This window comes from Corallococcus sp. M7 (assembly GCF_054512695.1).
Window position 1 is genome coordinate 4,094,530 of sequence record NZ_CM137252.1, and the last position, 114,662, is coordinate 4,209,191.

A 114,662-nucleotide genomic window follows, 5' to 3' on the forward strand; every position below is an offset into this window, starting at 1 on the left:
AAGCCAACCTGAACAGCAAGACCTGGGGCTTCAACGACAAGGTGTCCTCCGCGCGCTGGCTGACCGAGTGACGCGGAAGGTGCTATCGCAAGAGCCCATGCGACCATGCCTCACGTTGTTCTTCCCGCTGCTGCTCTGCGCGTGTGCAAGCGGTCCGTCACGGCGCGCGGACGAAACCGGCGAGGAGCACCTGTCACAAAGGACTCCCATGAATCCGGATGCCCCCTCTCTCAAGCGTGGTGAGGCGCTGTTGCGTCACGGCACCGGAGGCGACGCGGTCCAGCCAGCCGAGCCGGCTCCCGCCGTCCAGGAGCTCGGAGCCCTGGCGGGGTTCGGCCAGTCCTGGACGTCGTGCTCGGCCCGGGCCTCTGTCTACCTGTTCGACGGCTACGCTGAAGCAAGCGCCGCGGAGGTGAGGCTGAAGAAGCAGGTGCCCGAAGGGAAGCAGGGTGCCGGCACGGTCAACGGCGACTGGCTGATATGGGCGACCGCCGATGCAACGGACGAAGCCGGCCGCGACGTCATCGAGCGGGTGGTCTCCGCCTTCGCGGGCGAGGAGTGAAGTCATGAATCAGGAGACAAGACACCTGGGGCCTCCTTCCATCGCGGGCGTCGTCTGGTACGCCATCGGGCGCTTCTACAAGGCGCTCGATGGCACGGTGCAGGACGTGGGCTACTTCGCGCATCTGGGAGGCGTGGAGGGGTCGCTCTTCAACGGACCGCCGGGGGAGGCCACGGCCTTCTTCACCTTCCGCGCCGAACCCTTCACGCCCCAGCACCTGACCAACGGCGACCTCACGGTGTCGTTGGATCCGGTGGGCCGCTTCACCCTGTATTTCAACCCGGAGCCCCGTGGAGACTTCTCCGCGCCGGAGAGCTTCGGGGTGGGGCAGCCCATCGCGACGCTCCAGCGCCTCTCCACGGTGGTGGGGACCGCGGTGGGGCCACTCTCCAGCAACCTCTTCTCCGCGGTGTTGTGCTCCAGCGAGGACTTCGTCTTCCAGGGCCGCACGTGGAACCTGGGGCGCTTCCTGCCTCGCGGCATCACCCAGATGGGAACGGGAAGCACCGCCGCGCTTCAGCCGACGCCCGCGGGCTACCGGAGCGTCACGGCCTTCGTCGGCTCGGCGATGGCGCTGGGATGAGCTCCCACCGGAAGTGGATCTTCATCGCCCTCGGCCTGCTGGCCTGCTCGTGCCTGGGCGTGGTGGCCGTCAACACGGTCCGCAACTTCGTCCGGTTCGGCCAGCGCGCCAAGGCCGCGGAGTGCAAGTCGAACCTGAAGGCCTGGCACGCCCTCCAGCGGCGCCACTTCCAGGACACGAAGACCTATGAGCCGGTCTTCGCGAAGGTGGGCTTCACGCCCGAGCGGGGCAACCGTTACGCATACTTCGCGGGCCGGGGGTCGATGGAGATTCGCGACCAGGAGCGAAGCGAAGCTCCAGAGGGAGCGGTGGCCATCGGCGCGGACACCTTCCGCTTCACCTACCTGCGCCCCTTCGAAGTGGAGGTGCTTCCTCCGTCATTGAAGGCCCGGCTCGGCGTCTCCGGCACGTGCCCCGCCTGCGACATCACCCTGGCGTGCGTGGGGAACACCGACGAGGACGCGGCGCTGGATGTCTGGGTGCTCTCCACCGGAGCGCTGGACCTCCAGGACGTGGACGGAGAGGCCGCCGAGCCCGGGGTCCCCGTGCACCTCGTGGACGATACGAAGGACTGAGGCCCATGCATTCATGCGCGAACCATGATGAAGGCATGCGGGGCGGGTGAGGCGGAACGAGGGCGCGGGCGTACGATGGTCGTCATGCATCGCACCTTCCTCGTCCTGTTGCTGCCGCTCGCCTTCGGTTGTGCCACGACGCCAGCCACCCCTCGCGGCGCCGCGCCCACGCAGGTGGCAGCCGCGGAGAAGAAGACCCTGCTGACACTGCCGGAGATCCTCCAGCGCATGGAGGCTTCGCCTGTGAAGTACTCCTTGGACGAGAAGGACTCCCCGCCGGACGGCTGGGCGGACACGCTCTGGCCCCAGCGGATCCAACCGCTGCCCTATGCGCGAGTCGTGAGGGAGGGGGGCAAGGCCACGCTCGCGCCGCCCTACAACACCCCCGAGTCAGAGCGCCTGCTCGCGGAGGCCGAGCCGCTCTTCCAGGCCAACCGCTTCGACGAGGCGGCGAAGTTGTACGCGCGCGCCACCGAGGTCTGCCCGAAGTGCGCGAACGCCTGGATCTTCCGGGGAGACGCGGCGCTCTTCGCCGGCAAGGCGGAGGAGGCGCTCGGCTATTACCGCAAGGCCGCGGAGCAAAACCCCGACGACTACCGCGGGCACTTCTTCCAGGGCCACGCGTTGTCCCGGCTGGGGCGGCGTGCCGAGGCCCGCGAGGCCTTCGCCACCGCGCTGGTGCTCAACCCGCGCCTGCTCACGGTGCGCAAGCTGCTCAAGATGTATCCCGGGTTCGGGCTCGTCATCACGCCCGACGTGATGGTGCCGCGCGGCATGGCCGAGCGAACGGAGACAGGCGTGTCGGCGGTGTACGACGGTCACTACGGCACCTCGTGGCTCGCGTTCGCGGCGTGCAAGGCGCTGTGGCTCGGAGAGCCCTCGCACCGCAAGGAGATGACGGGCAGCGACAGTGACACCCAGTTCACCTCCACCGAGGAGCTCGAGTGCCTGAGCGCCGCGCTCACGGGCTATGAGGTCGCGAAGGAGCAGAAGGACGCGGACGCGGCGATTCCAGACGAGGGCCTGGAGCGGATGAAGCGCATCGTCGAGGCCGGGATGGCCGACATGCTCGTGCTCTTCGAGCTGGCCTCGCGCGTCCATCCGCAAGCGACGTTGACGATGAGCGATGACGTGCGCCAGCGGCTGCGCGCCTACGTCCTCGAGTTCGTCCTGCAAGAGTCATATTAGATTTGACTAATATGAGTGCGGACTGTAATGACTCCGATGAACGGAGGAGGTCCGCACATGCTTCACACCCTGATTGGCGCCCAGTTCCGCGCGTGCGTCGAACGCGATTACGAAGGCAAGCCGGCCCACGTGGTCGTCGCGCAGCGCGTGTATCCCACCGGAATCGAAGACCTGTGGGACGCGGTCACGAACCCCGAGCGCATCCCGCGCTGGTTCTCTCCGGTGGAGGGGGAGCTGCGCAAGGGCGGCCGCTATCAGATCAAGGGGAACGCGGGCGGGACCATCACCCGGTGCGACAAGCCCGAGGCGTTCGATCTCACCTGGGAGATGAACGGCGGGATGAGCTGGGTGACCCTCCGCCTGGCGCCGGAAGGGAAGGGCACGCGGCTGACGCTCGAGCACATCGTGCACTCCGCGGACGTGGAGCAGTTCTGGAGCCAGTTCGGTCCGGGCGCCACCGGCGTGGGCTGGGACCTGAGCTTCCTGGGCCTGGGCCTGTACCTGGAGTCGGGCAAGGACGTGGCCGCGGAGGCCGCCGCGTCCTGGGTGCACTCCGACGAAGCGAAGACCTTCATGCGCGCGAGCGCCCAGGCCTGGGCCGACGCCCACGTGGCGGGCGGAGAGGCGCCGGACGTGGCGCGCGGGATGGCCGAGCGCACGGCCGCGTTCTATACAGGGGGCTGATGCACGCCTTCGACGTCCTCGGCGATCCGGTCCGCCGCCGCATCCTGGAGCTGCTCGCGGAAGGCGAGCACGCTTCGGGCGAGGTCGTGGACGTGATCCAGCGTGAGTTCGGCATCACGCAGTCCGCCGTCTCGCAGCACCTGAAGGTCCTGCGGGACAACGGCTTCGCGTCGGTGCGGGTGGATGGCGCCCGGCGGCTCTATGCCGTGGACGCCGCGCCGCTGGCGGAGGTGGACGCCTGGCTGGACCGCTTCCGGGCGTTCTGGACGCCGAAGTTGGACGCCCTGGCTACAGAAGTCGCGCGGGGGAAGAAAAAGAGGGGCGAGTAGGCGCAGGCGTCGCCACGGCCCACGCCGTGTCACTGGACGCGGCGCTCCGCCCTCGGCAGCTTCTGGCTCCGGCTCCCTTCCCCCTGGAGCCCAAGGAGTCTCACGGATGAAGCTCAAGGCGCTCTGCATCGCCGTATCGCTGCTGGCCGTCCCGGGCGTGGCCGCCGCGCAAAGCCCCTTTGATTCGCTCAAGAAGGCCGCGGGCGACGCCGGCAAGTCCACCGTGGAGAAGCGCGTCAACACGAAGCTCACGGAGGAGGGCCGCAAGAACCAGTGCAGCTTCAAGACGGGCACCGCCGAGCTGGCCCCTGGCTGCGACGCGAAGCTCAAGAAGCTCACCAACGCGCTCGTGGACGCGAAGAAGCAGCTCGTCGCCGCTGGCGTCAAGAGCTACAAGTTCGAGGTCTCCGGCCACACCGACTCGACCGGTGACGCCGCGAAGAACAAGTCGCTCAGCGAGCAGCGCGCGGAGGCCATCGTCAAGGAGCTGGTCGCGCGAGGCATCCCCCGCGGTGAGATCACCGCCGTGGGCTACGGCTCCGAGCGCATGCTGGTGAAGCCGGACAACACCGAGGCGAAGAAGGCGCAGAACCGCCGCTACGAGCTCCAGGTCCGGCTGTAATCCGTCTCAAGGCGTGAAAGAGGGCGGCGCCACCGGCGCCGCCCCCTTGCTCAGGCCTTCGTCGCCTCGATGATGCTGGTCCCGCTCTGGGTGGGGATGAGGCGCTGGATCTTCCAGCCGGTCGCGCTGAGCAGCGCCTGGAACTCGTTGTAGGTGCGCTCGCGTCCGTTGGCGACCACCAGCATGTTGAGGTCCATCAGGTGGGTGATGTCGGGCGTCCGGTTGTCCGGAATCACCATCTCCACCACGAAGAGCCGGGCCGGGGCGGGGGCCGCCTCGTGGAGCCGGCGCAGGAGGGTGGTGCAGGCGTCATCCGCCCAGTCGTGGAGGATGTGCTTGAGCAGGTAGGCGTCGGCGGGAGGGATGCCAGGCTCGAAGAAGTTCCCGGCCACCACGTCCACCCGGCCGGCGATGCCCCGGGATGCCAGGACGGGCTTCGCGCTCTCGGCGACCTGGGGCAGCTCGAAGAGGATGCCCCGGCAGGAGGGATGGGCGCGCAGCACCTGCGCGAGCAGGTCGCCGTGGCTGCCTCCAATATCCGCCACGCGGGCGAAGGCGGAGAAGTCGACGTGCCGGGCCACCTGGCTGGACACCATCTCGGACCAGTCCCCCATGGACCGGGCGAAGTGCTCCGCCTCGTCGGGGTTCTTGGCGAAGTGCTCCCAGATGTCGGAGCCCAGCGCGGCCTGGATGGGCGCGGTCCCGGTGCGAATCGCGTCGGTGAGGTGCCCCCAGGGCAGCCAGTGCGACGGGCTGCTCTGGATGATGGCCAGCTCCCGCAGTGAGCCAGGCGTGTTCGAGCACAGGCCTTCACCCATGGGGGTCAGCGCGAAGGTCCGCTCGGTGAAGGCCACGAAGATGCCCGTGGCGAGGCCGGCGCGCATCAACCGGAACAAGGCGTCCGGGTGGACGCCCAGCTCGGTGGCCAGCGAATCACTGTCGCGGGCCCCTGCCGCGAGCAGGTCGGCGATGCCCAGGCGGGCCACGGTGCCAACGACCTGGGTGCGCCAGTAGCTGGTGATGGCCAGGTGGAGCTGCTGCGTGGGGGACGGACTGTCGCCAGGGGTGTTTTCCATGGTGCCAGTCTACCGCCGGGATCCCCGGAGTAGAGTCTTTCCGTGGAAGGCGGATGCCACGAAAGGTCGTGTGGAATGGCGGCGCAATACGACGACATTGCCGTGAAGCTGTCGGACTGGGATGTCCTGCCCGTGCGCTCGGAGTACCTCGAAGGTCATACCTTCTTCAAAGCGCTCGGGTCCGTGAAGGGGCAGTCCGTCCTGGACCTGGCCTGTGGTGACGGGCTGTACACGCGGCAGCTCCAGGCGCGGGGAGCACACCGGGTGGTCGGCGTGGACATCTCGGAGGAGATGATTCGCGTCGCCCGGCGACACGAAGCGGCCCAACCGCTGGGCATCGAGTACCACGTGGCGGACGTGGCCGACATGAAGCCGCTGGGCGTCTTCGATTGCGTGACGGCCGTCTATCTCCTGCACTATGCGCAGTCGCCGGAGCACCTGCTGCGCATGTGCCGGACCATCCATGCCCACCTGAAGCCCGGGGGCCGCTTCGTCACCTACGCGTTCAACCCCGAGTTCAGCGCGAAGGGGCCCAACAGCACCCGTTACGGCATCAAGATCTTGGACTTCCCGGAGTCACCGAGGGAAGGGCAGACCATCTCCGCGGAGCTGAGCGCGAAGACGCCCTTCACCATCCACTTCTCCCACTGGAGCCGGAACACGTACGAAAGCGCGCTGCGCGAGGCGGGCTTCCACGACCTCACCTGGATGCGCCCGGAGTGCTCCCCCGAGGGCATCGCCCGGTATGGCCAGGAGTTCTGGCAGGACTACCTGGACAACCCGCACGCGGTCGCGCTGCGCTGCGAGCGGTGAGCTCACCTAAACCTCTTCGAACTTCGTTCCCGTGGCGCCCATGCGATCGAGTGCGTCGCGGATTTCCTCGCGGACGATCAACGCGATGGGCCAGCCCCAGGGGCGGAACACCTTCGCGTCACCTACCTGCGAAGCGTCAATCCGCATTCCCCAAACGTCCCGGTACTCGCCAACCTTCTCAGGGCGCCTGTCCTCCGGCGTCCACATCAGGATCTCCGTGGTGGCCTTGTCGTCAATGCAGCGAATCAGCTGGGTTGCCACGAGAATGTAGAACTGCTCAGGCTGATCCGCGACCTCTACGGGAAAGAGCTGCACGTCATCGGGAGCAAGGTCCGCGAAGACGGCTGCCACCTTGGCGTGGACTACCGGCGTTGATCTGGCCGCTAGCGAGAAGTCGAGCGCTGTTCCAGGGAGATTCAGCGGGAGCTTCAAGCGGCCCGGATCGTCAACACGCGTTCCGTCAGTGAACACCCACGGCTCACTCAACGCTCTGCCTTCAAAGTCAGTAGGGGCGCCGAGCAGCCACCGGCCTGGACGGGTCATGTCGTCGCTCAGGTCGAAGTAGCGCTTGGGCATGTGGACCATTGTGTCGTCCCTACGCTCCCGTCACCAGTCTGTTGAGGATGGTGCCGGGAGCGGCGATGTCCTGCGCCAACTTGTCGAGTTCCGCTGTCAGCACTTCGCGGCACTGCTCCATTGTGCGGCAGTCTCTCGTTACCGCGTCCAGGCGCCGGAAAATGCGTTGATGGTACGCCAGTGGGTGGGGGCCCTTGTGACCTTTGACGCGGACAATATTGGCTGGGTCGTCCAGCGACATGCCTGCCCTGTCGAAAATCTCCTGAAACCGGGGAGACCACGGGCCTTCATTGTTCGTGGCCTTCCACCACTTGTTCGTGGCGATGTGGTGGTCGTGGCCCCCCGCGTCCACCGGGGCGGCAGCCGTGCCCTCCAGGGCCCGTGCCGTCATGGCCACCGCATTGGGGGCGAGCGCCACCGTGACGGCATCGCCCGTCACCGCCACTGCTCCGACTTCGCCCACGGCGGCAAGGCGGATACCCGCGCGGTCTCCGGCCACCGCCGCCGCCTGGGCTGAACCGGGCAACATCGGCACCCTCGAAGCGAAGCCCGAGGCCGTGTTGCCGATGGCCACCGTCGCCAGCAGCGCGAAGGCTCGTGCCGCGTTCCGGCCCATCACCTTGCCGTAGCGCTCACCCGCATCGCGGAGTTCGTCAAAAGTGGTGGCACGGTCCGCTTCTTCCACCAGCTGTTTGAAGCCCACTATCAGCGTCCAGAAGGTGTCTACTCCAAGGTAGACAATGGCCGTCGCCGTCATCACCGCGGCCAGGCCCTTGCTCACGGGTTCGGGGACTGACCAGAGGACCAGATAGAGGGTCATGGTCCACAGCGCCGCCGAGAGCACCGCGTGCGGGTCGGCCATGCCTTTGAAGGCATCCAGCATCTCTTCCAGGACAACACCTTGCGCCATGGCCATGGCCAGCGCATAGCGTCCGTCTCCGGTGACGGTGGGGCTCTCCGCCAGCAAGCGCAGACAGTCGCCTTGACGCCCGGTGCGCTCGCACCAACGCAGATATGCCCGCGTCAGCTCCATCTCCGCTGGCGGCATTTCGGAAACGAGTGCAGCCCCGTCCAGTGGCGTCATCCGCCGGGTGCGCGGATCGAAGAGGTACGTGCCGCCTCGGGCGTCCACTCCCATCAGTCGCCGCGCGGCCTGCTGCGGATTGGCCGGGATCCTCACACCCCGCGCCAGCCTCGCCATGGCCGCTTTGACCTCGCGCCGCTCCACCTCCACCGGCCTGGCTTCGCCGCTGCGAGGCGTGAAAACGACTGGCGGCTCCTCGCCCGTTTCCAAGCGCACCACGCGCCCTGAGGCACAGCCTGTCAACCAAACCAACAGGAGTAGCGCGACAGAGTGCTGTGCCCTCATCAAGTCCCCCTGCGGGAAAGTGCTTCATCCTTCAGGGGGCGACAGGGCCACGACCAGGACCCAGCGGATCGGGCCGCGTCTAGCGCCACCTCATGCGTGGCATCCGTGAGGTGCGCAGCGGCTGAACGCTCTCATGCGACAACTGCCTTGACGCTCACCGCCAGTACGGCCGTGAGCTCCCTCGGCCCACCGCGCGCCTGACGGAATCAGGGAGAGAGTGGGGCGAAGACGTAACCCACGTCCACGTTGGAGATGGTGGGCAGGCAGGTGGGGCTCGCCCCGTAGACGGTGGCCTTCCAGCAAGGCTGATTGCCCGGGGTGCTGGAGACATCGAGGAGGACCTCCTGTGCTCCCGTGGGGAACGTCACCGGCCGCCAGGTGGGCGAGAAGTTGAGGGCACAGGAGTACGCGTTGCAGACGCGGCAGTCCGTGGCCACCGCGTAGGTGATGGCGGCGCTGGCAGCACAGCCGGAGTCCAGCACGTCTTCCTTGCGGAAGCGCATCTGGGAAATGGTGCATGCCGGATCTGGTATCGGGAAAATGGGATTCAGCACCGACGAGCGCACCTCATTGGTCGCATCGCCCCGGAACTGAAAGACGGCGTCGTTGAAGTCCCTGTCACCGCCTCCATTGAGATCCTCGAAGGCCAGGAGCCAGGTTTGCGGTGTGCCGCTGGGCGCGCCCAGGAGGACGTGCGGCATGTTGCCGTTGCCAGAGACAGCAACCGAGGCGGCTTCCATGGGGAGCGTGGTGTTCCCGTAGGGCGCCGCCCCGAGGCTCGTCAGGGCCTCCGCGTCCAACCACCCGCACAGGTTCTGCCCTGTAGATGCGACGGCGCAGGCCCCATCGAGCGGATGGGGCATCTCAGGACTGCAATACTCCGAATACTCGCATCCGATGTTGCGGGTCGCGACCGGCGTCTGGCCCACGGGGTCCTGGTCCAGGTTCCACTTCGACTTGGAGAAGAACACCGAAGTAGATGTCTTCAGGTGCAGGGTGCACTGCCCGTTGGCCGCCTTGCGCAGACACGGATACACCCGACTCTCATAGGGGCTGTGAACGGACTCGTTCTCGACGACCAGGAAGAAGACCAGTTCTCGTTCCGCATCGATGGTTCCCAGGTCCGCCGTCTGGCCAGCTGCTGGGAAGAAGACGGGGTGACCCAGGCCCAGGAAGTTGTTCGAGGCGTCGGCCGGCTCCAGCAGGTTGGGGATGCGCGCGAAGAGTCCCTTGTCCGAATAGCCGGTGCGAGGGACCGCGAGTGCGTTGGTCCCCACCACGTCGATTCTCACGCTGGCATGGATGCCAGGACGCGCGTCCTCCAGGAGCACGCCTGAAGTGAATGCGCTGGTACATGACTCGTTGAGCGCCAGCTCGGGCTGACTGTAGGTGAAGCCTCCCGACGTGAAGGGCCGGTTACAGCGCCGGGTCGTGCCGATGTAGGGACGAGCCTGCGAGCCCGAGGCGGGGGCCAGGTTGTAGAGATCCTCGTGCAGGTCCTTGATTCCATTGCCGTTGAGATCCAGCAGGTTGCCGGCTGCGTCGAGATAGCCCCGCGTGATGAGCTCATCCACGTAGAGGTATCCAAGGGACGGACGCTTACCGGAATCGTCGTGCACATACGTCGCGGTCACGCGTTGGGCCACGGGAAGCACGAGGTGTTCCGCGGACGTGAGCGGCAGGGGCGGGGTGGCGCGCAGGGTCTGCTGCGGCGTGAGCTCCATCTGACGCAGGAACTGGAAGGAATTGGCCTCGAAGGGCGGCACGTAGTCGGCCGCCAGGTCGAGTTCGTAGCAACTGCCCTGCGGCGTGGAAGCGCTGGCCGGTTCTGGGAAGGCAACGGAAAGCAAGGTGCTCCCGGCCATCAAGCCCAGGATGCGGAGAGGATGCAGACGCATGAAGAGACTCCTTGAAGCCGGCTTACTTCGCCCTGATGAAGAACCGATGTTCCGACCACCAGTCGAAGTGCCCTCGACTGCGTGAGAAGTAGATGCCGCGGTCGGCGTCGAGGACCTTCTCCCAGAACGGACCGCCGTGCTTCTTCTTGAGCTCGCCCTTCGGCTTCCCCAGGAGCTTCGACGCCGTGAAGTCGTTCACGCCCGAGGGCAGCTTGAACGCGAGCGGCCCGTCGTACTTCTCGCCGAGATGCACTTCGCTGATCACGCCGTTGCGCCCGACGCTGACGGTGATGCCGCGCTTCGTGTCCTTCAGCTTTCCCTGGGCCTTCGGCAGCTTCGTCGGCAGCTTCAGCTTCTTCAAATCCGCCGGCAGCTTCTTATCGCTCACATGCCTGCCGAGCAGCGACACCAGCCCGCGAGGAAGGGGCGCGAGCTTCTTCACGCCCTCGCTCACGACGGGCGCGGGCGTGGCTTCACGCTGGTAGGCCCGCACGTTGAACTTCGCGGGCTTCGGAGCCTGGACCTCCTCCTTCGCAAGCCACGCGCGCAGCGCCTCGCGCTCGTCGCCCTCATCGAGATCGTCCAGGCGTGTCTTTCCCCTGCCCAGCGCGAGCAGGAACGCTTCGAGGCTGGGCGCGACGACCTTCAGCGCGTCCGACTCCGAATCGAACAGCACTACGGGCGCCGGCTTCACGGTCGATACGAGCGCGAGCAGCGAACCGTCCGGCAGCGACAGGAAGCACCACGCGTCACGCAGCCCGCCCGGCATCTTCGGTGAGATGAGCTCGAAGGTTCCGAACGCGCCGTGCTCCTGCTTCGCGAGCCACTTCCCGAAGCGTGCGAGCAACGGCGGAACGGTCTGCCCCTTGGGGGCCTTCAGCTTGACGTAATACCGGGTCATCAGCGGCCCTGGAACTTGGGAGGACGGCGCTCGGCGAAGGCGGAGAAGGCCTCCGTCAAATCCAGCGACTGGAGGAACGCCGAGTTCCACACCGCCACGTAGCGCAGCCCGTCCGCGATGGACTTGTCCGCGCAGTACTCCATCACCTGCTTGGCGCCCTGGACCACGAGCGGCGGATTGTCCGCGATGCGCCTCGCCGTGGCCCGCGCCTCCGTGAGCAGGGCCTCGGGGGAGGGGAAGACCTCGTTGACCAGCCCCATGCGCAGGGCTCGCGCCGCGTCCACGTCTCCGCCCGTGTAGGCCAGCTCCCGCGTGTTCCCCTCGCCGATGATGCGCGGCAGCCGCTGGAGCGCGCCCAGGTCCGCGACGATGCCGACCTTCACCTCGCGCAGGGAGAACTTCGCCTCCTGCGAGCAGTACCGGAAGTCACACGCGGCGATGAGGTCCATGCCTCCGCCAATGCACCAGCCATGCACCGCGGCGATGACCGGCTTCTTGCACCGGGCCATCCCTTCCGTGGCCTGCTGCATCTCTCCAATCAGCTTCAGCAGCCGGCTGCGCTCCAGCGCCAGGTTGCTCTCACCGGTGAGCAGCGGCCCCAGGGACTCCATCATCCCCATCAGGTCCAGGCCGTAGGTGAAGTTCTGGCCTTCACCGCGCACCAGCAGCACGCGCACGTCGTCGTCGGCGTCCAGCGCGCGGAGCGCCTCGGGCATCTCCCGCCAGAAGTCGGGGCCCATGGCGTTGCCCTTGCCCGGGCCGGTGAGCACCAGCTCGGCGATGCCGTTTGCCTTCTCGATGCGCAATGACTTGTACGTGCCGTCCATCCGTTCCCTCCCAGGGAAGTGAGCGGATGGCACTTGAGCAGATGCCGCTCAGGCGGGCCAGAACCGGTGGCACTCCGCGCTCCATTCGGCATGGCGGGTGCGGCCGGACGTCCAGGTCTTGTAGCGGTAGTCGTGGCGGCTGCGCTTCTGGAAGTAGAAGGACCAGCGCCCCGACTCCCGCACTCCGAAGACGGTGCCGAACTGGATCAGCTCGTCCTGGTCCACCTTCCAGAACGACCGGAAGGCATGGGTGCCCACGTGGTACCAGGAGGCGCCGCTCACGCCGCGTTCGTATTCGAGCTGGGCGGTGCCCGCCGCGCTCAGCATGCCGGGCATGTAGTCATGCATCGACGCGGAGGCCGACGACTGCTGGCTGCCACCCATGACCTTCCGGGCGGCGTTGAAGCGGACCTCCATGACCTGGACCTTCGCCTGGTACCTCGCCGCGTCGTTGGGCGCGTTCGCTCCCGCCGAGTTCGCGTTCAGGTGGTACACGGTCGGCGAGGCCGGATCTCCAGTGACGAAGATGGAGCACCCCTGGAGGGCGGCGGTGACGAAGTAGTTCGCGTGCGAGCCCAGCCGCACGCAGTGGGTGCTGTCGAAGCCCCAGTGCAGGTAGTAGATGTCGAAGGACTGCGCCACCACCGGGCCACCCACCTCCAGCGACAGCAGGTTGTGGTCCCCGTTGAAGATGATGCCGGTGCCCGGTTCGGTGATGGGGTTCGTGTTCTCCGACAGGTCGACGGCCTCGTGCAGCGCTCCGCTGAGCACACAGCCCTGCGTGTCGTAGGCCGTGGCCTCCAGTCCGTGCGGGTCCAGGTTGCGCGCGTGCATCAGGCGCTTCAACCCGACGAGCGACCGCTGCTGGGACGGCGGAGGCGCGACCCGGAGGGCCGGGAAGACGGCCTGCTTCGAGGCCTTCTTCACCAGGTCCTGCGGCTTGTAGAGGGGAACGAGCGCCAGGGGCCATCTCCAGGTTGGGGGCCGCGTGAGCATACCGCCCGCGGGGCAGGCCTGGCGTCAGGGCACGTCCATGGCCGTCGCGTCGGCCTTCCAGCGCTGGAGCTGTTCCTTGGAGGGAAAGCCCGTCACGCGGTAGCGCTCCGGGTACACGCCCAGCTCGGGCATCAGCAGCGTTCCGGCGTCGCGCACCACCAGGTCCCAGCGGACCGCGGCCACCGGGGGCGCGTCCGGGCCCAGCGCCGCGTCCACGAAGAGGATGACGTCCGCTCGCGGGAGCAGCGACTCGCCTTCGTTGGACCAGACGGTCTGACCGAAGAAGCGCCCCTGGGAGTCCTTCTCCGGCAGCAGGCTGGCGATGAAGACCTCGTTGGACTCCTGCTCCTGTTGCTTCCGGAGCCGCTCGGTCTGCTCCTGGTAGCCGCGCACCCGGCTGGCGAACGCGAGGTTCTCCAGGATGCTCCGCGCCGGGGCCTTCTGCTCGGGGAGGAAGGGCTTCCATCCGTCAGCCGTGAGGCGCAGTGCGCTCCCGTCGACGGGGCGCGGTGCCTGGACGCCCTCCAGGGCCGCCTCCGCCAGCGTGAGCAGCCCCGTGGCGTCTTCGGCGCCGGTGATGAGCACCGTGTCCCGGTTGGGGACGACCACCACCGGATCGCCCTTCACCTCGCAGCCGCGCACCACGTCGTCCAGCAAGAGCCGTGAGGCACCGTAGCTGTCGTTCGTGAAGATGGCGCAGACGCCCAGGGTCAGGTGCCGGAGCGGCGCGGCCTCCAGCCGCCGCAGGTTGGCCATCGCGTCGGCGCGGGCCTGCTCGTAGGTGATGCCCCAGCGCGCCAGCTCCTCCGGGGGCACGTAGCGCATGGCGTCCGGGGTGTCCTGGACGAGCGCCTCCGCCAGCACCTCGCCCACCGGCCGCCAGGACACCGGCGGGGACTCACCGGCCTGCTGGGAGAACGCCTCGAAGGTGTCTCGGGCGCGCACCACGAGCATCAGCAGGGGACGCACCTGGGCGTAGGTGGCAGGGGCCTCCGGGAACACGCCCACCCGCCCCAGCCGCGCGAGCGCCTCGCCGCGCCCCTCGGGCGGGGCGTCCTGATACTCGCGGTAGAAGTTCGCGAGGTTGAGGGTCATCCCCAGACCGCCGTCCGGGGTGTAGCGCTGGATGAGGAACTGCTCCGGGTCGTACCTCAGCTCGCCGGTGGGGTCCGCGGCGCGGAGGATCTCCAGGGCCTGCCGGGCGTACTCATCCCGGTCGCTCGCCCCCAGGGACAGCGGTTCATGGACCTTGGGTGTTCCGTTGGCGAAGACCAGCGCGGCGACGAGCACCAGGGCCGACACACCGAAGCCGGCCACCTTCCACTGCGTGTTGCGTGACATGGGCCCGGCAGCAGACACCTGCCGGGCCACATCGTGCAACCTCTCTACGCCGCACGCGAACGGCGGCGGCGCAGCAGCAACGCCAGCGGCAGGAAGCCCCAGACAGGCGCGCCCGCGGACGAGCATCCGCAGCCGGAGTCCTCGGGCTCCTCCGGGGAACCCGTGCCCGCATCGACCGCGGTACCCGCATCGACCGTCGTGCCCGCATCAACCGCGGTGCCCGCATCGACCGTCGTGCCCGCATCCGGCTGCGTGCCTGCATCCACGCCGCCGTCCGTGCCCGCGTCGCTGCCTCCATCCGTGTTGCCGCCACCCCCGTCGGTGCCGGCATCCACGCCGCTGTCCAGGCCCGCGTCGCCGCTGCCGGCGTCCGGCTTGTCCTCTTCCGGCGTGATGCTCAGCACCCGCCCGTGCACGCGGTTCATGTAGAGGCCGGGACCCGAATCAAAGCGCTGGTAGACGATGACCGCCTTGTGGGGCGCGAGCAGGGCCATGCCCGCCGGGTTCGCGTTGTCCTCGGCGGGCCACACGTCCAGCGGCGCGGGCGTCAACACCGTCCCGTCCAGCGACACGCGCGCCAGCTTGGGACCCATGAATGCATCCGACCCCTGCTGCCAGAGGATGGTGAAGCCGGAGCCGTCGAACAGCGGCTGCGCGTAGCGCTTCATCGAACCGCCGGGGACGACGACCTTTCCGTCCGGGTCCTTCAGCGTGCCGTCATTCGCCACGCGCGCGGCGCGCATCTCCGGCCAGCCTCCTCCCTTGCGGTAGTCCGACCAGGTGACCAGGAAGTCGCCATGCGCGGCGACGTCCGGCTCGAACTGGGAGGACGCCGCGGCGGAGATGATCCGCGGTGTCGCATCCACCAGTTGCCCGGTGGGGCTGACCCGGGCGGCATGGATGTCGTAATCGCCGTTGTAGTTCGCCCACACGACCAGGAAGTGGGTGCCATTGAAGGCCACCTTCGGCTGGAGCTGCGTCTGGGTGTTGGAGGCAGGCCTGGGAAGCGGGATGGGGCTCGACACCGAGCCGTCCTCGCGAACCATCACCCCGGTGATGCGGCCGCCCGCCGCCTCCCAGACAACGAAGAAGGTGTTCCCGGCGCTGGCGATGGAGGCGGGGCCGGAGCGGGTGTTCGTGGCGAGCGTGAGGGGCTGCGCGTCGATGAGCGTTCCGTCCGGCCGCACCCGCTGGGCCTTGATGTCATAGCTACTGGATTCCTGGCCCCAGGCCACCAGGTACATGCCGTCGCCAGCACTCACCACCGGACTGACCACCCAGGTCGGAGAGGGGAGGACCCGCACGTTGCCCGTGGGCTGCCCGTCGGCGTTCAGCGGCTGGATCCGGATGCTGGTGGTGCTCGCGGCCTCCTCGCCCACCCGGTCCCGCCACGCCACGAGCCCGGTGCCTCCCGCGGAGGCCACGCTCGGCACGTCCTGGACGTTGGCGCCCCAGGCGAGGAAGCGGCCCGCTCCATCCACCGGGGTGCCGTTCGTCTCGAAGCGCCCGGACTTGAGGCCGTACGAGCCGACGTACTCGGCCCACACCGCGCGCAGCCGCGTGCCGTCGAAGATGAGGTCATACAGCGTCTTCTGCCCCGAGTGGGTGAAGAGGGGCACCCGCGCGGTGTCCTTCACCCCGCCATCCTTGCCGAAGCGCACCCCGTAGAAGCGCTCGTCGTACGAGCCGGTCGCGGCGCGCCAGACGACCCAGGTTTGCGTCCCGTCGAAGGCGATGGCCGGGCCCTGCTTGTAGTCGCTACTGGCCGGCGTGATGCGCACCCCGGTGCCGTCCAGCGGTTCACCCGCGACGCTCACCCGCCCTCCGTAGAAGTCGCCGTAGGAGGAGTTCCGGCCGTCGCTCCACAGCACCTGGTAGTTCGTCCCGTCGAAGAGGGCCCGGGGAAACGTCTGGTAGCTCGAGGCGAGGACACTCACCGGGATGCCCGCGGCGTCCATCACCTCTCCGGAGGGCGCCACCCGCGTGGCGTAGATGTCCCACTCATGGGTCTCGCCCACCTGGTGGCGGCCATCCTGCCAGGCCACGAGGAAGCCATCGGGACCGCCCGCGACGGTGGGGTTGGCCTGATTGCCGGCGGTGGAGACAAGCACCACCGGAGGGGTGTCGAGCACGGTGCCGTCGTCTCGGATGCGGGTCCCGAGGATGTCGTAGTCATAGACGCCGCCGCGCTGCCACACCACCAGGCTCACGCCTCCGGACGAGGCCACCTTCGGGTCCACCTCCCACCTACCGTCGATGGCTGGGATGGGGGCGGAGATGCGGAAGCCATCGGGCGGGGTGGTGACGGTGCCGTCGGGGCTCACCCGCGCGCCGTAGATGGCGTAGTTGCGGTTGTCCCGGTAGTCCTGCCACACGACGAGGAACTGCTTGCCATCCCACGTCACCGCGGGGGCCTCCTGGCCGTGGGCCGCGGTGCACAGGGGGATGCCGGCCGGGTCCAGCACGTTGCCGTCCGCGTCGATGCGCGCGGCATGGATTTCCGGGCCGGTGCCATGGAAGGCGCTGTTCTCCCCGCGCCGCTCGTCACTCCAGACCAGCAGCGTGACGCCACCACCCGTCGCGGCGCGTGGCGACCGGACGTTGGCCAGCAGCCGCCCGTACCGGGGCGACTCCAGTGAGAACTCGTTGGACAGCTCCGTCGCCCCAACCACCGAAGCCCACAGCCACATCACCACCACGGCGCGCATCGACACCTTCCCCCTGAAGAGGCCGGCATCATCCCCAATCCGAACCCCGTCGCGCCAGCTCAGGGCTCGTTGAAGATGAGCAGGCCCCGGGCGGTGTCCACGACGTACACGTGGCCGTCTCCGGGAACGCGGATGCCAATGGCGCCTTCGAGCAGGTCATCGCCCCGGTTCAGGTCGGCTTCACGGAAGGTGTTGAACCAGGCGATTTCGCGCGGCCGAGGGGGAACCGATACATCCAGCACGCGCAGCCCCTCCTGGTAATAGGCGATGTAGAGCCGCTGGCCCTTGAGGATCATGTTGTGGATGGAGGTCTGCGGCCGCAGCTTGTAGCGCCCCATGAGCTGGATGTTCGTGGGGTCCGTGACGTCCAGCACGCGCAGGTGGGCGCCCTGGTACTCGCCGCCCTCGAACGCGACGGTCTTCCCCGCGAAGGTGCCCACCGCGCTCGCGTGGCTCGTCGCGTAGCTGTTGTCGGTCTCGAACGTGTAGTGGCCCAGCTCCCGGGGGCTCATCGGGTCCTTCACGTCGTAGACGACGTAGCCCGCGCTGAAGTGGTTGACGTAGAGCCGGTCCTGATAGGCGAAGGAGTCGTGCGCCGAGGGAAACGCGGACGTCGTGTCGGCGGCGGTGAAGCGATTGAGCAGGACGGGCTGGAGCGGCGTGGAGATGTCGAAAACAAGCGTCTCGCCGGTGGGGGCGGGACCCGGTGACACGGCGTAGAGCCGGTTGCCATCCACGAACATCGTGTGGACATCGATGGGCCCGCGGCCGGGCACGCTGCGTACGAAGGCCGGGTCCTCGGGGCGGGTGATGTCGAAGACGATGACGCCCGAGCTCTTGCTGGCGATGTAGAGCGCGTCGTCCTTGGCCCAGGCCGCGTTCCAGTACGAGTCTCCCGGGAGGGTGATCCGCTTCGTGATGACGGGGTGGCTCGGGTCGCGGACGTCGATTACCGCGAGCCCTCCCGGGGCCTGGGTGATCGGGTCGTCGATGGAGACGACGTAGGCGTGGCTCCGGTGGACATACACATCCACCGGGCGCACCGTCTGGACGTGGGTCTCGGAGAGGAGCCGCAGCCCTCCCGAGGATTCGGACTCGCCCCGCGCCCAGGTCATCCGCGCGGCCTCGAAGGTGCCCGAGGTGGCGACCTTGCCATCGGTGCAACGGGCGAAGCATCCGGTCACCAGCCCGGGCCCGGTGACGCCGCAGCCCGCGAAGACCAGGTCCCGGACGGTGTCCCGGAAGGTGTAGCGCGCGGAGACGCGGAAGCCTCCCTGGAGTTGCTGCCGCGCGACCGGAGCGCTCCGCATCGTCGGGAGGTAGTTCATGGTCGCGGTGCCGCCATCCGCGGGGACCCGGATGCCGGCGAAGTCCGCGAGGCCCGAGGCGTGGCGCATGTCCACCTGGTAGATGCCATGCGGCTCCAGTGCGGCGAGCGAGGCGGTGTCACACTTCGACAGGTCGAAGAGGGACGGGTCGTCGCAGTCGACGACGGTCCCCGGGGGCGGCGTGAACGCGCAGGGGGCGTACTCGCCCCGGTCGACCCAGTCCGACGGGTCGGCCAGGGGCGTATAGGTCCCGTCCCAGGGGTCCTCGGGAGGAGGCGGGGGCGGGGGTTTGGACGTGTCCGAGCAGGAGGACGACAGCAGGGCACAACCGAGGATGACTGCACGAAGGGCAGGGGACTCGAGGGCCATGCCAGGGAGTGTATAGCATTACACCGATTGTCTGGGATGTGGGTATACTGCCTCGATGTTCCTGGCAGCCTTCGCCTTTGTCGTCGCCCTCTTCCTGGCCATCGGGGGCCTGCTCTTCGTCGGCATCCCGACCTGGGAGCAGAACCGGTACGACCGTGTCCGCCGTGAGGGGCAACGCTATCTCGCCGTCATCAAGGAGGTCAGCGCCTCCAGAAACGACCGAAGCCAGGCGTGGCTCCTGCTGAAGCTCGAGACTCCGTCGGGTCCGGTGGCGAAGCGGCTGATCGTGAAGTTCACGGAGAAGATCACCTGGGAGTTCCTCTCCACGGCGCGCGTGACGGACCGGCCGGTGTACGTGCACTGCCTCCTGGATGAGCGCGTCGGGGAAGACGTGCGTCAATTCGGCTTCGTCCTCGAAGAAGCGCCTTGAGGGGCAGGCCTGCTCAATCCGTCATCAGCACCATCAGCACCCGCGTCAAAGCCTGTGCCTCGGCGTGGTTCGGATTCAGCCGCAAGGCTTCGTCGACCATCGTCTGGGATTCACCCAGCCGGCCCTCCTCCTTGAGGTGCGCGGCGTAGGCGTAGAAGGCCTCCGCTGAGTTCGGCTCCTTCGCGATGCGGTCCAGGAGCGGCTTCTCCTCTTCGTCCGGAGGCAGGAAGGCCGAGTCGGGAGGACAGGGGTCGCCGTACTGGCCCTTGATGCTCTTGGAGTACGCACCCGGCGCGAACGTCTTCACCGCCTTCATGAGCTTCTTGATGTCCGTGTCGCCGCCCTTGGGGCACAGGCCAAGGACGGCGATGTAGAGCCCCTTGTTGAGGCCGGGATAGTTGTCTGACTTCTCCACGCCCGGGAACCCGGTGGTCGACAGCCGGACCCAGAGCACCTGGGGCTTCAGCTTGTCGAGCGCGGCCTGGGCCTCGGCTTCCGTCTTCCCGCCGCCGACGATGACGATGTCATAGGTCCGTGGCTTGGGCTCACCGGCCAATGCCGTGAAGGGAAGACAGACGCCGAGGAGGAGCAGGAGTCGTAAGGTCATCCCACGACTCTAGTTCAAACGCTCAGGCCTTCACCGTCTCGATGATGCTGGCTCCGCTCCGGGTGGGGATGATGCGCTCCACCTTCCACGAGGTCGCGTCGAACAGTGCCTGGAACTCGTCCCGGGTGCGCTCGCGCCCGTCAGCGAGCACCAGCATGTTGAGGTCCATCAGGTGGGTAGGGTCTGGATTGCGGTTGTCCGGAATCACCATCTCCAGCACGAAGAGCCGTGCCCCCGCGGGGGCCGCCTCATGGATACGGCGGAGGATGGTGCGGGAGGCGTCGTCCTCCCAGTCATGGAGGATGTGTTTGAGCAGATAGGCGTCGGCCGCGGGGATGCCAGGCTCGAAGAAGCTCCCGGCCACCACGTCCACCCGGCTGGCCAGTCCCCGGGACTCCAGCGCCGTCTTCGCGCCCTCCGTGACCCGGGGCAGGTCGAAGAGGATGCCCCGGCAGGAGGGATGGGCGCGCAGCACCTGCGAGAGCAGGTCGCCGTGGCTGCCTCCAATGTCCGCCACCCGGGCGAAGGGGGCGAAGTCGATGTGGTGCGTCAGTTCGCTGCCCACCAGGCCGGAGAGATTGCCCATGGCCCGGGCGAAGTGCTCCCCCTCGTCGGGATTCCGGGCGAAGTGCTCCCAGATGTCGGAGCCCAGCGCGGCCCGCACGGGGGCTTTTCCGGTGCGAACCGCCTCGGAGAGGAGCCCCCAGGGCAACCAGTGGGACTTGTCGCTCTGCATGATGGCCACCGCCCGCAGCGAGCCCGGGACGTCCGAGCGCAGCCCTTCGCCCATCGGGGTCAGGGCGAAGGTCCGCTCGGAGGGGGAGGTGAAGAGGCCGGCGGTGATGCCGCCTCGCATCAGCCGGAACAATGCGCCCGGGTGGACGCCCAGCTCGGTGGCGAGCGAATCACTGTCGCGGGGGCCTCCCACGAGCAGGTCCGCGATCCCCAGGCGGGCCACCGTGCCGATGACCTGGGTGATCCAATGGCCATTGATTGCCGCGAACAGCTGCTGCGTGGGAGACGGATTCTCGCTGGGCATGATTTTCATGCCGCGAGCCTACTCGATTGACGTCTGGATTTGACCGGGAGTACGACCGCGGGATGACCTCACCGACCGTCCATCCGGCGCAGCTCATTGTCGATATCGGGTTTGGTTTCATCGTCTCCGGCGCGCTGGCCACGGCGGCGGAGCTGGGAGTCGCGGACCACCTGGAGCAGGGCCCCAAGAGCGCGGCCCGGCTCGCGGAGGACGTGGGCGCGGATGCGGCGTCGCTGTACCGGGTGCTGCGGCTGCTCGCGAGCGCTGGCGTGTTCTCCGAGGATGGCGACGGCAACTTCGGGCTCACCCCCGCCTCGGAGCTGCTGCGCACCCAGGCCCCCGGCTCCCTGCGCAGCGCTGTGTTGATGCTCACGCAGGACATCTTCTGGGCGCCGACCGGCGCGCTCACGCAGACGGTGCGGACGGGGACGAACGCCTTCGAGCGCATCTTCGGTAAGCCCTTCTTCGACCACCTCGCGAGCAACGCCGCGGCGGGCGCCACCTTCCACCGGGGCATGTCCAGCCTGTCGGACCTGGAGAACGCTCCCATCGCCCGCGCCTATGACTTCAGCGCCTGCCGGCGGGTGGTGGACGTGGGCGGAGGCCACGGCGGCTTCCTCATCGAAGTGCTTCTCTCCACGCCGTCGGTCCGGGGCGTGCTCTTCGACCACCGGCACGTCCTGGATGAGGCCCGCATCGCCTCGGAGGGGTTCTCCGAGCGCTGCGAGCTGGTGGCAGGGGACTTCTTCCAGACGGTGCCTTCCGGCGCGGACACGTACGTCCTCAAGCGCATCCTCCACGACTGGAGTGATGACGTGTGCGTGGACATCCTGCGCCACTGCCGCCGGGAGATGGCCGAGGGCGGCCGGGTGCTCGTCGTGGACACGGTCATCCCGCCCGGGAGCGCGCCGCACGGGGGCAAGGTGCTCGACGTGATGATGCTGGCCTCGCTGCCGGGCCGGGAGCGCACCGAGGAGGACTTCCGCAAGCTCTTCGCCCGGGCGGGCCTGCGGCTGTCGCGCGTCATCCCCACGCCGGCCGCGCTCAGCATCACGGAGGCCGTGGCGGGGTAGGGCGCCGGGGAAATGCAAAAGAATTCCCCGGGGTGACATCCCTCTGGTGGGCGCGGACTTCGCGCCCGTCGAGGGGGATGGGCACACCATGGGGATTCACAGCGCCACCGCCACCAGCACCTTCCGCGGCCCGACGTCCCTGGGGACGGGGCCCGCGGCGGTTCCCAGCCGTCCGCCCACTCCGGCGCCCGCACGACGTGCCCCGCTCTCCTACACGAGCCGGGACGGCTTCGCCTCCGCGCCCACGTCCCGGGGGCCCAACCTCACGGGGACCACGCCCACCGCTCCGCTCGCGGAGGCTCCGGCGTCGTCCTCCCCGGTCCTGCGCGCCATCAACACCGGCGGCGTCCAGAAGACGCCCCAGGGCGGTGGTGTCTCGATTCCGTTCCGCATCAGGCTGGACGGCCTGTCCGCGAAGGAGCGCAAGGAGCTCACGCCCAAGGAGCTGCTCGTCCGGTTCGCCATGCAGTTCAACAACGTGGACCGGACGCGTGCCGAGGCCATGGTGGAGGCCAAGGAGGTGGGCTGGACCATCGGCACACCTGAGATCACGGAGGCCATCCGCAACGGGGCCTTCTACGAGATCGCCGTCACGGACAACTCGCGCAGGCCCCTGAGCCCGAAGGACGAGAAGGCCGTGGACGGGCTGATCAATGACCTGCCGCCGGGCGACAAGAAGCGCCTCAAGGAGGCGGCCCGCACGGAGTTCGAGTCCCGCACCAATGGCATCTACCGGGGCACGTCCCAGGACCGGGCCTACCTGAAGAACATCGAGGGGGACCTGCTCGCGAAGGAGCTCTTCAAGAACGTGCCACCGCACGTGCGCGACATCCTCTTCAAGGAGGGCGCCCCGGCCCCCAAGGACTACACGTCCGCCCTGCGCGCCGCGGAGGCGCTGTCGAAGCTGTCCCCGCTGGAGCTGGCGGACTACCTGAGCAAGACGACCGGCACCACGTCCGACTGGGCCGCGCTGGACAAGTCCATCGACTCCTACCGGGCCGACCGCGCGGAGCGGCTCCAGGGGCTGGAGGCGCTCGATGGCTACTCGAAGCGGCTCGAGGGGACCGCCGCCCTCTACACGGAGCTCAAGGCCTACGACTACCGGAAGGCGAACCCTCCGGCCCTGGCGTCGGAGGACAGCAACGAGCTGACCGGGCATCTGGACAAACTGGACGGGATGAAGGCCAACCTCGAGTCGGAGCTGCGGCGGCACGGCATCTCCGGCATCGACGAGTTCAGGGGCCTGCTGAACGGCTACCGGACCTCCTTCGAGAAGGAGACGGTGTCGGTGGCCAAGGACCTGATGGCCCGGACCGACCACTCGCTCTACGAGTTGCAGAACAAGTATCAGGACCCGGCCGTGGCCCAGGACCTCTACCAGCGCCTGGCGAAGGCGCGCGAGTACGAGGCCAAGGCCGTCGAGGCCGAGAACACGGCGGCCAACCTGTCTGGGGGAGTGGACTCGCCGCGCCTCCAGCCGCGGCAGATCCTCCAGCAGATCGACGAGGCCAAGAAGGATGCGCGGTCCTTCCGCGCCCAGGCGCGTGAAGAGGCGAGCCGGATCGCCCGCGACCACCCGCTCCTTCGCGACGAGAAGCTGGACCTGCGCACGCTGGTGCAGGCCCGTCCGGAAGGCATCCAGGCCCTCATCCAGAAGCACCTCGCCACGCGCCGGCAGGACATCCAGAAGACGCGCGCCAACATCGAGCAGGACCCCAGCCTCGTCTACCGCTTCGACGTGCTGATGAACTCCTCCAAGCAGCTCCAGGGCATCCAGCCCGGCTCCGTGCAGGACATGGTCATCAATGACCAGGCCGGGGAGATCCGGCGCAAGGAGATGCTCATCGACGTGGGCCTGTCCGCGATGGGGCTCGCCGTGGGCCTGATTCCCGGGGGCGCGGCGGTGCTGCCCATCATCCTCGCCGGTGGCATCGGCGCCACCCAGGTGGTCCGCAAGGCACAGGACTACATGACGCAGGACGCAGCCTATGGGGCGGGCCTCTTGAAGGACGATCCGTCCATGGCCGAGGTGGTGATGGCCGTGGTCGAGACGGGCTTCGACCTGGCCGCCGCGGGCCCGCTGCTGGACGCAGTGAAGGCCTTCCGGATGTCCAAGGCGAAGGACCTGGGGAAGCTGGAGAGGGAGCTGACGGCCCTGCCCGACGTGAGCGAAGCGCTGGCCCGCCGCGTGGTGGACGCCGAGCGCCGGGGCCTGTCGCAGGCCGCGACCCAGGGCACGAAGGGCGTCGACACCGCCGTGACGGACCTGCGCAAGGTGATGCGTGCGTACGCCAACGAAGAGGTGGACGGCGCGGCCCTGCGCGCGGCGTACCTGCGCTCGGTGGAGGCCGCTGGAGGCGACCCCCGGGTGGGCGCGACGCTGGGGAAGCTGAAGGACTCCGTGCTCCGCGAGGCCTTTGGCGACCCCGCGGCGTTGCTGTCCGCGGCGGCGTCCAAGGACCCGAAGCAGGTCGAAGCGCTGCTGTCCCTCCTGAAGCGGCAGGTGGGGCGGGACTCGGCGGACGTCGTCATGTCCAACGCGGTCCGCGACGTGGCCGGCATGGCGAAGGCCGGTGTCGGCCGTGTGGTGACGGACCCCAAGGAGCTCCAGCGCCTCTTCCGCGCGAAGTTCGGCGGTGACGAAGCCGTCTTCTACCGGGGCATCCGCGTCCAGGAGGGCACGCAGCTCCAGGGGACCTACAAGGGGGCCCAGGGCGGCCAGATGCTCAGCGACAGCAAGAGCGCGGCGCTGACGTACGCGAACCAGGCGCCGGGCCTCAAGGCGGGCCGCGACCAGGCGACGAAGCGCATCATCGTCGAGGTCCGCATCCGCCCCGAGGACATCCTCCAGGACCCGTACGGGACGATGGAGCACGTCATCCTCAAGCCAAACGTGGACCTCACGAAGTTGCCGGGCTACCGGCAGCTCACCCCGGAGGAGATCGCCAACCTGAAGTAGCGCCTCAAGCATGTCTGCTGGTGCGCTTCAGCGGCCCTACTGCGGGTGTGAGCCTCGTTGTCGATATTGCAAGTCATTCTCGATATCCTTCGATTCAAAGACAATCCAGTCTTGGGAGGATATCACCATGCGCAGAACCGCTCTTCGTGTTGCCCTTGCCGTCGTCGCCATCTCGTCCACTGCCGCGTTCGCTGATTCCGCGATCGACTGGGAGTCGGGTCTGACGTTCTATGGCAGCGACTACGTGACGCCCGTGGCGAACTTCCCGGTCCCTGACGGCGAGTGCCATGCGTTCCCTGCCACCGCCGGCCTCCTGGTCGGGTGGAGCAACTTCGAGCACGTGATCGCCTACCGGACGGCGGACTGCAGCGGCTATGCGTACGGGCTTGGTACGCTGCGGTCGTTCCAGCCGGGCGAGTTCGCGAGCTTCATCGCCTACTGAGTGGGGCGTCACGACGGATGGGCGCCTCCGTCCATCCGTCGCGGCACCTCAGCGCCGCAGCCGCACCGAAATGGGCAGGTGGTCGGAGGGCTCCTGCTCCGAGGGCAGGGGTGTCCGCTCGTCCAGCGCTGGCTGAGGGTCCGGCGACGCTCGCAGCGCGGCTGGGTGGAAGAGGAAGTCGATGGTCTTGGGGAGGCCATTCGCGTTGCAGGTCGGCTGATGCCGCCCCGCGTAGGCGTCCCGCAGTCCGGCCGCTTCGAACGCCTGGACCAGCGGCTCTCCGGGTTGGGCATTGAAGTCGCCGCACACGACCCACAGGGCCTCTGGATCCTTGCGCACCAGCTCGTCGATCAGCTCGGTGGCCTGCTGCATGCCCTGGTGTTGCTCCACCGGCCGGTCGGGCCGGTCCCAGCGCAGGTGCGTGCAGGCCACGCGCAGCCGCGCTCCGCCGACGTCGAAGTCCACGACCAGCGCCAGGTGCCCGGAGATGCGTCCGTCCTCCAGCCGGTCACTGAAGTGGTGGGCCCGGTGCCCCGGACTCCGCTCCAGGCGGTGGAAGACGGCGCAGCCATCGGGGCGACCTTGCCCCTTCTGGGCCATCACCCCCGTGTATCCGTGCGGCCTCAGGCCCTCCTGGAGCGCGGCGAAGCTACCGGGCTCTACCTCCTGGAGGCAGATGATGTCCGCGTCCAGGTCCACGATGCGGCGGACCAGCAGTGCGTGGCGGCTTCGCGGCCGGAGCAGGTCCGCGGGCGTGTACGGGAACCACTCGGGCTTGACGTAGGCATCCGCCAGGATGTTGTAGGAGGCGATTCGCAGGTCCACCGTCATGCCGCCCATGCTGTCACGAGCGACGGACGCTCGCGCGCGGACGTGAATCTTGCGAGGATCCGCGAGCCCCCTAGGCTTCGCCGACCATGTCCACCCTGTCCCCGCTGCTGGAGCAGTTCAAGGTCCACCTCGAAGGTGAGAAGGGCGCGTCGCCGCACACGGTGCGCAACTACCTCATCGACCTGAAGGACTACGAGCGCTACCTGGTGGAGCGGATGAAGCTGTCGCTGCTCGCGGGCACGCACGCGGCCATCCGTGGCTACCTGGGCACGCTCGCGGTGGACCATGCGCCCACGAGCCGCGCGCGGCGGCTGGCGAGCATCAAGTCGTTCTACAAGTACCTGGTGCGGCAGAAGCTCCTGTCCGCCAGCCCGGCCAAGCTGGTGAAGAGCCCCAAGCTGCCGAAGTCGCTGCCCAAGGTGCTACCGGTGGAGGAGGTGTTCGCCATCCTCGACATGCCGGACGTGGACACGGTGCTGGGGCTTCGCGACAAGGCCATCCTGGAGATGCTGTACGGCGGGGGCCTGCGTATCAGCGAGCTGTGCGGCCTGGACCTGCTGGGCGTGGACCGGAGCAGCCGCATCGTCCGGGTGATGGGCAAGGGCAGCAAGGAGCGGCTGGTGCCGCTCAACGTGAAGGCCATCCGCGCGCTGGAGGCGTACCTCGCCAGACGCGGTGAGCTGCTGGCCGAGCTTCGCGAGGGCCAGGACCCGGACGCGCTCTTCCTCAACTTCAAGGGCGGCCGGCTGACGGCCCGGAGCATCGCGCGGCACCTGGACGCGTATGTGCTGAAGCTGGCCCTGGCGCGCAAGGTGAGCCCGCACGCGATGCGCCACTCGTTCGCCACGCACCTGCTGGGCGGCGGCGCGGACATCCGTAGCATCCAGGAGCTGCTGGGCCACGCGAGCCTGTCCACCACCCAGAAGTACACCCACGTGACTTTCGAACAGTTGCAGGAAGTGTATGACGCCGCCCATCCGCGGGCATGAGTTGGGTTCGATAGCAAACGGCCGTTGAACCCATTCGCGGAACGGGAGTCCGGCGAGCGCGACGCCGGCCTACGGTTTCGGCATGACCGACGAAATGAAGTGCCCCGTCGCGCATGGCAATCGCCGCGCGCGCACGAACGCGCAGTGGTGGCCGGACCAGCTCAACCTGGCGATGCTGCACCAGCATTCCTCGCTGTCGGATCCGATGGTCGAGGACTTCAACTACGCGGCGGAGTTCCAGACGCTGGACCTGGACGCGGTGGTGAAGGACCTGCACGCGTTGATGACCGACTCGCAGGACTGGTGGCCGGCGGACTATGGCCACTACGGCCCGTTCTTCATCCGCATGGCGTGGCACGCGGCGGGCACCTATCGCATCTTCGACGGCCGTGGCGGCGCGCGCTCGGGTGAGCAGCGCTTCGCGCCCCTCAACAGCTGGCCGGACAATGGCAACCTGGACAAGGCGCGCCGCCTGCTGTGGCCCATCAAGCAGAAGTACGGCCGCAAGCTGTCCTGGGCGGACCTGATGATCCTCACGGGCAACGTGGCGCTGGAGTCCATGGGCCTCAAGACGTTTGGCTTTGGCGGCGGCCGGGAGGACATCTGGGAGCCGCATTCCATCGACTGGGGTCCGGAGTCCACCTGGCTGGGCGACGATCGCTACAGCGGTGAGCGTGAGCTCGCGCACCCGCTGGCGGCCGTGCAGATGGGCCTCATCTACGTCAATCCCGAGGGCCCGAACGGCAAGCCGGATCCGGTGGGCTCCGCGCGCGACATCCGCGACACGTTCGCGCGCATGGCGATGAACGACGAGGAGACCGTCGCGCTCGTCGCCGGTGGCCACACCTTCGGCAAGTGCCACGGCGCCGGCCCGGTGCACCACGTTGGCGCGGAGCCGGAAGGCGCGAACATCGAGGAGCTCGGGCTGGGCTGGAAGAGCACCTACGAGAGCGGCATTGGCGAGCACGCCACCACCAGCGGCCTGGAAGGCGCGTGGACGCCCACGCCGACGAAGTGGGACATGACCTACTTCGAGACGCTGTTCGGCTACGAGTGGGAGCTGACCAAGAGCCCGGCCGGCGCGCACCAGTGGAAGCCCGTGGGCAAGAGCGGCGACGGCACCGTGCCGGACGCGCACGTGCCCGGCAAGCGCCACGCGCCCATGATGACCACCGCCGACCTGGCGCTGCGCTTCGACCCTGTCTACGAGCGCATCTCCCGCGACTACATGGCGAACCCGGCGAAGTTCGCCGACGCCTTCGCGCGCGCCTGGTTCAAGCTGACCCATCGCGACATGGGTCCCAAGTCGCGCTACCTGGGCCCGCTGGTGCCGAAGGAGGACCTGCTCTGGCAGGACCCGATTCCGGCCGTCAACCATCCGCTGATCGACGCCGCGGACATCGACGCGCTCAAGGCGGAGGTGCTCGGCTCAGGCCTCTCCATCCAGCAACTGGTCAAGGTGGCCTGGGCCTCGGCGTCGACGTTCCGGGGGAGTGACATGCGCGGCGGTGCGAATGGCGCGCGCATCCGCCTGACGCCGCAGAAGGACTGGGAGTCCAACGAGCCCGCCGAGCTCGCGAAGGTGCTCTCCAGGCTCGAAGCCATCCAGCAGAAGTTCAACGGCGCGCAGCGCGGCGGCAAGCGCGTATCGCTGGCGGACCTCATCGTGCTGGGCGGCACCGCGGCCGTGGAGTCCGCCGCGCGCGACGCCGGCCACAAGGTCACCGTGCCCTTCACGCCGGGCCGCATGGACGCGACGCAGGAGCAGACGGACGTCGAATCGTTCCTGGTGCTCGAACCGGCGGCGGACGCCTTCCGCAACTACGTCCGCGCGGGGGCCGAAGCGACGACCGCCGCCGCGCTCATCGACCGAGCCAGCCTGCTCACGCTCACCGCGCCGGAGATGACGGCCCTGGTGGGCGGCCTGCGCGCGCTGGACGCCAACCACGGCCACACGCCGCACGGCGTGTTCACGAAGCGTCCGGGCAAGCTGACGCCGGACTTCTTCGTGAACCTGCTCGACATGCGCACGGCGTGGAAGCGCTCGGAGAAGGCGCCGAACCTGTTCGAAGGCCGCGACCGTGCCACGGGCGACCTGCGCTGGACGGCGACCATCGCCGACCTCGTCTTCGGCTCGAGCTCGCAGCTGCGCGCCCTGGCGGAGGTCTACGCGGCCCGCGATGGCGAAGCGCACTTCGTGCAGGACTTCATCGCCGCGTGGACCAAGGTGATGAACCTGGACCGCTTCGACCTGCCGGAGAAGAAGACGATCTGAGCGGCGGGGATGCATGGGGCGCCGCCGGCCTGCTCGCCCTGTTTCACAGGGCCAGGCTGGGGGCGTGACGTCGGCGTGTCCGTTGGATTCCGGGTGACGTAGAGTGCCCGCGCGATGGACACCCCCTTCGACGGGGACTCCGCGAACTCCCCCGCGGTCCCCGGCCGAAGGGGGACGCGCCTGAAGGACTGAAACATGAGTGACACCGCCCCGACCGCGGGCCTGGACCGCAGTGCCTCCTCTCGCGCGTCGTCGGTCGCACGGTGGGTGACCGCGCTGCTTGGCCTGGGCGTCATCCTGCTGGTGCTGCGTGGAAGCTCCCTGCCGGCGCCGGTGCCCGCCTCCGCGCCCGGGGAGCGGTTCTCCGCTGAACGTGCCCGCGAACACCTGCGCTTCATCGGCGCTGAACCCCACGCCGTGGGGACGCCCCGGCACGCGGAGGTGCGCGACTACCTTCAAGCGCGCCTTCGCGACGTGGGCGCGGAGGTCCAGGTCCAGCGCGCGCCCGTCTTCGCTCCCGCCCAGGGCATCCCCCGGCCCGCCGCGAACGTGGAGAACGTCGTCGGCCGGCTGCGCGCGAAGGACGGCACGAAGGGCACGACCGTGATGCTGGTGGCCCACTACGACTCCGTGCCCACCGGGCCGGGGGCGTCCGACAACGGCGCGGCCGTCGCGTCCATCCTGGAGGTGGCGCGGGCGCTCCAGCAGGGGCCTCCGCTCGCGGGCGACGTGCTGTTCCTCTTCACCGACGCGGAGGAGCAGCACCTGCTGGGCAGCACGGCCTTCGTGGCCTCCCACCCCTGGGCCCGCGAATCCGGCGTGGTCCTCAACGTGGACGCGCGCGGCAACGCGGGGCCGCTCCTGATGTTCGAGGTCTCCCCGGGCGGCGGCTGGCTCGTGCGCAGGCTCGCAGAGGAGGCCCCGGACGTCGGGGCCGGTTCGCTCTTCACGGCCGTGTATCAGCGGATGAAGAACGCCACGGACTTCACGGCGCTGCGGCAGGGCGGTTGGCAGGGGCTGAACTTCGCCAACGTGGAGGGCACGCAGGCCTACCACTCGCGCAAGGAGACCGTGGACGCGGTCTCCGACGGGCTCCTCCAGCAGCAGGGCGACACGCTGCTCGCGCTCACCCGGCGCATCTCCCGCGAGGCATCCGTGCCGGAGGGCGAGGAGCTCATCTACTTCAACGCGGGCCCGCTGCGCGTCCACTACCCCCGGTCCTGGGCTGTCCCGCTGGCGGTCCTCTGGGGCGGCCTGTTCGTGTTCGCCATCTTCCGGGCGCGCCAGCGCAAGCAGCTGCGCGTGTGGGCCGTGGCGCGGGAGGCGGTCGTGCTGTTGCTCGTGGGCTTCCTGGCCAGCAGCCTCGCGCGGCTCGCGTGGCCGCTCTTGCGCGCCCTCCAGCCCGGCTTCCGCGCCCTCAGCCGCTCGGAGACGCAGGACAACGCGCGCTTCATCCTCGCGGTGGTGCTGTGGGTGATGGCGGCGATGGGCGTCGGGCTGTACCTGCGCCGGCGCGCGCCGGTGATGGAGCTGGCGGCGGGCGGCTGCGTGCCCTGGGCGGTCATCTGCATCGCGGTCAGCATTGTCTTGCCGGGCGCGAGCGCGCTGTTCCTCTGGCCCTTCGCGGGCATGGTCCTGCTGCTCCTGTGGCTGGGAGGCCGGGGGACGGAGCCGCTGCCTCGATGGCATGTGCCCCTGTGGGGGCTGGCGGCGCTGCCGCTCCTGCTGCTGCTGCCCGGCGTGCTGGCGACCTTCTACACGGTGCTGCCGCTGGAGCGGGCCGCGGTGCCTTCCGACCTGCTGATGCTGGGCATCTGCCTGCTCGCGCCCGGCTGGCTGTGGTTGGCGGGCCGGGGGCTGCCGTGGGCCTCGGGTGGAGCCGCACTGCTGGGCCTGGGCCTGCTGGTGTCGCTCGCTGTCGGTCAGCGCTTCGACGCGCGAAACCCGCGCCCCACGGGCCTGCTGTACCTGGTGGACGCGGACGCGAAGACGGCGCGCTGGGTGTCCTCGGATCCCGAGCTCAATGATTGGACGCGCGCGTACCTGGGTGGAGACCCGAAGCGGGAGGCCGTGGACGCGCTGCCGGAGGTGAAGGGACCGTTCTGGAACGCGCCCGCGCCTACGCCAGGGGGGGAGTTGCGAGGGCCCGCGGTCGAAATGCGCATGGAGGCAGGGGAGGGTGGGCGCCGGAAGGTGTCGCTCCACATCACCCCGTCCCATCCGGACGCGGCCTTCGTGGACGTGCAGGTGCTGCCCGGAGACGCGGTGGTCTCGGCGCGGCTCGCGGGCCAGCAGGCCCCGGGCGACACGCTGCGAACCCGCAACGCGGCCCAGGGCGTGCTGTTTCGCTACTGGGTGCCGTCCTCCGGAGGCTTCGATCTGGAGCTGGAGCTGACGGCCGGCGGCAGCCCCACCGTGAGGGTGGGCGAGCACACCTACGCGGTGCCTGCGTCGGTGACGCAGGGGCTTCCCGCGCGCCCGGAGGACAGCATGCCGGTGCCCTTCGGTGAGGGACTGGACGAGGGCACGCGAGTGACGCGGACGCTGCGGCTGGAGGCCGCGGCGACGCAGGTCTCTCCCGGCCCCACGCCCTAGTTCTTGCAGACCTTGCAGCCGATGCCGCAAGACGAGGAGATGGTGCAGCAATAGCCGGGGCTGGGCGTGCAGCAGTACCGCCAGCCGCCACACGTCACGCAGCAGGTGATGCCCTGGTTGGCGGGCGCGGCCAGCGGGTTGAAGTCCAGCGGCTTCTCCTCGATGGTCGTCACCGCGACGTTGAACGTGGCGCGCAGGCCCCGGTGGATCTGTCCGTCGGTGCGGGCCTCCACGACCTCGATGGGGGCGGCCGAGTCCTGGTCATAGGCGTTGTAGATCTTGTAGCGCACGGTCTGCGGCCCGGTGACCTCCGGCACGATGCGATAGGCGAGCTTCCGCGTCTCGTTGGTGGCGCTGAAGCCCTGGCCATCCACCGCGCGGACGACCGCGCTCTCCCCGGTCTCACTGTAGACCGTCATGGTGATGATCTTCTTGTCGCTGGCGGCCTCAGCACTGCCCACCAAGAAGAACAACCCCACCAGGCCCAGCAGCCTCGCAGCCGTCTTGAACATTCGCGTCTCCTTGTTTCGGGTTACGCCCTCAAGACGCCCGCGGAATGCCTGTCTTTGAGCCGGTGCACCACCGGTCAGGGACTGTCGCCGGGATACGACACTGCACGGCCCTCCCATCCGTCAGCCAGCGGCCCCTCTTCGAGCCTCCTGCGCTCTGGAACAATCCCGTGTCTTCGGAATGTCTGACACGCTCCGGGTACGGGTGGGTGTCGCACGACACGTATTGATTCATGCCGTGAGCCCATGTCACTCTTCTCTGGCCTCAAAGCGAACCCCTCACATCTGGAGAGTCAATGCGAGTACAGGGAACCCTTGGACTGCTGACGATGGGTCTGTTTGCGCTGGGCTGCGGCGGAGTGGACGCGGAAGTGCCCATGGATGAAACCGTGGCGGCCCAGGACCAGGCGCTCTACGACTGTGAGCCGGGGGATGAGGGGTACCCCGTCTGGGAATGCACGCAGATTGACGAGTGCGGCGGCCGCTGGGGCAATCTCATGCGGTACTACTGCTACAGCCCCTCGACGGGTGGCTACTATCCCGGCGGCGTCATCACCTACAACTGCGGTGACTGTTACTGACAACGGCTCACCTGGAGGCCGGGCATCCGCGCGGGGCGGGTGCCCGTCTCACTCAGCTCAAGGCACCGTCACCGTCACCGCGTTGCTGCGGCGGCTGTTGCCCGCGCGGTCGGAGGCAATGGCCACGATCGTGTGCGTGCCCGACTTGCCCGTGGTGTCCCACGTCCGGGTGAACGGGTTGCCGGCCCCGATGAAGTATGTCGCCACGCCGTCGATCTCGAAGATGACCTGGAGCAGCGCCTGGCTGTCGCTCGCGTTGGCGGTCAGCGTGACATTGCCGCTGACCACCGCCCCGTTGGCGGGCGACGTGAGGACGGACGTGGGCAGCTGATTGTCGACGATGAGGCTGCGGGTGCTCATCTGGACGTTGCCCGCGTTGTCCGTGGCGCGAAGCGCCAGCGAGTAGGGGCGGTTGCCCAGCACCCGCGTGTCCCAGGTGAAGTTGTAGGTGTAGTCGGAGTAGCCGGGCGCCGTGGCCTTGACGACCCCTTCCTGCATGAACTCCGTCTGCGCCACACCCGAGAGGCTCTGGTCCGTCACCGTCCAGCCCACGGTGACGATGCCGCGCACGTAGTACTGGCTCATGGGGTTGTACTGGGGCACCCCGAGGTTCACCACCGGCGCGAAGTTGTCCACCAGCACCGTCACGGCGCTGGACGTCGTCGAGTTACCGGCCGCGTCGAAGGCCTGTGCCGTCAGCGTGTGGTTGCCGGAGGTCGCGCCCGTGGTGTTCCAGTTCACGCTGAAGGGCGCGGCGATGGAGGACCCGATGAGGGTCGCGCCGTCGTAGAAGTCCACCTGCGTGACGCCCACGTCATCGGAGGCGTTCGCCGTGACCACGTACGTGCCACGCAGGAAGCTGGCCGGGGCCGGTGAGCTGATCGCGACGGTGGGCGGCGTGGTGTCATCGGGCAGCAGGGCGCGCGCCTGGGGGCGTGGGTTCGGCGAAGCCGCGGCGGCCCGGCCCTGGCCCGGGGATGCCGTGATGCGGTCGGTGAGCGCCTGGAGCTCCACCTTGAACGCCTCGGAGCCCGGCGTCCGCGAGGCCAGCTCCTGCCAGCGCTGCGTCCACTCCCGGGCCTCCGCCGGAGTCCGCGCCGCCAGGGCGTAGCTCAGCGTGACGGTGAGGCCCAGCGGATTGCCGCTCGCGTCCACGCCGCCAAAGACGAAGCGGCCCTCGCCGGCGCTGCCGCGCGCTACGTCGAGCGCTGCCGGCTGATGGACGATGGACTCCAGCCGCAGTGGCGCCTTCGCCAGGTCCAGCGAACCGTCCGCCAGCGTCGGCCACGTCTCGAGCAGCCGCGCGACGAGCGACTGCGTGGGGGCGTCCTGCCCCGCCCACCGCGGGAGGTTGTCGCGCACGAAGTCGGAGGGCGCCACCGGGCCGCTCATCGCGGTCACCAGCCGGTTGAAGCTCCACGCCGTGCTCGCCGGGTCGTTCAGCACCGCCGCGTCCTGGATGACGACCTGGGACGGGGTGTTCTCCTGGGGGGTGGGGAGCTCGCCACAACCCGCGGAAAGCCATGCACCTGCACCGACCAACGCGATGGCGAGGCGACGGAACCTTCTCGAATGCATGCTCATTGGGGGTGTTCCTTTCGGAGCGCGGCGCCTGCGAAGAGGCGGCACCGGCGGAGACGCAATATCAGACTCCGCCAGGCTTCAGGGAGAGCCAGCGTTTACGCGTTCCCGGGTGTCCAAGGACTCGCCGCCCGTTTGAGAACTGCGGCCCGGCGCGTGCCGGGCCGCAGGAAAATCTCAATGGCAGTAACACTCCGTGCGGGTGCACCAGCCAGAGCTGAAGCCCATTTCGATGCACTGCTCGATGCAGGCGGAACATTCATACGGCGCGGAAGTATCTGGGGGCGTGGCAAGGGCCTGCGTTGCGCTGAATGACAAGACAGCGCCCGTGGCAACGGCGAGCAAGGTCTTTCCCGCCTTCTTCATGAAGTCAATCATAGACACCTTTCGGAATGGGGTGACACCGCTGCGGACAGCCACCGCAGGCTATCCCACCGCCAGTCCCCGCGGCACCGTGGGCTCGAGCGCGGCGTGGAGGCGGAGCGCGGCGTCTCCCACCTCCTTCCTCCAGGCCATCCGCCAGGGCCGCTTCAAGGGCCCGGTCGTGAGCCGCTTCACGACGAGGTCGCCCTTGCCCAGGTGAGGGGTGGTGATCCACTCGGAGAGCACCGCGACGCCCAGGCCCGCGCGGGCCACGTCGAGGATGGCCTCCGTGAGCGGCAGCCGCTCCACGCGGAGCCGGGGCCGCTCGCGGCCGAAGACCTGCGTCGTGAACCAGTGCGACTCCGCCGCGGGCGTCTGCCCCGTGAGCAGGGTGTTCTCGCGGAGGTCTTCCCGGGTGAGCGCCCGGCGGGACGCCAACGGGTGCGACGCGGCCACCACGAAGATGATCTCGTCCGAGAAGAGCGGCCGGCTCTCCAGCCCGGCGCGAGGGACGGCGGACGTCGTGAGCAGCGCCACGTCCAGCTCTCCGGCCACCAGGGCGGAGACGGGGTCCTGGGTGTGCTCCACCGCCAGGGACAGGTGCAGGCCCGGCAGGCTCTTACGCAGCGTCACCAGCGCGGACGGCAGCCAGTGGTAGGCAGTGTAGCACTCGCACACGAGGCGCAGGCGGATGGCCGGGGCCACCGGCGCCCGCACGCGATGCTCCAGGTCGCCCAGCTCCACCAGGAGCCGCGTGGCGCCCGCGACGAGCTCCTGCCCCGCGGGCGTGGGCACGAGCCCGCGCGGGGTCCGGTCGAAGAGCCGCGTGCCCAGCCGCTCCTCCGCCGCGAGCAGCGCGCGGCTCACCGCCGGCTGCGTGAGGTGCAGCGCGGCCGCGGCCCTGGCGGTGGTTCCGGCGGAGGCCAGGGCCAGCACCACGCGCAGGTCGCGCACGTCGAGGCGGGGGGAGGGCGGGGCGATGTCATCCATGCATCGAGCCTATGCCAACGATGCGTTGGACGCATCCCTTCCGGAAGCGGAGAGTGGCCCTCGCTTTTCCCGCGAAGGTCCACGCACGACGTCCTGGAGGACATCCCATGCAGCTCTACTTCTCTCCCCTGGCCTGCTCCGTCGCGACCCGCATCTGCTTCTACGAGGCGGGCACGGAGGCGACGTACATCGAGGTCGACTCGAAGACGAAGCGCACGCTCGATGGGCGCGACTACCTGGAGGTGCATCCCCTGGGGCTCGTCCCCGCGCTCCGCACGGACGACGGAGACGTGCTCACGGAGAATGCCGCCATCCTGCAATACCTGGCCGGGGCGCTGCCGCAGGCGGACCTCGCGCCGGCCGACAGCCGGGGGCGCGTGCGGCTCCAACAGTGGCTGTCCTTCATCGGCACGGAGCTGCACAAGGCGACGTTCTTCCCGCTCCTCGACACGTCGTCGACTGAAGGCGCCAGGAGTTATGCCCTGGAGAAGGGGGCCGCGCGGCTCGCCTACCTGGAGAAGCACCTCACCGGACGTGAGTTCCTCCTGGAGCACTTCAGCGTCGCGGACGCGTACCTGGTGACGGTGCTCGGCTGGCACGTGGCGACGCCCATCGACCTGAAGAAGTGGCCCGCGCTCAGCGCCTACTTCACGCGCCTGCAGAAGCGGCCCAGCGTCGCGAAGGCCTTCTCCGAGGAGCGGGCGCTCTACATGGCCCAGCTCGAGAAGCGCAAGACGACCCCGTGACGGCGGGCCGCGACAACTCCCTCCACCTCCTCCGGAAGCGACGGAGGAGGGGAGGGAGTCTTCAGCCTTCGACGGTGGGTCCGTCAGGCCAGCGGCTGGGTGCCGCCGACGCCGTTCTTGATCTCCTTGCGCACCGCCTCGGCGACGCGCTCGCGGACCATGCTCGCCATGCGCTCGCGGAGGTCCTCGCCCACGCGCTCGCGGATGGCGGACACGAGGGTCTCCGTGTCGACCGGGCCGGGGCCCTGCGCGGGGTAGCCGCCCATGTGCTGCTCACCGTACCCGCCCCGCATCGCGTGGCCCATCCCGCCCATGGCGCCCATCGACTCGCGGAGGGCGTCACCCAGGCGGTCGCGCAGCGCCTCCTGGAGGTGCTCGCGGAGGTTGCTGGACAGCCGCTCGTGGAGCGCGTCGACCAGGCGCCCGCGGAGCGCCTCGGCGATGCGCTCGGGGTCCATCATCCCCATGCCCTGGGGCTGGAAGCCCATCATGCCCTGGGTGCGCTCGGTCATCCGGGCGCGCAGCTCGTCGCCCAGACGCTCGCGCAGCGCGTCGCGCACGCGCTCCCGCAGGCCGGTCTGGACGCGCTCACGCAGGGTGTCCGCGACGCGGTCGCGCAGGGTGTCCGCCAGGCGCTCCGGGTCGATCTGCCCCATCTGCACCCGGCGCTCGGACAGCGCGGAGCGCAGCATGTCCGTCAGCCGCTCCTTCATCGCCTCGCGGATGCGCTCGCGCACGACGGTGTGGATGCGCTCGGACACGGCGTCGGCAAGCCGGGTGCGGAGGGTGTCGGCGATGCGCTCGGGGTCCATCATCCCCATGCCGCCCATGCCCTCCATGCCCATCCTGCGCTCCATCATCGCGGAGCGCAGCGCCTCGCCCAGCCGCTCGCGCATGGCGTCGCGAACGCGCTCGCGCACCACGTTGCCCACGCGGTCGCGCAGGGCGTCCTCCAGCTTGATGCGCACGCGCTCGGCGATGCGCTGCGGGTCGAAGTGCCCGTGCCCCTGCTGCATGCTCATCCAGTTCTCGGCCAGGGCGGTGCGCAGCGCCTCGCCCATCCGCTCGCGGAGCACCTCGCGGGCGCGCTCGTGCACGCCGCTCACGATGCGCTCATGGATGACGTCGGCGAGGCGGTTGTGGATGGCCTCGGCGATCTGCTCCGTGTCGAACGGCATCCCGGCCCCGACCCCTTCCCCCTGCGGCATGTTCATCTGCATGCGCTCACGCAGCGCACCGCGAAGCGCATCGCTGACGCGCTCGCGGATCTCCGTGCCAATCCGCTCCTCCAGACCGGACACGACGCGCTCGTGCACGGCGTCGACGATCCGGGCCTTCAGGGCGTCGGCGAACATCTGCTGCCCCTGCATGGAGAACTGTTCCTGGTTCATTCAGCTGCCTCGTGGGTACCGCGGGTAGTACGGCGGGCGCGGAAGGTTCTGGCCCGCCGCGCGAGGCGAATGGATAGAGCCAGTGGCCCGGCGCGAATACAGGGCCCGGGTCTCGCGCGAGGGTTGGCGCAGGCATTCCAGGCCGTGCTCGCGGGAGGGGCAGGCGTGCACACCAGCCAATGGTGAACTGTGCGCCCTCCCGGCCATGCAGGCATGGGCCATAGCCCCGTGGAAGTCCTGGGGGTTGCGCGGCGTTTGTTGCCGGAATGAGTCAGTCCTTGCGGTGCGATAGAGCCCGCCCGGCCGTCTGGTTGGGGGCGCTCCTGCTGCTCGGGCCCCTGACCGGGTGCCCGATCATGGCGAGCTATTCCGACGCGGAGGGGCCTCGATATAGCGGGGACTTCCGGCCCGTGCAGCCGGTCGCCGTGGAGGCTCCCTCCTCGGTCACCGTGGTGACGTACAACCTCGCCTTCGCCGAGCAGGTCACCGAGGCGGTGACGTCCCTGTCGAGCCCTCCTCTCTCCAACGCGGACGTCATCGCGATGCAGGAGATGGATGCTCCCGCCGTGGAGCGGATCGCCCGGGAGCTGGGGCTGTCCTACGTCTACTACCCCGCCTCCGTGGCCAAGGACGGGGATGACTTCGGCAACGCCGTGCTGAGCCGGTGGCCCATCACCGCGGACCAGAAGATCAACCTTCCCCACGACGACCCGTATCACCAGCAGCACCGCATCGGGGTGGCCGCGACGGTGGACATCCGGGGGACCCCCTTCCAGGTGGTCTCCGTGCACGGCGCGACCCCCATCGTCGGGCTGGGCGCGCGGTTGGATCAGGCGGAGACCGTCATCCACGCGGTCGAAGGCGGGGCGCCGTCGCAGGTCATCGCCGGCGACTTCAACACCTCCGACCCGGGGAGCCTGACGCAGACCGTGAAGCTGTTCTCGCAGTGGGGCTTCCAGTGGGCCTCCGAAGGGGTGGGGGACACCGTGGACTCCGTCATCGGCGGCCTGCCGCTCGACTCCGTCTTCGCCCGGGGGCTCACCCCCGTGGATCGCGGCGTGGACAAGCGTCCCTCCGGCAGTGACCACCAGCCGGTCTGGGTGCGCTTCGCATGGCCGCAGTGATGCCGAGGCCTCTCCTGCGGACCCTGTGGCTGGGGGCGCTGCTCCTCTGCGCTCCCGGCTGTCTGAGCGGAGCGCGCAACCTGGGCGCGGCGACGACCCCCGTGGGGACGACCGAGGTCGGCGTCTCCGTGAACACGATCGCCTTCGAGCGCGGCCGGGAGCGGGCCTACCTCCCCAACCCCGAGCTCACCTTCCGCAAGGGCGCCGGCGAGAACTGGGACTGGGGCGGCCGCCTCACCTTGCTGGGCCTGGAGCTGGGGACCCGGCACCGGCTGATGGAGCGCTCCCCCTGGACCGTGTCCGTCGCCCCGAGCGCGGGCGTCTGGTACGTGCCCGTCACCAACAACTCCACGGAGCCCGTCAACCTCCGCCTGGGAGCCCAGACGCTGGTCGACTACCGGATCAACGCTCGGTGGACCCTGACCGGCGGCGCGTCGCTGATGGGCGCCTTCGCGGGCCCGCTCACGGTCTTCCAGGGCAGGCTCGCCGGCTCGAGCCTGATGGTCGCGCCGGGCGGTTCGCTGGGCGTGGCGTACCGGCTCAATCCCTCGCTGGAGTTGCGGGCGGAAGGTGGCCTCGAGCTTCCGTTCGACGTGAGGGACGGCCGCCGTCAGCCGACCGGTTACGCCGGGCTGACGCTGCGCTGGGGACGCACCTCGCGTCGCTGACGGAGGAAGCCGCGCTCGGCCCTCTCCGGCTGGGGTGTCGCGTGCAATGCGACAGCGGTCCATGGCCTCGGGACGGGTGGCCGGAAAGAGGGGAGGCACCAGCTTGCGCCCACTCTTTTCGCACCCGTTGGAGGGGGCCCCATGTCCTTGCCGCGCCGCTGGCCGGATCCATTCGCCATCTGTCTTTGCTTCGGGCTGGGCTGGGTGTTGCTGGCGGGGACCGGGCTCCGGAGCCCGCCTCGCGGGTCCTGCCGGGGGGCTTCACGTCCGAGCTCGTCGTGGGCGGCCTGCACTACCCCACGACGTTCGCGCACCTGCCGGATGGCCGCATCCTCGTCGCGGAGAAGGCGGGGGTGGTCCGGCTGGTCAAGGACGGCGCCCTGGTGCCCACGCCCTTCCTCGACGTCAGCGCGCGGGTGAACAGCCACCATGACCGGGGCCTGCTGGGGCTCGCGGTGGACCCCGCCTTCGCGCAGAACGGCTACGTCTACCTGCTCTACACTCACGACGATGATGCGACGGACGACGACGGGCCGAAGACGTCGCGCCTGGCCCGGTACACGGCGGTCGGGGACACGGCCTCGCCCGGCAGCGAGTCGGTGCTGCTGGGCACCGCGGTGGCCGGCTCCTGCAAGGACCTGCCTCCCGGCTCCGACTGCATCCCCTCGGACAGCGCATCGCACTCCGTGGGCAACATCCGGTTCGCGCCGGATGGCACCCTCTTCGTGTCGTTGGGAGACGGGGCCCGCTTCGACGCCGTGGATGACGACGCGCTGCGGGCGCAGGACCTGGACTCGCTGGCGGGCAAGCTTCTGCGCGTCTCACGCACCGGCCAGGGCCTGGCGTCGAATCCGTTCTGGAATGGGAATGGCCAGGACAACCGCTCGAAGGTGTGGGCGCTGGGGCTGCGCAATCCGTACCGCTTCAACCTGCGGCCGGGCACCGCCACGCCCTACGTGGGCGACGTCGGCTGGGGCGACCACGAGGAGATCAACGTCGCGTCCCCGGGCGCGAACTTCGGCTGGCCCTGCTACGAGGGCCCCGGACGCCAGCGCGGCTACGAGCCCAAGGCCGTGTGCCAGGCGCTGTATGCCAGGGGACCGGACGCGGTGCGGCCTCCGCTGTACTCCTGGACGCATGCCGAGGGCCAGACGGTCACGGGCGGTGCCTTCATCCAGGACCCGTCGTTCCCGGCGCAGTGGCGGGGCGCCTACTTCTTCGCGGACTACACCCAGAAATGGATCCGCGCGCTGCGGGTGGACGCCAATGATCAGCTCGTGCCGGACAGCGTGGCGACCTTCGCCACCGAGGCGGGCGGAGTCGTCGACCTGAGCAGCGGGCCGGGCTCCCAGCTCTACCTCGTGGACATCCTCGCAGGGGAGCTGCGCCGCATCCGCTACCCGGGCACCAACACGCCGCCGGTCGCGGTGGCATCTGCGACGCCGCGCGAAGGCGGGCCGCCCCTGCGGGTGTACTTCTCCAGCGCCGGCTCCCGCGACACGGACGGCGACACGCTCCAGTACGTGTGGGACTTCGGTGACGGCAACTCCGTGTCGGGCGTGGCGAACCCGGAGCACCTGTACGAGGTGGCCGGCCTCCACGTGGCCCGGCTGACCGTCAGCGACGGACACGGCGGCAGCAGCACGGCCTCCGTGCGCATCTCCGTGGGGAACCTGGCGCCGGTGGTGTCCATCCACGCGCCGTCGGAGACGTTCCGCTTCAAGGTGGGGGACGTGGTGACGTTCGCGGGCTCGGCGAGCGACGCGGAGGACGGCGCCATCCCCGCGGAGCGCATGGCGTGGACCCTCACGCTGGTGCACTGCACGCCGGGCGCGTGCCACTCCCATCCCTACGCCGAGGGACAGGGCCCCAGCGGATCCTTCACCGTCCCGGACCACGGCGACGACGTGCGCTTCGGGCTGACGCTGACCGCGACGGACTCCGCGGGGCTGATGGGCAGCCGGACGGTGACGCTGTTGCCCCTGAAGGTGCAGGTGGTGCTGGAGACGTCGCCTCCCGGGCTGGAGGTGGTGTTCGACGGGACGGCCAGCCCGTCACCGCTGGTGCGCTCCGTGGTCGCGGGCTCCTCGCACGCGCTCTTCGCGCCGTCACCCCAGGGCCCCTACGGCTTCATCGGCTGGTCGGACGGCGGGGCCGCGGAGCACACCCTCCAGGTGGGCACGGAGGACGTGGGCGTCACGGCCTTCTTCGAACCCGTCGCGCCCGCGGAGTGTCCGGCGGGGCAGTACCGGGCGGAGTACTTCACCAACCGGGAGCTGGCGGGGGTCCCGGTGCTGGTGCGCTGCGAGGGGGCACCGCTGATGCACTACTGGTGGGCGGGCATCCCCGCGCCAGGCGTGGGCGCGGATGACTTCTCCGTGCGCTGGACGGGGCGCTTCTACTTCGCGACGGGCCTGTACTTCTTCATGGCCCAGGCGGATGACGGCATCCGGGTCTTCGTGGATGGCAGCCGCATCATCAATGGCTGGAGGGACCAGTCCTCCACCAGCTACGTCCAGGCGCGCTGGATGCGCGCCGGTGAGCACTCCGTCGTCGTCGAGTACTACGAGCACGACGGTGACGCCGTGGCCGGGCTCCGGTGGTTCCGCTAGCCCGGCGAAAGCGCTCGTGATCGCGGCGCCGCCGGAATAGAGGAGGCGCATGCCCGAGAAGAACGACGTCATCCGGACCGCCACCTGTGCCTGTGGACAGGTGGAACTCGAGGGGCGGGGGCCGCCCATCATCCACGTCGAGTGCTACTGCGACGACTGCCAGGAGGGGGGACGCCGGATCGAGGCCCTTCCGAACGCGCCGTCGCCTCGCGGCCCCCTGGGCGGCACGGACTTCCTCCTCTACCGGAAGGATCGCCTCCGCGTCTCCCGAGGCGAGTCGCTCCTGTCGGGCTTCAAGCTCAAGGACGCTTCAGAGACGAGGCGGCTCGTCGCGACGTGCTGCAACTCGGGGATGTACATGGACATGGGCTCGGGACCGCACTGGTTCTCGGTCTACGGGAACCGGTTCACCGGCGAGGTGCCGCCGTTGGAGCTGCGCACCTGCACCCGGTTCAAGCCCGCGGGCGTGGAGCTGCCCAACGATGTTCCGAACCACCCGAGCTTCCTGGCGGTCCGGTTCATGACGAAGCTCTTCCTCGCGTGGATCCCCATGCTGCTGAAGCGCTGAGCGCTCAGCCCAGGTACGCGGCGATCTCGAACCATCCGCCGTCGATGACCTCGACGGAGAGTGTCCGCGTGGCCGGGTCCACCCGCATGCGCACGAAGTCCGCGCCATCCGGCCGCTTCACGTTGGCGTAGAACACCAGGCCCCGCGCATCCCGTCGCGGGGCCTCCCAGGCCGACAGGCTGCGCTCACCCACGGTGCCGCTGTGGATGACCTCCGGCCCCGGCTGGTCCAACGTGAGGAAGTCCAGGGCCTCCCGCGTGCGGATGACCCTGGCGTCGGTCGTCTGCTCCACGAGTTCCAGCAGCTCCTCGAAGCCCGCTTCCGAATCCAGCTCCATCGGGGAGGCGCGCAGCGCTTCGTTTAGGTCGCGCTCGAGGGTCACGGTGCCACTTCCGGTCGGTTCTGACGGCGGCGGCGCGTCCACTTCAGCCACACCCCGAGCCCCGCCAGCAGCAGCGGCGCCGAGGGCGTCGAACCCGCGGCGGGGTTGCAGCCACAGCCGGAGTCGGAGGGCAGGGGCTTCTCATCCCCGGTAGGACCAGCATCGGGCTGGCCCGCGTCCGCGGTGCCGGCGTCGTCCGTTCCAGCGTCGGTGGGGGCCGTGTCCTCGACCCTGAAGCCACGCTCCGGGGACGCCGCGCTGGAGGCGCCGGCCGGATCCACCGCCGTCACCCGCCACGAATAGCTCCCCACCGGGAGTGCCTCGTCCGCGACCAGCGCCCAGGTCGTCTCCGCCGTCCGGTACTGCCGCAGCCGGGTGCCCGCCTGGAGGAGCTCCAGGTCGTAGACGATGGCGTCGCCATCCACATCCTTGGACGCGGCCCACTGGAACGTGACGCGCCCACCGGTCACGACGGTGTCCTCCGCGGGCGCGACGAGCGCGGGCACCGACGGCGGGTCGTTGACGCCCGTCAGCTCCAGGGACACGGTGACGACGGCCGAGCGCAACTCTCCATCCGATACGCGGAAGGTGAAGCTGTCCGACCCGGCGACATCGGGCGCGGGCACATAGGTCGGGTTCGCACCCCAATGGCTCATGTTGCCGCGCTTGGGCGGCGTCACGAGCTCATAGGTCAGGGGCTGGCCATCCGGGTCACGGACCTGGAGGGTGAGCGCCAGGGACGTGTCCTCCGGCGTGGACGCGGACTGCCCCACGGCCGTGGGCGGACGGTTGTCATTGAACGTCACCAGGCGCCCCCGGATGCGGTCGCTCCAGTAGGGCGCGGTGTTGTCCTCGCGTGAGTACACGACGAGGGCCGTGCGGCCGGTGCCCGGGTACACCACCGCCGGGGTCTCCTCCACATCGGACGTCACCGCGATCGGGAAGCCATGCAGCTCGCGCAGGATGCCTGACTCCGTCACCCTCGCTCCGAGGATGTTGGTGTCGAAGCTGCTGATCTCACTGTCCCGCCACGTGACCAGGTACTCCGTTTCCAGGGCCGTCACCGCGGGATCGAGCTGATACCGCTGCGTGGCGATGACGAACCCCGCGGGGTCGAGCCGCGTCCCGGTCTCCGTCACCCGCGCACCGTAGATGTGAGGGATGTTCCCGCCGCTGAAGCCTGCCCAGACGACGAGATAGTCCGTGCCGGTGGAGGCCACCGCGGGCGAGCGCTGGTCGTAGCGGTCCGCGGAGATGACCAGTCCCTCGGGGTCCAGCACCGCTCCGGCACCCGTCACCCGCGAGCCACGGATGTCCAGGTCCGCGCCATTCGATTGGGTCCAGGCCACGAAGTAGTCCTTCCCATTGGAAGCCACCGCGTGGGGAGTGGAGGTCCTGGCGGAGTCGGTGATGCGGAGCACCGGATCATCCAGGAGCTCACCCGTTCCGGAGATGCGCGCCGCCGCGAGGAAGGAGACCGTGAACTCGTCCGTCCAGGCATTGAAGACGAGCAGGTAGTCCGTGCCGTTGGAGGCCAGCCTGGGCTCGCTCGCGTACGAGAGCGTGGACGGCGAGAGGCGGATCCCCGATGGATGCAGGACCTCTCCCGCGCTCGTGAGGCGCGTGCCGTAGAGCGCGGCGTCCGAGCCCTCCCTCCAGACCACCAGGTAGTCCGTCCCGTTGGAGGCCACCGCCGTGCTCGTGCCAAACCATCTGTCGGCTCCCATGGCGAACACGAGCCCCGAGGGATCCAGCACCTCGCCCAGGGCGTTGACCCGGACGCCGACGATGCTCCCACCGCCGTGGCCGGAGTCCGACCAGACGACGAGGTAGTCCGTGCCATTCGACGCCACGGCGGGCGCCGTCTGCGTGCTGGCCGACGTGGAGAGCACGACACTCCCCGCATCCAGGACGGCGCCCCCGCGCGTCACGCGCATGCCGTGGATGTCCGAGTCGAGCCCCCAGGCGACGAGGTAGTCCGTCCCATTGAAGGCCACCGCCGGCTCGGTGTCGAAGGAGGAGCCCCGGGCAAGGAACTGCCCATCGCCCTCCAGCACGGTCCCGGTCTGCGTCACCCGTGCCCCGAAGAGGGCATCGCTGCCGGAGCGATTGTCCGACCAGACGACGAGGTAGTCCGCGCCATCGGAGCCGACGGCGGGCATGGACTGGTCCCCGTTCGCCGTGGACACCGCGAACGCCGGAGCATCCAGCACCGTGCCCGTGCCCGTCACCCGCGTCCCGAAGAGATTGTCGCCGCCCTGGGGGCTCGAGTCGTCCCTCCAGACGACGAGGTAGTCGGTGCCGTTGGAAGCCACCGAGGGCTCCCACTGCGTCCGCGAGCCCGAGGCCAGGACGAGACCCTGGGGATCCAGCACGGTGCCCGCGCTCGACACCCGGACCCCGTGGATGCCGCCAACCCCGTTGTAGCGCGCGTCCTCCCACACCACGAGGAAGTCCGTGCCGTTGGAGGCGACGGCGGCATTGTTCGGCTCTCGCGGCGAGGTGGCGAGGGGCAGGCCCGCGGGATCCTGGATGGCACCGGTGCTCGACACCCGTGTCCCACGCAGACCTGACGAGCTGCTCCATGCGACGAAGTAGACCGTCCCGTTCGACGTCACGGACGGCGCGAAGGAGTGCGCGTCGATGATGAGGGACGGAGCGGCGTCGGGCAGTCCGCCGTCGCGGTCCACGCGCGCGGTCATCACCCGGGTCCCTGCTGGGGTCGAAGCCTGCCAGACGACCAGATAGCCTCCTCCCGCGGAGGCGACCCTGGGGGCGTTGGCGGAGCCCGAGTCACGAGAGATTCCGATCCCCCAGGGGTCCAGCACCTCGCCGTCCTTGGAGACTCGGGCCCCGTAGACCTTCGTGGTGTTTTCGCGGAAGTCCTGCCAGACCACGAGGGAGGACTCGCCATTCGAGGCCACCGCTGGCCGGGTCTGGCTGGAGGTCTGGGGGCCGGGGACGGGCTGATCCATGCCGAACTCCGGGGAGACGACGGGCTCCACGGTGGCCGGGAACGCGGTCGCCGCCAGCACCTCCGCGGGCACGCGGAACTGGAGGGAGCCCGCGACGTACCGCGCCTGGAGCGGCGTGCTCCGGCCGGAGGACTCCACCCAGGCCGCGTGGCCGTAGCGGAAGCCCAGGCCCGTGCGCTCATCGCGGAAGTGGAGGCCCGAAGCGGTGGCTCCGGCGTAGACCAGCCCCTTCACGGACTGCGTCAGCACCAGGTCTCCCGCGCCGCCGGGCGCCGAGGCGAAGACCCACTCCTGCCGGACGCCGTCCTCCGTGTTGCGCAGGTGCTCGACGAAGCCGTCGCGAGTGAGGGTGAGGTGGCCGGCCCGCTCCAATCGCGCCGTTCCCACGCCCGGTCCACCGCGATTCGAACGCATGGCACCCAGGCCCAGCGGCGCGCCCTCCACGCCTGGCGCGAAGGGGGTCAGCGTCAGCCCCTCCGTCCCGGCCTTCACGCCGTAGGTGGAGTGGCCGCCACGCCATGCCTGTCCATCAGGGCGGTAGGCGAAGTGGACCTGCCGCATGACCGCGGAGACATCGAACGGCGCCTGGGCTTCCGGAGGAGATGAAGGCGCCACCGCCTGCGCGCTGCTCCCTGGCGTTGAAGAAGACAGACAGGAGAGCAGGGTCGCGGTGACCAGCAATCCAAGCAGTGAGCGCGACCCAATGACAGAGGAGCGAGGCATGGGGAGAGGACATTAGGTGATTCAATGTCAGCGCTCCAGGGGGGCGCGCTGGCGGCACAGACGGGCGACGAGCGCCTCATAGCCCGCGTAGGACAGGGGCAGGAGCAGGGCGAAGAGCAGGGTGAGCGAGGGCAGGGCGGGATGGGCCAGGGGATCCCTCACGTGTGAGGCCATGGCGCGCAGGAGGCGGTCCGGCTCCGAGAGCACGTCCCAACTGTTCCAGCGCTCCACGCGGCCCAGGTAGATGCCATAGCCACACAGGCCAGAGGTGACGGCGACGAAGGCCCACGCCGCCGTGCGGCCCCAGCGCTCTTCCAGCCACCGCTTCCAGATGTCCAATGACAGCAGGCCCAGCAGCCACCCGGTGGCGGCGAAGAGGGCCAGGAGCGCGGCGTCGAACCAGAGCGGGACCACGGGCCGCTGACGCAGGTGGATGAAGTCGGTGACCAGGTAGGGCGCGTTGGGAAACAGCGCGAGCCAGCCGAACGCCAGCGGGGCCAGGAGCCAGGGCCGGCCCAGGCCCCGCACCATGAGCCCCCGTGCGACGAGGGCCAGGGTGTACGGCGCCCAGGCCAGGAACAGGTTCCAGGACAGGAAGGCGAAGCTGGCGCGCTCGCTCCAGTCGAGCCTCAAGGCCAGCAGGTCCACCGCGAGGATGCTGCAGAGGATCGCGGGCAGCAGGCCGTGGCGGCTTGGGATGGAGGCGCAGGGGGAGTGCGGTTGGGACATGGTGGCGTGTGGCGCCACGGCCGCGCACCGTGGCGGAATGGCCACGGTGCAACGGCTCCGGGAAGGGCGTGGACCCGGAGCGCCGTCAATGGAGCCCTCGGGTCTGCCCTTGAGCAATGCGCGGGCCAGACGCCCGCGCCTTCATGCTCAACAGTCGATGTTGTACGTCTTGACGTCATCGTTCGGCGCGATGACCTCGACGGTGTTGCCGCCGTTGAACGTCGTGGTGAACGTCCCTTCGGTCGTCTCCACCTGCACCATCCCGGCCGTGGGGCACTGGTGGTCGCAGCGCTGGTAGCCGGACACGGTCGCGGTCGAGCTGAGCCCGCCCCTCGTGGCCTGCGACGTACTGTCCACGGTGATGCACCCGCTGCCCGCCTCCCAGGTGACCGTGCTCTGGGTCGTCCGCGAATCGAAGCGATTCGGCGAGAAGCTGTTGGAGGTGACGGTCACCTTGCGCGTGTTGCCTTCAGGCGGGGCGCCGGCGATCTGCAGGGCGAGGTTGTACGGCTCTCCGTTGATGGTGAGGTCGCTGGAGTTGGCCGTCGCGGCGAGCTGCCCCTGGTTGTCGGAGAGCACCACCTGCACGTTGCCGGAGATCTGCGTGAGCGAGACCGCCGCCGTGCAGTTGTTGAAGGTGTAGTTCACCGTCCCGCCGGTCGCGGTCGCGGTGGCGCAGCCGGAGGGCGTGAAGGCGGTGGAGGCATTCGCCGCGAGCTGGGTGGCCGCCGTGCCGGGGTCTACCATGGCCTGCACCTGGCCGATGGCGTAGTACCAATAGCCGTAGACAGGGTCGACCCAGGCATAGGTCCAGGCCGCGTCATACGCCCCGTAGTACGGATCGTAATAGACGTCGTCGTAGTAGTACGGGTCGTACGTGGTGGCGCATCCCAGGCTCGCGCCCAGCGCCAGGGACAACAACGCCGCTTTGATCCGTTTCATCCGCCGCCCCCTTCGTGGGTTCTTCTGAACGGGCCCAAGGTGGGAGCCGGTGGCGGCCGGGAGTACTGACCCGCGGACCGGCACGACTGCGAGGTGCCGGTCCAAGGGCTCACCTGTCAGTCCGGGCCCTGGAGAACACGTCCCGCCTTGCGCAGGACGTTGAACAGCCTTTCGCGGTCCAGCCGCGCCCGGACGAAAGCCTTTGGCACGAAGAGCGCCTGGAGCGACGCGTCCGTGGCGTCGAAGTCGCCCGAGGCGAAGTGATGCGTTGCCTTCACCTTGGCCCGCACGTCGTGGTCATCCGCGATGACCACCCCGGCCTTCAGCACGCCGCCAACCCGAAGTGTCGCGTCGTTGCCGTGTCCCCAGACGACCTGCGCCTCCAGGTCCCGGCCCACGATCAGCTCCCCATCCGTGTCCACGCCATGGGCGCGTAGCAAGCCGCCCACCACGAGCAGGCCTTCAGGCCCTGCGTTGCTCAGCACGCCCTCCACGAGGAGGTTCCCCGTCACCAGCAAAGGCCCATCCATGTGCACGTCGCCCTTCACCACCAGGTCACCGCGCACGAAGCGAGGGAGCCTGGTGCGGGAAGGCGTCTTCGCTTCGGCCGGGAGCACCTCCCGGGCGAGCTCCACCAGGGCCATGGCCGTCCAGGGAGGCGTGCCCTGCACCGCCGCCGCGAGCGCGTCCCACGACGTGGCGCCTTCCAGTGCGAGCCGGTTCAGGACCTGTTCAACGGCGTCCACGTCCTTGTCCTCGTAGTACCAGGCCTTGAGCAGTGCCTTCCGCTTGCGGGTCAGCGCGTCCAGCATCGGCTGCACGTCCAGCGCGCCCTTCTTCCCCGAGGGAGCGCTGGCCCCCATGAGCCGGGCGAGGTGCGGATGGCCGTGCTCCAGCGCCTCCTTCGCGGGCGTCTGTCCCGCCGCGTTCTTGCGCGCCGCATCCGCTCCGGCCTGGAGCAGGACCTCAATGACGGGCCCGCGCTCCTTGAAGCGCGCGTGCTGGTGCAGCGGCGTCCAGCCCTTGCCCGCGTTGGGGTTGGCGCCCGCGTCGATGAGCGCTCGCGCCACGTCCGCCCGCTGCGCGTTGAAGAGCGCCGTGCGCCCCGCGTCGTCGAGCGCGTCCATGGGAACGCCGCCCTTCGCCAGCAGGGCGATGCAGGCCGTGCTTCCATGCTCGGCCGCCGCGTGAAGGGGCGTGGCCTTCGCTGAATCAGTCGCGTCCACGGGAGCGCCCAGCCGCAGGAGCTCCTTCACCAGCGATGCGTCGTCCACCATCGCGGCCAGGTGGAGGACCCCGCGCTTGTTCTTGTCCCGGGCCTCCAGGTTGGCCCCCAACGCCACCAGGGCCAGCACCCGGCCCGTGCGCCATTCCCCTTCGAAGCCAGGGCCGAAGAAGGGCGCCGCGTCGAGCCCCGCCGCCTGAAGGAGTGCGTCGTCCAGGGCCTTGGCCTTGCGCGCCGGAGGGCGCTGCTTCCGCAGCCACGCGTGGAAGCCTTCGTCGGAGAAGGCACCCTCCAGGCCCTGGAACGCGAACGGATCCTCGTCGTCGCGGGCGCGCGGGTCGGGAGCGGCCTCCACCAGGGCGAGCAGCTTCCGGTAGCCCTGCTGCGGAGCGTCTCCCCGCAGCGCGTGCCACGCTTCCAGCCCCCGGCGTGCGCGGGCGTGGTCCGCGATGTCGCGCAGGGCTTCGGCCTCCACCAGCGCGGCCTCGGCCTGCTGGAGCTGCGCGTCCGTCGGTTTGCGCCGCACCAGGTCGTCGGCCCACTGGCTCAGCGCCAGCGCGCGCGCCTTCTGCTCGGTCGACAGCTCTCCGCCGGGCTTCGTCCCGCGGGTCAGTTCGAGGACGCGGTCGCGCACGCGCCAGTGCTCGGCCTTCACCTCGCGTTCCCAGCGGTGGGGCTCCATGCGCCGCGTCGGATCCAGCGCCCAGTTGAGCGAGTGCAGCGCCAGCAGGTGCTTTGAGTCCGCCTCCACGATTTCGCGCAGGAGCGTGATGGCCTGGTCCAGCTGGGGCGGCATCTCATCCAGCAACGCGTCCGCCTTCTTCATCAGCTCGGCGGTGTCGGGCTTCTTGGCTCGTGGCATGGCGGAAGACCTTGCCAGGAGGGGCCGTGGTTTGCCCGGGCAAACCACGGCCCTCGTTCTTCACCCGTGACGCGTGACTACTTCACCGTCACGCGCCAGGTGCGGCTCTCGGTGGTGCCACCCCGGCCGTCCTCGGCGAGGACCTTCCAGAAGTAGTCCCTGCCGCCCTCCAGCTTCACCGTCCTGGACTGCTCGGGCGTGCCCTGGGTGCAGGCCGCGAAGGTGAAGCGGGTGTTCACGTCCCAGACGCAGTGCCGGTAGACGACGGCGTCCCCGTCCTTGTCGTACGCGTCCTTCCACGTGAAGGTCACGGCCGACGAGGAGACGGCGTTGTCCTTCGGCGCCACCATCTCCAGCGCCTCGGGCGCGAGGTTGCGCCCCAGCTTCTCCGTCGTAATGAACGTCCTGGCGAAGACCGGGTCGCCGGTCGCGGCCACGTCCTGGGCGCAGTCGCGCAGGCGCTGCTTCGACACGCCCTTGCACAGCGCCTCCGCCTCCTCCAGGGAGATGGCCTTCAGCGGCTCCACCACCGGGATGCCGGGCGGCGCCTTCTCGATGCGGCAGACGCTCGCCTTGTACCCGGGCCACTCGCGCAGCGTGTACGCCTCGGGGAAGTAGCCGGAGGCGTAGTCGAAGAGGGACGTGTCCTTCGTCACCCGCCAGGACTCGCCGAACTTCTCGTACAGGCCGACGTAGCGGTCCTCCAGGTCCACGGGGCGCGCCCCCAGTTGGGAGCCGTCCGGCAGCACGGGCAGCCAGTTGCCCGGGGCGATGGGGCCCAGCAGGCCCTCCGTGGCGCGCGCCTGCTGCACGTCGATGTTCATGTACCAGAGGCGGTAGTGCGCCCACCAATCCGAGGTGATGGTGATGCGCGTGCCTCCCGCGGATTCAATCCGGATGCCCCCGTTCGTTCCCGTGGGCGTGATGCGCCCTCCTGCGGGGAGCAGCAGCTCCTTGTCCAGCGTCACCGGCTTGCCGTCGACGCGCAGCTCCAGCAGCTCCGGCTTCTCCGCGTTCATCTGGTAGCTGACGCGATGCGGGCCGACGCGCGCCGCCACCGCTGTCGTGATGCTCGCGCAGGACGTCAGGCCGGTGTGCGGATCCGGACCCACGGGCTGCTCGGTCTGCACGGGCGTGTGACGCGCCTGGAGCTCCAACCCCGGATCGCGCAGGAGCACGTACTCACCGGCCCCCTGGAAGTCGTAGCGCACGCCATCCATGGTCGTCAGGTGCGGGTCTCCCCACGCGGAGGGATTGCTGCCGGTGATCCACCGCTTGATTGTCTCCACGTCCGTCCTGCTCAGCGGCGGTCCGCCACACGGCATCATCCCGTTGGGGCAGGCCTCCGATGTGCGGGTGATGCGGTCGAACAGCGGTGCCGACAGGCTGGTGGCCATGGGCGCCGCGATGGCGTACGACGCCGCGAGCGGATTCACGCCGGGGGCGCTCTGGTCCTCGGCCAGGTTCAGGTAGCTGCCGAAGTTCTTGTACGGCGGGTAGTCCAGCCCGCCGTGGCACTCGATGCAGGCCTTGTTGAAGATGCGCTGCACGTCCGTGTACGTCGGGTCGGCGTCCGCGGCCGGCAGCGAGGCCAGCGTCGCGTTCACCGCCGGAATCAGGCTGGCGCAGGAGTAGGGCGCCGCCAAGCCGGGGATGGGATCCGCCGTCAGGTTCGCCTCCAGCTCCGTGCGCAGGGCTTCGGTGTACCTGCCGAACACGTCGGCGAAGCCATAGGCGCGCGAGCGTCCGCGCACGCCCAGCGACCACTTGTCCACCGACACGCCGAGCGGTTCCAGGAAGTACCGGTACAGCGTCACCAGGTCCGTGTTGGGGTCGTAGTTCTCCCGGTCCACGAGGATGCCGTTCATCACCGTCGAGTCCGGGGCCGGGGTGTCGATGGGCCGGCGGAACACCTCCTGACGCAGCCGGGGCAGCGACACGTCCGTCGACGCGCTGGTCGCGGCGCCGTACTGCGGGATGAGGCCGTTCACCGTCGTCCCGCTCATCACGTACGGGTCGCCCGCGCGGCTCAGGTTGAGCTTCTCGATGTCGGCCTTGCGGCGCGGGATGCTCCGGGTGCGCGCCAGGGTGTCGTCGCGCAGGGCGCTGATGCCCAAGCCGTTGCGCGACGTGAAGAAGGGCAGGTCCACCGCCAGCCCCGACGGGCTGCTCAGCACCGTGTCCAGCGAGGTGCTGATGGTGAGGCAGCCCTTGGTGATGGCCAGGGCCACCGGGCGCGGGTCCACGTACACGCTGCCGGTCGCCCAGCGGTGGCTGGCGAGCTCGTCCGCGATGCGCCGCTGGTTGAGCTTGCCATCCAGGCCGCCCAGCAGGTCGAAGAGCTGGACGCCGCGCCCCTCGTCCCCGGAGATGGGCGAGTCGTGGAACAGCGTGACGTACGGGCCGCCCCGGGTGACGGACGTGAGCGCGCCCATGCCTGGCTGCGCGTTGAACTCATACGCCGTCGCGATGGAGGGGGCGCTCCCCGTGGGAGCGGGCTCGGTCGTCACCGGGGCCGGCATGTCGAAGCTGAAGCGAGGCGTCCCGTCGTTGGGGCCGCCCCGATAGCGCGTGATGCGGTGGGCGCTCCCCATCGCAACCCGTCCGGGCGGCTGCAACCGGAGCTGTTCAATGAGCCGGCGGACCTCCGGCTGCGTCCGCCACGTCCAGGGGTTGAAGAGCTTGCGGAACGCGGCGATGTCCACCGAGCCCTGATAGAGGCGATCCCGGTTGAAGGGGAGCATCCCGCCCCAGCTGTCGTAGGGGTCCCAGTTGGGCTTGTTCTTCGTCTTGATGACACCCACCGGCAGGCCATCCGTGCCGGGGATGCCCGTGCGGTTCAGCACGTTGCGCGTCGAGTGGCAGGCCGCGCACTTCCCATCATCCTTCTCGATGTGGCGCGAGCGCGGCGGGATGGAGCCCATCTGGGGGATGGCCGTGAGGATGATCTCGTGGAAGCGGAAGTTCTTCGTCGCCTCGTCCCACTGCATGTATTCGATGACGTCCGGATGCGAGCCTGGATAGGACGCATGCGGCGCGGGCCCGATGGAGAAGACGGACCGGGCGTCCTTGCTGGAGAGCAGCAGGCGCGGGTGTGCCGCCGTGCCCGTCTGGAGGCTCTCCGAACGCGCCATCAGGATGGGGCTGGCCCGGTACTCTTCCGGAAGGACGCTGACGAAGCGGGCCACGGTGTTCGTGGCCGCGTTGGCGGGATTGTTGAGATAGGCCGCGAGCTCCTCGGGCGTGATGGCGCTCGGGTCGGCGACGGGGATGGCATTGAGGGTGCCCGCCGCGAGCCGGAAGACAGGCTTCACGGACCGCGCCACGCCCATGGACAGCGTGCAGATGGGCCCGCTCCCCGTGCAGTCCGGCGTGGACGCCGGGTCCTCGTCCAGGTCCACGTTCCAGCCCTCGAAGGAGGACCCCGCGGATGGCGTGGCGGTGAGGGTGACGGACGCGCTGGCGCTATAGGTCTCGTCGCAGTCGCTGCCGACGCCGTTGTTGCAGTTGATGCCGGTCCCCGTGACGGTGCCGGACCCAAGCCCCATGGGCATGACCCGCAGGGGCGCGGCTTCTGCCGTCACCGTGCACAGCGACGCCGCGAACAGCAGCGCGCCCAGGGCGGGGCGGACCTGGGGAAGGGGGAGCGAAGCAATGAGTCGGGCGCGTCTCATGCGTGGACCTCCGTGGGAGTGCCCGCATGCGCTGCAAGGACATGGCCGCGTTCAACCGCGCGGAATCACACCCGGGGGGCCACGTCTCCCGTTGCCCCGGAGGCTACGCGGCCCGCGGATGTTGCTTCGCGGGCCACGCACGCCCTGACGCTCAAGGGCTCCAGCGAGCCCGGCGCACCAACCAGGAGCTGCCGCCGCGCCCGTCCCGCACCACGGCGTAGAACGTCACCTCCTGGGCCGCCGCGCCTTCGGCCGGTTCCCACTCCACGCGGTGGCGGCCCTGCTGGCCGCCGAAGTCCGCGCCGCCCGTCTCCGACAGGTTGAACTCTCCCAGCGTGGAGTACCAGGCGATCTCCCACGCCTCCTTGAGGTGGACGGCATCCAGCCGCAGGCCCGGCACCACGTAGTTCTCCTCCCGGTCCGTCACGTCCTCGGCCGTCACCACGAACGGGCCGGGGCCGCTCAGCTCCAGGGGCTCGTTCTCCGGCCAGGACACGTCGTCCACCCGCAGGCCCGGAAGCACCGGCTGCACGTTGGCCGTCAATCCCTCCACCACCGGGCACCAGAAGACCATCAGCTTCTGCGCGTAGATCTCCTCCTCGCCCGCCGACACGCGGAGGACCAGCGGCATGCGGATGCCGCCCAGCCCCTGGTAGGAGTCCTCCTCCAGCACGCGCTCCAGGAGGAGCTTGTCCCCCGCGACCCGCGCCGCGCCGGGGCGGATGGGCAGCGTCAGCTCGCCCGCGCTGGTGGTGCCCTCCGCGAGCAGCACGCGGTCGGCCTCCGTCGCGCACGTGCGGTCGTCCTGATCCGCGCAGGCCCACAACTGGTACTGGATGGAGCGTCCCTCTCCGGCGGGGTCCACCAGCAGCGCGCGGTACGTCACCTCCGCCGCGAGCTCGTCGAAGGCCTCCGGCGTCTGGTCGCAGGTGGAGGCGATGAGCTCGGGCTGCTCCGTGGAGACGCCGAGCACCCGGAGGTCGTGCACGTTCGACGGCTTGTCCTCGGGTTCGACGCAGGCGATGGCCGCAAGCCCCCACAGCAGCAGGACTCCGGTGTTGAGCAGGGCTCTCATGTCAGAAGCTTCCTTTCACGCCCACCACGGGGAGGATGGGGATGCCGGGCACCTCGTACTCGCGGCGCTGCCGGTAGTCGTTGAACGTGAACTCGGTGTTCTCCGCGTTGTAGAGGTTCTGCACGTCGAGATAGAGCCCCAGCGTCCAGCTCTGGAACTGCCAGCTCTTGTCCACCCGCACGTCCAGCTGGTGGAAGCCGCGCATGCGCGCGGACGCGTAGGGACCGTACAGGCCGCTGAAGCGGTTGCGGTCCACCTGGTACTGGTCGAACGTGTGGTTGAGCGGCGTCGTGGGGCGGCCGGTGGTGTAGCGGAAGCGCCCGCCCAGCTCCCAGCCGTTGCCCAGGACGTAGTTGCTCACCAGCGTGAGGATGTGCGTCTGGTCGAAGGGGCTGAGGCCATACGCCGTATCGTCGCCGGTGGGACCGAAGCCGCCGCCGCCGAAGCCTCCGTTCGAATCGGGGAGGGGGCCCGCGCGCCCGTCGAGCGACTGGCTGAAGGTGTACGACAGCCAGCCGGACCACTTGTCCGTCGCGGAGGCGCGCTGCTTCTTCACCATCACCTCCAGGCCCAGGGCGCGGCCGATGCCGTCGTTGGAGTACGGCACCTGGAACACGCCTCCGCCCGGCAGGTTGACGAGCTGCCCGGGCGCCACGATGTTGCTGAAGCGCCGGTTGAAGAAGCCCGTCACGTCGACGTTGAACACGTCGGTCAGCCGGTGCTCCACGCCGAGGCTGCTCTGGAACGCGCGCTGGTAGGAGAGGTCCGGGTTGCCGTACGGCAGGGTGATGAAGCGGAACGTCTCACCCGGCTGGCTGTAGAGGCCGAGCGAGCCCTTGAGCTGGGTGCGCTCGGTGGCGTTGAAGGCCACCCACAGCCGGGGATCCAACGCCACGTTGCGGGCGTCGCCCGCGCGCTGGTAGTTGGCGCGCACGCCGGGGGTGAAGATGAACTTCCCCACCTTCAGGTCCGCCTCCACGAAGAGCGCACCGTCGAACGAGCCCAGGCCGATGTGCTCCACCAGCAGCTCGCCCACGGACTCGGCGCCGGGAAAGGCCACGTACTCGAAGTTCTCCGGGGCGGGGAACTCCACGTCGAAGGACTGGTGCTCGTAGATGAGGTCCAGGTCCGTGCGCACGGTGAGGTTGGAGGACAGCTCCAGGCCCAGCACCTCGCGCGCGCCCACCGTGTAGCCCACGCCGTCCTGCTTCGCGGCGCCGAAGCTGAAGCTGGTGCCGTCGTAGCCCACGTACGGCGTGAAGACGGACGTGAGGTTGCCCTTGCGGTAGGTCCAGTCGCCCTTGATGCGGTGGAAGAGGGTGTGCGTGTCGACCGTCAGGTCGCGCTCCGTCTCCGGGCCTCCGGTCACCAGGCGCAGCTGGTCGTCACTGCCGAAGGCCATGACGTAGCCGGTGCTGCGCCCGCTGCCCGCCAGGGCCTGGGCCTCCTCCTGCGAACGGGCATCCCGCTTCGCGCCGAAGTCCACGCGCAGCTGGTAGTCCCAGTACTTGGGGACGACGGACAGCGTGCTGCCCTCGTCCTTGGGGAGGACGGCGGGGAGGATGGTGTCGATGTACGAGCGCCGCGCGGCGGCGGCCACGCTGATGCCGTCCGTGATGGGGGCTTCCAGGAAGAATCCCGCGTCCAGCAGGTCCACCTTCACCGAGCCATGGAACGTGTCCGCGGCGCCCTTGCGCGTGCCGACCTCCACGATGCCGCCCACCGCGCGGCCGTACTGGCTGCCGTAGCCGCCCGGGAAGAAGTCGAGCTGGTCGATGAACTCGGCGTTCACCACCGAGGGGCCGCCGAGCAGGTGGAAGAGGAGGGGGATGCCGACCCCGTCCATCATCGTCGCCGTCTGGCCGGGGTTGGAGCCGCGCACCAGCAGCTGGCCGGAGATGAAGGGCGCGCGCGCCACGCCCGGCAGGGTCTGGATGACGCGGATGGGGTCGCCGAAGGTGCCCGGTGTGCGCTGCGCCTCCTGGCGCGTGATGGTCCGGCGCACGACCTCCTTCTTCGGCCGCTCGGAGCGCACCACCGTCTCCAGCGCGCCGCCGGTGGGGGCGAGGAAGAAGTTCACCTCCGTCGTCTCGTCCTCCTGGAGCGTCTCCTTCGTCTGGTAGAGCTGGTAGCCGGACGCCACCACGCGCACCGCGCACTCGCCAGGGGCCACGTCGAGGGAGAAGCGGCCGTCCACATCGGAGATGGCCTCGGGCGCCTCCGGGTCGTCACCGCAGCGCACGGTGGCGCCGGCCACGCGCGAGCGGCTGCCGCGCGAAATCAGCTGGCCCTTGAGCGTGGCCTTCCGCGCCACCGGGGCCTGGTCCGGTTTGGGGGCCTCCTCGGGAGGGGCGTTGAGGGTGAAGTGGTAGATGTATTCCACCTGCACCGGCGCGGGCACACCATCCACCTCCGCGGGGGAGAAGCGGAACTGGCGCACGGCCGCGATGGCCGCCTCGTCGAAGCCATGGCCCGCGGGCTCCGTGGGCAACACGTCCGCCACGGAGCCATCCGCGGCGATGGTGATGATGAGGCGTACGGAGGCCGTGAGCCCCTCGGCGAGCGCTTCGGGAGGGTAGGGGGCCTCCACCTGCTGCAGCAGCTCTGGAGGCCTGGTGATGACGGGCTGGGCCTGCGCGGGCGGGGCCGCTTCCGCGGGCGGCGCGCCATCCTGCGGTGCCTGTGCCAGCGCCGGGGGCGTCAGCAGGAGCGAGGCCGCGGCGAGCGCGCTTCGGGCGTTCAGGTTCAGGGACATGGGGCGCGGAGCATACGGGATGAGGCCCCGGGTTCCGCATGCCTGAAGAACCTACGGGACTGAATGTCACAGGCCCGTGCGCGCCGCGATGCCCGCCTGCTCCTCCCGGAGGTGCCCGCCCGGGGCCGGATGCCGCCGGGGGCAGCCGTGGGGCCCTCAGCCGCCTCGCTTCGTCCTCGGCGTCTTCTTCGCAGCGCTCTTGGCCGCCGAGGCTTTCTTCAACGTCGCGGTCTTCTTCACTCCCACTTTGCGCGCCACCTTCTTCGCTCCCGCGGCCCCTGCCTTCGGTGTGTGCTTGCTCTGTGCGCGCCGGGCCGTCGCCTGCTCCAGGGCGGGCATTCGAGGTTCGGCGGGCAGGCCCGGGCCGACGTCGTAGGCGGTCGTCCGCCACGTCATGTTCCTTCGTAGGTGCTCCCCCCACGCCGGATGCGTCAGTTGGATGTCCAGGAAGGGGCCGGACCGCTTCACCTTCGACACGAAGGCCTGGGCGTTCGCGTTCATCCACTCGCCGGTGAAGACCTTGCGCCCCCCTGCCTCCCGCACGAGCGCCGCGTCCTTCAGGTGCCGGTACTTGCTGAACTCGGCGTCGTCCGCCTTCTCGATGGGGTCGTAGATCAACATCAAGGCGAACACGGCGTGAGGCGCGGGCTTCCCGGCGTCAGGGTGCACGCGCGTCACGGACAGGCGGACCGTCTGTCGGGCCACTCCGAGGACACGGACCGCGTAGAGATCAGACATCCCACGAGGATACCGCCTCCGGAGTGGGCCGCCGTGCGGCACTCACCTTTCCTCGGGGGCAAGTATTGGACTCCGTGAGCCGAGGGAGCGCACACCATGTCAGAGTCGCAGCCACGTCCCGCGCAGTCGGCTCTCAAAACGAGGGTGGCTCCGGCGGCCACCGGCCGGACGCGGCTCGGAGGGTTCAGCCACGCCGTTGCGGCGATCTCCATGCTCTACCAGACGGGACTCTTCTACATGGTGCTGCTGCACGACGGAGTGGTGCACACCCAGTACTCCATCCATAGGCCGCCCGAGCAGCTCTCACAGGAGCGTGTGGTGCCGTGGGCGCTGTTCACGCTGAGCGGCCTGTTGCCGGCCCTGGTTGCCCTGTGCGGCCACTCCCTCAAGCGCCGGTGGCTCCAGTCCACCGGCTGGCTGCTCATCCTGGCGCGGGCATTGCGTCCGAATAAATAGTTTAAATAGTAAAACAAGTAATGCATGGTGAGGCCTTCATCCGTTGCAAGGAGGCACCATGCGAAGGTTCCACGCACTGCTGACGGTCGCGCTGGTGGGCTGTGGCGTACCCGAAGCCGTCGACCTCACCGGGCAGCGAGCAGGCGTTGAAACGGCGTTGATCAACGTCACCCTCAACAAGCCGGCCACGGCCAGTTCCACCCAGGGCCTGTTCCTTCCGGAGTACGCGGTGGACGGGAACATCACCAGCGATGACTCGCGCTGGTGCCCGGGCATCTACAACCCGACGCGGCAGCTCGACATCGATCTCCAGGGCACGTTCGACCTGGTCCGGATGGAGCTCTACACCGGCTTCCGGGACACCCGGCCCATCCAGAACTACGAGATCGCGTATGACGACGGAACAGGCTGGAAGCTCATTCCGGGTGCCAGCCAGAGCGCCAACACGAGCGTCGCGGTGGCCACGACCTTCACGCAGCCGGTGATGGCGAACAAGGTGCGGCTCACCTGCCTGGATCCGCTCGCGGACAACTGCCGGGTGAAGGAGCTGTGGGTGTTCGGCACGCCCCACGGCAGCACCGCGAACCTTCCGCCAGTGCCCAACGCAGGGCCGGACGTGTCGCTCACGCTGCCCGCGAACAGCGTGACGTTGAGCGGCAGCGCGACCGATCCGGACGGGACCATCGCCTCGCTGGCCTGGACGCAGGTGGCGGGGCCCACCGCGACGCTGAGCGGCGCGAGCACGGCGAGCTTGAGCGTGAGTGGCCTCTCCGCTGGTGTCTCCACCTTCCGGCTCACCGCCACGGATGACGACGGGGCCACCGCCTCCGACGACGTGAGCGTAACGGTGACGGCTCCAGTCGCCGTGTCCAACATCGCGCTCAACAAGCCCGTCTCCGCGGGCAGCAGCAGCACGACCTATGTGCCGGCGTTCGCGGTGGACGGCTCGCTCACCACCCGTTGGGAGTCCGCCTACAGCTTCCTCACGCACAACTACTTCGACGTGGACCTCCAGGGGCCGCACGAAGTGGTGAGCGCGGAGCTGCACCTGTCCACCAGCGCGACCGCCTCCTATGCGATGACCGCCTTCGAGCTCCAGGCCTGGGACGGAGGCTGCTGGAAGACCATTCCCGGCACCGTGGTGGAGGGCAATCCGCTGAACAGCACGGTGAAGTCGCTGACCTTCACCAGCCCGGTCGTCACCACCCGGGTCCGGCTGGTGTGCAAGGACGCGCCGTACTGCCGGCTGCGGGAGCTCAAGCTGATGGGAACGCCGGGCGCCATCCTGCCCACGGGGCCCACCACCTGCGCCGCCGGCCAGCAGACCGTGTCGCGAGGTCCCCGCTATGACGCGGCGGTGTTCCTCCCCGAGCACTACAACGACGACCGCACCACCCAGTGGCCGCTCATCATCGCGCTCCACGGGATTGGCGGCTCGACGCTCAACCTGGAACACACGGCGGTGCTGAGCAACCCCGAGGGGCTGGCGAAGCAATTCAACTCAGCCAGCTTCCGCGCGGCGATGCAGGCGATCGTCATCTCTCCCAATCAGCGCATGCCCGTCACCAACAGTGGTAACGGTTGGTTCAACGCCAGCACGTTGATGGCGCTGCTGGAGGACGCGAAGAAGAACTACCGGGTGGACGCGGACCGCGTCTACTTCACGGGCCTGAGCGGCGGTGCCAACACCAGCATCGAACTGGGCATGACCCAGACGGCGCACCTGGCGGCGATCGTCCCCATCGCGCTGACCTCCACGCCGACGAACGACCCGAATGTCTGCGTGCTGAAGCCGCTGCCCATCTGGGCCTTCCACGGGGCGCTGGACACGCCCGGTCGCTCCACCAACCTCAAGACATGGCTGGACACGAAGTGCGGCGCGGGCGCGAGCGCGATGCGGGACGTCACCGTCTATCCCAACGGAGGCCACAACGGGGCGACCTGGGACACCGCCTACGCCGACCTGTCCCTCTACGACTGGCTCTTGCAGCAGCGCATCAGCGACCGGCAATAGGCATCCCGGTACGCCCGGCGCAAGGCACCGCGCCGGGCCGCGAGCGCACATCAATTCCGCTGGGAGAAGGGGCGTGCCCAGAGCACATCCCAGGTCCAGTCCGGGAAGGTCTGGCTGTGCGTGGTGATCCGCCCCCGCACCTGGGTGGCGGCGACCTGGGCGCCCTGTTGTCGTGCCTCGTCGAAGAGCTGGGCGCGCAGGCCGTGCCCGTCCACGTAGCTCCCGAACAGCAGTCCGGACTCCCCCACGGGCTCGGGTGGGGCGAGGCTGGGATTGACGGGCTTGAGCCCCCAGGCCTCCAGGACGTCTGGATACACCTCGTCCAGGTCCACCAGCTCGACACGGACGCCCCGGCCCCCACAGGGACAATCCCAGCCAATACCGCCCTCCAGCATGCCCGAGGCAAGCGTCCGCCCACGCGCGGGTGCGCCGCACAGGCCACACTTCACGGAGGCCACGTCGCCCACCCGCTGACCCTGTTCATCGAACACGAGGTGAATCACTTCCATGGGTTCGGTCTTCATGGGGGGCACGCTCAGAGCATGGGGGAGAAAGGCTTCTTGAGGGTCAGCGTGAGGCCCATCTCCCGGCCATGGGGGAGTCGCCCCGACAGGTCCCGCCCGTCCTGGAAGGGGAGGCTGAAGCGGAGGCCCACGGAGCCGTAGACGAAGCCGAGGAAGGGCGCCAGGTGGAGCGACGTCGTGGGCCGGTGGGCCGCTGTCCCCGTCTCGTGGGCCACGCCCGTCTCCAACCCGAAGAGCAGGAAGGTGCCCTGGACTCCGCCGCACAGCCGCGCGTGATTCCCATCCATCCACTGGCCCTGCCCGAAGACGCCCACGGCGCCAGACCTGAAGGAGCCCATGCGGTTGTTGTGCATCGCCAGGTTGAGCGTGGACTCCAGGCCCACGCCCCAGGCGGTGTCCTCCTGGCGGCGGCTCATGCTCAGCAGCGGGCCCACCGTGAACCAGGGCTGCGGCGAACCGTCGTCAGCCGAAGCGGCCGGGACGACCAGCGCGAGCAGGGCAAGGGCGTTCATCACACCAGGATACGCGGGAGCCCCCATCGCCCGGGTTCTCCCCTCCAGACACTGTCCATGCAGGGGGATGCACTACGCTCTTCCCCATGGCGCCCTCACCCTTCCAGGCGGAGTTCCGCGTGCTCATCGGTCCGGACTGGGTGCCGCTCCCGTTCCTGGAAGGGCTGGAGGCAGAAGCGGTGGACACGTACCTCCGTCATCCGTCCGTGACCTGTTGCAGCTTCCAGGGCGGCTTCTTCATCGATGTGGGGGGCCAGCCCTTCAGCGATGACGGGTCGGTGGACGAGTTCTGGATGACGTGGAGCTGGTTCTTCGCGCTGAAGGCGCTGCTCGATGGCGCGGCGGAGACGGGCGCCCACCCCTGGGAGGAGTCCCACATGCGTCTCTGGCGCCAGGGGGACGTCCTGAGCATGGAGGACCGGAGCGCCTCGGAGAAACCCATCTCGCCCCGGGTCGAAGTGGCGTTTCTTCCCTTCGCCCGATCCCTGGCGCGGCAGGGGCTCGCGTTCCTCGCGTGGGCGGAGCGGGTGCTCGCGGCGGTGGACGCGCGCGAGCCTCCGGTGCCGGAGGCCCTCAAGACGGAGTTCAGCCGGGCCCTGAGGCTTCCCCGCGACGTCCTGGAGGACGTCGCCTCCAGGGTGGGCGTGACGGCTACCGGGGGATGAGGATCACATCCTCATCCTGTTCCAGCCGGTACGTTCCGTCAGGCTGCAGGCAACGCTCGGCATGCCCACGGATTCGCGCATCGAGCCTTTGTGCTTCGTCCGGAGTCAGGGCCGCCAGTTGCGCGGCCGTGTAACACCCCTCCAGCACGAGGAAGCGGCAGAGCGTGTACATCTCCTCGAAGGTCTTCGCGGCGAACCCGCTCATCGTCGGGAACGTCTCGTGGGGCAGGTGCTTCCGCCGCACCTCTTCGACGACCTCCTCGCTGAAGTGCAGGGCGTCGGAGAACTCGCGGCACATCGCATGGGTCGGACCCCGGGCGGCGGCCATCACAATCAGACAGCTTCCGCCGGGCCGCACGAAGCCAAGCAGTCTGTCGATGAAGGCGCCCCATTCAGAGACAGGGACGTGGTACAGGACGTGGGAGCAGACGACCAGGTCGAATTTGTCATTGGAGGCGTACCGCTCCAGGGAGACAGGGAGGACCGTCGCCTTCGCATGATGGAAGCCGGAGCTCTGCTCGGGATGAGGTTCCAGCAGGGTGAGCGAGTCGAAATGCGGAGCGAGCCGTTCCGCGACCTTGCCCGCCCCCGCTCCGACATCCAGCAGGGTGCGGTGCTCGGGACGGTCTGGGAACAGCCGCTCCGTGACGATCTGATGGATGTTCGTCGGATGCCTTGCGGACGCCGCGAGAATGCGGAACGCCGTGGCGTACTCCTGCGGTGACATCGTGATGGCCATGATTCCCCCGGTGTAAGGACGAGTGCCGGGGGGAGGCTATCATTTCAGGAAGACCTCTTCTGGGAACGCGCACGGGTCGGTTCGGGAGCCTTCCCAGCGGCGGCCTTCGACGCGCCGCCGACGAACTCCGCCAGGTGCTTGCCGGTCAGCGTCGACTTCGCCGCGACCAGGTCCGCCGGGGTGCCTTCGAACACGATGCGTCCGCCGTCGTGGCCCGCGCCCGGCCCCAGGTCGATGATCCAGTCCGCGTGCGCCATCACCGCCTGGTTGTGCTCGATCACGATGACGGACTTCCCGGAGTCGACCAGCCGGTCCAACAGCCCGAGCAACTGCTGGAGGTCGGCCAGGTGGAGGCCGGTGGTCGGCTCATCGAGCACATAGACGCCGCCTTCGTCCCCCATGTGCGTCGCGAGCTTGAGCCGCTGCCGCTCGCCACCCGACAGCGTGGTGAGCGGCTGGCCGAGCCGGAGGTAGCCGAGGCCCACGTCGGCCATGCGCTGGAGGATGGCGGACGCGGCAGGCGTCTGCGCCTTGCCTGAACCGAAGAAGGCGACCGCGTCCTTCACGGGCAGGTCGAGCACCTGGGCGATGTTGAGCCCGCCGAGCTTGTACTCCAGCACCGACGCCTGGAACCGCCGGCCTTCGCAGTCCTCGCAGACCGTGGTGACGCCGGCCATCATCGCCAGGTCGGTGTAGATGACGCCGGCGCCGTTGCAGGTCGGGCAGGCGCCCTCGGAGTTGGCGCTGAACAGGGCCGGCTTCACGCCGTTGGCCTTGGCGAACGCCTTGCGGATCGGCTCCAGCAGGTCGGTGTACGTCGCGGGGTTGCTGCGCCGCGAGCCGCGAATCGGCGCCTGGTCGATGGACACCACCCCGTCCCGGGTTCCCACCGAGCCGTGGATCAGCGAGCTCTTGCCCGACCCGGCCACGCCCGTCACCACCACCAGCACGCCGAGCGGGATGTCGACGTCGACCTTCTTCAGGTTGTGCGTGTTGGCGCCGCGTACCTTCAGGACGCCAGAAGGCTTGCGCACGGACGGCTTCAGGGCGACCCGGTCGCTCAGGTGGCGCCCGGTGAGCGTGTCGCTGGCGCGCAGGGCTTCGACAGTGCCTTCGAAGACCACTTCGCCGCCAGCGGTGCCAGCGCCGGGGCCCAGGTCGACGACGTGGTCGGCGATCGCGATCATCTCCGGCTTGTGCTCGACCACGAGCACGGTGTTGCCCTTGTCGCGCAGGCGCAGCAGCAGCTCGTTCATCCGCTGGATGTCGTGCGGGTGCAGGCCGACCGTCGGCTCGTCGAAGACGTAGGTCACGTCGGTGAGCGAGGACCCGAGGTGGCGGATCATCTTGGTGCGCTGCGCCTCACCGCCCGACAGCGTGCCGGCGGGCCGGTCGAGGCTGAGGTAGCCCAGGCCGATCTCCACGAACGATTCGAGCGTGTGCCGCAGCGACGCCAGCAGCGGGGCGACGGACGGCGAGTCCAGGCCGCGCACCCATTCAGCGAGGTCGCTGATCTGCATCGCGCAGGCATCGGCGATGTTGATGCCCTTGATCTTGGAGGACCGGGCGGCCTCGCTGAGCCGGGTGCCCTTGCATTCGGGGCAGGCGGTGAAGGTGACCGCGCGCTCCACGAACGCACGGATGTGCGGCTGCATCGCGTCCACGTCCTTGGACAGGAACGACTTCTGGATCCGCGGGATGAGCCCCTCGTAGGTGAGGTTCATCTTCTCGACCTTCACCTTGGTCGGTTCCTTGTGGAGGAAGTCGTGGAGCTCCTGCTTGGTGTACTTGCGGATCGGCTTGTCCGGGTCGAGGAAGCCCGAGGCCCCGAAGATGCGCACGAGCCAGCCATCCGCGGTGTAGCCGGGGATGGTGATGGCGCCCTCGTTGAGCGACTTGCTGTCGTCATACAGCTGGGTCAGGTCGATGTCGCTGACCTGCCCCATGCCCTCGCACTTCGGACACATGCCGCCGGTGACGTTGAAGACCTTCTTCTCGGTCTTGCCCTCGCCCTTCTCGACGGTCATCTCTCCGGTGGCGCGGACCGACGGGACGTTGAAGGAGAAGGCGTTGGAAGAACCGATGTGCGGCTTGCCCAGGCGGCTGAACAGCACGCGCAGCATGGCGTTGGCGTCCGTCGCGGTGCCGACCGTCGAGCGGGAGTTGGCGCCCATGCGCTCCTGGTCGACGATGATGGCGGTGGTCAGTCCCTCCAGGACATCGACCTCGGGCCGGCCCAGCGTGGGCATGAAGCCCTGGACGAACGCGCTGTAGGTCTCGTTGATCAACCGCTGCGACTCCGCGGCGATGGTGCCGAAGACGAGCGACGACTTGCCGGAGCCGGAGACGCCGGTGAAGACGGTGAGCCGCCGCTTGGGCAGCTCCACGCTGACGTCCTTCAGGTTGTTCTCGCGAGCACCCTGGACGCGGATCAGGTCATGGCTGTCCGCGGGATTCGAACGGTGCTGCGAGGCGATCTTGTCGGAGGAGGTCATGGGTCCATTTTCTCCAGCAGTTGTTCGAGGCGGTCGACGTGCTCCGACCAGAACGCGCGATAGTGCGCGAGCCAGTCGATGAGCGGCTTCATTCCGCGTGGATCCACCTGGTAGTAGGTGCAACGCCCTTCACGCCGGCCCTTCACCAGACCGGCGTCCTTCAAGGCAGCGAGGTGCTGGGAGACCGCGGGCTGCGAGATGTCGAATCGCGCCGTGAGGTCCTTCACCGCCGCTTCGCCACGCGTGAGGGACACGAGAATCGCCCGGCGGTTCGGGTCCGCCAGCGCCTGGAATATCTTGTCCTCGGCCACGGCCACGCGCTGCATGCGGGACGCATAAGTGGATGCTTATGGCTAGTCAAGCCTCCCCTATCTGTCCGCCACGGCCAGGACGAAGCGCGCGTAGCCCAGCTCCGCCGCGTTCTTCATCAGCTCCAGGTTCACCCACGCGACGATGTCCGCGAAGGGCCTGCCCTCCAGGGGCCAGCGGGTGCGCTTCGACGATCGCAGCTCGGCGTCGTCCAGGTCCATGACGGAGGTCCGCCACTGGTCGTGCAGGCGTGTGATCCATACCTGGACGCCCTCGGCGGTTCCGGGCCAGTGCACGTCCTCTCGCTTCAGCGCACCCGTGCCGAACGAATGGTCGTGCACCATCGACCACCAGAAGCCCATGTGCCAGGTCAGCCAGGCGATGGACGCGGGTCCGATGTCATAGCCCTCGGACTCCGGCCACTCCGCGCGCCAGACGCCGTCCTGGCCTTGCTCCACGTGCAGGCCCTTCCGCGCGGGCCGCAGGAGGCACTCCCGCGTCGTGAGCCCATTGAGATGGTATTGGGTGAGCGCCCAGGCCGTGTCGAGTTGCGTCAACAACACGCTTCGCAGGCCGCTGTTCTCCTGAGAGTCCATGGAGAGAGCCTTTCACGATTCCCGCAGCCCGCACACACCTCACGAAGGCGTGACGACCCCGCGACGAGGTCGAGGGGGAGTGTAGAAGGTGCGGCTGAGGGGCTTCGGCCTCTCATCCAATGGGAACTGGCGAAGGCGGACCCCCGATGAAGCTCGCGGGCGTCAACAAGTAGTGAAGGCAGAGCGCGAACAGACCACCGAACAGCAGTAGCGCCACGGCCAGCGCGGCTCGCCGTCTTATCGGTGAGTCCAGGCGCGAACGGAGGAGCACCGTAGGGCCAGCAACGCCGATCGCCAACAAGATGATGAGGCAGGCCAGTGAGGCCCCGAGCCAAACAGTCGCCAGCAAACCCAGCCGCTCGGAATCGGTCATCAGCGTGAAGCCCGACAGTACCCAGAGGCTCGTGAGCAGACTGCCTACCGACAGGGCCGCTCCAAGTCGCCGGAGCCGGGTGAACCCCTGGAGCCGTGCGAACGCCTCCAGTCCGAGGTCCAATGTTGCTACGAGCAATAGGGGGGCCACCATCAAGGCAAAGGGTGGTGGAAACGCGAAGAGCGCATTGAAGGCGACGACATAAACCCAAGGCGCGGCGAGCAGGCCCGCCAGCAGCGCACCAAGTCCGATTGCGCCCGGGTTCTCCCAACGTGCGGCGGTCATCGGCGTGCGGCTCCTGCGGCGGGAACGGGAACCCTGAACTCCCGCTCGAAGGCGATTCGGGTGATGAGCGGTACATACCCATGTTGGAATTGTAGCTGCCACCAGGCCGTAATGCCTTGTGACGCGTCGGTGTCGAGTCCGCCGTCCGCGCCATACTCTTGCAGGTCGTCATCATCCAGACCAAAAACGTCGTAGAAGACATACTCCAGTTTGATGGTGTACTCGCTGGTGGTTCGGTTGAGCCGATACTCTTTTGCGACGATGACGGCGTGCTGGATGCCATTGATCATCACCCCCAGCCCATTGCTGAAATCACCTGTATGCCATGCGGGGCTGCCTTCGTTGAACGCGGGTACGCCCAAGCCTGTTACGGGCGTGACCGCATTGATGTTCCAGCCCACTTTTTCGAGCGCCTGATGGATTCGCACCTGTCCCACTGTACGCTCCGGCGAATTCGGTGCGGACAGTGCTCGATGGACGAAGGTGGTGATGTTGGGATGAGCCTCCGCATCCGCGGTGAGGCCAGTGTCACTCCAGAAGAGCAGGGCGCGCTGTGGCTTGAGAAAGGCATCAAACAGCCGCCGAGCCTTGCCTCGGGTGTCATTGCTCGCGAACTTCTTCAACAGGCGCCGCATCTTGCCATCCAGGGCAGCGGGAGTTGTACCCACGCTGGGTCCATGGGGTTGCGCACGTCCCGTTGCGAACGAAAGGTCCTGGCCGAACCCCAGTACGTGCTTGCCCGGAAGCTTTGGGTCCGCGATGAAATGCGTAGGCTTCAAATAGGTGTCCGTGGCGACGGCGATGATCTTCGGTTGGGTGAGTTGAAATGCGACAGAGGGATCGTGGGCCGGGCTGTGAACTTGCTGGACGGGGGAGCCAAAGTGCTGCGCTGTGACGACCGTCCTGGCGTTCTGAGAGGCGGCCGGGGTCGGGTGTGCGGGCTGGACGGGCTTGATCAACTCACGTGACACGTACCCCTTCAAGGGCATCCGGCTTTCGTGACGGCACTCAACGTAAAGCCAGCCGCCCGAGCTGGAAACGATCTGGACGTTTTCTCCATGTGGCAGATCCGCCAGCGTACGAGTGCTTTTGGCCGGGCCGTGCCTGAGCGCGGCACTCCAAGGAATGACTTTGCCAGGCCAGGGATAGGTGGTGGGCTGCTGAGCTTCGAATGGCATGGCATCCACCCGTGTTCGTATGGTTCAGCGCCACGATACTACATCCCGTTCTATCCCTTGCGATGTGAGTCACTGTCTGGATTCATGGTGGGGTGGGTAGAAAGAGACGCGCCGTGAACGAAAGCCCCGCTGGGCGCCCGCAGGGGTAGTCTGTCCGGCATGCCGCTGAAGGTGATGACGCTCAACATCCTGATGGGAGGCGAGGAGCGGATGCCGCTGCTCCTGGCCCTCATCGCCCGTGAGAACCCGGACGTGCTCGTGCTGCAGGAGTGCCTGGGTTGGGAGGACGGCGAGCGGCTCCGTCAGGTCGCCGCCGCGCTCAACCTCCCCGCCACCGACGCCCACGTGCGGCTGGGCGCCGCGCGTGCCCGTCCCAGTGGCAGCCGCTACCACGTCGCCATCGCGAGCCGCTGGCCCCTGCGCTCGGTCCGCGCCCACGCGGATGCCCACTTCATCGGCCACTGCCTCCTCGAATGCGAGCTGGAGACAGGCGCGGAGCCGCTGACCATCTTCGCGGCCCACTTCGACTCCCACCATGAGTCCCTGCGCTTCGTGGAGGCGCGCTACCTGCGCTCCCTCATCGAGCCCTCGGCCTTCGGTTCACGGGCCTTCATCCTGGCCGGAGACCTCAACTCCCTGTCGCGCTCGGACCCCTATCCGGTGGACCTGGCGGATCGCGTCCGCCGCGCCAGGGTGGACAAGTATGGCCACCCGCCGCGCTTCGACGTCATCGACGACCTGGAGGGCTTCGGCTGGCGGGACACGCTGCGTCTCAAGCCGGGCTCCTCCCAGTGGGCCACCGCCCGGCGCCAGCGCGAGGGTGAGGTCATCGACTTCCGCACCGACTACGTCTTCGCCTCGCCCGCGCTGGCCCGGCGGCTGAGCTCGGCTCAGGTGGTGGACGTAGGCACCGCCTCCGACCATCACGCCCTGACCGCGAGCTTCAGCGACGCTTGAGGCACCGCCTTACCCCAGCTCGTTGCGCTGGAGGGACTCCGCCTCCGCCACGATGGCCGCGCGGATCTTCCCCTTCAGGGGCGCCTCGTTCTTGAGCACCTCCTTGAGGGCGGCCGTCTTTCCGTAGAACACCCAGGTGGAGGAATGACTGCCTCCGCTGGGGGTGGAGACCCGCACCTCGAAGAAGCGCTCCAGCTTGCCCTTGTCTCCGCTCAGCGGAGCCACCCGGAACTCGACGTCGCCCACGCCGTCCACGAGCGTTCCGCCCGCGAAGCGGGTGCTCACCGCGGTGAAGGTTCCCGTGTCGGGCACGCCCTGGAGCGCACGCCCCGACAGCTCGTGGAGCGCGGCGCCAATCGCCTGTTGCAGCTTCTGTTCGTTCAGGACGATCTGCATGGGGACCTCAGGGAGAGTTGTACCTGGCCTTGATGGCCGCGATGGAGCGCTCGAGCGCCTGGATCCGTTCGATGCTCAAGACCGGGCTCAGCCCCGGAGGCAGCGGGGGCGCGTTGGATGCCTGCCCCAGTTCCATCATGCGGGCGTGGATGTAGGCCTGGTTGAGGTACTGGAGATACTGCGCTTCCTGCGCCTTGGTCAGCGAGGACATGGCGGCCTCCACGGGCTTGACCAGGGCCTGGAGCTCGACCTCCGCGGCCTTCGGCACGTTGCGCACGAGCGGCTTGCCCAGCAACACGTCGTAGGGGATGTGCTCCGCGTTGGCGATCGTCAGCACCTCCTTGCCGATGATCTGCAACTCGCCGCGCACGCCGTTGCCGTGCTTCAGGTAGGCGCACACCACCGTGTAGCCGCTGTCCATCAGCTTGGACTCGGTGATGCGCAGGGGAGGCTTCCCGCCTTCCATCGCCGCGATCTGCAACGCCTCCAGGTGCTCGGCGGTGAAATAGGGCTTACCCCCGGGCCCATGGAGGTTGTTGATCTCGATGACCTCCATCTCCCCCAGCCGGATGGCCTCCGCGAGCCGGTTCACCACCCGCGTCATCGCCGCCGGTGACGTGTCCGACAGGACGAGCCGCGTGCCAATGGCATCCCAGAGGTTGGCGATGGCCTCCTGGACGGTGGAGACCTTCGCCCCGAACCGGTCGACCGCGCGCTGCAACCGGTTGGCCGCGGAGACGGGATCCTTCGCGCGCGCCTGCACGGAGCCCATCTCCTTGAACACGCGAGCAATCAGGTTGCGAGCGGGCGCCAGCTCCTTCTCGTACAGGGGCGCGGCCTGCTCGGCGAGCTCCGCGATGGTGGGGGAGGGGGGCTTTTCGCGCTCGCGCAGGCGTCTGGCGACCTGGCGGGGACCGGGCACCGGGGACTTGCCCGCGGTGTGATTGGCGGCGCGTTCCTTGAGCCACGACGCCAGGCGGGTCGAGCCGAAGGCCTTCTCCACAGCGGTGCCCTTGAGCGCCTTGAGCGCCGCGCCAACGCCCTTGGCCGCGGCCCACATCGCCAGCACTTCGACCAGGACGCCCGCGAGGACCCCGATGGTCTCGGCCAGCTCCAGCGCCGCCTCGTCCAGCCGCTGCGCGTTCCCGCGCGCGTCCCACACCTTGCTGAAGAACTTCCCGAACGCGGAGCCGATCTTCTTGAGCGAGTCGAAGATCCACTTGGCCAGGAAGGCCAATCCCATCCACTCCAGGAGCGCGAGCCCGACCTCGAACCCCGCGGCCGCCCCCGGCGCGGCACCGGCACCGCCCGCGAGCGCGCCCAGCGCGGCGCCCACCGCCGTGCAGATGGCGAGGAAGAGGATGGCACCCACCGCCATCTCGAGGAGCGCGATGAGGACGGTGCGCAGGGCCTGCTCGACGTGCCGCGTGACCGCCTCGGGGATGTACTTCAGCGACAGCTTGATGGCCTCCCAGATGTCGCTCAGCAGCTCGGCCACCCGCTGGAAGCCGGACGCGAGCGCGTCCACCACGTTGAAGCTGTACGAGCCCGAGTTGACCGACCCTCGCAGCCCCTTGGCGAAGTCCTTGCTGGGGATCCAGATGTACGTGTCGGCCTTGAACTCGAGCGACTTCCAGCCCGCCGTGGTGTTGGGAATGGCCCGCCGGTTGACCTGGGCGAGCACGGCCACGAAGAAGCGCAGGTCCGCGCCCCACGCGTGCGCGACGTCGCCGTAGTACGTCTCCGCGATGGCGATGGCCGTGCCGCTCACGCCGCTGGCGACGCGGTGGAGCCGGGCGTTCGGCTCGGGCATCGGGTGGCGCGGCGCGGACCAGACGTAGTCGCCGGAGACGAAGCCCACGCGCCCATCCCGCGTGCTCACCGACAGCCAGCCGCCGGGCATCTGCGCGATCACCTGCACGGGCGTGTTGAACGCCAGGGTCCCGAGGACGTTGTTGCCCTGCTCGGGACTGGAGCGCAGTTGGAGGGGCGGCGACTTGTTCCACATGACGACGCCCACCCCATGCGCGGGCGGGGCGTCCGGAGTCCGCACGGGGAGGGGCGCCGCGGGTTTGATGACCGCTGGGGCGTTAGCGCGCGTCAGCCCCACGAGCTTCCCCGTCTTGAAGGCATCCGCCAGGCGCTGCTTCATCACGGGGTCGGCTGGCCACGTCGCGGAGCCCGGCGTCGCCGCGCAGGCGGTGTACATCTCCCGGACGGCCTGCCGGTGCGTGCGCATCCACCCGTCGAGGCACATCTGCATCACGGCGGGAGCCACCCGGCGGCTCGTGTTCTTCGCCTCCGCGTCGTTCCACAGGACGACAACGTAGGTGGCCCCGCCGCCGGAAAGTACCCACTGCTTCGACATGGCTTCCCTTCAGGTGACGGGTGCGATGGATGCTAGCCAGTTGGCCAGGGGCGGACCAGTGGCAGGGAGAGCGCCTGGTCCGCTGTCTCTTGGCAGCCGCCAGGGCTCCACCCCACCTGAATCGTCTGAGGTTCATCCATTCCTGGAGGTCGAGGTGAAGCGTTCGATGATGCTGCTGTTGGGGATCGGTGCCCTGTGCTTGCTGGCGCCAGACGGCGTGGAGGCCCGGCTGCTCAAGAATGCGCAGGCCGACTACTGCATGGGGGTGGACCACGCCAGCAAGAAGGACGACGCGGCCGTCAAGCTCTTCCGATGTGACGACAAGCCGAATCAGCAGTGGACCTCCAAACCCGTAGCGGAGGGCGTCTTCAACATCGTGAATGGAAAGAGCGACAAGTGCATGGGCGTTGACCATGCGAGGACGACGCCGGGCGCGGACATCAAGCAGTTCGAATGCGACGGCTCCGAGAATCAGAAGTGGAGGTTCGATACGTGCGGAGGCGCTCCCTGCACGGTGAACGTGAAGAGCAACCTCTGCCTCGCGGCCCAGCGTTTGGGGCACGACGTCCAGGTCGAACAGCTCCAGTGTGACGGCGGGACGACCCAGGCCTGGTCACACGACTGACGCAGAGATCATTTGACGCGAGCGCCGAGGCTTGATCCTCTCCGAGGATGAGCACTCTCCCCATCGACTTCGACCCTCAGTTGGCCGCGCTCCTGCCCGCGCTGGAGGGGTATGTGCCCCGGCGGATGACGCTGGCGCAGCTGGAGCACTTCCGTGGCCTGAGCCGGGTGACGCGGGAGGACCTGCTGGGGGACGCGAAGGTCCACTGCGTCGACTACAGCATCCCCGGTTATCAGGGCGCGGAGATCACGGTCTCCGTCATTGCCCGGCAGGGCCATTCGGTTCCGGGGCCGGCCGTCTATCACATCCATGGCGGCGGGATGGTGATGGGGACCCGCTTCGCGGGCGCGAAGCCGCTCGTGGACTGGGCGCTCCGTCATGACGCGGTCTGCGTGACGGTGGAATACCGGCTGGCGCCCGAGCACCCGGCGCCGACCCTGGTGGAGGACTGTTACGCCGGGCTGGTGTGGATGGCGGCGAACGCCGACCGGCTGCGGTTTGATCCGAACCAGCTCGTCATCTTCGGCGGGAGTGGCGGCGGCGGGCTCGCGGCGGGAACCACGCTCCTCGCCCGGGATCGGCAAGGCCCCAGGCTGTTGGGGCAGCTGCTGCAGTGCCCGATGCTGGACGACCGCAACGAGACGGAGTCCGCCCACCGGTATGACGGCGTCGGAGTCTGGGACCGCACCAGCAACCTGACGGCGTGGCGCGCGGTTTTGGGCGAGCACTGTGGAGGCCCGGACGTGTCTCCCTATTCCGCGCCCGCGCGTGCCACGGACCTGCGGGGACTGCCGCCGACCTTCATCGACGTCGCGGCAGGGGAGACGTTCCGGGATGAAGCCATCGCGTATGCGCGCGGCATCCTGGCGGCAGGAGGGGAGTGTGAGCTGCACGTCTGGGGTGGAGCCTTCCACGGCTTCTATGACATCGCGCCCCAGTCGGACGTGGCGCGCGCCTGCATTTCGACGCGCGATGCCTGGCTGGGCCGGATGTTCGCCCGGGGTGCTACTCCGTGACTCAGGGTTGAGCCACGCCCGTCTCGTAGGCCTTGAGGACGGCCTGGGCGCAGGCGCGTGACTTCTCGCCCTCCTCGCTGCCGATTTGACGGCTGCGCGCCAGGACCATGTACCGGGTCCTGGCGGCGTTCACCCACGGATAGAAGCCGAACGCCCCCGCGGACGAGTGGCCCGTCACGGTCCAGGTGCCGCTGACGGTCTGTCCTTCAATCCAGTGGCCGAGCCCGTAGTACGCCTCGCCCGCGCCGGACCACGGCGTGTAGGCCACGTCGGGGCCTCCCGGCCAGGCGGGAACGGAGTCCACGGTCAGCTTGGAGGACAGCGCGGTCTGGTTGTTGAGCAGCTTCAACAGGAAGACGCGGTACTGCGCCGCGCTGCCGGAGAATCCACCCGCCACGGCGACGTCGCTGTCGGACTCCGGGAAGGTGGTGCCCAGCAAGGGATTGAGCCAGTCCATGACGCTCAGGAGGCCCGTGCCCCTGCGCGCGCCAATGTCATCCAGGGCCAGCTTCTGCATGTGTCCGCCGTTGTAGAAGAAGCGGCCGGTCTGGAGCGGGCGCCAGGTGACGTCCTTGAAGGAAGGCCCGTAGCACGTGGAGACAGTCGTCCCGGCGGCGTCACACAGGGTGGTGTTCTCGTCGATGTAGCCGCTGGTGAAGTTGAGCCGCTTCTTCTCATCCGAGGTGAGGTTCGCGTATCCCTTGGACTGCACGTAGGCCCCGGCGTACAGCCACTTGCTCGCGGACGCGATGGGCATCACTGTCGTGGCCGTGACGCCGCTGCCTTTCGTGAGGCCGTAAATAGGTCCGGCTCCGTTGCCGATCTCCCAATAGAAGTTCCCAAGCGGCTTGCAGCCCGCCGCGTTGTTGGCCGTGTCCTGCGCGGCCTGCTCGTACACGGTGAGGGCGGCCTGGGACGTTCCCCAGGTCACCTCCTCGGAAGAGTCGAGCGTGTCCTCCGGGTGTCCACATCCCGCGCTGCCCAGGGCCCACACCGCGTACGTCCAGATGAACTGCGTCGTTCCGCTTCGCTTCATGGGGAATTCCTCCAGGAAAGCCCTCATGAACCCGGACGGCGGGCGGAAGTTGCGCGGGAGAGTGACTCACCTTCAGAAATGCCGCGCCTGACGCATGCCAGCCATGCCGGACCTACTTCCTGCGCCGGCGGTGTGAGGGACGCCGATGCAGGGGAACTCTCCCGCTCTTGCCGATGCGTCCATCCGATTCGCGCAGTGCCTCATCCGCCCAATGGCGCAGGGTGTCGACCTGACACATGCGCTCGAAGAGATTGAGTCCTGCGGGGCGGATATCCTCCTGCCGCTCGAGTGTTAGCGCCAGGTTAATGAGCTCTCCAATGGGGATGGCAGAATTCGGGACACGGGGGATCTGATCGACCATGGCTTGGCACACCTGCAAGGTCAGTTCCGGGTCGACGGAGATCCAATCCACCAGTTGCTCGACGAGCGCGTAGGAACCGCCGCGCAGTACATCCGGGTGCTTCACGATCGCGTCCAGGACGCGACGCGTCTCTGGATCATCCAGGAGTGCGTCGGCCCCACCGAATGTATCCATGATGGCAGTCGCGACATCGTCGTCCGCACTTGGGATGAGCGCGATCAACAGGTCGGTGACTTTCTTGCGCCAGCCGGGTTTGCGCCAGAGAGCAGAACTGACGAATGCCAATCCGAGTCTTTGCTGACGGCAATCCGCATCCGCGATGCCGTTCCCTGTCAGGATTCCAACCGCCGCCTGCTTCGCCCAGTCCTGGCTGTTCATGGTGGCGGTCAGTGCGACCAACTCGCCAAAGGCCTGGTTACCCAGCTTCCAACCCATGGACTTGACGGATTCCACCCAGGGGTGGAGCAGTTCCGGGGGCGTTCTCCACCTGATGCTGGCCAGCAGATAAACGCCTCCGCGAGAGCTGAGCACCTTGGGCTGGGCTGCGAAGAACTCGCTCAAGAACCTCCAAGCCCGTTCGGTATGAATGTGAGGAAGAAGGTCGATGAGATGGAAGCACAGTCCCTCCCAGACCTCCGTCTGCTCCTGACGCTTGAGGTGCGACTCAAGGACGGAAAGCGCTTGTTCCACCATGGGTGGATTGCGTGAGATGTATCCCGTCAACATGGCTTCCAGAATGGGATAGTTTCCCTCGGGGACCTCAAACGAGATTCCCGTTTCATCAAACAGTGGGGTTGGCCTTGCGCTTGGAGTCGAGTCTTCATCCCAGACCTCATCCGAGGTAGGCGTGGCCACGGCATCCTTCAGCCAGGATGCAAGAAGCGACATCAAGGAGTCGTCAAGTCCCTGAAGGCTGTCCGCGGCTTTTTCGAGCACGCGGGCTCCGCTTGCGCGGAATTCGTCAGAGTGGAAACCACTCGCGTTGAATTCGACCACCCATTGGACCAATTGGGCAGGGTCATGGCCATCCCGAGAGAGCTCCGCCAACGCGTAGGCGACCGGACGTTCCTGATGCCCGGGCCTGAATCTACGCATCCGCTTGATGGCCCTGTCCGGGTGCTTGACGGCAAAGGCGGCGAACTCTCGTGCCGCCTCAATGCTGCCCCCGAGAAGACTCCGGCGGGGATGGTCCCACTCGGTCTCATCCGTCAACTCGTCGAAGAGTCCCTGAATGTCGTCATCATGTGCTTTCGCCATCTGCTCGGAGGACATGGGGCTCCGGATGGGTGTGAGCCTCGGGGACTCATGCTTGGGCTCTTCGGGTGCCCCCAGTGCTAGCAGCTCTTTTTGAACGAATTCCCGCGTCTCTGGCGAGCGCGTCTCGTCTGGAATCGCTGAGAGCAGATGCAAACGGTGTTTCCGCTCTCCCTTCATGCGCCTGAGCAGATCCTGACCGCTCGCAGGGGGAAGTTGTCCGAAGTAGTACGGCCATGTCTTGATGACTCCTTCCAGACGAAGAAGGTCCGCCGAGGCGAGCTGCGGCGCGATGAGCCGAATCAGGGCCCGGCTGTCGGAATGCGGATCTGGATATCCTCCAATGATCAGCCGGCGAGGGTCTCCGAGGAGATACTCAAGCACCTCCCCGGGGTTGGCCTCGGCCACATGGCGCAATCCCTGGGCAAGCAAGCGGTGAACATCCAGGACCTGACTGCGACTCCATTCGTGGATGAGCTTGAGGAATCGCGTAGGTTCGCGCTTCGCGGTGCCGAGGACTGCCGTGTGAATCGAGCCGAACAGTGTTGCCTGACCCACTTCTCGAGGCGTGAACGATAGGTGGAGCCGACTCCTGGGATACTCCGTCACGAAAGGATGGGGCTTCGCCCCGAAACGCTCTAGAAGGCGGACAAACGAGGGCCAGACCGCGTCGAGATACTCGGCAGGTGTGGCGTCCGCGATGTCCGGCGCCGAATACCAATCTCTGCGAGACACCAGGAGTTGCTCACACGCCTGGATGACCTTGGAATCATCCTCACTCGCTGCGGAGATTTCCTCCACTTGCCGCTCCAGGCTGGCTGCGATGACTCGGGGCGCAAGCTGAGGGGCGTGCTCGGAGATGAGGGCGGCTAGATTGTTCACCTCCGCCGAAGACACAGATCCTTGACGGAGAATCCTCACCACGGCGCGCACGGATCGCTCGCTCCAGACACCAAGCTGCTGGAACGCCGCCAGCGCGAGCCGATGCTTCTCCGGATGCTCCAACCAGTAGGTCTCGATGAACTCCAGCACCTTCTCGTGATTCGAACGCCAGCCCTGAATCAACACAGGGAGGACTGCCCGAGAGGTTTCCAGGTTCGCGGCCATGAGGTGTGGCAGCTGCAATCGCGCCAGCCATTCAAACCATCCAGAGCTGTTTGCAGCGGCCCCCAGCGCTCGCTCGCGCCACTCCTCCTGTTGAAGGACCGAGCGGAACCAGCGCTTTTCGGTTTCGGCAGGCACCTCAAGCTGGCCGAGGAAATCGATCATCAGGGCCCTGAGGTGGGAGCGCAGCGTGGGGGCATTCCACAGCCGCTGGAACTCGTCCCGGTAGGGCCGTTCTCCCGCTGACCGCAGATAGATCAAGCAGCTCCACAACTTGGGGCGGATCGACAGCGTGTCCTGGCGAGGCAGCACGAAATCGTCGAGATGCTCCTGTCCAGAGATGACCACCCGGGCACGGGCGAACTCGAAGAGGGTCTGATGGGTGAAGCCCAGCTGAGCCCCGTCCTCGAAGAGGAGGCCCGCGCGCAGCAACTGTTGTACCTTGTCCCGCTGCTTGTCGAATCGCGCTGCGGGAAGCGTGAGCTGCTCGTTGTCCGTCATCCCCGCGGCAATGGCGGAGACGAGTTCATCAAGCCCGGGACTCTTCGCGTCCAGGACACATTGCTGCCATAACTGCTCCAGCATGGCATGGTACGAAGGAAAGGGCGCGTGAGTGCTCTTGAAGTGTTCCAGGAAGATTTTCAGATGCTGCGGCGTGCGGAGCACCTCGCATGCATCCTTGGACCAGAGCGCCGAATCAAGTCCCGCCTTTTTCAACACGGACTCCACCGTGCTCCATGCGGGAAGCTCAAGCTCGATGACACTGGCTTGATAATTGCGCAGCCGGACATCGTGCCGGAACTCGAAGTCCCGGCACGAGGCCACGATATGAAGGTTGGGTGTCTCCGCGAGCCTGTGCAGCAGGCCCATCAGCACATTGAGCCGGCCCGTGCTCAGGTCCACGAGCTCCGAGAGCGCATCCAGTTGGTCGACCAGCAAGACCACCTTCCGCGACTTGCTGAGCTGTTTGAGGACCTCATGGAGTGGCTTGGAAAGCTCCAACCACTCCTGAAGCGCTTCATGCCTGTCGACATAGGTTGGGAGCCGGTCCGCCTTGATCGCAACGAGGACGACGCCTTCGCGTCCAGCCAACTGGGTTCCGAGGCGAGCGAGCAGGGCTGACTTACCGCTTCCAGGCCGTCCCAGGATGAGGGTTGCGCTGCTCAGTTCTTCCTCGGTTCGCTGAAGCAGGCGCTCCAATTCCGGGCGCTCGATCCACTGCTCGCCCGGGAGCACCTGTGGCCAGCTCAGCAACTGTCGGGTCTTCTCACGCAACGAATCCATCAACTCGGCGGCCACTGGCTCGTTCTTGCCGCGCGCAGCGTCCGAAGACTCCTTGAACTGGGCAAGGAGTTCGAAGGCAAAGGCCGCTGCATGCCGGGAGGCCAATTCTTGGGATCCGTCCGCGTCGGCTTCGCTTTTGCCATCAACAAGATCCGAGATGCCCCGGATCACCATCGCCTTGACCTTCGGATTGCGGCGGGCCGCGGTCAGGAAGCCACCCCCTTCCATCTCGACCGCAAGCGCAGCCCCATATTGCGTTCGCAGAAACACGTAGCTGTCCGACGCTGTTGCGGCAACGACCTGGGACCCGGTTGCGATAGGCTTCACGAACGCTCGCGGGGGCTCTTCAGATGGGGAAAGCTCCAGCCGGCTCAACCAGTCGCCGTCCCGCGCTATCGTTTTCGCGCGCTCTTCCAGGCAGAAACTGCTGCGCTCTGTCTCCGGCGTGGGTTCGAACACCGCCTTCGCCTTCCCGGCTTCGAAGGCGTGCACCTGGTCGGCGGCGACCACGTCTCCGATGCGGACGTCCTTGAGTCCTCCCGCGACTCCCACGAGCAGGGCGACCTCGGGCTGCCAAAATTGGAGGGCCCGCTCGGTCTCGGCGGCCGCGGGCGCGTTGTGTTTCCCCGTCATTCCAAGAAGGACGTCCCAGTCCCCAACGGGTGACCCGAACACGCCCTTCTCGTAGAGCGTCCCCTCAGAATGCTCAACCTCCTCGACCTTCTCGAGGAGTGTCCGCACGGCTTGGTACTCCACCGGGAGTGCCGTCAAGATCACGACGCGACGCAAGTGTGGTGGCCTCCGTTGAGGCTCTCAAGGATATCCCCATTCCTCATCCAGCGCTGACGGGGCCGCCTGGAGACATCGCTCCCATGCGCTTTCGTGAATGTAGGACGCGGTCGCCCTCCGCCCATTCCGGGATGACATTCCGTAGGGACGGGCATGACTGCTTCCGAGAACCTTCCTTCCTGCTCCCGGGGGCGCGACATGACGCTGGCCCGCAAGGGCATCGCGGCCTTGTTCGACGCCTGGGGGCGTGACACCCGGATGCCGTGGCCCTGCACTTCGAGGGCGGTGCGCTCAGCCATGACGTGCTCAACCGCCGGGCGAACCGGCTGGCCCGCACGCTCCAGGCACGAGGTGTGGTCCGGGGGCAAATGGTGGGCGTCTGGGTGGACAGTACGCCGGAGGAGGAGACCTTCATCGGCCTGCTCGCCATCCTGAAGGCGGTTGGGGCGTACCTGCCCCTCGACCCCGGTTATCCCCCCGAGCGGCGGGCGTTCATGATGGAGGACGCCCGGATGTGGGTGCTCCTCGCGCGCAAGGATGCGCTACCCGGTGGGATGTCCTTCCTGGGTGACGTCGTGCAACTGGCGGCTCCTGGTCCCCTGGCGGCTCGCGACGCGGTGGATGTGACGGGTGGCGCGGGCCCGACGACTTGGCCCATGTGCTCTTCACTCCGGGCTCCACGAGCCAGCCAGGTGCTGGGCCAGCGGCTCGCCGCGTTCGTGGAGGCCTATGAGCAGGAGGGCCTCGACGGCATCCGGGGCGTGTTCTGGCATGACGACGACATCATTTTCATGGGGACCCAGGCCAACCTCCACTTCGTGGGCTGGACCCAGCCAGAACTTGCGCGGCCTGCGCGTCACGTTGCGAGCCCCACCTATCTGTCACGGAGGGCGCGCCCTCCTCGTCATGGGGCTGCCGAGAAGACCTGGGAGCTTGATGAGGCAATGCGTCTGGAACGCGCCAAGTTCCCCCGGCCCCATATCTTCCGCGACGCGATTGTCGGTTAAGCGAAAGCTTCGCATCGACCCAGTTGGGACCGCCGCCTGGCCAACTGCAAACCCCGTTACCCGCAAGACGAAAGAAGCAGGAAATCCTGCCATTCCCTTCCTCATGCTTCGCGTCCCGTGCTCTCTTGGAAAGCAGGTGCGGAAACCCGCCGCACCTTCAAGGGGGCGTCCGGCATGCGTATCAATCCGGGAGCAGTTCCGACGTCGAGCATCCGTCGAGCCGAAGCACAACCGAAGCCATCTGGCCTCCGGCCCCTGACAGCGTCAGTCGAAGAGAAACCCAAAGTCCTCGATCAGTCGATCAGTTCCTTCGATACGACCTCGCAGAAGAAAGCGGCGCCTGCGCAGCGCAGTCTGCCGCCGCAGGTCAACGATCCGAAGGACGACACCGTAGCCATCTTCGATGACGGTAAAGTCCACTCACAGAACGTGGAGTTCATCCTCCGGTCCAATAGCGACACGAAGCCTTCGGAGGTCCGACAGCGGACCATTCGTGGAGAAGGCGGCTACACGCCTGACGTCCTGACCACGGGCCAGAATGCTGCCAAGAAGCTCCAGAATCACATCGAAAGCCGGGCACTCTCCTTGCTTCGGAACACGACCCAGGAGTTCAAGGCCATCGACAAGAGCCCTGGCAACCTCCGGGTCATCAACCAGTCAATGCGAATGAGCCCGGCCTTCATCGCGGTTCAAATCTGGAACCCCAAGGACCCGGTCAGCAAGCTGGGAAGCAAAGATGGCGCAGGGAAGGAGTATCCCATCCCCGCCGAGAACAAGGAGGATCGGGAGAAACTCGCCGCAGCGCTGGGCATGGACCTGGGCGCCCTGAGAGCCGCGGAGGCGAAGAAGTACACGGATGCTGGCAAGAAGCCGAATGAGGGAAGAATCGAGGACGGGATCAAGCACGCCGTCCTCCAGCGGCTGGTGAACCACGTCACCGAAGTCATCCAGAGCAGTCAGCCAGTGCAGACGGCGAAGCAGGAGTTCGACGGGCTCGTCGAGAAGCTCGAAAAGGACCACGGTATTCTCTACGTGGTCGCGTCCGGTAACGACGGGACGTTCCTCAAGGAACTCGGCAAAGAGGGCATCACCTATAGCGATGCCTTCACTAAGTCCGTCCTCTTCAACGAGCGCGCGATCGTTGTGGCCGCATCGACAGGAGGGGCATCTATCGCGGACTTCTCCACCTCCAATGACTCCGTCGACATGGCCACGGACGGCACGGACATCAAGGAGGCTGGAGGAGAGAGTACCGGCAGCGGCACTTCATACGCCGCGCCCCAGGTGGCAGCACTCATCACAGACCTGCGGGGAATGGGGCTGACGTCAGCGCAGGTGAGCAGCGTCCTCGCGGACACGCGCGTCTACACAGACACGAAAGCGACTCGCGCGCAGGAAGGCTCCGGCATTCTCAGACCCGGCGAAGCCAAGAAGGTGGCGCGCGAACTGCTCAAGCAGCAGCAAGAGGCCCTGCCTGCCCCGAAGACGGTGTCCGTGTTGAGTCTTCCGCGCATGCTGCGGGGCTGAGCCCGGCCCGCCCACTGCATGATCAGAACCTGAAGTTCCATTGGGCCAAGTGCTGCAGGTCGCTAGCACCTCCCGTGGGGATGCGCTCCGGCACGGGCTGGCGGTGCGCGGGAGTGGGCACGTCCACCGCGATGCGTTTGACCCCCGTGGTCTTGTCGAGCCCTCCGCACCAGGTCTGCCAGCGCTCGCCGTTCAGCCGATCCCGGAAGCCGATGCCCACCACCTCGTCCGCCGTGGGCGGAGTGGGGGAGAGCAGGTCGAGGTACTCCATCCGGCCTCGCGGGATGCCCCGGCCGTCGGTGCGCACCTCATGGCAGTAGGCGGCACCCCAGAGGTCCTCGCGGAAGCGGATGGCGTACACGCTGCCCGGGGTCGGCGGGCCGGGGATGGACTTGGGCCGGGGGGCGGTCGGGCTAGCCGTCTTGCGGCGCGCGGTGGGCGCTGCTGGCGGTGGGGTGGGCTCCGTCTTCGGCCGCTGGAGATGGCCGAACAGCGTGGCCACCAGCGTCTCCTGGAGGCCTTCCTTCGCCGACCACCAGGCCAGCGGTGCCGGCACCTCCACGCGTACCGAGGGTCGGCGGTCTCGCTCGATGGCTGTCGTGAAGCGGGTCATCAGGCCCGGGTGCTCCGGTGTCTGGAGGATGCCGATGAACGCGAGCGCCTCCAGCACGGTCCCGCAGCGCGAGGGACGGTTGGCGCTCAGAAGTGCGGCCTTGTGGAGCACGGTGCGCGCCTGGCTGTAGCGCGCCGTGGAGGGAAGACCGCGCAGCAGGTCGAGCACCTGGTGGAACACCCAGACGTCCCGCGGTGTGGGCTTGGGCCAGGAGGAGGGCGGGCTGTCGATGGCGGCGCTCACGGCGAGAACCCCATTGACCGGCTGGGCGTCACCCCAGCCCGCGCCCTCCAGGTGGCGGAAGTACGCGGCCTGGGTGGCGTCGATGGCGCCTGCCTCGAAGAAGCAGACGCTGCAACTGCCACCGCGCATGGACTCTTCGGCGTGGACTGGCATGGCCCGCCCGAGGGCGGCGGCGGGCAGCACGGTCATCCAGGCGAGATCGGCTGAACCCATCGAGGCCACGAACGCATCGGCCGCGGCGCGCAGGTCGACCTTCGCGGAGGCCTGGCGCAGCTTGTCGATGGCTTCGTCATGTCCCCACTGGATGAAGACATTGGGCACCAGACCGGTGTCCCGCAGTTGCTGATGCTCCGCGTCCGTGAAGGTGGAGGGGATCCGGTGGCTGTAGCGGCCCTCCGCATCGAAGAAGCTGTTGCGCGAGTTGTAGACGCGGGCCAGCAGGGCCATGACGGAGGAATCGGGATGGATCATCTCAAGGGAGCGGCGTGGGAAGGGGCCCCCGTTCTATCGTAGCGAGATGGATTCCACCCATGAACGCCAGAGCTACACCCTGTGGCAGCTGAACCACGCGCGCTTCTTCCTGGCGGCCCTGAAGGCCATTGGTCCACTGACCCTCGTGTGCTCGGTGGGCTTTGGACTGTTACAAGGCTGGCCGGGATTCGACACCACGGCCTTCGTGACCGGTTTGTTCATGTTCGGATTCCTCTTCGGCCTGTTTGGAATCCTCATCCTGGCCTTCAAGGTGGATGCTCACGGTTCGACCTACTGCAAGGACCCCCTGATGCATCTGGAGCCGTCGGAGCACGACCTCTCCGCGCGAGATGCCTCCGGAGGGCTCCTGGGAAGGGTCTCCAGCGGCACCTTGCGCGTGGTGCACGTGAACGTGATGCAGGGGAAGCGGGGCCTGATGGGCGCGCTGCGCGTGGATCACGCGAAGGGCTCGGTCTGGCTCAGTCCCTACCAGTGGATTGGTGCCTGGCCGGGACTGAGGTCCGAGTCCTTCCACGAGCCGGTTCATTTCGTCGAGGATCCCCTCTTCGACGCGCTGTCGCGACTCACGGAGTAGCGGGGCGTCAGGGCCAGAAGCGGACCAGTCCCGGCTCCGGCACCGTCTTCGCGAGCAGACAGCCATTCGGCTCGCGGATGAAGCCAGACACGGAGTTCAGCCGGGCGTCCAAGCGGACGAGGCCGTTGACTCCAAACCCCGGGTCCACCGCCCCGTGCCGGGTGAAGCGCACCACCGCCAGCCCTCCACCCGCCTCGATCTGGCCCACCGTGTAGGGCGTGCCCACGCCATCGAAGAACAGCTCATTGGCCGAGCCGATGGCGAGCTGGCGCGGCGGCATCGTGGTGCTTCCCGTGCCGAAGTAGATGCGCGTCCCGGTCTCGTCGTACCACTGCACGAGGAGGTCATGACCCGGGGCATTCGTGTTGAGGAGCGAGACGAACCGGCCGTGCCCGTCCGTGGTGACGTTCCGATGGAGGGCGGAGCCATTCTCCACCCGCCATGATGTCTCCCCGGTCGCTCCGTTGAGGGTGATGAACCCCAGCCCGTTGAGGCCCGAACTGCCGCTGTCGAAGAGCGTGACGGCGAGGACGAGGGTGCCGTCCTTCCGCTGGAGGGCCTCGCGGAGCTGGTCGAAGCGCTGCTCACCCGCTGGGAGCGAGAACTTCACCTGCCCCTCGGTCCCAAAGCCCGCCACGGGCCTGCCATTGGCCTCCCACCGCTGCACAACGTAGAAGCCCAGCTGCTTGGCGTAGTCGAAGTTCGACAGGGCCACCGAGACGCGGCCCGCCTCGTCCACGAGGAGCTTCACGACGGAGCGGGGCGCGGAGCTGAACCGCGTCGAAGCGACGCCCTCGTCTCCGAAGCTCGTATCGAGCATGCCCGTGGCGAGATGGCGCGAGACAAGAATGGTGCAGGGCGTCGCGTTGTCGCCGTCGTGGCAGTCTGCGGCGGCGCCCGCCACGAGGCTTCCTCCCGTGGGCAGGGCCTTGAACGCAAGCATGCGTGACACTGCCGGACGCGTGTGCGTTACCGACCCGAGCATCCCGAACGTCAGGTCCGGGATGCCGTCCGCATGGTGGCGCTCGAGTACGAAGCCCTGGGCGCTCGGCCAGGAGGCGCTGGCGATGGGATAGGCCGTGATCAGCTTGCCGTCCGGCAGCACGTCGAAAAACCGAGACCAATCCGTCCAGCCCAGGGGCACCACGGGGAAGGTGGGGTCCAGCGCGAAGGAGGGACCCGCGACCAACATCCGCAACGGACGCGAGGTGGACCGGCCCTCCGCCGTGGCCACCAGCGTGGCGTCGAGGCGGGTCCCCGGACCGACGCGCCCGGACACGCTCACGACCAGCGCCGCCGCGTTCGTGTCCGCGGACACCGACCGGTCGGCCACGAAGACCTCGGAGGGCAGGCCGCGAACGGCGAGGGTGACGGGGCCGGTGAAGCCCTCGTGCCGCTCGACGCCCACCCGCAGGACCGCGAAGTCATCGCCGCGCACGAGCAGCTCGGACTGCGCGCTCAAGGTGACGGGGAGGGGCAGGGGCACGTCCGGACCGGCATCCGGAGCGCCGCCATCCGCCGCGCCGGCATCCGTGGCACCACCATCCGCGGGGCCCGCGTCGGGCGGCTCCTGGACGGTCGTCCCCGCATCGCAGGTGGCGCCGGCACACGAGGCGTCGGGAGTCGAGGTGGACGCATCCTGCCCGCCCGCATCGGCCTGGGGCTCGACGGGGACGAGCTGCTCGATGGGCTCCTCGTCACCACACGCGGTGGCCAGCGGGAGGAGGAGGGCGAGCGCCACGAAGAGGGCGCGCCCACTCTGGGGAGGACGGGAGGGCTGGGAGCGGTGGGCCATTGTGGTGCCTGCCTATACGTCAAGCCCACCGAACCCTGGCTGGAGGCCCGGTCGATTCGGTCCGACTACGGCTTCGGTGCGATGGAGACCTTCACGCCCTCGCTCCACACCTTGTGCTCGTCCGCGTAGTACAGGTACGCGCGGCTGGACGGGCCCGTGTAGGTGCCGGGCACCGCGGCCACCAGGGACAGCGGCACGTCGATGCGCTTGTGGGGCTCCATGCCACGCCAGTACAGGACGACGTCGCGCCCGAGCACCTCGTACGCATCCACCACCTGGCGCTTCACCAACTCCTTGAGCTGGTCGTGCCGCACCTCCAGTCCGCCCGGCACGCCGAAGATGGCCACCGCCGTGGGCAGCCGCTGGCCGGTGCGGTTGGCCACCATCACCCGTGCCTCCGTGGGCTCACCCTCGGTGAGGGCCGTCTTCGCCAGCGCCACCTCCAGCGTCACCGCCGTGTCCTTGGAGCTGTCCGGCGTCACCGTGTTGTAGGTGACCTCCACCGAGTACGGCAGCTCCGCGCCGCCCTCCATCCGCAGCTCCACGCGGCGCTCCCCCGCGCCCAGGAGCGCGCTTACGTCCGGCAGCTTGAGGGCCTCCTGGGAGGCGCCGTCGAAGCGCACCGGCTCACCCACCGGGCGGCCGTCCACGTAGACGCGCACCTGCCCCGGCGTGAGCTTGGAAGCGCGCGCCTTGTCGTAGGCGATGATGGCGCGCAGCGCGAGCACCGTGCTCTGCGTCGCGCCGTAGCGGCCTCCGTCGCTGGATTCGGCGACGAACTTCATCGCGCGCTCCACGTTGCCCACGTAGGCGGGGTCGCGCATCCAGGCCAGCGCGGCCAGCGCGGTGGTCTCGATGTTCAGCGTCTCGCCGGAGCTGCCCACGATGGACTGCGTCGCGCCGCCCACCACGCCGTCCTGTCCCTGCGCGGAGGCGAGCCGGCCCATCAGCCTCCGGGCCTCGGCGGTGTCACCGGCGAGCGCCAGCGCGTTGGCCGCCAGGGCCACCACGTAGCTGTTGGTGCTCTTCGCCGCGGCGGCCTTCAGCGAGGCCACCTCGCGCGACAGCTCCTTCGCCTGCGAGGCCGGCTGGCCCGCGCTCTCCAGCAGCGTCCAGACGATGTACGCGTTCGACGTGTCCGGGTCCTCCACCCACACGTGCAGCGCGCGGCGCTTGCGGTTGAAGCCGCCCTGTCCGTCCCGTTGCTGGAGCAGCCACTCGCGCGTGCGCTCCAGCATCGCGGCGTCCACGTCGCGCACCTGGCGCATGTCCGTGAAGTGCAGCAGGCCGAACGCGGTCAGCGCCTCATGGCCCGGGTTCTGCCCGAACCACTCGTAGCCCTTCTCGGAGGTCTCGTAGCCCACCAGCCGCTGGTAGCCGCGCTCCAGCTTCTCTTTCGCGCTCGCCACCAGCTCCGGGTTCACGCCGGTGTGTGTCTGGAAGTACTGCTGCGCCATCGTCATGGGGTACGTCGTGGAGCTGGTCTGCTCGAAGCAACCGGAGGGCTCCTGGATGAGGCGGGCCAGCGACTCCGTCATGTTGGCCAGCGGGCCCGGGTACACGGCGATGGACGTCCGCACGCTGCCGTGCACCAGGCCCTGGGGCAGCACCACCCGGTGCGTCGCCGGTCCCTTCGAGGACAAGAGCCCGCCGAAGGACACGCGGCCCGGGAAGCCCCGGGGCTTGATGGACAGCGTGCGGGTGACGACGTCCGTGTACTCGCCCGCGCTCGCGGTGAGCTTCACGTCCACCGGCCGGGCCTCCTGGCCAATCTCCAGGGAGAAGAGCTGCCGGCCCCGCGCCTGCGACGCCAGGTCCAGCGTGGGACCGCCGGAGACCTTCACGTCTCCCTTCAGCTCCACCTTCACGCCCGCGCCCGGAAGCCGCGCCTCCGTCCCGTTCACCAGCGCCACCGGCAGCCGCACCACGTCTCCCGACGTCACCTCGAGCGGCAGCTTGGGCTCCGCGTAGAACGGCTGTACGGACTCCAGCTCCGCCACCGCCGAACCGAGCGCGCCGTCACCGCCCACCGCTCCCGCGAATGCCTTGAACGTCGTCACCGAGTCGCTCATCGCGAAGGACACCCGCGCCTCGCCGGTGCGGGCATCCGTGCGCACGCCGGCGTTCCAGTAGAGCGTCTCCGCGAAGTCGACCCGGTCTCCCGCCTTGCGGTTCGGCCGCGCGGTGTGCGCGAACTCGCGGAGGTAGATGAGCTGCCCCTGGATGACGGCCCGCTTGTCCTCGCCGCGCATGTCCCGCTTCGCGCGAAGGAACCCCTGCACCTTCGGCGCCTCTTCCTCCTTCGCGACCTGGAGCACAGGGGCGGGAGCCTCCTCCGCGGGGGGCATGGGCGCCGGAGCCGCGGCGGCGACAGGGGCCATTTGGGGGAGGACCTCGTTCACCGCCAGGCCCGCGAAGGCCTCCTCCTCGTCATCCATGTTCCGGTCCATCATGGGCGGGGCCATCCCTTCGACAGCGCCGCGTCCGGCCTTGCTGATGGACGACGGCCGGGGCTTGCGGACGGGCTCCCGAGGCCAGCGCACCGCGAGCACGCGCATCGCCGCGTCACCATGCCGGGCGAGGAAGCCCTGCGCGTCGGTCAGCGCGAAGCGCCGCCAGCCCTGCGTCCCCAGCAGCAGATCCACCGCCAGCTTCGACTTCGGGTTCTTCTCGTCGAGGTAGAGCTGCGCATCGGCCAGCTCCTTCACCTCCGGCTCCAGCAGCACCATGACCGGGAGCCGCGGCGCCTGGTCGCGCTTCTCCTGGAGCTCCAGCACGGCGTCATCCGTCACGGTGAGCATCACCAGCGCGGAGACCGGCTGACCGCCGCGCGTCGTCCGGGCCGTGAGCCGCACCGGGCCGCCGGGCACGTAGCGCGTGCGGTCCGCCTTCAGCTCCACCGTCAGCTCCTTCGAGGGCTGGCGGAACACCAGCCGCTCCGCGAGGGGCCGCCCGTCGTGGTCCCACACCGTGGCGACGAGCACGCCGTCCGCCTCGCCCGGATCCAGCGTCACCGGCCCACCCTTCACGTCCCCCAGCACCGCGGAGGCGACGCGCACCTCGCGCTGGCTCAGCGTCACCGTCGCGCGGCCGACGTTGTTCAGGCCCACGACGAGCTGCACCAGCCGGCCCGCGGGCACCACGTCCTCGCGCACGCGGATGACGGCACCCCTCGGCTTCACCTCCGGCAGCGGGAAGCGCTTGCGGATGCCCGACGGTGAGTCGATGCGCAGCGCGTACCGCACGCCCGCTTGCGGCGTCAGCTCGAAGCGGCCACGGCCCTCGTGCTCCGAGCGCACGTGGGCGACCACCTTGCCGCTGTCCACCTCCACCACCTGGCCCACCAGGTCCGCGGGCTTGCGCGCGGGCGTGCGCGCCTCGAAGTAGACGCGCGAGGCGAGCCCCGCGACCAGGTCGCCGCCCTCCGGGTACAGGGCCAGGTCCAGCGTCTGGAGCAGGATGGGGATCGTCTTCGCCGCGGACTCCACCACGCCGCCATCCTCGATGGTGAAGGCCAGCGTGCCCTCGCCGCGCTCCATCGCCGCGGGCAGCGGGAAGCGCACCGTGCAGCGTCCCTTCGCGTCCACCGTGCACGGCACCTGCGCCACGGTGGCGCCATCCACGAGCGCGTTGGCGGTCACCTTCGCGCCCTCGGGCACGCCGCCCTCCGCGCGCTTCACGTCCAGCGTGGCGGTGACGGTGTCGCCCGGCCCGTAGCCCTCCCGGAGGAACTCAATCTGGGACTTGAGCCGGGGGGCCCGGTAGGCGCGCACGTCGAACTTGCGCTCCGCGGGGGCCGCCCCGGTCCACGGGTAGGTGACGCGCAGGGTGTACTCGCCGCCGGGCTGGCCGGCGGGGATGGGCCAGGCGTAGCCCCAGACGGCGTCCGCCGTGGAAGCCGTGCTGGTGGTGACGACATCCCCCTTGGGCCCGCGCACCTCCACCTGCGCCTGGAGCGAGCCTGCGTAGGGCTTGCGGCTCAAGGCCTCCAGCACCAGGCCGCGCACCAGCACCTGCTCTCCGGGGCGGTAGAGCGGCTTGTCGGTGGTGACGTGGGTCAGGTAGCGATTCTCGCCACCCAGGGAGCGCGTGGTGGCCCGGGCCGCTTGGACCCGGGGCGACACCATCACGAAGACCGCGGCGACCCCCAGCGGCAGGAGCGCGCGCAGGGCAAATGGGAAGAGGTGGGCCATGGCGGCATTCAACGGACGACCCGGCCAGAAGTTCTGTCCCGCGGAGGCGATGAGCGCCGGCCCATCAATCCAATCTTGTCACTTCACCCGGAGTGCGAGCAATGTAATCAGGACGCTCAAACACTTCGAGAGGAGCAGCGGCGATGAACATGTTCAGGTCGATGTGGATCCTTGGCTGTGGAGTCCTGGTGTCGTGCGGCGCCCCGATGCAGGACGAAGAGGGGGCGGTGCTCGGCACGCAGCAAGCGGGCCTTGCCCAGGTCTTCACCCAGCAGGCGGACTTCACGCTGGCCACCGGGGCCACCCAGCTCACGTTCCCCGCGAACGCGTTCGACGCGTATCCCGATCATCCCTCAGGAGCTGCGTCGAGCTGCATCCAGCCGCAGTTGGGGATCGACCTGCCGTGGGGTTCCATCGCGCCCACCGTCAACGTGCTGGCGCCTCGGGCCACCCACTGGATCTGCTTCGTGGGGCCCGGCTGGAATCACAACAACACGAATCCGCTGCCGGTGAAGCCCACGATCCTCGCCAACGGTGAGGACGACTTCGAGATCGCCTTCCTGCGACCCGTCTCCGCCGTGGGCCTGGAGCTGCTCACGAACAACCGGGCTCTGCACAAGGTGACCCTGACCTTCACGGACGCCACCCAGGAGGTCTTCGAGGACGCGGTGCTCGATACGGGGGCCAATGCCTTCGAGTTCGTGGGCTTCCAGTCCACCAGGCGCATCCGGTCCATCTTCATCGACACCACGGGCGGCGCCTCTGTGAACGAGGGCATCGCCGCCATCTGGACCGCGCCCTGATTGACCGCGGCTTGTAGACGCTTGGCGCGTCTCACCGGCGTTTGCGCGGAGGTGGCGCTTCCCGCTCTGCCCGGAATGCGGCGTCCAGGACGAAGGAGCGAACCTGGACGTTCCCCCGGGAGAGTTCCGTCGCCTGTTCCTGGAGCCACTGCCGCGCGCGATCCTGGGGAATGGCACGTCCCTCGGTGGGGTGTGCCCGCGTCTCATCCCACTGAGCGCAGGCATACCAGCCGACCAGGTAGATGCCGTGCTGACAGGCGTTCTCCGCGAGGTAGCGATCCACCAGCTGCTCGCGCATGGCCGTCCACAGGTCAGGGTTCCAGCAGCCCTTGACCTCGATGATGACGCTGATGGGGGCCTCGCGCCCATCCGGACCGGAGGCAAATGCCTGGATGAGCAGGTCCGTGCGCTGTCCGGGGCGCAGGGGCTCCGTGGGACGGATCTCCACCTCGCGGTTCACGACGATGCGCCGGCCCGCGAGCTCCTGTGCGAGGTGGCGTTTGATCCAGTCGGAGAGGTGGTTCTCCTTCTTCGGCCTGAATCGGACCGGCTCACCTTCTTCCTTCCATTCGTTCCAGAGGAATTCGAGCGCGGGGGTCTCTCCATGGAGCTCCGCCTGAAGCCGGCCGAGCGACTCCAGGATGACATCCATGAGCTGGGCCGCGCTCTGGACGATGCGTGCCTGGGGTGTGCCCAGCAGCGTCAGCAGTTGGCGCGGGCCGGGAGGTTGCCAGTTCTCCGTGCGGAAGTTCGCCTGTACCTGGATGAGCGCCGTGCGTAGCGAACTCTGGCCGGGAAGTTCACGGTTCAACCGCTCAAGGGCCAGACATGCGTCCCGGGAGGACTGTCTGGACAAGAACCCCCAGATGCTGGTCTGCGCAGTGCGCAGCTCTTTGCTGGAGTTCATCGCCGTCAGACGTCGGTTCGGACCTTGAGGATCGCGAGTTCCGCCATTCCGCTCAATCCAGAGATAGAGGTCCGCGAGCTGTGCTGGAGAATAGCGGCCGAAGAGGATGGAGGCACCCAATCCCCACTGTGCGAGCGTTTCAAGTACGGCGCGACCGAAATCCACATCCTGCTGGAGAATCGGCCAGACCCACTCCCACGTTAGCTTCGGAGCCCGCCAGAGAAGGGTCGCGGCGAGTTCGAGCTTGAGCTCTCGAGAGACGCCTTTTTTCGCGGTGAGACGCTGCTTCGCGAAGGGTTGAGCCTCGGAAGGCGCATGCTCTATCAATATCCAGAACAAGTGTTGGCGGAGCAGTTCTGGCAGGGACGGACGGCGGAACACTTCTAGCGCCACGGAAATCAAGACTTCATTCCAGCACAGCATCAAGCCTTCGAGAAACGGATGGACTCCCGAGCCGGACTCCTCGGCCACCAGTTTGCGCCGGAACCGATCTTCCACGGTGGCGGGTGCATGCTGCGTGATCAGGCCCACCAGACGCTTGCGATGCTCGTGGTTCGTGTCCGATTCCAAGTGGGGAGCAGCCAGGATCAACGAGGCCCAACTCCTCCAGACGGACGGGGGCAGGTCTTCCAGCCCATCCGATGCCCTCCGGGCCAGAAGCATGAGGGCTGTATACCCGCTCCATGCTTCCCATGGAATCTGTCCGCCCTTGAGGAGCCAGGGCTCCTTGGCCGGGGCAATGCGTCTGACATAGCTGGCTCCAGCGACGGTGATCCGCTGCTGGAGTTCCTCTGGAAGGGTGCTCCAGTAATGACCTGAAGCAAAGAGGTCGAAACTTGTATCGTTGGGACCGGACAGGAGTCGGACCAGTTGAGGCCAGCATTGAACATCCCCACCTTCCATGCGAATCAGCAGTTGTTCGCACTGTTGTGGGCGTTGATCCACCTTGGTGTGTGCGTTCGCTTCCCGGTCCAGGACCTCCGCGAATGCACGGACAAGCAAAGGGTGCTGCTGAGTGGCTTCTTTGACTGCCGCTTCATGGGTCGGGTCCGCTCTTGAATAGAATTCAGCCGCCAGCCAGGCCCAGGATTGCTGCTCCTCTGACGACGAGGCCTCACGGGCACGCTGCAAGAGCGGATGAAAGTCTCTCGCGAAGAGAAGTGGAGGGCGGATTTCCTTCAGTTGCAAGAGATCCCAGGGAGCGGGTCGCGTCGTGGCAAGTCCTCGGATGAGCCGCCAGCGTTCTTCGTCTCCGCGAAGGTTCCAACCTTCAAGAGGGCCGATTTCCTCCCTGGCATTCGGAAGAACATCCCACGTTCTTTTCACGTGGGCCCATACGGCGGAGCAAAACGCCTCGAAGACCCCGGTCACGTCCAGGTGTCCCCACGCCTTCTGGAGCACGGTCGTACAGAGTTCCTTGAAGGGCAGACTGTAAAGTCCTGTCTCCCCCTCGATGGCAGGTTCCGCGATCTTGCGCAGGGCCAGCGTCAAGTCCGCGATGGGAAGGTGTTTTTCCCAGGCCGCCACGAACGGATGCCCCAGATAGGAGTTCCAGGGACGAGCCCGAACCATGTCGATGACCTGCCCGGTGGAAACCTCGCGGGGCCAGAGCAGGATGAGGGCTTCCTCTCGCAGGATCCCCTTGGATTCTTCATCCACCTCCATGAACGCCAGGGGCTGGAGCCGAGACCAGGCCTCCTCGTCCCTGAGCGTGCCCAGGACCCGGATGGCATGGTGCCGTTCACCCACCTCGAACCTGTCATCCAACGCGATGTCCGCGCATTCGGAGGCCAGCGAGCGCTCTCCGCAGGCACCGACGATGTCCAACGCGAAGGCGAGGACGCGAGCCTCGTCGGGGGGCGAACGAAGATAGCGGCGGAGCTGTGCCCCGAGCCCCGGATGCGCGAGCCTGTGAATGGAGAGATGGGTGTCCCTGTCGTTTCCCAGGGACGTGCCCTTTTGGAGCGTGCCCATGAGGGCCTCCACGAGCCGCTCCCGGAGCAAGGGGTTCGCCGTGAGGGCGTCACTCCGCAGAAGGACCCAGGGATCCGTCTCCAGGAGAAAATCGCGGAAGCCCTCGTCCTGTGAGGCGAGCCAGGCGGCCACTTCCTGGAGCTGCGGCACGATGAGCTGGCCTGCGTCCTCGGGATGCCAGAAGAGGCTCGCGAGCTGTTCACGCGGGACCTTGCGCCGCTTCAGGAAGCGGGCCGCCAGGAACTCCGCATAGGTCCGGTGGGCCCAGCCCGCGAGCCGGGGTCCCTTGGTGCCGAACAGCCCGGTGCGCAGCGTCTCCTGGAGGGCCTCCTCCGTGATGGACACGCGCAGTCCATGGCCTTCTTCCTCTTCGCCGCCCGTCACCTCTTCAAGCCGGACGCCGTGGGGGAGCTCCGCATCGGGATCCGGCGGGCCAAGCAAGATGACATCCTTGTTCGACAGCAGCGTCAGCGCCGCGAGTCGCGAGGCAACGGCCAGCCGGGCATCTGGACCCAGGCGGCCCCGCTGTCCGGATTCAGCGCGGGATTCATCGTTCTCCTGTGCCAACAGGCCGCAGCCTTCCAGATAGAGGGTCCACCGATCGGCCGGGAACCGTCCCTGCTGGAACGCTCGCAGCAGGAATTGGAGGGTCACCGGGCGGAGGGCGAGCGCCGTGGCGTTTCGCTGGGCCACTTCCCTGAGGAACGTCGCAGCATCCACTCGCCACGCCTGGGCCAGTTGCTCGACATCCTGTTTGCGAAGAGGCGCGAGCTCGACCGCCGCGAACCCTCGGTCCTTCCACAGCTCGCTCAAGCTCTTTTCAAAGCTGCGCGGCCAGTGGGCGGGACGGCAGGCGATGAAGAGAAACAGTCGCTCGATGGGGAGGTGGCGAAGCTCATGGAGGATCACCTTGCTCAGCGTCTCGATGCGCAGGTGGCATTCATCGAAGCTGTCCAGGACGATGTAGAGCGGAGCATCCCCGGTCTTCCACTTCGTGATGGCTTCTCCTTCGAAGAGAGCCCGCGCCAGTCGCCCCTCATCCCCGAACGCGGCCAGGTCATGCCAGAGAAGCTGCGCGCCCACGCGAGCGCAGTGTTTCTGGATGGCCTGCCGCTCCTGTTGGAGGGTGGTGGTCTTGCCCATGCCCGGCTCGCCGAGCAGTGCCACGCAGTGCGTGGAGAGCAGTGCTGGCAATGAGACGAGCTTCGAGGACGTGCTCTCCCTTTCGAGCAGGTAGCCCTCATCCGAAAGCGGTGGGGTTTCGCCACGAGCGATCCAGAAGCGCTGCCACGGAATGGATGGATTCACCACGCCCCGCCCGAAAGGAAGAGCGAGCCATCATAGCCCAGCGAGAGGCGTTGATTCAGACCCCCTGCGAAGCGGAGCCGCGGACGGGCAGGCTGGGGTATGACCCCGGCCTGTGAAGAACATGAACTCCAGCACGAAGGTCCTCATCATCACCTGCTCCATGATCGCCCTCGGCATTGTCCTGGGCGTGTTGCTCATCGGTTTCCAGAAGGGAGGCTTCCTGACGACCTCGGACGTGGGAGGACTCCCTGAGCTGGCCCGGGTCCAGGAGCAGCTCCGGCCGCTCGAGGCCTGTTCACTCACCTACCGGCGGCGCAACAAAAGAGGCCAGCGCCAGCATCCGGACGCGGTCTTCCTCCAGACGTGCACGCGGGGTGAATACATCGGCGTGGTCATCGATGTCCCGACAACCTGGGCGGCCAAGGGGGTCGGCTTCGAGATGACCCGTGGATCCATGACGGAGCCATGGGAGATCCTGGTCGAGAAGAAGGAGGTTCCGTTCCCCGACCTCAAGGAAGCCCTCGAGCACTTCGCCCCCCTCATCGCCGCGAGCTACCCCGAGATGCTTCGCGAGCGGCGCGAGAGCGCCAGGGGGATGGACCAGCAGCTGAATGAGCAGAAGCGCCAGGAGCAGGAGCGCAAGGAGCGCGCGAAGGGCTCCTATCCGGAGTGACGCTTCAGTCGCAGAGGACCAGGAGCGGACCGACAACGATGCAGCGGCTCGAGTCCGAATCGTTGGTCGGGTTGGGGTCCATGGGCGCGCTGGCCGTGCGGCGGGCCGTGACGGTGTAGGGCAGGCCGAGGGTGAACAGGTTCAGCGGGACGGTGAAGGACCGGCGCTGGGTGGCCCCCGGCGCGACGGCGCCAAAGCCGCAGGTGGCGCTTCGCGTGCCCGGCGTGCAATCGCCGCCGGTCGAGGCGGTCAGCGGGGCGGGCAGTGACGCGGTGATGGTGGCCCTGTCGAGCGGCTCGGGGCCGTTGTTCGTCACGGTCACGTCGTAGCGGAGGCACGGGGTGCGGTTGCACTTCGTGGGCCGCGCATTGAGCTGCACGGCGACGTCCGCGACGACTCCCGTGGTGTTGAGGAAAACGACGACGGTGTTGGCCAGCTCCTGGGTCACGACGATGTCCGGCCGGCCATCTCCGTTCCAGTCCGCGACGTCGAGGTCGGAGGCCGGGCTGAGGGTGGAGAGGACGATGGGCTGGGCGAAGCTTCCATCGCCCTGGTTGAGGAGCACGGTGACGTCCGGCCCGGTGACGGAGGACACCGCCACGTCGAGCTTACCGTCCAGGTTGAAGTCCGCGAGGGCGAGGTCCCTGGCGTTGACGGCGGTGCTGGAGCGGATGAACGAGCCGTAGGTGTTGTCACCCGTGCTGGGCGTGACGGACACGTACTGGTTGCCCGCCACGATGAGGTCCTTGAGTCCGTCGCCGGTGGCGTCTCCAAGCATGAGCCGGGCCGCGAGGTTGGGCGCGGTGGAGTTCACGAGCGAGGGGAACCTCCCGGTGCCATCGCCTGCCTGGATGGCCATGACGCCCGCGGCGTTCAGGCCGACGATGTCGACGTGGCTGTCACCCGTGACGTCCGCCATGGCGACGTCCAGCGTGTTGGGGGACAGGAGCACCGGGCGTTCGGTGGGGAGCTGGGTGCCGGGGGCCGTGACGATGAAGACGAACTGGTTCGTGGGGGAGAACGTGATCAGCTCCGGCGTCGGGGTGCTCTCCACGAGGTTGGCGACGGCGAGTCCACGAAAGGCCGCTGGTTCGCTCGGGAGCTGGGCCAGGCCGGGCGGTGTGTTCAGGAAGCCGCCCGCGCCGTCGCCATGGAACGTGGCGACGACGTTGTTGCCCACGACGGCGACGTCAGGATTGCCATCGGAGTTGAAGTCCGAGATGCCGGCGACGCGGACGGGCGTGGTGATACCCGCGGGCAGGGGAACCGTCCTCGGCGTGGCGAGCATCCCCGTCCTGGAGCCGAGCTGGATGGCGACGGTGCGGTTGGCGCTGTTCACGATGGCGACGTCGGGGACGCCGTCCTCGTTGAAGTCAGCGGCCGCCACGTAGCGGGGGCCCGGCCCCGTGGAGGATTCCACCGGGGCCGCGAAGGTGGCGGGCGTCACCGCCCATGCGGGCGCGGCGAAGCCGAGCAGCCCGAGAATGATGAGACCGGAGGAGCGGGTGCGCTTCGGATTTCGGAAGGTCATGGCACGTCCTGGAGCGATTGAGGTCACAGCCAAATTGCGCGTCCCAACGTGTGCCTCGCGTCCCACACGAGCGCCTGTCTCGAAGCGCGATCCGGATGTCCTCCAGGGCGAGGCTCCTGACTGTCATTGTTCGTGAGTCCAATCCCCGGGTCTCAAGTCCATGAACAAGGCGCGGCCCACGCATCGAAAGATCCGCCGATGCCATCCGAAGCCGCGCCCTTCCGGGGGCAGCGCGAGCTGCCTACCGTCGGACGCATGGACACTGTGGCGACGATGACGGAACGCCTGCTCGCGGACGCGGGCATCAGGGCGGGAATGCGGGTGCTCGATGTGGGCTGTGGAAGGGGCGACGTGACCTTCATGGCCGCGAGCCAGGTGGGCGCGCGGGGGCAGGTCGTCGGCGTGGACCGCGATGCCGGGGCGCTTGAACAGGCCCGCGTGAGGGCACGGGAGCAGGGCCTGTCGAACGTCACGTTCGTGGAGGGAGACCTCCATGCGATTGCGAGAGAGCAGGGCCTGTTCGATGCGGTCGTGGGACGGCGGGTGCTCATGTACCAGGCGGACGCCGTTGAAGCCGTGCGGCGGCTCGCGAGGGCCGTGAAGCCCGGTGGGTTGGTGGTCTTCCAGGAGCACGACTCGACGGTGGGACCGGCGAGCCTCATGCCCCTGCCGCTTCACGCGAAGGTGCGTGAGTGGATCTGGCGCACGGTGGAGCGCGAAGGGGCGAACATCCACATGGGCTTCGACCTGGCGTCGGTCTTCACGAAGGCGGGACTCACGGTCGAGCAGGTCCGGGCGGTGGCCGTCGTGCAGACGCCGACGCAGGCACATCCCACGGGGGCCATCGTCCGCGCCATGGTGCCCCGAATCGTGAAGCACGGTGTGGCAACGGAGGCGGAGCTCGATGTGGACACGCTCGACCAGCGGCTCACGGAGGAGCGCGTGAAAGCAGGGGCGACCTACATCGGGGAGCTGGCCTTCGGCGCCTGGGCGAGGGTGGTGCCCGGGTAGGCGTTACTCCTCTTGGGGCTCCTGGAAGTCCACTGCGTCTGTATGCTCGGGAGATGTCCTCTTCATTCTTGGTTCTGCTGGTGATCGCGGTGTTCATGGGGGCCCTCATCGGCCTCTGGTTGCGCTCCTCCACTCGTGATCAGCCCTCGGAGCCACCTCCCTACCGGTCCCCGGAGGAAGGGCGGCGGAGCCTCGCGGAGTTGATCGAGTCCGGGCAGATGATCAACGCCATCAAGCTCTACCGGGAGCTTCATGGCTGCGGCCTGAAGGAGGCCAAGGACGCGGTGGAGGCGATGCGCGATGGCCGGGCACCCATGGAGTCCCTGGAACGTCGTGAGTTGTCCGGCCCCGAAGCGAACGACGCCATCGAGCGCGCCGTTCGAAGCAACAACCTCATCGAGGCCATCAAGCTCTACCGCAATCAGCACGGCGTGGGCCTGAAGGAAGCCAAGGACGCGGTGGAGGCGATGCGAGCCGACCTGCTACGTCGCGGCTGAGCCGTCCATTCCCGTCTATACTCCGGCGCCGCATCCGTCGCTCCCTACGCTGGAGGTTCGATGCCGTTCACGCCCGTTCCTGGAACCAATCCCATCGAATACACCTGGACCAACGGTGTGGGGACCGCCGCGGCCAACAATCACATCGCGGCGGTCGGTGGCGTCCGCACGGGAGGAGCGCCAGGGGGCCCCGCGCCCACCCGGCTCACCGCGAAGGACTGGGCCATCGCCATTGATCCGCGTGACTCCGCGCCGGGGGCTCCCGCGCGGCCTCCTGGCGTCGACCCCAGGGCGCGCTTCAACACGCTGGGCGTCTGGCTGACCCGCGATACGGTCGCGTCCGGACGGGTCTTCGCGGAGCTGGCGGAGAGCGTCCGCCGGGCGGAGAGCGCGGCCCATGGACTGCCCACCGCGACGCCCACGGCGCGGTTGGGCGCCATGCCGCTCCACACGTCGAGCGTGATCGCGATCAACAGCGACATGACCGGCGACCTGTGTTGGCTCATCGTCGCCATGCGGGTCTGCCTCGACCTCGCGGTGGCGATCCGCATCGGGCCGACCGAGAAGCATCTGCGGGTCTGCTCCGCCATGATTGAACAGCTGGTCGACGAAGGCCTGGGCGGGCGGACCATCCTCGTCACCGGACCCACGCCGCCCCAGCACCCTCCGGACTGGGCGCGAGGCTCCAAGGCAACGCATTGGCATCCCGTCCACATCACCCGCGCGTCCCTCCCCGGGGGAGTCAATGTCGAAAGCTGCTTGAGCACCTCGCGCCGGGTCTTCGAGGCCGCGCGTGAGCAGGCGTTGGATGAGCAGCGCTCGGACGCGGACGTCGCTTGTGAGTTGTTCAGCCAGAGCCTGACGCAGAACCTGGGGAACGCGGAGCGGGTCGCCATTGATGGCGCGATCCAGGCCTTGACCCAGAATCCTGGCTGCCTGAGCACCCATGCGGGCTACATCCTGCTGGCCAACCGCGTCGAGGACTACAACTGCCAGCACAACACCACCGCGGCCCGGCTCAACGCGGTCGACGGCGCCCGTGGCGCTCGACGGCTGGTGACCTTCGGGCGCCCTCCGGTGGGAGGTGGCGCGAATCACATCGACCTCTACGCGAATCATGCTCGCACCGATCGACAGCGCGCCTACTTCTGGGCCGCCCTCAAGGCGCGGATGCGGCAACTGGGACGCGATGTCGTGATCGTCGGAGGGCGGAGTGGAACCTTCGATATCGCCTACCACTCGGGGGAGGAGCCCACGGGGGGAGGACTGTGTTGGGACATCGCCGGGGCGGCAAGGCGTGATCCCGAGGTCGACCGGCTCCAGCAGCAGGCTGGTCCCGGCGGTAACAGCGGCTTGAGCCTCGCCAACCTGGCGGTCATCGCTTCTGACCGGAACAACGGCAATGGCGAGGTGGGAGACATCGTCGCGAGGCTGACCGAGCTGCTCAGCGCTGGCCCGGGCGCGGTCCGCAATGCCACTTTTGCCGTCGGTCCCGCGACCCAGATCGCAGGCGCCGAGAGCCAGGCCATGCGCAACGCGGAGGTGGGGCGCGACCTCTTCCATCGTCAGACCGCGGGGGCCATGGGCACCGTCCAGTTGGGAAAGACGCTGAGAATCGCGGATCAGATCGTCAGCGACCTGGCCTGGAGGGAAGCCACGAAGGCACGTGGAGCATTGCCGGGGGTGGCATTGGCTGATCCCGCGGCGGCTCCGAAGCCCAGTCCCCACGCAGTCCAGTTCCAGTGCCCGGTCTGTGGCGACACGCAGGCGCTGAAGGGCAAGTACCGGCTCCACCGGATTTTCACCCGGCATTGAAGAGGGGTGGCGGCTCTCTCACTGTAGTCCGGTCCCGATAAAGCGGGTTGCATGAGGCAGGCCCTGACCAGCACGTGTCCTTGTCGCCTGTTGGGCCTGTGCTCAAGGCGCTGCACGTCCGCCGATCTCCGGGAACCTTTCGTAGGTCCGCTTGAGCGTGTCCAGGTGGGCGGGGTTGTCCAGATCGAGTGGCGCGTCGGTGAGCTGCACGACCCACCCGCCCGTTGCCGTGCGCCGCGCCCGTGAAAGCAGGCTCGCGTCCCGAGCCAGGTCTGGGAACCTGATGGCCCGTGCGGCAGCGGCAGACCAGTAGTTCAGCCACCCGAGGAAGTGGGGAACCTCAGGCGTGGACCTGTCCCATGGGAGCTTGAGCGACGGCAGGCCATGAGGCGGGATGTGCAGCTCATCGCCGGGATGGCGGAACTGTTGCGCCACGATCCCGCCGTAACCGCTTGGCGTCGCATGCCCCCATACCGCACGAGCGCCCTCCGCTACACCTGCAAGCACATCGACAGCCGCAGCGATGCCGACTGCGTCGAGTGGCAGGTCCGCATGGATTTCAAAATGCGACGGGCCCCCTGCGGCAAGACCGTTTGGGTTTTCCAGGCCGGCCACCGTCACGAACTGGTTGTCATCATCGTTGCAGAGGAACGGGAAACCGCCGTTTTTCATATTGGCCACTACCCACTCGTCGCGTTGAGGCAGTGCGACGAAGTCCCCCTTTTCCGACATCGTCCACCCCAGGCGTAAGCCGGGCAGCGCACGTTCCATTGCATGGACAACCGCAGTCGGGCGGTCGTCATTGTCCTGGAGCGCAGGCGCGTGGGCGATGACGATGAGGGTTCTGTGAGCAGCCGTCATTTCAACACCAGTCCATGATGACAACTTTCAGGGTGGGATCTTCGTCGAACAGCACGGCTTTATGCGCGGCGCTTCGCACTCCAATAACGAAGTTGTACCCGCAGTCCCTTGCGATCCTGGCCTCGCGCCTCAGCTCAGGTAGCTTCATCCTGACAAAGAATCTTTGAGAGCGCGGTGGCTGTTTTTCAAAGTCATCCGTCTTGACATCCCACAGCGTGCGATTGGTGAGCGCCAGCCCGTCGAAGTTCTTCCCATTGACGAGTACATCCCAGCCAGGAAAGCTGTTATTGGGGATTTTGTCAGCGCATTCGTTGTGTGGGCCGTTGCCGCCCAAATGTCGCACCGGGACGGGCCTGCACTCAGGACTGCGCTCGCGGTCCGGTGATTCGGGCGGGACCGGAGGGAACCAATCCTGCCCCGCTGGCTCGGGCTTCAGCTTGGGCTTGCGTTGGGCTTCAGCTTCCCGGGATGCCACCTTCGTTCCTTGTGAGGTCCCAGCCTCTTCAGGGTAGGCCTGGCGGAGTTCATATGCGTCCAGCGCTTCCTTGATGGCGAAGCCGACCACTACCACGCCAAGCACGATCACGGCTCCCACGGCAATCTCAGGAGCCGCCAACATGCAGAGCCCGATTCCCACGGCAGCGGCATCAGCGGACGCGACCGCGCATCTTCCCGTGGTGTCGTGGAACTCGATCCGGTCATGGTCAAGGGCTCGATAGCACCTCTCCACCAGAACCGGCCAAGACTGTGACGCTTCGCGGACCACGCACCGTCCCCCATCAGTCCACGGCAGTGCCGCCGCACGCTGGAGATTGGCGATCCTCGGGTTCCGGGACGCGCGCTTTGCTGGGCCCGGTGCCGAAGTAGCGCAAGCCGCGAGAAAGAGCAGGAGTGCGGCGCAGGCACGGAGTCGCATTGCTTCGTCCTTTCCTTCAATCCAGCGAACCGCGGGTCAAGGCTGGCCGCATGTGAAGCATGTCAGCAACGGTTCAAAGGCGCAGCAAGGCGAAGATCAAGTTTGCCGAGGTCGAAGTCATTCCAGACCAGGAGCCCGGAGAGCGCGGTTCAGCAGTTCGCCAGGCTCGTGCCTCGTTTTCATCCGACGCCGGAGGGGCACATTGAGGGCACATGCCGCAGCAGGAGTCAGACCCGCGCCTTCACCCGAGCGTGCGCAGCGTATCCGCCGCCCGGCGCAGGTCCTCTTCGAAGTGGAGGCGCGCCTGGGCCCGCGCCCGCTCGTCCGGCATGCGCAGGAGCGCCGAGGGATGGAAGGTCGCCATCCATGCCTTCGCCCACGGCGTTTCGAAAATCTGCCCCCGGCTGAGGTTGATGCGGAAGCCCGGCCCCAGGAAGGACTGCGCCGCCGTGGCACCGAGGCAGAGGATCATCTTCGGCTTCACCTGCGCCACCTCTGCGTCCAGCCACCCCTTGCACGCGAGCACCTCGTTCCGTCCGGGCTTCGCGTGCAGGCGCTGCTTCTCCTCACCCTCCACCCATCCGAAGTGCTTCACCGCGTTGGTGACGTAGAGCTGCTCCCGGTCCAGGCCCACCTGCGCGAGCACCGTGTCGAGAAGTTGGCCCGCCGGACCAATGAAGGGCCTGCCCTCCCGGTCCTCCATGTCTCCGGGTTGCTCGCCCACGAGCATCAACCGTGCTCCCGCCGGCCCCTCGCCGAACACCGTGCGCGTGGCCCGTTCGTGCAGCGGACAGGCCCGGCAGCCTTGGGCCGCGTGGGCGAGCGAGGCGAGGTCCTGGTGCTCCGGTAGGAAGCGGCTGGACTCGGAGAGCTCCAGCTTCGGGCTCACCATGCGCGAGGTGCGCCCGGGCGCCTGTCGCACCAACTCCGGAATGAGCCTCGTCTCCGGCAGCGTGGCCCAGTGCTTCTTGGGCATCTCCGCGCGCATGGCCCTCACGTTGAGCCGCGCCGGATTGAAGGTCGACGCGTAGTACGTCCCCCACATCTCCTCCAGCGCATCCCCCTCAGGGGCTTGCGAGCGCGGGACTCCGGGCCCGTACGTGAGCTGCTCCAGGTCCCAGGACACGCTAGCGTCCGGCGTGAGGATGCTCCAACGCATGGAAGGGAAGCGCCTCGCGAAGAAGGGCGCCACGTGGCGCACGATGAGGTGCTCGGGCCGGTGCCACGCGATGAAGAACTCCTCGCCCTCACGCTCCACCCGCCGGAAGCGCACGAAGGCCTTCATCTTGTGCGCGTCGCGCTTGACGGCCTTGGCCAGCGAGAGCACGCGGTACACGTCCGCGTCGCTCTCCACCTCCAGCAGCTTTCGCTCCCCGTGCGTCAGCCGCCACAGCACCCGGTAGAGCAGTCCCCAGCGCTCGGGCGAGCGGTGGTACGCCACTTCTTCCGCCAGCTCCAGGAACGCCGGAGGCACCGACAGCGCGGCTCCTGGCGTGCTCGCGGGAACCACGTCTGGCGCGAGCAGTGAGCCCTGTCCGCGCCCTTCTTCCGTGAACAGCACCTGTTCCGGGGACACGCCCCGGGCGAGCAGGCCGCGCGCGGCGGTTCGGAACGAATCCAGCTCCGGCCCCACCTCCACCCGCATCAGAGCTCTCCGGTGAGCGCTTCCCGCGCGGAGGTGAACAGGGAGAGCTGGGTGGCGGGAGGCGTCACCCGCTCGGTGAGCCGGGCGGAGTCGATGAGCCCCGTGGGCCGGTGGTCCGCCGTCACGATGAAGGGCTTCATGCGCGCCAGCGGCACGCGCAGCCGCGCCAGGTCCGCGAGCGTGACGCGGTGCCAGCGGCGGATGCGGAGGAGCCGGTCCACCGTGCGCACGCCCATGCCCGGCACTCGCAGCAGGGACTCGCGCGGGGCGCGGTTCACGTCCACGGGGAACAACTCACGCCGGCGCAACGCCCACGCGAGCTTCGGGTCCAGATCCAGGGACAGGTCCGGCTGTTCGGGCGGCGCGAGCTCGTCCACGCGAAAGCCGTAGAAGCGCAGGAGCCAGTCCGCCTGATACAGCCGGTGCTCGCGCACGAGCGGCGGAGACTTCGCGGGCAGGCGGGCGTCGACGAGCGGGATGGGGCTGTAGCCCGAGTAGTACACGCGCTTGAGCTTGAAGCGCGTGTAGAGGCGGTTCGCGGTGTCGAGGATGGCCGCGTCCGGCGTGGACGTGGCGCCGACGATCATCTGCGTGCTCTGGCCCGCGGGGGCGAACTTCGGCGCCTTGGGGCTCTCCTGGCGCTCGGCCTTGGATTGCTCCACGCGGGCGGAGATCTCCTTCATCGTCCCGCCGGTGACGGCGAAGCTCTTCTCCGGCGCGAGCTTCTTCAGGTCGCCGTCCGTCGGCAGCTCGATGTTGGCGCTCAGGCGGTCCGCGTACAGGCCCGCCGCGTCGATGAGCTCCCGGGACGCGCCCGGCACCGCCTTGAGGTGGATGTAGCCCTGGAAGCCGTGCTCCTCGCGCAGCGTGCGCGCCACCTCGATGAGCTGCTCCATCGTGTAGTCCGGGCTCTTGATGACGCCGGAGCTCAGGAACAGGCCCTCGATGTAGTTGCGCTTGTAGAAGTCGAGCGTGAGCCGCACCACCTCCGCGGGCGTGAAGCGCGCCCGGGCGGTGTCACTGGAGATGCGGTTGATGCAGTACTGGCAGTCGTAGATGCAGAAATTGGTGAGCAGGATCTTGAGCAGCGACACACACCGTCCGTCCGGCGTGTAGCTGTGACAGATTCCCATGCCCTCGACGCTGCCGAGCCCCTCCTTGTCCGCCTTGCGCTTGCCGCCGCTGCTCGAACACGAGGCGTCGTACTTCGCGGCATCGGCGAGGATCTCCAGCTTCTTGCGCACGTCCATGGAGACAACCCTAGCAATCGCCCCTGACGCGCACGCCCTGAGGGGTAGGGGCAGGCAAGGAGGCGAGGGCTCTTTTTCTCTGCTGGCCCGACGTATCCTTTTTCGCCCGTCGCGTGTCTCTCCGGCATGAGCACCCAGCACCGTTTTCTGGAGACCTACGAGCCCCTCCGCCCGGACCTCTACCGGTATTGCCGGCACCTGACGCGCAGCCCCTGGGATGCCGAGGACATGGCCCAGGAGACGATGGCCCGGGCGTTCGCGAGCCTCGCCGTCATGGCGGAGCCGCCGCGCAGCACGCGGGCGTGGCTCTTCCGGATCGCGAGCAACCTGTGGCTCAACCGGATGCGGCAGGCGCGAGAGGTCCCGGCCTCCGATGGCATCGAGGTCCCGGAGCCGACGACGCACGCCGAGCCTCGCGCGACGCGTGAGGCCGCCGGGACGCTGCTCTCGCAACTCTCGCCGCAAGAGCGCGCCTCGGTCGTGCTCAAGGATGCCTTCGGGCTGTCACTCGAGGAGACCGCCGAGGTGCTCTCCACCACGACCGGAGCCATCAAGGCCGCCCTGCACCGGGGGCGGGCGAAGCTGCTGACGCCTGAACCGGATGCGCCCGCGCCGGTGGCTCCCGCCGTCCTCAACGCCTTCTGCGACGCCTTCAACGCTCGGGACCTCGATCGTCTCACGGCGCTCCTGCTCGATACGGCGACCCTGGAGTACCCGGGGTTCAAGACCGAGTCCGGGGCCCAGGCGGTCCGGGAGGGCTCGCTCCAGGGCACGCTCTTCGGCTGCCCCGAGGGCGGTTTCGTGCTCGTGGAGCCACCTCGCTGCGAGCTCCGCGCGCATCGCGGCGAATCGCTCTTCCTCTGGTGGTCGGGCGAGGAAGTGCATGCCGTCGTGCGGGTCGAGCTGGACGGCGACCGCATCTCACGGCTGCGGAACTACTACCACTCGCCCGAGGTCTTGACCGAGGTCTGTCGCGAGCTCGACGTGCCCTTCCGCACGCACGGCTACCGTCCCGAGGCCTCATCCTGAAGGAGCTGCCATGAGCATTCACACCGTCACGTCCGCCGATGGGACGCCTATCGCGTTCGAAACCACCGGCGAGGGCCCGCCGCTCATCCTGGTGGGCGGAGCGTTCTGCGACCGCACCGCGCCGACCTCGGGAACACCGCTGGCGGCCCTGCTGGCCCATCGCTTCACCGTGTTCTCCTATGACCGGCGCGGCCGTGGGGACAGCGGGGACACACCGCCCCATGCGCCCGAGCGGGAAGAGGAGGACCTCGCGGCACTCATCACCGCCGCCGGTGGATCCGCCGCCGTGTTCGGCAACTCGTCGGGTGGCCTGCTTGCCCTCGATGCCGCGGCCCTCGGACTCCCGATTCCCAGGCTGGTCGTCTATGAGCCCCCCGTCATCCTCGATGCGGGCCGGGCCCGGGCGTTCGAAGACCTGGCGAAGCAGCTGGATGAGGCCGCCCGGGGGAACCGGCGCTCGGAGGCCGTCGAGCTGTACTTCACGAAGGTGATGCAGATGCCCGCGCCAGCCGTCGCGCAGCTGCGCAAGGCGCCGATGTGGGCGGGCCTCGAGCACCTCGCGCACACGCTGAGCCATGACCTGCTCATCACGGCCCGTGGCCCCTCGCGCCTCGAGCAGGTGCCGGCCGTCCGCGCGGCGACGCTCGTCATGGACGGAGGCGCGAGCCCGGGCTGGATGCGTGAAGCGAACCAGACCCTGGCGCGGGCCATCCCCAGCGCACGCCACCGGACGCTGGAGGGACAGACGCATGCCGTGGACCCCAAGGCGCTCGCCCGGGCGCTTGAAGAGTTCCTGAGCGAATGACCCCGGCTCCGGCACGTGGAGGGGGACTTCGTCAGAGGCTGGAGTTATGAGAAGCGCCCATGAGCAACGAGCAAACGCCGGCCGAACCCGAGGTCATGGAGCCCACGTTCTGGAAGAAGAACGGATGGGCGGCCAGGGTCATCAAGAACGAGGATGACGACGGCTGGGCCGTGGAGATCCGCAAGCAGGGGATCCCCGAGCCCGTCCTCATCAGCCCGTGGGTGATGGGCCGCGACAAGAAGAACCCCAAGCCCTTCGATGCGCCGGCGTTCGCGACCTTCGTGAAGACGGCGTCGGAGGTGCTGGATCGCTCCGCGCGTCAGCGCGACCAGGCCATGACCAAGAAGCTCTCCATCGCCTGGGAGGGGAAGTGGTACGAGGTCCGGCTCGAGCTCGTGCCGGATGAGTACGACCCGCACGCGCTGCTCTCCGCCATCGACGACGCGGGCGCGACCGTCGCGAAGCATCGCGTGCCGCCGAACTTCAAGTTCACCCGGGACACCGCCAACGCCTGGGTGCGCGGCGGCTTCCTCGAGCCCTGAGCTTCACGCGCGCACCGCTTCACCGTCTTCTCCGTGGGAGGCACCTCCCACATCCAAGGAGACAAGACCGTGAGCGGTGACGACAAGCAGAAGCAGTATCCGTTCTTCTGGGGCATCTACTACGGCCTCGCGGGCAAGCCCCCCCAGCTGTTCGTCGGTGGGCTTCGCACGCTCGGGCAGCTGGGCCTGCAGGGCCCCCAGCAGCAGCAGGTCATCCAGTACCACAACCTGCTCACCGCCCGGGCGCTGAAGGCCGGGTTCCGGTACGCCGCGGGGCTGAAGGTCGATCCGACCATCGTCACGACGATCTGGAACGCGCTGCCTCCCGAGGCTCAGCAGAACACCATCGACTGGACGAAGCAGCAGGTGGGGCAGTTGGTCGGCGGCTCGGCCTTCAGCTGGGTCCTGGGCAAGGGGCTCGTGAAGTACCTGCCCAAGCAGATCGTCACCCCCGCGCTGTTCTTCCTCAGCTGCCAGGGCGCGATGGGGCTCTTCTGGAAGGATGGCTGGGACAAGGGGCCTCCGCCGCCTCCTCCCGGGGTGGGTGGGGGCGGCCGGGAGATCTCGGTCTGAAAGCCTTCGGAGTCTGAAGGACGCCCTGCCTCCGCGAGACCGGGAGGCAGGGCCTGGCGCGCATCACGCCGCGCGCACGAAGCGGGCCTTGTTGCGTTCAATCCACCGGGCCAGCGACTGCACCTGCGGGTTCAGCTCGTGCGTGAGCCCGGGGTCCCTGGCGCCGCAGTACTCCGCGGAGAAGTCCCGCATGAACTGGAACATGTTCGCGAGCTCCGGCGCGCCGGGGAAGTTGAACGTCCGGTAGACCTCCGGCTCGATGGAGTGGAAGACGACCTCCTGTCCCAGCACCTGCTTCAGCGTCCGGGCAATCTCCTGGCCCGTCACGTGCTCGCTGGCCAGCCCCACCGTCCGTCCCGCCCAGGCCTCCGGCCCGCGCTGGAAGAGGCCGTAGACGCATCCGCCCACGTCCTCCGTGGCGATGCCAGGCAGCTTCCGGTCTCCCGTGGGCAGCACGAAGTCGAACGTGCCGTCCGCGTTGCGCTTTCCGCCCAGTCCGAACGACAGCAGGTTCTCCCATGAGAACGAGCCGCGCACGAAGGTCACCGGCAGGTCCAGGCCGGTGAAGTACGCATCGCTCGCGCCCTTCACGTCGAACTGCGGAACACGATAATGCTTCTTGAGCATGGGCATCTGCGTGTCTTCCGCGGGGATGAGGCGCCGGGTGTCCTCCTGGGTGGACCAGATAACGTGCGCCACGCCCGCCTCCTTCGCGGCGTGCGCCATCGTCCGCGCCTGCGCCAGCTCTCGCTCCGGGTCGGGCTTCTCCCAGTAGCTGGTGACGCAGAAGGCGCCATGCGCTCCGGTGAACGCGGCCTTCAGGCTCTTGGCGTCGCTCACGTCCGCCGCGACGACCTCCGCGCCCAGCTTCGCCAGCCGGCGCGCCAGCTCCGAGTTTGGCTTGCGCGTGAGCGCGCGCACCGTGAACTCGCCCTGCGTGTCCGCGAGGATGGCGCGCGCGAGGCTGCCTCCCTCTTCGCCCGTTGCTCCCACCACCGCGATGATCTTCTTGTCCATGGTCATGTCCTGTCGTCCTGAAGTCTGGGAATGAAGCCGGCTCATCCGCCCACGGCGGGGGAGGGCGGGGTGGGGCTCGGCGCGGGGAGGAAGGCGCGCGCCAGGCCCGCGTAGGCCTGGAGCAGCCGCTTCTCACCGCGACGCAAGAGCAGGCAGTTGCGCGCGTTGCGCGACAGGTCCTCCGCCTGGAGCAACCGCTCGTCCTCCTCCAGCGTCGTCTCGAAGCCCGCGAGCCGCGCCTCGCACACGTCCTGGAGGTAGCGGAAGACGCGCTCCTCCGTCTCCGCGCTCAGCGGTGGCACCTCGCCCAGGCCCTGCTCCTCGCGGGCCTCCTCGGCGAGCCGGGCCAGCTCCCGCGCGTTCGCGCACGCCACGCGCAGGAAGGAGAACATCGCCACCGTGGCGGGATGTCCGTAGCGCAGCGGCACCTCGAAGCGGCGCCGCGACGGCGGAGTCGCCAGCGCGAGCAGCTCCCGCTTGGCCTCCGCCTCCACCGCGTCCTCGGGCACGCCCAGGTAGAGCACCAGCGTGTCGTCCGGGTTGTCCTCCGGCACGAAGCCGTAGCTCAGCAGGAACCGGCAGCTGGGCTTGACGCCATAGCTGATGTGCAGCTCCTCGCCCGCGGCCACCGGCTCCTGCGCCACCAGCACGAAGGCCTCAGCGTCCTCCGCGTTGCTCCACATCAGGCGCGGCGAGGCCCGGTGGTTGAGCATGTCCGCCACCGGCACGAAGCACCGCGTGAGCTTGCCCGCCAACGTGAGGCCGAAGGTGCGGCTGATCAACACGTGCTGCGCCCAGAGGTACGCGTCGGGCGTGAAGCGCTCGAAGCCCGGCACCCGCTGCGCCAGCGTGGCGTAGCGCGCGAGCAGCATCTCCTTCCACCGCGCCACCTCGCGCAGGGCGGAGGAGCCCTGGAGCAGTGACAATTCCTGCGCGTCGAAGAACAGCGGCAGGTGCGGGAAGGACCGGGGCAGCACGTCCAGGTACGGCTTCCAGGCCGAGTCCTCGCGCTCCTTCTCCTGGAGCAGGAACGCCGCCAGGTAGCACTCCTCGTTCGTGTCGGGGGCGTGCGCGTCGATGAGCCGGCCGATGTCCGACGCCTTCGCGACGTCCAGCGTCACCAGGCACGCGCGCGGCACCCGCAGCACCTCTTCTCCCGCCGCGATGGGCACCTTGGCGAAGACGCCACGCTCCTCTCCCTCCAGATGGCCCACCCACAACTTCGGGAAGCTCGCGCCCGCCTGCCTGCTCCACTGGAGCGCGAGGTGTTCCTTCAGGGGGTTCTCTTCCTCGAGGGTGTCCGGCTCCGCTTCCTGTCGCGCGCTCATTGGCTCCGCCATGCGTTCGTGGGGTGAACGCCGGGAAGACGCGGATCGCTACGGCTTGTGATTTCCCGTGGATTTCCCGGGTGCCCTTTTGGGGATGGGTCAAGGGTTATTCACAGACATCTCGCTGCACCGTTTCCAGATGCACTTTTGGAGCCCTGGAAACCGTGAAAGAAAACACCGATCCCTCTTTCTGGCGTGTGTGGGAGCAGCACAAGGAGCCGTTGTTTCAGCAGGCACTGCGGCTGATGGGAGGGAACGTGGTGGACGCGGAGGACGCGGTGGACACCGCGATGCTCCGCGCCCATCAGAACTACGTATCGCCCGGGAAGATCCTCAACCCGCGGGCCTGGCTGGGACGCATCCTCCACAACGTCTGCATGGACATCCACCGCGAGCGCCAGCGCTGGGGCGACGCCGAGGAGTGGATGGAGGACCTGGAGGCCTCGGAGCCCCAGTCCCAGGAACTGCCCGACGCGGGCCTGCTCCAGAGCGAGAGCGCGGCGGCGGTTCATCAATGCATCCAGGCGCTCCCCACCAATCTGAGGGTGCCCCTGGTGATGCGCTACCTCCAGGACATGTCCTATGCCGACATCGCGGAACAGCTCCGGTTGACCAGTTGCAACGTGAGAAAGCGCATCCAGCTCGCGTACGGAATCCTTCGGACCACCCTTTCGCAAGAGCCGTGCCCTCGCTGAGCGCGAGTCCGTGCTCCGTCCGGGCAGACCGGCGGAGCACGGCTCGCGCTGCTCATTCCGGAAGGATGCGCGAGCGCACGTAGCGCCCCGGCGCTGCTTCGATGATCCGCAGTCCTCCCTCGCCGGGGACCCGGGCCGGGACGCGTCCGCCCGAGCGTTCGGACTGCCAGCACTCCCAGTCAATCCACCAGGACCCGGGGTGCTCCACCGCGTCCTGAAGCCACGCGTCCGCGTCCGCGTGCGACGCAATCCCATCCGCGTCCATGAAGGACGCTGGCGCGTCTTGTATCGACGCAATCACATCCGTCATGCCGCGAGGCTCAATCCCATCCGCGTTCCCGTGTGACGCGACTGCGTTTGGATGTGACGCAATCCCATCCGCGTTTTGGTGGGACGCAGACGCGTTTCCAGATGACGCGGTTGCGTTCCCGGACGACGCATCCGGACGGGGCCTCGGGACCCAGTGGCGATACCGGTTCGCGGACGGCGGGTTGATGACGCCGGCGACGTGGCCAGAGCCCGCGAGCACGAACCGCACGGGCCCCCCGAAGTGCCTCGCTCCCCTGTACACCGAGCGGAAGGGCGCGATGTGGTCCTCCCGGCAGGCTTGCACGTAGAGGGGCGTCTTCACCTTGCCCAGGTCCAGGGGGACGCCCGCGAGCGACAGCGCGCCCGGCTGGACCAGGCGGTTGTGCAGGTAGAGCTCCCGCAGGTACGTCGCGTGCGCGCGCGCGGGCATGCGCGTGGGGTCGGTGCTCCACGCGAGGAAGTCGCTGGGCGCCGGCTCCCGGCCGAGCAGGTAGTTGTTCACCACGAAGGGCCAGACCAGGTCCTTCGCCCGGAGCAGGTTGAAGGTGGTCATCATCTCCAGCCCTTCCAGATAGCCGCGCTCGCGCATGTGGGCCTCCAGCCGCTCCAGTTGAGGCGCGTCGATGAAGGCCCCCAGGTCCCCCGGTTCGCTGAAGTCCACCTGCGTGGTGAGCAGCGTCGCGCTGGCGATGAGGCCGTCATTCCGGGCGGCGAGCCACGCGAGCCCCGACGCCAGCAGGGTCCCTCCGATGCAGTAGCCCAGCGTGGAGACCCGCTCCTCGCCGGTGGCGCGGCAGACGGCCTCCAGCGCGGCGATCAGGCCGTGCACGAGGTAGTCCTCCCAGTCCACGTCCGCGTGCGTCTCGTCGGGGTTCACCCAGGAGATGAGGAACACCGTGTACCCGCGCTCCACCGCCCAGCGGATGAACGAGTTCTCCGGGCGCAGGTCCAGGATGTAGAACTTGTTGATCCACGGCGGTACCACCAGCAGCGGCTGACGGTGCACGGTGGGCGTGGTGGGCCGGTACTGGATGAGCTGGAACAGGCGCTCCTCATGGACCACGTCGCCCGGCGTGGTGGCCAGGTTCTCTCCCAGCCGGAACGTCCGCCGGTCCGTCATGCGCGTCGCCAACCGGCCCTGGCCCCGCGCCAGGTCCTCGCACAGCGCCTCCATCCCCTTGAGCAGGCTCAGGCCACGGGACTCGCGCGCGGCGCGGAGCACCTCCGGGTTGAGCGCGGGGAAGTTGGACGGCGACAGCGCGTCGGTGAGCTGGCGCGCGTAGAAGCGGGCCTGGTGCGCCGTGTGTTGGTCCAGGCCCGGCGCTCGCGCCACCAGGTCCTCCAGCCAGCCCGCGCCGGTGAGGTACGCGCGGCGCAGGCCGTCGAAGAAGGGCTGCTCCCTCCACGCCGGATCTCGAAAGCGGCGGTCCGGCGCGGAAGGGGCGGGCTCCGGTGGGACGCCCCCGCGCAGGGAGCGTTCCCACAGGTCGATTCCCGCCGCGAGCATCCGCTGGGGGTCCATCGCCAGCCGGAGGAGGACTTCCAGGAAGGCGCGCCGCATGGGCTCCAGGGATGCGTCCATTCGCGGCCTCCTTCAGTACATGTGCTGCCCACCATTGATGGTGAGCGTGGAGCCGGTGATGAAGCCGGCCTTGTCGGAGGCAAGGAACGTCACGGCGCGGGCGATCTCGTCGGAGCGGCCCAGGCGGCCCACGGGGATGCGCGAGCGGATGCGCACCAACTCGTCCGGAGGCACGGTGCGCACCATGTCCGTGTCGATGTAGCCCGGCGCGATGAGGTTGGCGGTGACGCCGCGGGCGGCGCCCTCGCGCGCCAGCGCCAGCGTGAAGCCGTGCATGCCCGCCTTGGCCGCCGCGTAGGCCGTCTGGCCCAGCTGGCCCGTCTGCCCGTTGATGGACCCGATGTTGATGATGCGGCCGAAGCCGCGCTCACGCATGGGACCCACCACCACGTTGCACAGGTTGAAGCAGGAGGTGAGGTTCGTCTGGATGACCTCGTTCCACTGCTCGGACGTCATCTTGTGCAGCATGGCGTCCCGGGTGATGCCGGCGTTGTTCACCAGCACCTCGATGGGCCCCAGCGTGTCGACGATCTTCTTCACGCCCGCGACACACTGGGCGGTGTTGGCGGCGTCGAAGCGGAACGTCGGGATGCCGGTGCGCCCCGTGAAGTTC

At 68.3% G+C, this 114,662-nt stretch carries 93 protein-coding genes (2 of these 93 only partly in view); 41 read left to right on the forward strand and 52 right to left on the reverse strand.

The window, feature by feature from the left end:
• The 8 genes from ACX114_RS16730 to ACX114_RS16765 all read left to right on the forward strand — a co-directional run.
• Window positions 1-71, forward strand: the final stretch of a protein-coding gene (locus ACX114_RS16730; RefSeq protein WP_459299087.1) for a hypothetical protein. Its footprint begins 1,438 nt before the window's first position; 71 of the gene's 1,509 nt are visible here — the last part of the coding sequence; its start codon lies off the left edge, out of view; the stop codon is at window positions 69-71.
• A 137-nt stretch (window positions 72-208) separates the two neighbouring features.
• Window positions 209-562 carry a hypothetical protein gene (locus tag ACX114_RS16735; protein ID WP_459299088.1) on the forward strand — a complete coding sequence of 118 codons (354 nt, stop codon included), beginning with the start codon at window positions 209-211 and terminating at the stop codon, window positions 560-562.
• A 4-nt stretch (window positions 563-566) separates the two neighbouring features.
• Entirely contained in the window at window positions 567-1,145 is a 579-nt protein-coding gene (locus tag ACX114_RS16740) for a hypothetical protein (RefSeq protein WP_459299089.1), read from the forward strand.
• On the forward strand, window positions 1,142-1,720 hold the full coding sequence (locus ACX114_RS16745) for a fimbrial protein (protein ID WP_459299090.1): 579 nt from the start codon (window positions 1,142-1,144) through the stop codon (window positions 1,718-1,720). The genes ACX114_RS16740 and ACX114_RS16745 overlap by 4 nt, the downstream gene beginning before the upstream one ends.
• 84 nt (window positions 1,721-1,804) lie before the next feature.
• Entirely contained in the window at window positions 1,805-2,908 is a 1,104-nt protein-coding gene (locus tag ACX114_RS16750; protein WP_459299091.1) for a tetratricopeptide repeat protein, read from the forward strand.
• Between the two features lie 57 nt (window positions 2,909-2,965).
• Window positions 2,966-3,592: an SRPBCC family protein gene (locus ACX114_RS16755; RefSeq protein ID WP_459299092.1), complete on the forward strand. Its 627-nt coding sequence runs from the start codon at window positions 2,966-2,968 to the stop codon at window positions 3,590-3,592.
• Entirely contained in the window at window positions 3,592-3,921 is a 330-nt protein-coding gene (locus ACX114_RS16760) for an ArsR/SmtB family transcription factor (RefSeq protein WP_459299093.1), read from the forward strand. The genes ACX114_RS16755 and ACX114_RS16760 overlap by 1 nt, the downstream gene beginning before the upstream one ends.
• 106 nt (window positions 3,922-4,027) lie before the next feature.
• Complete coding sequence (locus ACX114_RS16765; protein ID WP_459299094.1) at window positions 4,028-4,543, forward strand: OmpA family protein; 516 nt, start codon at window positions 4,028-4,030, stop codon at window positions 4,541-4,543.
• Between the two features lie 50 nt (window positions 4,544-4,593).
• On the opposite strand, the gene ACX114_RS16770 is transcribed toward ACX114_RS16765, so the two are convergent.
• Window positions 4,594-5,619: a methyltransferase gene (locus ACX114_RS16770; RefSeq protein ID WP_459299095.1), complete on the reverse strand. Its 1,026-nt coding sequence runs from the start codon at window positions 5,617-5,619 to the stop codon at window positions 4,594-4,596.
• A 75-nt stretch (window positions 5,620-5,694) separates the two neighbouring features.
• On the opposite strand from ACX114_RS16770, the gene ACX114_RS16775 reads away from it, so the two are divergent.
• Complete coding sequence (locus tag ACX114_RS16775) at window positions 5,695-6,432, forward strand: class I SAM-dependent methyltransferase (RefSeq protein ID WP_459299096.1); 738 nt, start codon at window positions 5,695-5,697, stop codon at window positions 6,430-6,432.
• A 6-nt stretch (window positions 6,433-6,438) separates the two neighbouring features.
• On the opposite strand, the gene ACX114_RS16780 is transcribed toward ACX114_RS16775, so the two are convergent.
• The 9 genes from ACX114_RS16780 to ACX114_RS16820 form a co-directional block, all read right to left on the reverse strand.
• Window positions 6,439-7,008 carry an imm11 family protein gene (locus tag ACX114_RS16780; protein WP_459299097.1) on the reverse strand — a complete coding sequence of 190 codons (570 nt, stop codon included), beginning with the start codon at window positions 7,006-7,008 and terminating at the stop codon, window positions 6,439-6,441.
• Window positions 7,009-7,027: 19 nt separating this feature from the next.
• Entirely contained in the window at window positions 7,028-8,377 is a 1,350-nt protein-coding gene (locus ACX114_RS16785) for an AHH domain-containing protein (RefSeq protein ID WP_459299098.1), read from the reverse strand.
• 206 nt (window positions 8,378-8,583) lie between these two features.
• The gene (locus ACX114_RS16790; protein ID WP_459299099.1) at window positions 8,584-10,275 is read right to left on the reverse strand and encodes a DUF4114 domain-containing protein; all 1,692 of its coding nucleotides are present in this window, start codon (window positions 10,273-10,275) and stop codon (window positions 8,584-8,586) included.
• A 22-nt stretch (window positions 10,276-10,297) separates the two neighbouring features.
• A complete protein-coding gene (locus tag ACX114_RS16795) occupies window positions 10,298-11,176 on the reverse strand; it encodes an SMI1/KNR4 family protein (protein ID WP_459299100.1) in 879 nt (292 codons plus the stop codon).
• Window positions 11,176-12,003 carry a crotonase/enoyl-CoA hydratase family protein gene (locus tag ACX114_RS16800; RefSeq protein ID WP_459299101.1) on the reverse strand — a complete coding sequence of 276 codons (828 nt, stop codon included), beginning with the start codon at window positions 12,001-12,003 and terminating at the stop codon, window positions 11,176-11,178. The genes ACX114_RS16795 and ACX114_RS16800 overlap by 1 nt, the downstream gene beginning before the upstream one ends.
• Before the next feature lie 48 nt (window positions 12,004-12,051).
• Window positions 12,052-12,999, reverse strand: coding sequence for a hypothetical protein (locus ACX114_RS16805; protein ID WP_459299102.1), 948 nt, complete (start codon window positions 12,997-12,999; stop codon window positions 12,052-12,054).
• A gap of 24 nt (window positions 13,000-13,023) precedes the next feature.
• Window positions 13,024-14,340, reverse strand: coding sequence for a hypothetical protein (locus tag ACX114_RS16810; RefSeq protein ID WP_459299103.1), 1,317 nt, complete (start codon window positions 14,338-14,340; stop codon window positions 13,024-13,026).
• A gap of 44 nt (window positions 14,341-14,384) precedes the next feature.
• Window positions 14,385-17,048, reverse strand: coding sequence for an MYXO-CTERM sorting domain-containing protein (locus ACX114_RS16815; protein WP_459299104.1), 2,664 nt, complete (start codon window positions 17,046-17,048; stop codon window positions 14,385-14,387).
• Window positions 17,049-17,107: 59 nt separating this feature from the next.
• Entirely contained in the window at window positions 17,108-18,745 is a 1,638-nt protein-coding gene (locus ACX114_RS16820; RefSeq protein WP_459299105.1) for an LVIVD repeat-containing protein, read from the reverse strand.
• Window positions 18,746-18,800: 55 nt separating this feature from the next.
• On the opposite strand from ACX114_RS16820, the gene ACX114_RS16825 reads away from it, so the two are divergent.
• A complete protein-coding gene (locus ACX114_RS16825; protein ID WP_459299106.1) occupies window positions 18,801-19,175 on the forward strand; it encodes a hypothetical protein in 375 nt (124 codons plus the stop codon).
• A gap of 13 nt (window positions 19,176-19,188) precedes the next feature.
• On the opposite strand, the gene ACX114_RS16830 is transcribed toward ACX114_RS16825, so the two are convergent.
• The gene (locus ACX114_RS16830; RefSeq protein ID WP_459299107.1) at window positions 19,189-19,782 is read right to left on the reverse strand and encodes a hypothetical protein; all 594 of its coding nucleotides are present in this window, start codon (window positions 19,780-19,782) and stop codon (window positions 19,189-19,191) included.
• A 22-nt stretch (window positions 19,783-19,804) separates the two neighbouring features.
• A complete protein-coding gene (locus ACX114_RS16835; RefSeq protein ID WP_459299108.1) occupies window positions 19,805-20,830 on the reverse strand; it encodes a methyltransferase in 1,026 nt (341 codons plus the stop codon).
• Between the two features lie 53 nt (window positions 20,831-20,883).
• Between ACX114_RS16835 and ACX114_RS16840 the strand changes: the two genes are divergently transcribed.
• From ACX114_RS16840 to ACX114_RS16850, 3 genes are all read left to right on the forward strand, one after another.
• Window positions 20,884-21,894 carry a methyltransferase gene (locus ACX114_RS16840; RefSeq protein ID WP_459299109.1) on the forward strand — a complete coding sequence of 337 codons (1,011 nt, stop codon included), beginning with the start codon at window positions 20,884-20,886 and terminating at the stop codon, window positions 21,892-21,894.
• A gap of 88 nt (window positions 21,895-21,982) precedes the next feature.
• Entirely contained in the window at window positions 21,983-24,853 is a 2,871-nt protein-coding gene (locus ACX114_RS16845; RefSeq protein WP_459299110.1) for a hypothetical protein, read from the forward strand.
• 127 nt (window positions 24,854-24,980) lie between these two features.
• On the forward strand, window positions 24,981-25,295 hold the full coding sequence (locus tag ACX114_RS16850; protein WP_459299111.1) for a hypothetical protein: 315 nt from the start codon (window positions 24,981-24,983) through the stop codon (window positions 25,293-25,295).
• 48 nt (window positions 25,296-25,343) lie between these two features.
• Here ACX114_RS16850 and ACX114_RS16855 read toward each other — a convergent pair whose 3' ends face one another.
• Entirely contained in the window at window positions 25,344-26,126 is a 783-nt protein-coding gene (locus ACX114_RS16855) for an endonuclease/exonuclease/phosphatase family protein (protein WP_459299112.1), read from the reverse strand.
• 86 nt (window positions 26,127-26,212) lie between these two features.
• On the opposite strand from ACX114_RS16855, the gene ACX114_RS16860 reads away from it, so the two are divergent.
• The 3 genes from ACX114_RS16860 to ACX114_RS16870 all read left to right on the forward strand — a co-directional run bounded on the left by ACX114_RS16860 (window position 26,213) and on the right by ACX114_RS16870 (window position 31,985).
• On the forward strand, window positions 26,213-27,115 hold the full coding sequence (locus ACX114_RS16860) for a tyrosine recombinase XerC (protein ID WP_128796727.1): 903 nt from the start codon (window positions 26,213-26,215) through the stop codon (window positions 27,113-27,115).
• Window positions 27,116-27,197: 82 nt separating this feature from the next.
• Window positions 27,198-29,390, forward strand: coding sequence for a catalase/peroxidase HPI (gene katG, locus ACX114_RS16865; RefSeq protein WP_459299113.1), 2,193 nt, complete (start codon window positions 27,198-27,200; stop codon window positions 29,388-29,390).
• A gap of 195 nt (window positions 29,391-29,585) precedes the next feature.
• Entirely contained in the window at window positions 29,586-31,985 is a 2,400-nt protein-coding gene (locus ACX114_RS16870) for a M20/M25/M40 family metallo-hydrolase (protein WP_459299114.1), read from the forward strand.
• Here ACX114_RS16870 and ACX114_RS16875 read toward each other — a convergent pair.
• The gene (locus ACX114_RS16875) at window positions 31,982-32,497 is read right to left on the reverse strand and encodes a hypothetical protein (protein ID WP_459299115.1); all 516 of its coding nucleotides are present in this window, start codon (window positions 32,495-32,497) and stop codon (window positions 31,982-31,984) included. The genes ACX114_RS16870 and ACX114_RS16875 overlap by 4 nt on opposite strands.
• Window positions 32,498-32,823: 326 nt before the next feature.
• On the opposite strand from ACX114_RS16875, the gene ACX114_RS16880 reads away from it, so the two are divergent.
• Entirely contained in the window at window positions 32,824-33,075 is a 252-nt protein-coding gene (locus ACX114_RS16880; protein WP_459299116.1) for a hypothetical protein, read from the forward strand.
• 57 nt (window positions 33,076-33,132) lie between these two features.
• Here the strand turns inward: ACX114_RS16880 and ACX114_RS16885 are convergent, their stop codons facing one another.
• Together ACX114_RS16885 and ACX114_RS16890 are read right to left on the reverse strand one after the other, a co-directional pair.
• The gene (locus ACX114_RS16885; protein ID WP_459299117.1) at window positions 33,133-34,659 is read right to left on the reverse strand and encodes an Ig-like domain-containing protein; all 1,527 of its coding nucleotides are present in this window, start codon (window positions 34,657-34,659) and stop codon (window positions 33,133-33,135) included.
• A 423-nt stretch (window positions 34,660-35,082) separates the two neighbouring features.
• A complete protein-coding gene (locus ACX114_RS16890) occupies window positions 35,083-36,009 on the reverse strand; it encodes a LysR family transcriptional regulator (protein ID WP_459299118.1) in 927 nt (308 codons plus the stop codon).
• 107 nt (window positions 36,010-36,116) lie between these two features.
• On the opposite strand from ACX114_RS16890, the gene ACX114_RS16895 reads away from it, so the two are divergent.
• Entirely contained in the window at window positions 36,117-36,755 is a 639-nt protein-coding gene (locus ACX114_RS16895; RefSeq protein ID WP_459299119.1) for a glutathione binding-like protein, read from the forward strand.
• 83 nt (window positions 36,756-36,838) lie between these two features.
• On the opposite strand, the gene ACX114_RS16900 is transcribed toward ACX114_RS16895, so the two are convergent.
• The gene (locus ACX114_RS16900) at window positions 36,839-38,146 is read right to left on the reverse strand and encodes a hypothetical protein (RefSeq protein WP_459299120.1); all 1,308 of its coding nucleotides are present in this window, start codon (window positions 38,144-38,146) and stop codon (window positions 36,839-36,841) included.
• Between the two features lie 356 nt (window positions 38,147-38,502).
• Here ACX114_RS16900 and ACX114_RS16905 point away from each other — a divergent pair, with 356 nt between their 5' ends.
• The 4 genes from ACX114_RS16905 to ACX114_RS16920 all read left to right on the forward strand — a co-directional run bounded on the left by ACX114_RS16905 (window position 38,503) and on the right by ACX114_RS16920 (window position 43,118).
• Entirely contained in the window at window positions 38,503-39,270 is a 768-nt protein-coding gene (locus ACX114_RS16905; protein WP_459299121.1) for an endonuclease/exonuclease/phosphatase family protein, read from the forward strand.
• Window positions 39,270-39,938: a hypothetical protein gene (locus ACX114_RS16910; RefSeq protein ID WP_459299122.1), complete on the forward strand. Its 669-nt coding sequence runs from the start codon at window positions 39,270-39,272 to the stop codon at window positions 39,936-39,938. The genes ACX114_RS16905 and ACX114_RS16910 overlap by 1 nt, the downstream gene beginning before the upstream one ends.
• A gap of 278 nt (window positions 39,939-40,216) precedes the next feature.
• Window positions 40,217-42,550, forward strand: a complete 2,334-nt coding sequence (locus tag ACX114_RS16915; RefSeq protein WP_459299123.1) for a PQQ-dependent sugar dehydrogenase — start codon at window positions 40,217-40,219, stop codon at window positions 42,548-42,550.
• Window positions 42,551-42,599: 49 nt separating this feature from the next.
• Window positions 42,600-43,118: a GFA family protein gene (locus tag ACX114_RS16920; protein ID WP_459299124.1), complete on the forward strand. Its 519-nt coding sequence runs from the start codon at window positions 42,600-42,602 to the stop codon at window positions 43,116-43,118.
• A gap of 4 nt (window positions 43,119-43,122) precedes the next feature.
• Here the strand turns inward: ACX114_RS16920 and ACX114_RS16925 are convergent, their stop codons facing one another.
• The 9 genes from ACX114_RS16925 to ACX114_RS16965 form a co-directional block, all read right to left on the reverse strand.
• The gene (locus ACX114_RS16925) at window positions 43,123-43,500 is read right to left on the reverse strand and encodes a hypothetical protein (protein WP_459299125.1); all 378 of its coding nucleotides are present in this window, start codon (window positions 43,498-43,500) and stop codon (window positions 43,123-43,125) included.
• Complete coding sequence (locus ACX114_RS16930; protein WP_459299126.1) at window positions 43,497-47,198, reverse strand: Ig-like domain-containing protein; 3,702 nt, start codon at window positions 47,196-47,198, stop codon at window positions 43,497-43,499. The genes ACX114_RS16925 and ACX114_RS16930 overlap by 4 nt, the downstream gene beginning before the upstream one ends.
• A gap of 27 nt (window positions 47,199-47,225) precedes the next feature.
• On the reverse strand, window positions 47,226-47,927 hold the full coding sequence (locus ACX114_RS16935; protein ID WP_459299127.1) for a DUF1361 domain-containing protein: 702 nt from the start codon (window positions 47,925-47,927) through the stop codon (window positions 47,226-47,228).
• A gap of 147 nt (window positions 47,928-48,074) precedes the next feature.
• Entirely contained in the window at window positions 48,075-48,869 is a 795-nt protein-coding gene (locus ACX114_RS16940) for a hypothetical protein (protein WP_459299128.1), read from the reverse strand.
• 116 nt (window positions 48,870-48,985) lie between these two features.
• Entirely contained in the window at window positions 48,986-50,956 is a 1,971-nt protein-coding gene (locus ACX114_RS16945) for an ankyrin repeat domain-containing protein (RefSeq protein WP_459299129.1), read from the reverse strand.
• Between the two features lie 77 nt (window positions 50,957-51,033).
• Entirely contained in the window at window positions 51,034-54,630 is a 3,597-nt protein-coding gene (locus ACX114_RS16950; protein WP_459299130.1) for an InlB B-repeat-containing protein, read from the reverse strand.
• A gap of 151 nt (window positions 54,631-54,781) precedes the next feature.
• Window positions 54,782-55,705 (reverse strand): hypothetical protein, encoded by a 924-nt coding sequence (locus ACX114_RS16955; RefSeq protein WP_459299131.1) that lies wholly within the window; start codon window positions 55,703-55,705, stop codon window positions 54,782-54,784.
• 1 nt (window position 55,706) lies between these two features.
• Entirely contained in the window at window positions 55,707-58,460 is a 2,754-nt protein-coding gene (locus tag ACX114_RS16960) for a TonB-dependent receptor (RefSeq protein ID WP_459299132.1), read from the reverse strand.
• Between the two features lie 156 nt (window positions 58,461-58,616).
• A complete protein-coding gene (locus ACX114_RS16965) occupies window positions 58,617-59,198 on the reverse strand; it encodes a hypothetical protein (RefSeq protein WP_459299133.1) in 582 nt (193 codons plus the stop codon).
• Window positions 59,199-59,408: 210 nt separating this feature from the next.
• Between ACX114_RS16965 and ACX114_RS16970 the strand changes: the two genes are divergently transcribed.
• Window positions 59,409-59,654, forward strand: a complete 246-nt coding sequence (locus ACX114_RS16970; protein WP_459299134.1) for a hypothetical protein — start codon at window positions 59,409-59,411, stop codon at window positions 59,652-59,654.
• A 58-nt stretch (window positions 59,655-59,712) separates the two neighbouring features.
• Window positions 59,713-61,668 (forward strand): discoidin domain-containing protein, encoded by a 1,956-nt coding sequence (locus ACX114_RS16975; protein WP_459299135.1) that lies wholly within the window; start codon window positions 59,713-59,715, stop codon window positions 61,666-61,668.
• A 50-nt stretch (window positions 61,669-61,718) separates the two neighbouring features.
• Here ACX114_RS16975 and ACX114_RS16980 read toward each other — a convergent pair whose 3' ends face one another.
• Together ACX114_RS16980 and ACX114_RS16985 are read right to left on the reverse strand one after the other, a co-directional pair.
• A complete protein-coding gene (locus tag ACX114_RS16980; protein ID WP_459299136.1) occupies window positions 61,719-62,177 on the reverse strand; it encodes a hypothetical protein in 459 nt (152 codons plus the stop codon).
• A 26-nt stretch (window positions 62,178-62,203) separates the two neighbouring features.
• Window positions 62,204-62,704 (reverse strand): hypothetical protein, encoded by a 501-nt coding sequence (locus ACX114_RS16985; protein WP_459299137.1) that lies wholly within the window; start codon window positions 62,702-62,704, stop codon window positions 62,204-62,206.
• Between the two features lie 86 nt (window positions 62,705-62,790).
• Here ACX114_RS16985 and ACX114_RS16990 point away from each other — a divergent pair, with 86 nt between their 5' ends.
• Window positions 62,791-63,369 carry a hypothetical protein gene (locus ACX114_RS16990; protein WP_459299138.1) on the forward strand — a complete coding sequence of 193 codons (579 nt, stop codon included), beginning with the start codon at window positions 62,791-62,793 and terminating at the stop codon, window positions 63,367-63,369.
• Here the strand turns inward: ACX114_RS16990 and ACX114_RS16995 are convergent.
• The 6 genes from ACX114_RS16995 to ACX114_RS17020 form a co-directional block, all read right to left on the reverse strand.
• Window positions 63,356-64,108: a class I SAM-dependent methyltransferase gene (locus ACX114_RS16995; RefSeq protein ID WP_459299139.1), complete on the reverse strand. Its 753-nt coding sequence runs from the start codon at window positions 64,106-64,108 to the stop codon at window positions 63,356-63,358. The genes ACX114_RS16990 and ACX114_RS16995 overlap by 14 nt on opposite strands.
• A 44-nt stretch (window positions 64,109-64,152) precedes the next feature.
• On the reverse strand, window positions 64,153-66,603 hold the full coding sequence (locus tag ACX114_RS17000) for an ATP-binding cassette domain-containing protein (RefSeq protein WP_459299140.1): 2,451 nt from the start codon (window positions 66,601-66,603) through the stop codon (window positions 64,153-64,155).
• Window positions 66,600-66,929 carry an ArsR/SmtB family transcription factor gene (locus tag ACX114_RS17005; RefSeq protein WP_459299141.1) on the reverse strand — a complete coding sequence of 110 codons (330 nt, stop codon included), beginning with the start codon at window positions 66,927-66,929 and terminating at the stop codon, window positions 66,600-66,602. Before ACX114_RS17005 ends, ACX114_RS17000 begins: the two co-directional genes overlap by 4 nt.
• Before the next feature lie 42 nt (window positions 66,930-66,971).
• Window positions 66,972-67,508 carry a DinB family protein gene (locus ACX114_RS17010; protein ID WP_459299142.1) on the reverse strand — a complete coding sequence of 179 codons (537 nt, stop codon included), beginning with the start codon at window positions 67,506-67,508 and terminating at the stop codon, window positions 66,972-66,974.
• 112 nt (window positions 67,509-67,620) lie between these two features.
• The gene (locus ACX114_RS17015) at window positions 67,621-68,166 is read right to left on the reverse strand and encodes a hypothetical protein (protein WP_459299143.1); all 546 of its coding nucleotides are present in this window, start codon (window positions 68,164-68,166) and stop codon (window positions 67,621-67,623) included.
• On the reverse strand, window positions 68,163-69,344 hold the full coding sequence (locus ACX114_RS17020; protein ID WP_459299144.1) for an SH3 domain-containing protein: 1,182 nt from the start codon (window positions 69,342-69,344) through the stop codon (window positions 68,163-68,165). Before ACX114_RS17020 ends, ACX114_RS17015 begins: the two co-directional genes overlap by 4 nt.
• A gap of 159 nt (window positions 69,345-69,503) precedes the next feature.
• On the opposite strand from ACX114_RS17020, the gene ACX114_RS17025 reads away from it, so the two are divergent.
• Window positions 69,504-70,301 (forward strand): endonuclease/exonuclease/phosphatase family protein, encoded by a 798-nt coding sequence (locus ACX114_RS17025; RefSeq protein ID WP_459299145.1) that lies wholly within the window; start codon window positions 69,504-69,506, stop codon window positions 70,299-70,301.
• Window positions 70,302-70,310: 9 nt separating this feature from the next.
• On the opposite strand, the gene ACX114_RS17030 is transcribed toward ACX114_RS17025, so the two are convergent.
• Both ACX114_RS17030 and ACX114_RS17035 read right to left on the reverse strand, forming a co-directional pair.
• On the reverse strand, window positions 70,311-70,697 hold the full coding sequence (locus ACX114_RS17030) for a hypothetical protein (protein WP_459299146.1): 387 nt from the start codon (window positions 70,695-70,697) through the stop codon (window positions 70,311-70,313).
• 7 nt (window positions 70,698-70,704) lie between these two features.
• Window positions 70,705-73,065 (reverse strand): DUF6861 domain-containing protein, encoded by a 2,361-nt coding sequence (locus tag ACX114_RS17035; RefSeq protein WP_459299147.1) that lies wholly within the window; start codon window positions 73,063-73,065, stop codon window positions 70,705-70,707.
• Window positions 73,066-73,219: 154 nt separating this feature from the next.
• Between ACX114_RS17035 and ACX114_RS17040 the strand changes: the two genes are divergently transcribed.
• Both ACX114_RS17040 and ACX114_RS17045 read left to right on the forward strand, forming a co-directional pair.
• A complete protein-coding gene (locus tag ACX114_RS17040) occupies window positions 73,220-73,690 on the forward strand; it encodes an RICIN domain-containing protein (protein ID WP_459299148.1) in 471 nt (156 codons plus the stop codon).
• A 47-nt stretch (window positions 73,691-73,737) separates the two neighbouring features.
• Window positions 73,738-74,706: an alpha/beta hydrolase gene (locus ACX114_RS17045; RefSeq protein WP_459299149.1), complete on the forward strand. Its 969-nt coding sequence runs from the start codon at window positions 73,738-73,740 to the stop codon at window positions 74,704-74,706.
• A gap of 1 nt (window position 74,707) precedes the next feature.
• Here ACX114_RS17045 and ACX114_RS17050 read toward each other — a convergent pair whose 3' ends face one another.
• Window positions 74,708-75,742, reverse strand: coding sequence for a hypothetical protein (locus tag ACX114_RS17050; RefSeq protein ID WP_459299150.1), 1,035 nt, complete (start codon window positions 75,740-75,742; stop codon window positions 74,708-74,710).
• A gap of 112 nt (window positions 75,743-75,854) precedes the next feature.
• The gene (locus ACX114_RS17055; protein WP_459300185.1) at window positions 75,855-80,522 is read right to left on the reverse strand and encodes a phosphorylase family protein; all 4,668 of its coding nucleotides are present in this window, start codon (window positions 80,520-80,522) and stop codon (window positions 75,855-75,857) included.
• A 275-nt stretch (window positions 80,523-80,797) separates the two neighbouring features.
• Between ACX114_RS17055 and ACX114_RS17060 the strand changes: the two genes are divergently transcribed.
• Both ACX114_RS17060 and ACX114_RS17065 read left to right on the forward strand, forming a co-directional pair.
• Window positions 80,798-81,541 carry an AMP-binding protein gene (locus ACX114_RS17060; RefSeq protein WP_459299151.1) on the forward strand — a complete coding sequence of 248 codons (744 nt, stop codon included), beginning with the start codon at window positions 80,798-80,800 and terminating at the stop codon, window positions 81,539-81,541.
• A gap of 174 nt (window positions 81,542-81,715) precedes the next feature.
• Window positions 81,716-83,068, forward strand: a complete 1,353-nt coding sequence (locus tag ACX114_RS17065; protein WP_459299152.1) for a S8 family serine peptidase — start codon at window positions 81,716-81,718, stop codon at window positions 83,066-83,068.
• A gap of 22 nt (window positions 83,069-83,090) precedes the next feature.
• Here the strand turns inward: ACX114_RS17065 and ACX114_RS17070 are convergent, their stop codons facing one another.
• Window positions 83,091-84,371, reverse strand: a complete 1,281-nt coding sequence (locus ACX114_RS17070; protein WP_459299153.1) for a hypothetical protein — start codon at window positions 84,369-84,371, stop codon at window positions 83,091-83,093.
• A 70-nt stretch (window positions 84,372-84,441) separates the two neighbouring features.
• Here ACX114_RS17070 and ACX114_RS17075 point away from each other — a divergent pair, with 70 nt between their 5' ends.
• Window positions 84,442-84,990, forward strand: a complete 549-nt coding sequence (locus tag ACX114_RS17075; protein ID WP_459299154.1) for a hypothetical protein — start codon at window positions 84,442-84,444, stop codon at window positions 84,988-84,990.
• A gap of 7 nt (window positions 84,991-84,997) precedes the next feature.
• Here ACX114_RS17075 and ACX114_RS17080 read toward each other — a convergent pair whose 3' ends face one another.
• Together ACX114_RS17080 and ACX114_RS17085 are read right to left on the reverse strand one after the other, a co-directional pair.
• Entirely contained in the window at window positions 84,998-86,785 is a 1,788-nt protein-coding gene (locus ACX114_RS17080; protein WP_459299155.1) for a hypothetical protein, read from the reverse strand.
• A gap of 65 nt (window positions 86,786-86,850) precedes the next feature.
• Entirely contained in the window at window positions 86,851-90,978 is a 4,128-nt protein-coding gene (locus tag ACX114_RS17085) for an MG2 domain-containing protein (protein ID WP_459299156.1), read from the reverse strand.
• Between the two features lie 143 nt (window positions 90,979-91,121).
• Between ACX114_RS17085 and ACX114_RS17090 the strand changes: the two genes are divergently transcribed.
• Window positions 91,122-91,781, forward strand: a complete 660-nt coding sequence (locus ACX114_RS17090) for a hypothetical protein (protein ID WP_459299157.1) — start codon at window positions 91,122-91,124, stop codon at window positions 91,779-91,781.
• A 31-nt stretch (window positions 91,782-91,812) separates the two neighbouring features.
• Here ACX114_RS17090 and ACX114_RS17095 read toward each other — a convergent pair whose 3' ends face one another.
• Window positions 91,813-95,970 carry an NACHT domain-containing protein gene (locus ACX114_RS17095; protein ID WP_459299158.1) on the reverse strand — a complete coding sequence of 1,386 codons (4,158 nt, stop codon included), beginning with the start codon at window positions 95,968-95,970 and terminating at the stop codon, window positions 91,813-91,815.
• Between the two features lie 121 nt (window positions 95,971-96,091).
• Between ACX114_RS17095 and ACX114_RS17100 the strand changes: the two genes are divergently transcribed.
• Window positions 96,092-96,643 carry a hypothetical protein gene (locus ACX114_RS17100; protein ID WP_459299159.1) on the forward strand — a complete coding sequence of 184 codons (552 nt, stop codon included), beginning with the start codon at window positions 96,092-96,094 and terminating at the stop codon, window positions 96,641-96,643.
• A 4-nt stretch (window positions 96,644-96,647) separates the two neighbouring features.
• Here ACX114_RS17100 and ACX114_RS17105 read toward each other — a convergent pair whose 3' ends face one another.
• Window positions 96,648-98,174, reverse strand: a complete 1,527-nt coding sequence (locus ACX114_RS17105) for an FG-GAP-like repeat-containing protein (RefSeq protein WP_459299160.1) — start codon at window positions 98,172-98,174, stop codon at window positions 96,648-96,650.
• Window positions 98,175-98,372: 198 nt separating this feature from the next.
• On the opposite strand from ACX114_RS17105, the gene ACX114_RS17110 reads away from it, so the two are divergent.
• Both ACX114_RS17110 and ACX114_RS17115 read left to right on the forward strand, forming a co-directional pair.
• The gene (locus tag ACX114_RS17110) at window positions 98,373-99,185 is read left to right on the forward strand and encodes a class I SAM-dependent methyltransferase (protein WP_459299161.1); all 813 of its coding nucleotides are present in this window, start codon (window positions 98,373-98,375) and stop codon (window positions 99,183-99,185) included.
• 68 nt (window positions 99,186-99,253) lie between these two features.
• A complete protein-coding gene (locus ACX114_RS17115; RefSeq protein WP_459299162.1) occupies window positions 99,254-99,682 on the forward strand; it encodes a hypothetical protein in 429 nt (142 codons plus the stop codon).
• Between the two features lie 140 nt (window positions 99,683-99,822).
• Here ACX114_RS17115 and ACX114_RS17120 read toward each other — a convergent pair whose 3' ends face one another.
• Window positions 99,823-100,164, reverse strand: coding sequence for a hypothetical protein (locus ACX114_RS17120; protein ID WP_459299163.1), 342 nt, complete (start codon window positions 100,162-100,164; stop codon window positions 99,823-99,825).
• Here ACX114_RS17120 and ACX114_RS17125 point away from each other — a divergent pair.
• The gene (locus ACX114_RS17125; RefSeq protein ID WP_459299164.1) at window positions 100,142-101,497 is read left to right on the forward strand and encodes a hypothetical protein; all 1,356 of its coding nucleotides are present in this window, start codon (window positions 100,142-100,144) and stop codon (window positions 101,495-101,497) included. The two genes, ACX114_RS17120 and ACX114_RS17125, sit on opposite strands and share 23 nt — an antisense overlap.
• 102 nt (window positions 101,498-101,599) lie before the next feature.
• Here the strand turns inward: ACX114_RS17125 and ACX114_RS17130 are convergent, their stop codons facing one another.
• From ACX114_RS17130 to ACX114_RS17145, 4 genes are all read right to left on the reverse strand, one after another.
• The gene (locus tag ACX114_RS17130) at window positions 101,600-102,358 is read right to left on the reverse strand and encodes a DUF5953 family protein (RefSeq protein ID WP_459299165.1); all 759 of its coding nucleotides are present in this window, start codon (window positions 102,356-102,358) and stop codon (window positions 101,600-101,602) included.
• 1 nt (window position 102,359) lies between these two features.
• The gene (locus tag ACX114_RS17135) at window positions 102,360-103,274 is read right to left on the reverse strand and encodes a DUF6310 domain-containing protein (RefSeq protein ID WP_459299166.1); all 915 of its coding nucleotides are present in this window, start codon (window positions 103,272-103,274) and stop codon (window positions 102,360-102,362) included.
• 241 nt (window positions 103,275-103,515) lie between these two features.
• Window positions 103,516-104,919, reverse strand: coding sequence for a UdgX family uracil-DNA binding protein (locus tag ACX114_RS17140; RefSeq protein WP_459299167.1), 1,404 nt, complete (start codon window positions 104,917-104,919; stop codon window positions 103,516-103,518).
• On the reverse strand, window positions 104,919-106,169 hold the full coding sequence (locus ACX114_RS17145) for a putative DNA modification/repair radical SAM protein (RefSeq protein ID WP_459299168.1): 1,251 nt from the start codon (window positions 106,167-106,169) through the stop codon (window positions 104,919-104,921). The genes ACX114_RS17140 and ACX114_RS17145 overlap by 1 nt, the downstream gene beginning before the upstream one ends.
• A gap of 126 nt (window positions 106,170-106,295) precedes the next feature.
• Between ACX114_RS17145 and ACX114_RS17150 the strand changes: the two genes are divergently transcribed.
• The 4 genes from ACX114_RS17150 (at window position 106,296) to ACX114_RS17165 (ending at window position 109,118) form a co-directional block, all read left to right on the forward strand.
• Entirely contained in the window at window positions 106,296-107,198 is a 903-nt protein-coding gene (locus tag ACX114_RS17150) for a sigma-70 family RNA polymerase sigma factor (RefSeq protein WP_459299169.1), read from the forward strand.
• 10 nt (window positions 107,199-107,208) lie between these two features.
• Complete coding sequence (locus ACX114_RS17155) at window positions 107,209-108,003, forward strand: alpha/beta fold hydrolase (RefSeq protein ID WP_459299170.1); 795 nt, start codon at window positions 107,209-107,211, stop codon at window positions 108,001-108,003.
• Between the two features lie 59 nt (window positions 108,004-108,062).
• Window positions 108,063-108,545, forward strand: coding sequence for a hypothetical protein (locus ACX114_RS17160; RefSeq protein ID WP_459299171.1), 483 nt, complete (start codon window positions 108,063-108,065; stop codon window positions 108,543-108,545).
• Between the two features lie 69 nt (window positions 108,546-108,614).
• A complete protein-coding gene (locus tag ACX114_RS17165; RefSeq protein ID WP_459299172.1) occupies window positions 108,615-109,118 on the forward strand; it encodes a hypothetical protein in 504 nt (167 codons plus the stop codon).
• Window positions 109,119-109,181: 63 nt separating this feature from the next.
• On the opposite strand, the gene ACX114_RS17170 is transcribed toward ACX114_RS17165, so the two are convergent.
• Window positions 109,182-110,141, reverse strand: coding sequence for an NmrA/HSCARG family protein (locus tag ACX114_RS17170; RefSeq protein WP_459299173.1), 960 nt, complete (start codon window positions 110,139-110,141; stop codon window positions 109,182-109,184).
• Between the two features lie 35 nt (window positions 110,142-110,176).
• Window positions 110,177-111,463, reverse strand: a complete 1,287-nt coding sequence (locus tag ACX114_RS17175; RefSeq protein ID WP_459299174.1) for an SET domain-containing histone-lysine N-methyltransferase — start codon at window positions 111,461-111,463, stop codon at window positions 110,177-110,179.
• Window positions 111,464-111,627: 164 nt separating this feature from the next.
• On the opposite strand from ACX114_RS17175, the gene ACX114_RS17180 reads away from it, so the two are divergent.
• Complete coding sequence (locus tag ACX114_RS17180; RefSeq protein ID WP_459299175.1) at window positions 111,628-112,158, forward strand: RNA polymerase sigma factor; 531 nt, start codon at window positions 111,628-111,630, stop codon at window positions 112,156-112,158.
• 52 nt (window positions 112,159-112,210) lie between these two features.
• Here ACX114_RS17180 and ACX114_RS17185 read toward each other — a convergent pair whose 3' ends face one another.
• Window positions 112,211-114,049 carry a PHA/PHB synthase family protein gene (locus ACX114_RS17185; RefSeq protein WP_459299176.1) on the reverse strand — a complete coding sequence of 613 codons (1,839 nt, stop codon included), beginning with the start codon at window positions 114,047-114,049 and terminating at the stop codon, window positions 112,211-112,213.
• A 12-nt stretch (window positions 114,050-114,061) separates the two neighbouring features.
• A protein-coding gene (gene phbB, locus ACX114_RS17190; RefSeq protein WP_459299177.1) for an acetoacetyl-CoA reductase crosses the window boundary here: on the reverse strand, window positions 114,062-114,662 show its 3' portion. The gene runs 125 nt beyond the window's last position; only the last 601 of its 726 coding nucleotides appear in the window; its start codon lies off the right edge, out of view; it ends in the stop codon at window positions 114,062-114,064.

Bases quoted from the DNA above. Each gene is read 5' to 3' on its own strand.
- ACX114_RS17080 (WP_459299155.1), bottom strand. From the start codon at position 86,785: ATGGCCCACCGCTCCCAGCCCTCCCGTCCTCCCCAGAGTGGGCGCGCC.
- ACX114_RS16810 (WP_459299103.1), bottom strand. From the start codon at position 14,340: ATGTCACGCAACACGCAGTGGAAGGTGGCCGGCTTCGGTGTGTCGGCC.
- ACX114_RS17170 (WP_459299173.1), bottom strand. From the start codon at position 110,141: ATGACCATGGACAAGAAGATCATCGCGGTGGTGGGAGCAACGGGCGAA.
- ACX114_RS16870 (WP_459299114.1), top strand. From the start codon at position 29,586: ATGAGTGACACCGCCCCGACCGCGGGCCTGGACCGCAGTGCCTCCTCT.
- ACX114_RS16980 (WP_459299136.1), bottom strand. From the start codon at position 62,177: ATGGAAGTGATTCACCTCGTGTTCGATGAACAGGGTCAGCGGGTGGGC.
- ACX114_RS16840 (WP_459299109.1), top strand. From the start codon at position 20,884: ATGACCTCACCGACCGTCCATCCGGCGCAGCTCATTGTCGATATCGGG.
- ACX114_RS16880 (WP_459299116.1), top strand. From the start codon at position 32,824: ATGGGTCTGTTTGCGCTGGGCTGCGGCGGAGTGGACGCGGAAGTGCCC.
- ACX114_RS17085 (WP_459299156.1), bottom strand. From the start codon at position 90,978: ATGGCCCACCTCTTCCCATTTGCCCTGCGCGCGCTCCTGCCGCTGGGG.
- ACX114_RS16960 (WP_459299132.1), bottom strand. From the start codon at position 58,460: ATGTCCCTGAACCTGAACGCCCGAAGCGCGCTCGCCGCGGCCTCGCTC.
- ACX114_RS17025 (WP_459299145.1), top strand. From the start codon at position 69,504: ATGCCGCTGAAGGTGATGACGCTCAACATCCTGATGGGAGGCGAGGAG.
- ACX114_RS16910 (WP_459299122.1), top strand. From the start codon at position 39,270: ATGCCGAGGCCTCTCCTGCGGACCCTGTGGCTGGGGGCGCTGCTCCTC.
- ACX114_RS16795 (WP_459299100.1), bottom strand. From the start codon at position 11,176: ATGACCCGGTATTACGTCAAGCTGAAGGCCCCCAAGGGGCAGACCGTT.
- ACX114_RS16750 (WP_459299091.1), top strand. From the start codon at position 1,805: ATGCATCGCACCTTCCTCGTCCTGTTGCTGCCGCTCGCCTTCGGTTGT.
- ACX114_RS16765 (WP_459299094.1), top strand. From the start codon at position 4,028: ATGAAGCTCAAGGCGCTCTGCATCGCCGTATCGCTGCTGGCCGTCCCG.
- ACX114_RS16830 (WP_459299107.1), bottom strand. From the start codon at position 19,782: ATGACCTTACGACTCCTGCTCCTCCTCGGCGTCTGTCTTCCCTTCACG.
- ACX114_RS16735 (WP_459299088.1), top strand. From the start codon at position 209: ATGAATCCGGATGCCCCCTCTCTCAAGCGTGGTGAGGCGCTGTTGCGT.
- ACX114_RS16995 (WP_459299139.1), bottom strand. From the start codon at position 64,108: ATGGCCATCACGATGTCACCGCAGGAGTACGCCACGGCGTTCCGCATT.
- ACX114_RS17010 (WP_459299142.1), bottom strand. From the start codon at position 67,508: ATGGACTCTCAGGAGAACAGCGGCCTGCGAAGCGTGTTGTTGACGCAA.
- ACX114_RS16790 (WP_459299099.1), bottom strand. From the start codon at position 10,275: ATGCGTCTGCATCCTCTCCGCATCCTGGGCTTGATGGCCGGGAGCACC.
- ACX114_RS16800 (WP_459299101.1), bottom strand. From the start codon at position 12,003: ATGGACGGCACGTACAAGTCATTGCGCATCGAGAAGGCAAACGGCATC.
- ACX114_RS16780 (WP_459299097.1), bottom strand. From the start codon at position 7,008: ATGCCCAAGCGCTACTTCGACCTGAGCGACGACATGACCCGTCCAGGC.
- ACX114_RS16955 (WP_459299131.1), bottom strand. From the start codon at position 55,705: ATGAGAGCCCTGCTCAACACCGGAGTCCTGCTGCTGTGGGGGCTTGCG.
- ACX114_RS17175 (WP_459299174.1), bottom strand. From the start codon at position 111,463: ATGAGCGCGCGACAGGAAGCGGAGCCGGACACCCTCGAGGAAGAGAAC.
- ACX114_RS16890 (WP_459299118.1), bottom strand. From the start codon at position 36,009: ATGGATGACATCGCCCCGCCCTCCCCCCGCCTCGACGTGCGCGACCTG.
- ACX114_RS17110 (WP_459299161.1), top strand. From the start codon at position 98,373: ATGCCATCCGAAGCCGCGCCCTTCCGGGGGCAGCGCGAGCTGCCTACC.
- ACX114_RS16970 (WP_459299134.1), top strand. From the start codon at position 59,409: ATGCTCTACCAGACGGGACTCTTCTACATGGTGCTGCTGCACGACGGA.
- ACX114_RS17145 (WP_459299168.1), bottom strand. From the start codon at position 106,169: ATGGACGTGCGCAAGAAGCTGGAGATCCTCGCCGATGCCGCGAAGTAC.
- ACX114_RS16990 (WP_459299138.1), top strand. From the start codon at position 62,791: ATGGCGCCCTCACCCTTCCAGGCGGAGTTCCGCGTGCTCATCGGTCCG.
- ACX114_RS16745 (WP_459299090.1), top strand. From the start codon at position 1,142: ATGAGCTCCCACCGGAAGTGGATCTTCATCGCCCTCGGCCTGCTGGCC.
- ACX114_RS17100 (WP_459299159.1), top strand. From the start codon at position 96,092: ATGAACTCCAGCACGAAGGTCCTCATCATCACCTGCTCCATGATCGCC.
- ACX114_RS16860 (WP_128796727.1), top strand. From the start codon at position 26,213: ATGTCCACCCTGTCCCCGCTGCTGGAGCAGTTCAAGGTCCACCTCGAA.
- ACX114_RS17075 (WP_459299154.1), top strand. From the start codon at position 84,442: ATGGATTCCACCCATGAACGCCAGAGCTACACCCTGTGGCAGCTGAAC.
- ACX114_RS17140 (WP_459299167.1), bottom strand. From the start codon at position 104,919: ATGCGGGTGGAGGTGGGGCCGGAGCTGGATTCGTTCCGAACCGCCGCG.
- ACX114_RS16820 (WP_459299105.1), bottom strand. From the start codon at position 18,745: ATGGCCCTCGAGTCCCCTGCCCTTCGTGCAGTCATCCTCGGTTGTGCC.
- ACX114_RS16835 (WP_459299108.1), bottom strand. From the start codon at position 20,830: ATGAAAATCATGCCCAGCGAGAATCCGTCTCCCACGCAGCAGCTGTTC.
- ACX114_RS16855 (WP_459299112.1), bottom strand. From the start codon at position 26,126: ATGACGGTGGACCTGCGAATCGCCTCCTACAACATCCTGGCGGATGCC.
- ACX114_RS16785 (WP_459299098.1), bottom strand. From the start codon at position 8,377: ATGAGGGCACAGCACTCTGTCGCGCTACTCCTGTTGGTTTGGTTGACA.
- ACX114_RS16805 (WP_459299102.1), bottom strand. From the start codon at position 12,999: ATGCTCACGCGGCCCCCAACCTGGAGATGGCCCCTGGCGCTCGTTCCC.
- ACX114_RS17070 (WP_459299153.1), bottom strand. From the start codon at position 84,371: ATGGCCCTGCTGGCCCGCGTCTACAACTCGCGCAACAGCTTCTTCGAT.
- ACX114_RS16985 (WP_459299137.1), bottom strand. From the start codon at position 62,704: ATGAACGCCCTTGCCCTGCTCGCGCTGGTCGTCCCGGCCGCTTCGGCT.
- ACX114_RS17150 (WP_459299169.1), top strand. From the start codon at position 106,296: ATGAGCACCCAGCACCGTTTTCTGGAGACCTACGAGCCCCTCCGCCCG.
- katG (WP_459299113.1), top strand. From the start codon at position 27,198: ATGACCGACGAAATGAAGTGCCCCGTCGCGCATGGCAATCGCCGCGCG.
- ACX114_RS17050 (WP_459299150.1), bottom strand. From the start codon at position 75,742: ATGAAGCGAAGCGGAACGACGCAGTTCATCTGGACGTACGCGGTGTGG.
- ACX114_RS16965 (WP_459299133.1), bottom strand. From the start codon at position 59,198: ATGTCTGATCTCTACGCGGTCCGTGTCCTCGGAGTGGCCCGACAGACG.
- ACX114_RS17030 (WP_459299146.1), bottom strand. From the start codon at position 70,697: ATGCAGATCGTCCTGAACGAACAGAAGCTGCAACAGGCGATTGGCGCC.
- ACX114_RS16975 (WP_459299135.1), top strand. From the start codon at position 59,713: ATGCGAAGGTTCCACGCACTGCTGACGGTCGCGCTGGTGGGCTGTGGC.
- ACX114_RS17015 (WP_459299143.1), bottom strand. From the start codon at position 68,166: ATGACCGCCGCACGTTGGGAGAACCCGGGCGCAATCGGACTTGGTGCG.
- ACX114_RS16845 (WP_459299110.1), top strand. From the start codon at position 21,983: ATGGGGATTCACAGCGCCACCGCCACCAGCACCTTCCGCGGCCCGACG.
- ACX114_RS16775 (WP_459299096.1), top strand. From the start codon at position 5,695: ATGGCGGCGCAATACGACGACATTGCCGTGAAGCTGTCGGACTGGGAT.
- ACX114_RS17155 (WP_459299170.1), top strand. From the start codon at position 107,209: ATGAGCATTCACACCGTCACGTCCGCCGATGGGACGCCTATCGCGTTC.
- ACX114_RS17020 (WP_459299144.1), bottom strand. From the start codon at position 69,344: ATGCCATTCGAAGCTCAGCAGCCCACCACCTATCCCTGGCCTGGCAAA.
- ACX114_RS16755 (WP_459299092.1), top strand. From the start codon at position 2,966: ATGCTTCACACCCTGATTGGCGCCCAGTTCCGCGCGTGCGTCGAACGC.
- ACX114_RS17135 (WP_459299166.1), bottom strand. From the start codon at position 103,274: ATGCGACTCCGTGCCTGCGCCGCACTCCTGCTCTTTCTCGCGGCTTGC.
- ACX114_RS17130 (WP_459299165.1), bottom strand. From the start codon at position 102,358: ATGACGGCTGCTCACAGAACCCTCATCGTCATCGCCCACGCGCCTGCG.
- ACX114_RS16815 (WP_459299104.1), bottom strand. From the start codon at position 17,048: ATGCGCGCCGTGGTGGTGATGTGGCTGTGGGCTTCGGTGGTTGGGGCG.
- ACX114_RS16885 (WP_459299117.1), bottom strand. From the start codon at position 34,659: ATGAGCATGCATTCGAGAAGGTTCCGTCGCCTCGCCATCGCGTTGGTC.
- ACX114_RS17120 (WP_459299163.1), bottom strand. From the start codon at position 100,164: ATGTCGCTGTTGATCGCGATCACGCTCGACGTGTGGAGCGGCATGGCG.
- ACX114_RS16950 (WP_459299130.1), bottom strand. From the start codon at position 54,630: ATGAGACGCGCCCGACTCATTGCTTCGCTCCCCCTTCCCCAGGTCCGC.
- ACX114_RS16825 (WP_459299106.1), top strand. From the start codon at position 18,801: ATGTTCCTGGCAGCCTTCGCCTTTGTCGTCGCCCTCTTCCTGGCCATC.
- ACX114_RS16920 (WP_459299124.1), top strand. From the start codon at position 42,600: ATGCCCGAGAAGAACGACGTCATCCGGACCGCCACCTGTGCCTGTGGA.
- ACX114_RS16905 (WP_459299121.1), top strand. From the start codon at position 38,503: ATGGCGAGCTATTCCGACGCGGAGGGGCCTCGATATAGCGGGGACTTC.
- ACX114_RS17090 (WP_459299157.1), top strand. From the start codon at position 91,122: ATGAACATGTTCAGGTCGATGTGGATCCTTGGCTGTGGAGTCCTGGTG.
- ACX114_RS17185 (WP_459299176.1), bottom strand. From the start codon at position 114,049: ATGGACGCATCCCTGGAGCCCATGCGGCGCGCCTTCCTGGAAGTCCTC.
- ACX114_RS16760 (WP_459299093.1), top strand. From the start codon at position 3,592: ATGCACGCCTTCGACGTCCTCGGCGATCCGGTCCGCCGCCGCATCCTG.
- ACX114_RS16895 (WP_459299119.1), top strand. From the start codon at position 36,117: ATGCAGCTCTACTTCTCTCCCCTGGCCTGCTCCGTCGCGACCCGCATC.
- ACX114_RS16770 (WP_459299095.1), bottom strand. From the start codon at position 5,619: ATGGAAAACACCCCTGGCGACAGTCCGTCCCCCACGCAGCAGCTCCAC.
- ACX114_RS17005 (WP_459299141.1), bottom strand. From the start codon at position 66,929: ATGCAGCGCGTGGCCGTGGCCGAGGACAAGATATTCCAGGCGCTGGCG.
- ACX114_RS16945 (WP_459299129.1), bottom strand. From the start codon at position 50,956: ATGCCACGAGCCAAGAAGCCCGACACCGCCGAGCTGATGAAGAAGGCG.
- ACX114_RS17000 (WP_459299140.1), bottom strand. From the start codon at position 66,603: ATGACCTCCTCCGACAAGATCGCCTCGCAGCACCGTTCGAATCCCGCG.
- ACX114_RS16935 (WP_459299127.1), bottom strand. From the start codon at position 47,927: ATGTCCCAACCGCACTCCCCCTGCGCCTCCATCCCAAGCCGCCACGGC.
- ACX114_RS17035 (WP_459299147.1), bottom strand. From the start codon at position 73,065: ATGTCGAAGCAGTGGGTACTTTCCGGCGGCGGGGCCACCTACGTTGTC.
- ACX114_RS17045 (WP_459299149.1), top strand. From the start codon at position 73,738: ATGAGCACTCTCCCCATCGACTTCGACCCTCAGTTGGCCGCGCTCCTG.
- ACX114_RS17105 (WP_459299160.1), bottom strand. From the start codon at position 98,174: ATGACCTTCCGAAATCCGAAGCGCACCCGCTCCTCCGGTCTCATCATT.
- ACX114_RS16850 (WP_459299111.1), top strand. From the start codon at position 24,981: ATGCGCAGAACCGCTCTTCGTGTTGCCCTTGCCGTCGTCGCCATCTCG.
- ACX114_RS16740 (WP_459299089.1), top strand. From the start codon at position 567: ATGAATCAGGAGACAAGACACCTGGGGCCTCCTTCCATCGCGGGCGTC.
- ACX114_RS16875 (WP_459299115.1), bottom strand. From the start codon at position 32,497: ATGTTCAAGACGGCTGCGAGGCTGCTGGGCCTGGTGGGGTTGTTCTTC.
- ACX114_RS16940 (WP_459299128.1), bottom strand. From the start codon at position 48,869: ATGAAACGGATCAAAGCGGCGTTGTTGTCCCTGGCGCTGGGCGCGAGC.
- ACX114_RS16930 (WP_459299126.1), bottom strand. From the start codon at position 47,198: ATGCCTCGCTCCTCTGTCATTGGGTCGCGCTCACTGCTTGGATTGCTG.
- ACX114_RS16900 (WP_459299120.1), bottom strand. From the start codon at position 38,146: ATGAACCAGGAACAGTTCTCCATGCAGGGGCAGCAGATGTTCGCCGAC.
- ACX114_RS17065 (WP_459299152.1), top strand. From the start codon at position 81,716: ATGCGTATCAATCCGGGAGCAGTTCCGACGTCGAGCATCCGTCGAGCC.
- ACX114_RS17160 (WP_459299171.1), top strand. From the start codon at position 108,063: ATGAGCAACGAGCAAACGCCGGCCGAACCCGAGGTCATGGAGCCCACG.